We start from the raw sequence: 107,978 nt of genomic DNA on the forward strand, positions 1-107,978 counted from the left end.
ATGCACTGGCGCGGCTTCCTGGAGGGCGGCAACGTCAAGGGCGTGTACGACGACGTCGTCGCCGAAGTCGTCGCCGAACTGCACGCGCGCGTGGAGGCCGTTCTGGAGGGCGGCATCGCGCCCGACCGCATCGTCGTCGATCCCGGCCTCGGCTTCTCCAAGGACGCCGAACACGACCTCGCCCTCCTCGCCCGCCTCGACCGCCTCCTCGGGCTCGGCCACCCGCTGCTCGTCGCCGCCTCCCGCAAGCGGTTCCTCGGCCGTGTCCTCGCCGGGCCGGGGGGTGCGCCCCCGCCCGCACGCGAGCGCGACGCCGCGACGGCCGCCGTCTCCGCCCTCGCGGCGCACGCCGGCGCATGGGCGGTGCGCGTGCACGAGGTACGCGCGACGGCGGACGCGGTACGGGTCGCACGCGCCGTGGAAAGCGCACGCGCCGTGGAAAGGGCATGCGCCGTGGACAACGGCGCAGAGGGAGCCCTGTGAGCGCCCCCCAGACCGATGTCGAGCAGGTCGAACTGGCCAACGCCGCCTACTACGAGGCGATGGAGCAGGGCGACTTCGAAAAGCTCACCTCGCTCTGGCTCACCCCGTCCGACCTGGGCGTCGACGAGGAGTACCACGACCCGGCGGACACCGGCGTGATCTCCTGCGTGCACCCCGGCTGGCCGGTGCTGACCGGCCGCGGTGACGTCCTCAGGTCCTATGCGTTGATCATGGCAAATACGGACTACATCCAGTTCTTCCTCACCGACGTGCACGTCTCCATCACCGGCGACACCGCCCTGGTGAACTGCACGGAGAACATCCTCAGCGGCGGCCCCGCCCCCGAGGGCGGCGAAGAACTCGGCCCGCTCGTCGGGCAGCTGGTCGTCGCCACGAACGTGTTCCGCCGCACTGCCGACGGCTGGAAACTCTGGTCCCACCACGCGTCCCCGGTTCTGGCCGAAAACGACGAGGACGAAAGCGACGACACCCCCGCCTGAGCGGGTAGGCGCCCTACAGGAACGACCCTGAGCCGCCCCACAGGAACCCCCGAGCCGCCCGATCGCCCGCGGGGACCAAGAAGTGGTTGGAATCACGGGACCTGGGGTAGGGGCGGCTACCAGCCTGTGAGCCGCCGGGTTCCCCAGGGGAAACACGAGGTGAAACCTCCGACCCCGGCTCGGGCCCGCGCCCTCGTGGCCCGGCCCTGTCAGTGCTCGCAGGTAGATTCGTTCGAGGCCGGTGTGCCGTCCGCACCCGGTACGAACCGGCCGTCACCGACGATTGCAGGAGTGATTCGCGTGGATCGTGTCGCGCTGCGCGGCCTCAAGGCCCGCGGGCACCACGGCGTGTTCCCCAAGGAACGCGAGGAGGGCCAGACCTTCATCGTGGACCTCGTCCTCGGCCTGGACACCCGTCCGGCCGCCGCCGACGACGACCTGGCGAAGACCGTGCACTACGGCATCGTGGCGGAAGAGGTCGTGGCCGTCGTCCAGGGCGAGCCCGTCAACCTCATCGAGACGCTCGCCGAGCGCATCACCCAGGCCTGTCTGAAGCACGAAGGAGTCCAGGAGGTCGAGGTCACCGTCCACAAACCGGACGCGCCGATCACCGTCCCCTTCGACGACGTGACCGTCACCATCACCCGGAGCCGAGTATGACCGCGTCCTTCACCGCGGGTCACAGCGACCCGACCGTACAGCCGGTGCCCGCCTCCGTCGTCGAGCAGGTCGACGCCGCCGACACCACCCTCCACAACCCGAAACGAGCCGTGATCTCCCTCGGCTCCAACCTGGGCAACCGCCTGGAGACCCTCCAGGGCGCCATCGACGCCCTGGAGGACACCCCGGGCGTCCGCATCAAGGCCGTCTCCCCCGTGTACGAGACGGAGCCGTGGGGCGTCGAGCCCGGCAGCCAGCCGTCCTACTTCAACGCGGTCGTGGTTCTGAAGACGACGCTGCCCCCGTCCTCGCTCCTGGAGCGGGCACACGCCGTCGAGGAGGCCTTCAACCGCGTCCGGGACGAGCGCTGGGGCCCGCGCACCCTCGACGTGGACATCGTCGCGTACGCCGACGTCGTCACCGACGACCCGCACCTCACCCTCCCCCACCCGCGCGCCCACGAACGCGCCTTCGTGCTCGCCCCGTGGCACGACGTGGAGCCCGACGCCCAGTTGCCCGGACGGGGCGAGGTCGCCGCTCTCCTCGACACCCTCACCCGCGACGGCGTGGAAGCCCGCAAGGACCTGGAACTCCGGCTGCCCGAGTAGCCGTTAAGGTCAAGACGAGCCCGGAACGGCCGAATGGGCGGCCGCACCGGACGGGTCATCACGACCACCGTCCGCGACCACGGCCGGGGAGCTGAAGGGACACCGTGAGAGAGCTGCGCATCAGGTTGCTGGCCGGCGTCTTCGCCGTCGCCGGGATCCTGTCCTGGGCGGGCGCCCGCCTCTGGAACTCGGTCGGGACCCTCCCCAGCGTCCCCCTGGCCGCCCCCATCGTCCTCACGCTGATCGCCGCGGTCCTGCTGTCCACCGCGCTCTCGATCCGCGCCCGCCTCAAGGCCCAGCGTGAGCGCCGCCCCGAGGCCAAGGGCGTCGACCCGCTGATGGCGGCCCGCGCCGTCGTCTTCGGCCAGGCCAGCGCCCTGGTCGCCGCCCTCGTCTCCGGGATGTACGGCGGCACCGGGGTCTTCCTCCTGGAGTCCCTAGACATCCCCGCCCGCCGCGACCAGGCCATCTACGCCGGTTTCTCGGTCCTCGCGGGCATCGCCGTCATAGCGGCCGCCATCTTCCTGGAGCGCGTCTGCAGACTCCCGGAGGACGACGACCACAACACGGGAGCCGCTTCGCCGGCGTGACCCGCCGGACGATCAGGTGGCCGCTCAGCGAGCCATGATGAGGCTCATCGCCTCATTGCGGGTGGCGGGGTCACGCAGCTGGCCACGGACCGCCGACGTTATGGTCTTCGCCCCGGGCTTGCGGACCCCCCGCATCGACATGCACATGTGCTCGCATTCGACGACGACGATCACACCGCGCGGCTCCAGGATCTTCATCAGGGAGTCGGCGACCTGCGTGGTGAGTCGTTCCTGCACCTGAGGCCGACGGGCATACACGTCCACGAGCCGGGCCAGCTTCGAAAGGCCCGTGATCTTGCCGTCGGTGGACGGGATGTAGCCGACATGGGCAACGCCGACGAACGGCACCAGATGATGTTCACAGCTGCTCAGGACCTCGATGTCCTTCACGAGCACCATCTCGTCGTGCCCCAGGTCGAACGTCGTCGTCAGCACGTCCTCGGGCTTCTGCCACAGCCCCGCGAAGATCTCCTTGTACGCCCGCGCCACCCGCCCCGGCGTCTCCCGAAGCCCCTCGCGGTCCGGGTCCTCGCCGACCGCGATCAGCAGTTCGCGTACGGCGTTCTCGGCCCGCTTCTCGTCGAACTCGCCGATCGAGCCCTCGCCGTCCAGCGTCACGGGGTCGGTCATCTGGTGCCTCGTTCCTGTGCCTGTCGCGCCTGTGGACCACGCGCCTCAACTGCGGACATACAAATGCCACGCCCCCCAGGCTAGAACCTGGGGGGCGTGGCATTCATTCCGGGCCTGGTGAGGTCACCGCGGCCCGAGGCGCCTGGGGAGTCAGCTCTCCGGACGGTCCTCGGGGGCGGGCTCGGTCGCCGGGGCGGGTTCCACCGCGGTGGACTTCACGGTGGAGATCGCCGGTGTCGCGCCGTTGGCGCCGTTCGTCAGTGCGAGCTCCCTGGGGGAGAGCACCGGCGGACGGGTGGACGGCGTGCGGCGGGAGGAGCCGGTCCAGGCCGGCCGCGGAGGACGCTTGACGATGGGAGCGAAGATCTCGGCGATCTGCTCCTTGTTCAGCGTCTCCTTCTCCAGCAGCTGAAGCACCAGGTTGTCGAGGACGTCGCGGTTCTCGACCAGGATCTCCCAGGCCTCGTTGTGCGCGGTCTCGATGAGCTTCTTTACCTCTTCGTCGACCAGCGCGGCGACCTCTTCCGAGTAGTCGCGCTGGTGAGCCATCTCACGTCCGAGGAACGGCTCGGTGTTGTCGCCACCGAACTTGATGGCGCCGAGACGTTCGGTCATGCCGTACTGCGTGACCATCGCGCGGGCCGTTGCGGTGGCCTTCTCGATGTCGTTCGCAGCGCCGGTCGTCGGGTCGTGGAAGACCAGTTCCTCGGCCGCGCGGCCGCCCAGCATGTAGGCCAGCTGGTCCAGCATCTCGTTGCGCGTGGTCGAGTACTTGTCCTCGTCCGGCAGGACCATCGTGTAGCCCAGAGCACGGCCTCTCGAGAGGATCGTGATCTTGTGGACCGGGTCGGAGTTCGGGGAGGCCGCCGCGACCAGGGCGTGGCCGCCCTCGTGGTACGCGGTGATCTTCTTTTCCTTGTCCGACATGATCCGGGTCCGCTTCTGCGGGCCCGCCACGACGCGGTCGATGGCCTCGTCCAGCATGTGGTTGTCGATGAGCTTCAGGTCGCTGCGCGCCGTCAGGAGCGCCGCTTCGTTCAGCACGTTCGCCAGGTCCGCACCGGTGAATCCGGGGGTGCGGCGGGCGACCGCCGACAGGTCGACGTCCGGTGCGACCGGCTTGCCCTTCTGGTGGACCTTGAGGATCTCCAGACGGCCCTGCATGTCCGGGCGGTCGACCGCGATCTGGCGGTCGAAGCGGCCGGGGCGCAGAAGAGCCGGGTCGAGGATGTCCGGCCGGTTCGTCGCGGCGATGAGAATCACACCGCCCTTGACGTCGAAACCGTCCATCTCGACGAGCAGCTGGTTCAGCGTCTGCTCGCGCTCGTCGTGACCACCGCCGAGGCCGGCGCCGCGATGGCGGCCGACCGCGTCGATCTCGTCGACGAAGACGATCGCCGGGGCGTTCGCCTTGGCCTGCTCGAACAGGTCACGGACTCGGGAGGCACCGACACCGACGAACATCTCGACGAAGTCGGAACCCGAGATCGAGTAGAAGGGGACGCCCGCCTCGCCCGCGACAGCACGCGCGAGCAGGGTCTTGCCGGTGCCGGGAGGGCCGTACAGCAGTACGCCCTTGGGAATCTTGGCGCCGACGGCCTGGAACTTCGCCGGTTCCTGGAGGAACTCCTTGATCTCATGGAGCTCCTCGACGGCCTCGTCCGAGCCTGCGACGTCCGAGAACGTCGTCTTCGGGGTGTCCTTGGTGATGAGTTTCGCCTTGGACTTCCCGAAGTTCATGACCCGGGAGCCGCCACCCTGCATCTGATTCATCAGGAACAGGAAGACGACCACGATGAGGACGAAGGGGAGCAGGGACAGCAGGATCCCGACGAAGGCGTTCTGCTTCGTCGGCGAAACCGTGTAGCCGTCCGGAATCTGCTTGTCCTGGTACTTGTTCTGCAGCGTCCCGGCGAGGGTCGCGCCTTGGTCGCCGATGTAGCTCGCCTGGATCTTCGAGCTGCCCTCGACCTTTACGCCGTCCTTGAGCTGGACCTTGACGGTCTGCTCGTCGCCGGTGGTCAGCTTGGCCGACTCGACCTTGTTGTCATTGATCGCCTGGATCACCTGGCCGGTGTCCACCGTCTTGTAGCCACCGGACGAGCCGACGACCTGCATCAACACGACCACGGCAAGGACGGCCAGCACGATCCACATGACCGGCCCACGGAAGTATCGCTTCACGTCCATCCATACGGAGCGTTGCCGCCCCGTCCCTCCTGCCATAGTGAGTTTGATAAGACAGTTCTTCTGACGGTACCCCAGCATTGTGGACCGAAGCCGCACGGGAAGGCTGACGAACCCGTCTGCATGCTCCAACGGCGCGAAACCCGCTGGGGTTCCCGATCGTCTTACAGGGCTTGGGCCATCTGGCTCAGCCGCCGTAGACGTGAGGCGCGAGCGTACCGACGAACGGGAGGTTGCGGTACTTCTCGGCGTAGTCGAGGCCGTAGCCGACGACGAACTCGTTCGGGATGTCGAAGCCGACCCACTGGACGTCGATGGCGACCTTGGCGGCCTCGGGCTTGCGCAGCAGGGTGCACACCTTGAGGGATGCGGGCTCGCGCGAGCCGAGGTTGGAGATCAGCCAGGACAGGGTCAGGCCGGAGTCGATGATGTCCTCGACGATCAGGACGTGCTTGCCCTTGATGTCGGTGTCGAGGTCCTTGAGGATCCGCACCACACCGGAGGACTGGGTGCCCGCGCCGTAGGACGACACGGCCATCCAGTCCATGGTGACGGGGGTGGACAGCGCCCGGGCGAGGTCCGCCATGACCATCACCGCGCCCTTGAGTACGCCGACGATCAGCAGATCCTTGCCCGCGTACTCCGCGTCGATCTTCGCGGCAAGCTCCGTGAGCTTCGCGTCGATCTCTTCCTTGGTGATGAGCACCGACTTGAGGTCGGGACCCATGTCTTTCGCGTCCACCCGCATCACTTTCGGTCGTCCAACCGGCTGCCCTGCCCCTCTCCCGAGGTGCACGGAGAGGTCGGGATTCAGCCTTGCCGAATCACCAGTCTGCCACCCTGCCGCTGGGCGACGACCTTGCCCGGGAGATTGATGGCTCCCTGGCCGCGCCAGCCGGTGATCAGCCGGTCGACTTCCTCGATGTGACGGGCGAACAACGAACCCGCGGGGGCGCCGGCCTCGATCGCGGCGCGGCGCAGGATGCGACGGCGTACGGCGGGCGGCAGGGCGTAGAGCTTGGCGCACTCCAGGAGGCCGGCGGCGTCCCGGACGGCGGCCTCGGCCTGGCCGGCCCAGGTGTCGAGGGCGTCGGCGTCGTCACGGGAGAGCTGGGCCGTGCGGGCGAGGGCCTCCACGACGCCTTTGCCGAGCGCCTTCTCCAGCGCGGGCAGGCCTTCGTGGCGCAGCCGGGAGCGCGTGTACGCGGGGTCGGCGTTGTGCGGGTCGTCCCAGACGGGCAGGGACTGGACCATGCAGGCCTTGCGGGCGGTCTGCCGGTCGAGCTGGAGGAAGGGGCGGCGGTAACGGCGGGCGGCCCCCGGGCCCCCGGAAACGGCCGCCATTCCGGACAGGGAGCGGATGCCGGAGCCGCGGGCGAGGCCGAGCAGGACGGTTTCGGCCTGGTCGTCGCGGGTGTGGCCGAGCAGCACGGCCACGGCGCCATGGCGTTCGGCGGCCGCGTCCAGGGCGGCGTAGCGCGCGTCGCGGGCGGCGGCTTCGGGCCCTCCCTCGCGGCCGACGGTCACGGCGGTGGCCTCGACCGGGTCGAGGCCGAGTTCGCGCAGGCGCAGCACGACCTCGTCGGCACGCAGGTCGGAGCCGGGCTGCAGGCCGTGGTCGACGGTGATGCCGCCGGCGCGGATGCCGAGCTTGGGGGCTTCGAAGGCGAGGGCCGAGGCGAGGGCCATGGAGTCGGCGCCGCCGGAGCACGCCACGAGCACGAGCGGCGACGGCTCAGGCTCGTGCGGGGCGTCGTCGGAGGCGCTGGACTCTCCGGGCGTCCGGCCGAGAGTCGCACGGCCGTGTTCGGGCGTCGTCGTGCGGCTGGGCTCGGTGAGGATGTCGTGGAGGACGCGGCGGACCGCCAGGCGTATCGCCGCGACCGCAGGATGGGGACCCATGTCCGGTTCCCTTCATGAAGTTTTCGGGGGTGAGCCCCGGTTTCGGTCACTCAGAGTGTGCACATGGTGACAGAACCGGGCCGTTCCCCGAGCATTGCACGCCTACCCATCGCTCACGGTCCCTCGGACGGGTGATTGCAGGGGCGTTCGCCTGCCGTCGTCCGGATTCGCTTCACGACTTCAGCGCCCTGTTCACGACTCGGCCTTGCGATGCACCCGCGCGACCCAATCCGCCGGTTTGGCGATCTCCGTCTTGGTCGGGAGGGTGTTCGGGGACGTCCACACGCGGTTGAAGCCGTCCATGCCGACCTGGTCGACGACGGCCCGTACGAAGCGTTCGCCGTCCCGGTACTGCCGGAGTTTGGCGTCCAGACCCAGCAGCTTGCGCAGGGCCATGTCCAGTCGGGAGGCCCCCTTGGCGCGACGCTGCTGGAACTTCTCGCGGATCTCGGCGACGCTCGGCACGACGTCCGGACCGACCCCGTCCATCACGAAGTCGGCGTGGCCCTCCAGGAGGGACATCACGGCGGTGAGGCGGCCGAGGATCTCCCGCTGGGCAGGCGTCTGCACGATCTCCACGAGGGACCTGCCGCCCTCGTCCTCCTCGCCCTCGGGGCGCCCGCCGGCGAGCGACTGGGCAGCCTCCCGGATGCGTTCCAGGACGGTCATGGGATCGACCTCGGTCTCTCCCAGGAACGACTGGATTTCGCCCCCGAGGTGGTCCCGCAGCCAGGGCACGGCGGTGAACTGCGTGCGGTGCGTCTCCTCGTGCAGGCACACCCACAGCCGGAAGTCGTGGGGCTCTACGTCGAGTTCGCGCTCCACGTGCACGACGTTCGGGGCGACGAGGAGCAGGCGGCCGCCGCCGCTCTCCCCAGCGGGGAGGTCGCGGGTGGCCGGGGCGAAGGTCTCGTACTGGCCGAGGACCCGCGAGGCCAGGAAGGACAGCAGCATTCCCAGCTCGACACCCGTCACCTTGCCGCCGACGGCGCCGAGGACCGCGCCGCCGGGCGTGTTGCCGCGCCGTTCCTGCATCTTGTCGAGGAGGGGCTTCAGAAGCTCCCGAAAACCGGCGACGTTCGCCCGGACCCAGCCGGGGCGATCGACGACCAGGACCGGAGTGTCGTGGGTGTCTTCCGTGCCCATACGGGTGAAGCCCCGGACGTGTCCCTCCGAGGCCTTGGCATGCCGACGCAGCTCCGCGACGACGGCCCTGGCCTCGTCACGACTCACGTCGGGGCCCGGCCGTACGAGCCGGGTCGCGGTCGCCACCGCGAGATTCCAGTCGACCATCTCGGCACCACCGATGCTCGTCATGCGTCAACCGTACGTGAGCTCCACCGCTTGGGGCAGGGTCGAGCCAGGTTGGCGGGGCCGCGTCACCGGCAACCGCAGGCCGCCAGAGCCGTCGCCGTCCTGTCCAGCGCCGACTGCGCCGCCGCCGGGTCCGTCGTGTTCGACGTCAGGAACGCGAAGGCCAGGAGGTGACCGTCCTGGTCAACCACGGTTCCCGCCAGCGTGTTCACGCCCGTCAGGGTGCCCGTCTTCGCTCGTACGATCCCTGCCGCGCCGTCCGTGTAGCGGCTGGTCAGGGTGCCCGTGAAGCCGGCCACCGGGAGGCCGGTGAGGGCGGGGCGGAGTTCCGGGTGGGTGGGGTCGCCGGCCTTCACCAGGAGGGACGCCAGGAGGCCCGCCGTAAGTCTGTCGGCGCGGTCCAGGCCGCTGCCGTCCTTGAAGTCGGCGCCCGACACGGGCAGCCCGAGCTTCTTCAGCCGGGCGCCGATCGCCTGGCCGGCACCCGCGAAATCGGCGCGTTTGCCGGTCGCGACGGCCGTCTGGCGGGCGAGCGCCTCGGCGATGTCGTTGTCGCTGTTGGTGAGCATGCGTTCGACGAGGTCGGAGAGCGGCGGCGAGGAGACCGTGGCGAGTGACTCGGCGCGGCCGGTGGCCTTGGAGGGTCCGGGTGACGTGGTCTTGATGCCCTTGCCCCGGAGGAGGTCGGCGAAGGTGCGGGTCGCGTCCGCCGCCGGGTCCGCCGCACGGGGCGCGGGCCCGCTCGCGGAGTCGTCCGTACGGGCCTCGTCGGCCATCAGGGCGGTGACGGGGGCGAGGTTGTCGTTGACCCCGATGGGATGAAGTTCCCGACCGGCGTACAGGGTCGTGTCGTACGAGAGCGTGACCTCGCTGATGTGGCGCTTCTTCAGGGCGGCGGCCGTGGCGTCGGCGAGGGTGCGCAGGCTCGCCCAGCCCTCGGCGTCCTTGTGGGCGGTGAGGGTGGGGTCGCCGCCGCCGACGAGGACGAGCTCGTCGGTGTCGGGTTCGAGGGCGGCGCGGGTGGTGAGGCGGTGGTCGGCGCCCAGGGCGGAGAGCGCGGCGACGGCGGTGGCGATCTTCGTGGTGGAGGCGGGGGTCATGGCCTCGTCGGCACCCGTGCCGTAGAGCGGCTTGCCGGTGGCGACGTCGACGACGGCGGCCGTGGTGCGGGTGCCGAGCGCCGGGTCCCTCAGGAGGGGGGTCAGGACCTCGGCGAGGGCCGGGCCGGTCGGGGCCGTCCTGACGCTGTTCGTGGCGCCGCCGAGGCCGATGAGGACGGAGGCGGCGCTGGGCGCGGGCCGGGGCGCTCCACCCGCCGTACCGGACGAGCCGTCGTGATCTGCGCCACCCGTGCGCTCCTGGGCGACCGCCCGGTCCCGCTCCGCCGTACGCTGACCGGTGGAGTCCCAAGGGCCCGCGGCGGAGACCACCGCGGCGGCCAGCGCCAGTCCGGCGGTGGCGGCGCCCGCGGTGTACTGCCAGGTCTTCGGCCTCGTGATCCGCGCGATCTGCGGCTTCGCGAGCGGTGCGACGTGCGGTTTCGCGACCGTCGCGGCGCGCGCGAGACGTGGTCGTACGGCGTCCGCGGCCCGTGCCAGACGCGGTCGTACGGCGTTCGCGACCCGCGTCACATGTGGTCTCGCGGCTCGCCAAGGCCCCAGCTCTGGCACGACCAACAGCCCCTTTCGCGATCACACACCTGCGTGAGGGACACTTAACCACCAGAACTATGTGTTGATCATGGAGGAGCCACCGGTGGAGTTCGACGTCACGATCGAGATTCCGAAGGGTTCGCGGAACAAGTACGAGGTGGACCACGAGACCGGTCGGATCCGCCTGGACCGTCGCCTCTTCACCTCGACCAGCTACCCGGCCGACTACGGCTTCGTCGAGAACACCCTCGGCGAGGACGGCGATCCGCTGGACGCGCTGGTCATCCTGGACGAGCCGACCTTCCCCGGCTGCCTCATCCAGTGCCGCGCGATCGGCATGTTCCGCATGACGGACGAGGCCGGTGGCGACGACAAGCTGCTGTGCGTCCCGGCACACGACCCGCGCGTGGAGCACCTGCGGGACATCCACCACGTGTCGGAGTTCGACCGTCTGGAGATCCAGCACTTCTTCGAGGTCTACAAGGACCTGGAGCCCGGCAAGTCGGTCGAGGGCGCCGACTGGGTGGGCCGCACCGAGGCCGAGGCCGAGATCGAGCGGTCGTACAAGCGCTTCAAGGACCAGGGCGGTCACTGAGCCTGCTGTCGCGAAGGGGCCGCGCGCGCACGCGTGCGGCCCCTTCGCGCTGTGTGCGCATACTGATGCCTGTTGCACGTGTCGTACAGGGAGCGCTACGGAGTGAGGGACGCGGAGGACCGCAAGCCGCGGTCGGACGAGGCCAGGAGCAGGTTCGCCACTCCCACCGCCGTCGCCGGGGATTCGGCCGATTCCGCCACGACGTCGGAGTTCGCGGTTCCCGAGGGCCTGGCCGTGCCCGGGGGCGTCGCCACGGAGTCCGAGACCACGTCGGAGTTCACCGTCCCCAAGGGGCTCGGCGTGCCGCAGACGCCCGCGGCGGAGTCCGAGGGGTCGGCGTTCAGCCCGCCGCGCACCTACAGCGCCAGGGACGCCCAGGCGGCGTTCACTCCGCCGACCGGCATCCCCTTGGTCAGCCTCACCAAGAACGCGCCCTGGCAGGACCGGATGCGCACGATGCTGCGGATGCCGGTGGCCGAGCGGCCCGCGCCGGAGCCCTTGCAGAAGGTCGAGGAGGAGGGCCCGGCCGTTCCGCGGGTGCTCGACCTGACGCTGCGTATCGGCGAGCTGCTGCTGGCCGGTGGTGAGGGCGCCGAGGACGTGGAGGCGGCGATGTTCGCGGTCTGCCGCTCCTACGGCCTCGACCGCTGCGAGCCGAACGTCACCTTCACCCTGCTGTCGATCTCGTACCAGCCGTCCCTGGTGGAGGACCCGGTGACGGCGTCCCGGACGGTCCGCCGCCGCGGCACCGACTACACGCGCCTCGCGGCCGTGTTCCGGCTGGTCGACGACCTCAGCGACCCGGACACGGCGATCTCCCTGGAGGAGGCCTACCGGCGGCTCGCCGAGATCCGGCGCAACCGGCACCCGTATCCCGGCTGGGTGCTGACCTCGGCGAGCGGGTTGCTGGCGGGCGCGGCCTCGGTGCTCGTCGGCGGTGACTACGTCGTCTTCATCGCGGCCGCGCTCGGCGCGATGCTCGGCGACCGGCTGGCCTGGCTGTGCGCGGGGCGCGGGCTGCCGGAGTTCTACCAGTTCACCGTCGCCGCGATGCCGCCGGCCGCGATAGGGATCGCGCTGACCCTCGCGCACGTGGACGTGAAGGCCGCCGCGGTGGTCACCGGTGGACTGTTCGCCCTGCTGCCCGGGCGGGCGCTGGTGGCGGGCGTCCAGGACGGTCTGACCGGCTTCTACATCACCGCCTCCGCGCGCCTGCTGGAGGTCATGTACTTCTTCGTCGGCATCGTCGTCGGCGTGCTGATCATGCTCTACGTCGGTGTGCAACTGGGCGCCCACCTCAACCCGGACGCCGCCCTGGGCGACTCCGAGCGGCCGCTGTGGCAGATCGGCGCGTCGATGCTGCTGTCCCTGACCTTCGCGGTGCTGCTCCAGCAGGAACGATCCACCGTGCTCGCGGTGACCATGAACGGCGGTGTCGCCTGGTCGGTGTACGGCGCGATGCACTACGCGGGCGAACTCTCACCGGTCGCCTCCACGGCGGTGGCGGCGGGCCTGGTGGGATTGTTCGGCCAGATGCTGTCCCGGTACCGGTTCGCTTCCGCACTGCCCTACACGACGGCGGCGATCGGGCCTCTCCTGCCGGGTTCCGCGACGTACTTCGGGCTGTTGTCGATCGCGCAGAACCAGGTCGACGAGGGGCTGGTGTCGTTGTCCAAGGCGGCGGCACTGGCGATGGCCATCGCCATCGGGGTCAATCTAGGGTCGGAGATCTCGCGTCTGTTCCTGCGTTTGCCGGGGGCGGGGAGTGCGGCGGGGCGCAGGGCTGCGAAGCGGACGCGGGGGTTCTGACACCGGGCGCCCACGAGCTCGGGGGGGTTCTGTCGGGCGGCGACTGCGGGTGTGATTGTGGTTGCCCGCGCAGTTCCCCGCCCCTTTGCGGCGTTTCAGTAACCCTGGTTGTACGGGTTCTGCTGGTTGTCGTTGCCCTGCTGTGCGCCGTACTGGTCCTGGCTGTAGCCCTGCGGGTACTGCTGGGCGTACGGCTGCTGCTGCGAGGGCCGGCCGTACCCCTGGTCGTACTGCTGACCGTACTGCTGGTCGTAGCCGTACTGCTGCTGGCCCTGCTGGCCCTGCTGGCCCTGCTGGCCCTGCTGGCCCTGCTGCTGGTCGGCCGGGGGGATGACGCGTAGTTGGGTCGTCGCGTCGTCCATGGCCGGGGGCTGGTAGGCGGCGGTCGGGGCCTGGGCGGCGGCGCGCTTCTTCTTGGAGCGTTCTCGGAGGTACTCGATGATGATCGGGACCACGGAGACGAAGACGATCAGGACGAGGATCGCCTCGACGTTCTTCCTGATGAGCTCGATCTGGCCGAGCCAGTAGCCGGCGAGCGTGATGCCGGTGCCCCAGGCCAGGCCGCCGATGATGTTGTACGTGAGGAACGTGCGGTACTTCATGCGGCCGGCGCCCGCCACGATGGGGGCGAAGGTGCGCACGATCGGCACGAAGCGGGCGAGGACGATCGCCTTGGGGCCGTACTTCTCCATGAACTCGTGGGCCTTCTCCAGGTTCTCCTGTTTGAAGAGCTTGGAGTTGGGACGACTGAAGAGCCTCGGGCCGAAGAACTTGCCGATCATGTAACCCACCTGGTCGCCGAGGACGGCGGCCAGCACGATCAGCAGGCACACCAGCCACAGCGGCTGGCTGATGAACTCGCCCTGGGCCACGAAGAGGCCCGCCGTGAACAGCAGCGAGTCGCCGGGCAGGAACGCGAAGAGCCCGGACTCGGCGAAGACGATCAGCAGGATGCCCGGAAGACTGAAGGTCTCGATGAGGTAATCGGGGCTGAGCCACTCGGGGCCGAGCGCGAGCGTGGTCACGGGATTGTGGCTCCTGCTGATGGGGGACGGGCTGGGGGTGGCTGCCCAAAAGTATCAACGCAGCCGTCGTGGCCCAGGTTCCATGCGAGTCCCCAGGATGCACTGTGCTCCGTCTGGGACAAAGCTGTGGACCATGAGTATCGAAGACTACGGCGGTGGTCAGGGTCCCCGGCCCGACGTGCTGGTGGTGACCACGAACGACGTACCCGGCCATCGGGTTCAAGAGGTCCTCGGCGAGGTCTTCGGGTTGACCGTACGGTCCCGGCACCTCGGCAGTCAGATCGGCGCGGGTCTGAAGTCGATGGTCGGCGGTGAGCTCAAGGGGCTCACCAAGACGCTCGTGCAGACCCGGAACCAGGCCATGGAGCGGCTGGTGGAACAGGCACGCGCGCGTGGGGCGAATGCCGTGCTGATGTTCCGCTTCGACGTGACCGAGGCGGCGGACCTGGGCACCGAGGTGTGCGCGTACGGGACTGCGGTGGTCCTGGCCCGGGAGTAGACGCTCCCGGACCAGGTGATCACGAGGTGTGGCGGGTCGCGTTGGCCGTGATCGCGGCCATCAGGGCGGTTTGACTTGCTCCTTGGGCTGAAGCCCGAGTGGCCGATACCGCCAGTCCGGCGGCCGACGGGTCCGGCGGCGGCCGAAGCGGCGGCCGAAGCGGCGGCCGAGGCGGCGGTTCCACGGTCGGCTTCCTCCGGATGTCGCGTCCCTTTTGCCCGCTTATCGTGAGCCCGTGGCCCAGGACACCGTGCAGCAGGCACCCGCCGCGCCGGCGACCCCGGCGCGCACCCTGCTGCCGTTGATCCTCCCCGCTCTCGTGGTGGGGGTGGGCGCGAGCCTGCTGTTACTCGGGGTGAGCGCGGCAGCCGGGGAACTCCAGGACGTGCTGTGGCAGGACCTGCCGGACGCGCTGGGGGTCGGCCGGTACTCCGTGCTGTGGATGCTCGTCGTGCTCACCGCGACGGGCGTCGCGGTCGGGCTGGTGGTGTGGAAGGTGCCCGGACACGCCGGGCCCGACCCGGCCACCACCGGGCTGGCGGGACAGTTCGCCACCATGGCGGTGGTGAAGCTGGCCGCGCTGCTCGTCGCCGCGTCCTGCGGTTTCCGGGGCGGGCGGATTTTCCCGGCCGTGTTCGTCGGCACCGCCTTCGGGCTCGGTGCCCATGCCCTGGTGCCCGCCGTCCATCCGGCGCTCGGTGTCGCCGCGGGCGTCCTCGGGATGCTTCTCGCCATCACCCGGCAGGGCTGGGTGAGTCTGTTCACGGCCGCCGTACTGGTGGCCTCCCCCGCGATCCTCGCCCTGCTCTGCATCGCCTCCCTGCCGGCCTGGCTCCTGGTGACGGGGCGGTCGCAGATGCAGTTGCGCGAGGACGGAACTCCGCTCCGCTGACCCCCGTTGATCCTTTCAGGAGGCACGCCCATGGCATTGCACCAAGGTCCCGAAAAGCCCGACGAGCGTCCCGTGTACGTCAACCCGTTCTACGGCGAGGCGAACCCGGTCGGCGGCATGACCGAGGCCCCGCCCAAGCACCGCCTCCCGGACACTCCCCTGCCGCCCGCGACCGCCTATCAGCTCGTGCACGACGAACTGATGCTGGACGGCAACTCCCGGCTGAACCTCGCCACCTTCGTCACCACCTGGATGGAACCGCAGGCCGGGGTCCTGATGGGCGAGTGCCAGGACAAGAACATGATCGACAAGGACGAGTATCCGCGCACCGCGGAGCTGGAGCGGCGCTGCGTGGCCATGCTCGCCGACCTGTGGAACGCGCCCGATCCGGCGACCGCCGTGGGCTGCTCGACCACCGGGTCGAGTGAGGCGTGCATGCTCGCCGGCATGGCGCTCAAGCGGCGCTGGGCGCATCGCAACGCCGACCGGTACCCGGGCCGGGACGTCCGCCCGAACCTCGTCATGGGCGTCAACGTCCAGGTCTGCTGGGAGAAGTTCTGCACCTTCTGGGAGGTGGAGGCCCGTCAGGTTCCGATGGAGGGCGATCGCTTCCGCCTCGACCCACAGGCCGCGGCCGAACTGTGCGACGAGAACACCATCGGCGTCGTCGGCATCCTCGGCTCCACCTTCGACGGCTCCTACGAACCGATCGCCGACCTGTGCGCCGCCCTCGACGCCCTCCAGGAGCGGACCGGCCTCGACATCCCCGTGCACGTCGACGGGGCGTCCGGCGCCATGGTGGCCCCCTTCCTCGACGAGGACCTGGTGTGGGACTTCCGGCTGCCGAGGGTCGCCTCCATCAACACCTCCGGCCACAAGTACGGACTCGTCTACCCCGGCGTCGGCTGGGCGTTGTGGCGGGACAGGGAGGCCCTGCCCGAGGAGCTCGTCTTCCGCGTCAACTACCTGGGCGGCGACATGCCGACCTTCGCCCTCAACTTCTCCCGGCCGGGCGCCCAGGTGGTCGCGCAGTACTACACGTTCCTGCGGCTGGGTCGCGAGGGCTTCCGCGCCGTGCAGCAGTCCACGCGGGACGTGGCCCTGAGCCTCGCCGAACGCGTGGAGGCACTCGACGACTTCCGCCTGCTGACCCGGGGCGACGAGCTGCCTGTGTTCGCCTTCACGACCGCGCCCGGTGTGGACGCCTACGACGTCTTCGACGTCTCCCGGCGACTGCGCGAGCGGGGCTGGCTGGTGCCCGCGTACACCTTCCCGCCGAACCGCGAGGACCTGTCCGTCCTGCGGGTCGTGTGCCGCAACGGCTTCTCGGCCGACCTCGCCGAGCTGTTCGTGGAGGACCTGAGCCGTCTGCTGCCGGAACTGCGCGGGCAGTCGCGTCCGGCGACCCGGGACAAGGGGGCGGCCACCGGGTTCCATCACTGAGCACGTCAGGAGCCGGCCGCTTGCCGGAGCCGATCGCCGGCCGTGCGGTGCGCCCCCGTCAGTTCCCGTCACCGCCCTACTTGCTCAACTCCCCGAACCTCCGTACCGCCAACGGAAAGAACACCGCCACCAGCACCACCGGCCACACCACCGCCGCCCATACGTGCCCCGGCTCCCCGCCCGGCCCGCCGAACAGATCCCGTACGGCCGTCGCCGTCTGCGACATCGGGTTCCACTCGACGACCGTGCCCAGCCACCGAGGCATCGACTCGGGGGTCGCGATGGCGTTGGAGAGGAAGCCGACCGGCCAGACCAGGATCTGCACGGCCTGCACCAGTTCCGGCTTCCCGGCGACCATCGCCAGGTGGATGCCGATCCACAACATGGCGAAACGGAACAGCAGCAACAGCCCGACGGCTCCGAGGAAACCGGAGAGCCCGCCGTGCGGCCGCCAGCCGATCGCGTACCCGACGCCGATCATCACGGTGAGACTCAGCGCCGACTGCAGCATGTCGGCGACCGAACGGCCCACCAGCACAGCGCCGTTGGCCATCGGCATGGACCGGAAGCGGTCGATCACACCCTTGTTGAGGTCCTGCGTGACGGCGAGCATCGTGCCCTCCAGGCCGAAGGCCATGGTGAGCGCGAGCATGCCGGGGACCAGGTAGTCGACGTAGCCCCCTTCGACCTCTCGCCCCCCGCCGATGAGGTAGCCGAACATCAGCAGCAGCATCACGGGGAAGACCAGTCCGACCACGACCTGCACCGGTTGCCGTGCCCAGTGGGCGAGTTCGCGCCGGGTCATGGTCCAGGAATCGGTCAGTGCGTACGTGCTCATGCGGCCTCCTTCACTCGCGGGTCTCCGGTGAGGTGCAGGAACACCTCGTCCAGCGTCGGACGGCGCAGGGCCACGTCCTCCGCCTCGATGCCCGCCTCCTCCAGCGCCCGTACGACACCGGAGAGGGCCACCATGCGGTCGGTGACCGGGGCGCTGAGCAGCCGGCGGTCGGCGTCGACGGACACCTCCGACGGGGTGAGCGGCAACAGGGCGACGGCGGCGCCCAGTTGGCCCGCGTCCCGCAGGACCACGTCGATACGGTCGCCCCCGGTCATCGCCTTCAGCTCGTCCACTGTGCCGTCCGCGATGACCCGGCCCCGGTCGACGACCGAGATGCGGTCGGCGAGCTGGTCGGCCTCCTCCAGGTACTGGGTGGTCAGCAGGACCGTCGTACCGGCGCCGACCAGGGAGCGGACCGCGGCCCAGACCTCGGCGCGGCCGCGCGGGTCGAGGCCGGTCGTCGGTTCGTCCAGGAAGAGGACCTCCGGGTCGGTGATGAGGGATGCCGCCAGGTCGAGGCGGCGCCGCATGCCGCCGCTGTAGGAGCCGACGGGCCCCCGGCCGGTGTCGGCGAGACCGAAGCGCTCCAGGAGTTCGTCGGCACGCACGCGCGCGTGCCGGGCGCCCAGGTGGTACAGCCGGCCGAACATCTCCAGGTTCTGGCGGCCGGACAGCTCCTCGTCGAGGGCCGCGTGCTGGCCGAGCAGACCGATACGGAAGCGGACCTCCTGGGGCTGGGTCACAAGGTCGTGCCCCGCCACCTCGATCCGGCCCGCGTCGGGCCGCAGCAGGGTGGACAGGATCCGGACCAGGGTCGTCTTGCCCGCGCCGTTCGGCCCGAGCACGCCGTGCACCGTTCCTCGCCCGACCAGCAGGTCGAGTCCGTCCAGTGCCTTCTTGTCGCCGTACTTCTTGTGCGCGCCTTCGACGGTGATCGCCGGGTCGGCCACTGCCACTCCCTCGCTCGCCACGCTCGTTAGTCAAACTTGACTACCGACCATCAAAGTATCGCCGCGGAGCGCATTGGTCAAACTTGATTAGCGCACATCTCCCGGATGCCGCTCCCCCGTCGCGTACGGGTTCTCCTCGCCCTCCGTCAGGATGCCGACGAACGGCTCGCCCTCACCCGCGAAGGTGTAGGCGCCGCCCTCGATGCGGGCGATCAGCCCCTGGGTCCACTCGGCCTCGGCATCCGCCGTGTGGATCCAGAGGTTCATGATCTCGCCGATGTGGCCGAGCTGCTCCGGGCCGTCCTCGGGCACGTAGTGCTCGGTGACGCCGGAGCGCCACTCCTCGATACGCCGGATCCGCTCCTTCAGGAGCGCCACGGCCTCGGCGCGCGGCAGCTCGACCATGAAGCCGATGGCCGCCGACTTGACGTCCATCTTCTGGTCGTACGAGGTCAGCGCCTCGCGCACCAGCCTGAAGCACTCCTCGGTGCCGGCCTCGGTGAGTTCGTACTCGGTGCGCGGCGGGCCGCCGGCGGTGGACGGCGCGATCTCGTGCGCGTGCAGCAGCCCTTGCTTCGCCATCTGTTTCAGGGCGTGGTAGATCGAGCCGGGCTTGGCGTTGGACCACTCGTGCGCGCCCCAGTACTCCAGGTCGTTGCGCACCTGGTAGCCGTGGGCCCGCCCGTGCTGGCGGACCGCGCCCAGCACGAGGAGACGGATCGCTGACATGCGGTCCAGCCTAGGGCGCCGGGCCTCACGCCCAGGACATGCCCTGCCCCTTCGCCACCAGGCCCCAGGCCGTGGCACCGCCCCGAGCTTCGGGGCCGGTCAGGTTTCCCTGCGACCGACGTGCTCGATGTGGAGCGTGCGTGCCTCCGTGTCGAGACGGTAGGGGACGCGCCACGAACCGTGGTGGAGACGGCGATGGTCGACGCCCCAGGCCCGAGACCCCTCGGGCCGCGGGTTCCCGGCGAGCTGGTCAGTCGCATGGAGTCTTGAGGTATCCGGTGGCTTCGGCAATGGGATACGTAGCGGACATGCATCTGCTGTGCACCTGGATGCATGTCCACCGGTCGGGTTCGGGAGCCCCCGTCAGAACGGGAACCCGCTCCGCCCATGCTGCACCGAGATCCACTTCAGCGTGGTGAACGAGTCCGCCGACGTGTCGCCGTTCAGGCGGCCGATGCCGGAGTGCTTCTCACCGCCGAAGGGGACGAGGGGCTCGTCGTGGACGGTGCCGTCGTTCACGTGGAACATGCCGGTGTCGATCTGCTTGGCGAAGTTCACGCCCCGCTCGATGTCACCGGTGTGGACGGCGCCGCTCAGCCCGTACGGGGTGTCGTTGACGATGCGTACGGCCTCCTCCTCGCCGTCGAAGGGGATGAGGAAGGCGACCGGGCCGAAGACCTCCTGCCGGAGCAGGGCGGAGTCGGCGGGGATGTCGGTGAGGACGGACGGCTCGACCAGGTTGTCGGTCGTGGTGCCGCGCACGAGCGCCGTGGCACCCTCGGCGATCGCCTGCTCGACGACGCCGGAAAGGGCGTCCGCCTGGGAGGAGTTGATGACCGGGCCGATGATGGTCTCGGGGTCACGCGGGTCGCCGACCTTGAGGGTCTTGACCTTGGCGACGAACTTCTCCGTGAACTCGTCGGCGATCGAACGGTCCACGAGGACCCGGTTCGCGGCCATGCAGACCTGGCCCTGGTGGACGTACCGGCTGAAGACCGCGGCGTCGACCGCGTAGTCGATGTCGGCGTCGTCGAGGACCACCAGCGCGCTGTTGCCGCCCAGTTCGAGGACGGAGCGCTTGAAGTTCGCGGCGCAGACGGTGGCGACGTGGCGGCCGACCTTGTCGGAGCCGGTGAAGGAGATGACCTTCGGGATCGGGTGCTCGATGAAGGCATCGCCGATCTCCGCGATGTCCGTGATGACGACGTTGAGCAGGCCGCCGGGGAGCCCTGCGTCCTCGAAGATCTTCGCGACCAGGGAGCCGCCGACGATCGGCGTGTTCTGGTGCGGCTTGAGGACCACGGCGTTGCCGAGGGCGAGCGCCGGGGCGACGGACTTGATCGACAGCAGGAACGGGAAGTTGAAGGGGCTGATCACGCCCACGACACCGACCGGCACGCGGTAGAGGCGGTTCTCCTTGCCGTCGACCGGCGACGGGATGATCCGGCCCTCGGGGCGCAGCGCCACGTTGATCGCCTCGCGCAGGAACTCCTTGGCGAGGTGGAGCTCGAAGCCGGCCTTCAGCCGGGTGCCGCCGAGCTCGGCGATGATCACCTCGGCGATCTCCTGCTCGCGCTCCTCGACGATCCTGAGCGCCCTCTCGAAGACCGCGCGACGGGCGTACGGGTTGGTCGCGGCCCACTGCTTCTGGGCGCGGGCGGCCGCCTGGTACGCCTCGTCGACCTCGTCGACCGTGGCTATGGTGATCGACGCCAGCTTCTCGTCGTCGTACGGATTGAAGTCGATGATGTCCCAGGAGCCGGTACCCGGGCGCCACTCACCGTCGATGTACTGCTGAGCCAGGTCGGTGAAGTAGGACGACATGTGATCCCCAAATCACTAGCAGACACACGATCAACGTCACGGTCTGATCACACGTCATCGTACTTGTGTCGCACGCGAGTTGGGCACCGAGAGCAATCTTCTGGGGAGAACCTGGGGAGGACCCTAGGAAAGCTGGAGGAGACCCCGCAGGAGATCCCGGCTCTCGTCCGGTCCCGGGCTGTCCTGCTGGAGTTCCTTCAGCGCCTTCTCGTACTGGGCGACGTCCTCGTGCTTGTCCAGGTACAGCGCGCTGGTGAGCTGCTCCAGGTACACGACGTCGGACAGGTCGGACTCCGGGAAGGAGAGGATCGTGAACGCGCCACTTTCGCCGGAGTGCCCGCCGAAGCTGAACGGCATGATCTGCAGCCGCACGTTGGGGCGTTCGGAGATCTCGATCAGGTGCTGGAACTGGCCGCGCATCACCTCGCGGTCGCCGTAGGGACGGCGCAGGGCGGCCTCGTCCAGGACGATGTGGCATTCGGGGGCGGCGTCCTCCAGGAGGTACTTCTGCCGCTCCAGGCGCAGTGCCACGCGCCGCTCGACATCCTCCGCGCTCGCGCCCTTCATGCCGCGCCGGACGACCGCGCGCGCGTACGCCTCGGTCTGCAACAGGCCGTGCACGAACTGGACTTCGTACGCGCGGATCAGGGACGCCGCGCCCTCCAGGCCGACATAAGTGGGGAACCAGCTCGGCAGGACGTCCGAGTAACTGTGCCACCAGCCCGCGACGTTGGCCTCCTTGGCGAGGGAGAGCAGCGAGTTGCGCTCCGCCTCGTCCGTGATGCCGTACAGCGTCAGCAGGTCCTCCACGTCCCGTGTCTTGAAGCTCACCCGGCCCAACTCCATCCGGCTGATCTTCGACTCGGAGGCGCGGATCGAGTACCCCGCGGCCTCCCGGGTGATCCCGCGTGCCTCACGCAGTCGCCTGAGTTGCGAGCCGAGCAGCATCCGCCGCACCACCGATCCGGGCTCTCCCGCGCTCACGTTCGTCAGCCTCCCCAACCGTCTTCAGGGGCCGAAGTCTGCCACTAAAACACTCCGAGCAGTACTCGTCCGATTACAGAGATGGAAATAAGTTGATCCATACGCACAGTGGGCAGACAGGTTCTGGGAAGGAGTAGCAAGAAGTCGGGGAGAAGATGGCGGAAAAATTGGCCAACAAGCGGTACGGGAGGGTCCAATTCGGTCACGTGCACGTGCATCTGCCCTTGCATCTGCTGTACGCATCCGAAACCATGGTCCCGCGCAACCGCTGCATCGCAACGACCGCGACCTCCCGGGAGTGCCTCGCATGGGGACGAATGGATCGACCATGCTCGAGCCGTTACGGCAGGGCCTTCCGCCGCTGGACCCCGCGGCCGTGTCCAACGCCGCTTCCTGTGCTCTGCCCGCCCGCTACGAAGCGGTGCGCGAGGCACGGCAGTTCACCCGCAGAACGCTGGACGGCTGGGACCTGGGCGACCGTTTCGACGACGTCTGTCTGGTGGTCTCCGAGCTGGTGACCAACGCGCTGCGGCACGCGCTGCCGGCCAACACCCCGCGCATACCGGAGCAGAGCCCACCCGTGCGGCTGCATCTGATGCGGTGGACCGAGCGGTTGGTGTGCGCGGTGCGCGACCCCAGCCCCGACAGTCCCATCGCCCGCGACACCGACGACTTCTCGGCCGAGTCGGGCCGCGGACTGTTCCTTGTCGACTCCTTCAGCGACAGCTGGGGCTGGCACCCGCTGGCGGGGACGCTGGGCGGCAAGGTGGTCTGGGCGCTGTTCCGGCTGCCCGAGCCGCAGTCCGGCGAGTGACGCCCCGCGCCGTTTTCTGACGCCGGGTTTCTACGCGCGTTACGCGGTGCAACCACGACATTACGGCCGGGAGCGACCCTCGGCCGCCCTCGGCGGCCGGGGTCAGCTCGCTATCAGGTGGTCGAACTCGCCGTCCTTGATGCCGAGCAGCATCGCCTCGATCTCGGCGCGGGTGTAGACAAGCGCCGGACCGTCGGGGAAGCGGGAGTTGCGCACGGCCACCTCGCCGCCGGGCAGGCGCGCGAACTCCACGCAGGAGCCCTGCGAGTTGCTGTGCCGGCTCTTTTGCCAGGCCACCCCGTCCAGCTGGGGGGCAGGCATGCCGTTGTACACGTCGGACGCGTCTACAACGTCGTACACGTCGTGGTCCACAGGTCGCTCCCCGGTGGTGCACTGGCTGGTGAGGCCATTGATGCAATGGTCAACTGGGACCGGATCATAGCCCTGTTCATGTGCAGACGCATGGGCAGATGCATCTGCAGATGCACGTGCACGGGGGGTGTTCCTGCGATTACAGCTCTGACGGACGTTTTGGCGATGCCGCGTGCACCAAGGCTTGCCCCAGAAAGAGACGCATCGCGCGGCATTCGTGTTCCATCGGCCGGACGATGGCCGGAACAGACCGTCGCCCGGCCGGTGGTTTCAAGGCGGCACCGGGGGAGCCGCCGTCAGCGGCTGGAGTACGGCAAGAGTGCCATCTCCCGCGCGTTCTTGATCGCGCGGGCCAGCAGTCGCTGCTGCTGGGCGGTGACGCGGGTGACCCGGCGGCTGCGGATCTTGCCGCGGTCGGAGATGAACTTCCGCAACAGGTCGGTGTCCTTGTAGTCGATGTACGTGATTTTCGCCTGGTCCAGTGGATTCGGCCGGTTCTTGACGGGCTTGCGGTCGGTCTTGCGGGGCGGCATGGCGGGGTCAGACCTCCAGGAGGGTGTCGAAGGCGGGCGGCAGCCGCTTCCAGGCGTCGCGCCCGGCGGCGTACTCGGCGTCGGTCAGCAGGCAGGACTCCAGCAGCGACTCCAGTCCGTCGCGGTCGAGGCCGGGGGACGTGAAGACGAGGTGCTGGCAGCAGTCGCCGTGCTCGGGGTGCCAGTCCAGCGCGGCGGCGGCGCGCCGCACCGGCGGGACCAACTCCCAGGCCGCGTCCGGGAGGGACGCGAGCCACGGGCCCGCGCTCTCCACGCACAGCGCCCCGCCGGCCGCGTCCCAGTGCAGCAGCGCGTCCGGCTTGTCGGCGAGCCAGAACCGGCCCCGGCTGCGGGCGGCGGCACAGGTGATGTCCTCCAGCGCCTCGTACAGCCGCTCCGGGTGGAAGGGGCGGTGCCGGCGCCAGACGAGGGTGGACACGCCGTGCGCGTCGGCCTCGGCGGGCAGCAGCGCGCACGCGGGGTGCTGGGCGGCCGCGGCGGCCTCCACGTCGAAGCCGGCGAGGGCGGCGCGGGCGAGCTCCTGCTGGCCGCCCGCCAGGTCGCCGTGGCCGATCGGGACCTGGCGGGCCGTCGGATGCAGCTGGGCCAGCAGCTCCCGGTCCTCGTCGTCGGCCTCCGGGGAGTCGGCGAGGGCGAGGACGGGGGCGTACTCCAGCTGGCGTGCGAAGGTGTCGGCGACCGTCCGCTGATCGGTGGCCGCCGCGGCGAGGCCGCCCTCGGCGAGGTCGTCGCCGTTGGCGAGGTACGGCAGGACGAGCGCCGGGTCGACGGCGGTGATCACGCCGGTGACGGTGAGCCCGCCGGACGCGACCACCTCCGCCATGGCCTTGGGCTCGACGGAGTCCCACAGCTCGACGACCGCGAGGTGGGTCGCGCCGACGTCTTCGAGCCGGCGCAGCTCGGGCACCAGGTCCTCACGGAGCGCGCAGCACGCGCAGTCGTTGACCAAGGGGGCCTCGCCGGCGTCGAGGATGCCGGTGGCGTCGCGGATCGTGCGTACGACGGTGCCGGCCGCGGCGGTCGCCAGGTCGTGGTGGAGTACGACGCTGCCGGGCACGTCGGCGAGCAGCCGCTCGACGGCCGCCTTGCGGGCGTCGGCGTGCAGCCCGCCGACGATCACGACGGAGAGTGCGGAAGGCACGGCCACGGCGCTAGCCCTGCTTTCCGTACCGGCGTTCGAAGCGCTCGACGCGACCGGCGGTGTCCAGGACGCGGGCGGTGCCCGTGTAGAAGGGGTGGCTGACGTTCGAGATCTCGACGTCGACGACCGGGTAGGTGTTGCCGTCCTCCCACTCGACCGTCTTCTCACCGGTCATCGTCGAGCGGGTGAGGAAGGCGTGGTCGGCGGCCCGGTCGCGGAAGACGACGAGGCGGTACTCCGGGTGGATTCCCTTGCGCATGGCGGTGGTTCAGCGCTCCTCTCGGAAGTCGACGTGGCGGCGGACGACCGGGTCGTACTTGCGCACGGTCATGCGGTCGGGGTCGTTGCGGCGGTTCTTGCGGGTCACGTAGGTGAAGCCGGTCCCGGCGGTGGACCGGAGCTTGATGACCGGGCGGAGTTCGTTGCGAGCCATGCTGGTATCTTACTGAAAATGAATTCCATTTACACAACCGCTTCGAGAGAGGTGCATCACCCGTGTCCGCCCACTGCATGCTGACCGGCACCCAGCCCGGCTTCGGCAACCGCATCTCCCACTCCCACCGGCGCACCTCGCGCCGCTTCGACCCCAACATCCAGTCCAAGCGCTACTGGCTGCCGAGCGAGGGCCGGCACGTGCGGCTGCGGCTGAGCACCAAGGGGATCAAGACGGTCGACACGATCGGCGTCGAGGCGGCCGTGGCGCGGATCCGGGCGCGAGGGGTGAAGGTCTGATGGCGAAGAAGAGCAAGATCGCGAAGAACGACCAGCGCCAGGAGATCGTCGCGCGCTACGCCGCCCGCCGGGCCGAGCTCAAGGAGATCATCCGGCGGCCGTCCTCGACGGAGGCGGAACGGCTCGCCGCACAGGCGGAGTTGCGGCGGCAGCCGCGGGACGCCAGCGCCACCCGCGTCCGCAACCGCGACCAGGTGGACGGGCGGCCGCGCGGCTACTTCCGTGCCTTCGGGCTGTCCCGGGTGGGTCTGCGTGAGCAGGCGCACGCGGGGTACCTGCCGGGCGTTCGCAAGTCGTCCTGGTAGGCCCGGTTACGCCCTGGTAGCTTGCTGCGGTCCTTGCCGGCCGACCTGGCCGACGGGGCGCGCGGCTACAGCTTGGGAGCTTCCAGTGACTTCGGCGACCTTCTCGCGTACGGCGGCGCGGCGGCGGGTGCGGAGCGCCGCCGCGGCCGCGACCCTGGCCGGTGTGCTCGCGCTGACCGCGTGCAGTGGTGACGGCGGCTCCGACGACGAGACCTCCGCCGGCCCCAGCGCGTCCGCGAGCGCGGACACCGGCGGCGGCACGACCGGCGGCAACGAGGGGTCCACGACCGCGTCCGACGGACTCGAGGGCAACTGGCTCGCCACCACCGACGGCAAAGCCGTGGCGCTGGTGATCACCGGTGCCAAGGCCGGTCTCTTCACCACCGGCGGTGCCGTGTGCAGCGGCACCGCCGGCACGGAGTCGGGCACGTCCGGCGGGGAGTTGATCCGCCTCAAGTGCTCGGACCGCAGCAAGGACCGGGCCGAGGGGACGGTCGAGTCCGTCGGCGAGTCCTCGCTCAAGGTGACCTGGAAGAGCGGTCTCGGCACGGAGACCTACACCAGGTCGCAGGACGGACAAGTGCCGAGCCACCTGCCGACGGCGAGCCTGGGGTCCTGAGCTGTCGAGCCTGGAGGCCTGAGCTTCCGAGGGTCGGGCAACCGCAGCACCGATTCATGCGTGATGATCCATGCACTCGACCATCGGCATCACGCTCCCCAGAGGACCCTCATGCGCACCGCCCCCTCCCTCGCCGCAGCCACCCTGGCCGCCGCCCTCCTGCTGACCGCCTGCGACGACAGCGGTGGCGGGAGCGGCGGCGGGAGCGACACGAAGGACACCGGCAAGGGCAGCACCGCCTGCAAGATCGACGAGGTCGCCGTCGAGGTCGGGCCGGCCGCCGAAGCTCCCGCCGCCGGGGACACGGGCAGCGTTCCCGTCACGATCACCAACGGCACCACCGAGTGCACCCTCGACGGCCTCCCCGCCGTCGACCTCCACGCGGGCGACACCTCGACGAACGTCCCAGCGGATCCGGCCGCCAAGGCGCAGAAGCTGACCCTCGCCGCGAACCAGGCCGTGTCCTTCACCATCACCTACGTCCGGGGCGAGTCGGGCGGCGCGAAGAGCCTCGCCGTGAAGACGGGCAGCTTCAGTCTGCCCGGGGCCACGGCCACGCACAGCTTCACCTGGTCGTACGGCGAGGTCGCGCTGAAGAGCGGCGGCAGCGAGCCCGACGCCACGGTGAGCGGGTTCCAGCAGGTCGGCGACTGACCCATGCCCGGTCGGCGGGCGCGCGGCCGGCTCAGCCGAGCGGCCGACGCGCCCGGACCTGCGCCCGGTCGGCCGCCTGAGAGCCCTCGGTCCAGCCCGCCTCGTCGCTGACGCCGCGCAGGCGGGTCGTGGTGGTCTCCGGGAACATGCGGTCGAGGCGGTCGGTGACGGCGACCTCGCGGGTGGCGAGGACCGGGAGAAGGTCGTCGGTCACCTGCGTGTCCGCCGCCGCGGCCAGGCGGGTGCCGACGCGGTGGGCGTAGGCCGCGAGGAACGACTGCCGGAAGCTCTTGGTCCGCTTACGGCCGCCCGCGCGTTGTGCCGCCTCCGCCTTCGCCATGGCGGACTGGGCCTGGACGAGCAGCGAGGTGTGGAGCAGCTCGACCACCTCCAGGTCCGGTTCGAAGCCGACGACGGTGGAGAAGCCGAGGGATTCGTTCCACACGGCCCGGCAGTGGTTCGCGGTGGCGACCGCGTCCAGCAGCACCGCCTTGGCCTGCTCGTACGGCGGCTCGACTCCGATCCGGCAGGCGCCGGGGGCGTCGGCCGCGGGCATCCCCGCAGCGAGCAGGGCCTCGTCGACACTGTGCCGGGCCATCAGCTCCTGCGCCTTGGCGCTGAGCGCCTCGGCCTCCTCGGGGAAGCCGGTCGCCTCCGCCTTGGCGAGGAGGGCGCGGATGCGGGTGAGCATGCGGGAATCGGACTTGGGGTGGTGGTGCCGGGCGGCGGCAGGCTCCTCCAGGGGTTCGATGGCGGGCAGGCTCAGGAGGAGGCGGTAAAGCTCCAGGACGGTGGTGGCGTACGAGAAGCGGTCCGTGCGGGGCCGTGTCTCGGCTGCCTCGGTGGCCTCGGTGGTCAGCTCGTCGAGCTGGGCGGTCCAGCGGGGGCCGCGCGGGCGGTCGTACGGCGCCTGGGAGCGGATCAGCGCGGCCAGCACGCGCGCGTGCACGTCGTCCAGCTCCCGCCGCACGATCCGTACCACGTCGGCGGGCTGCCAGCCGCGCCGCCAGGCCGTCGCCACGAACTCCCGGCCCCGCCCGTCGAGTTCGGCGTCCGCCGCGGGGTCGGCCGCGAGGAGGGAGGCGCCGGTGTCGAGGGCGGAGTCGGTGTCGGCGTAGAGGGCGGCCTGGAAGGCGCGTTCGACGGTGCTGGTCACCCGGCGATCGTCTCACCCCCCGAAACTCGGTCGCCGCCGTGCGTCCGGGCTTCGAGCATGGCCCGCATGGTGGACATGTCTCTCTACGCGGCCTTCCTCGTCGCCGCCTTCGCACTCTGTGTCACTCCAGGTCCCGACATGATGTTCATCGTGGCGATGGGCGGCCGGGGCGGCCCCACGGCCGGGGTGATGGCCGCGTTCGGCGTGGCCTGCGCGATGCTCGTGCACACGGTGGCCGCGGCGCTCGGCCTGTCGGCGCTGTTCCTGACGCTGCCGACGCTCTACCACGTGCTGCGCTGGGTGGGCGCGGCGTATCTGCTCTACCTGGCGGTGAAGGCGTTCCGGGACCGCTCGGTGCCGGACGAGGAGGGGGCCGCGGGATCCGGCACGGGGCTGCGGCGGGCCTTCTGGCAGGGCGCGGCGACCAATCTGCTCAACCCGAAGGTGATCCTCTTCAACGTGGCGTTCCTGCCGCAGTTCGTGGATCCCTCGCTGGGGCACGTCCAGGGCCAGTTCCTGGTGCTGGGCGTGACGATCGTGGTGATGGGCTTCCTGTGGGACGGCTTCGTGGGCCTGCTGTCGGGGCGCCTTGCCTCGGTCCTGCGCCGCAGCGCGCGGCTGAACCGGTGGCTGAACATCGTCTCCGGGACGGTCTTCGCGGGGCTGGCGGTGCGGCTGGCGGCTGCCCCGAAGTAGGCTCCGCGAGCGTCAACCTTGGGTTGACAGCCCCAGGGTGTCAACCTACGGTTGACGCATGACGACGAACCCCGACATCACGTCATCCGTACGTCTCGACGACCTCATCACGGCCATCAAGAAGGTCCATGCCGAACCCCTCGAACAGCTCCAGGACGCGGTTCTCGCCGGTGAGCACCTCGGCGAGGTGGCCGACCATCTGATCGGCCACTTCGTGGACCAGGCTCGGCGTTCCGGCGCCTCCTGGACGGACATCGGCCAGAGCATGGGCGTCACCCGGCAGGCCGCGCAGAAGCGCTTCGTGCCGAAGGAGGGCGCGGATCCGAGCGCGAACCAGGACTTCAGCCGCTACACGCCCCGCGCCCGCAGCACGGTGATGGCCGCCCACAACGAGGCCGTCGCGGCCCGCAACCCGGAGGGCCGTCCCGAACACCTGCTCCTCGGCCTGCTGGCCGAACCGGAGGGCCTGGCCGCCAAGGCGATCACCGCGCAGGGCGTCCTCCTGGACGACGTACGCCAGGCCGCCGCCGCCGCGCTGCCACCCGCGGCCGACGAGGTCCCCGAGCTCGTCCCCTACGGCTCCGACGCCAAGAAGGTCCTCGGGCTCACCTTTCGAGAGGCCCTCCGTCTCGGCCACAACTACGTCGGCACCGAGCACATCCTGCTCGCCCTGCTGGAGTTCGAGAACGGCCAGGGAGTTCTGTCGGGTCTCGGCATCACCAAGGAGGCGGTGGAGGAGAACATCACCGCCGCACTCGCCGAAATCACGGGGAAGCACGGCGAACAGCGCTGAGCACGGTCGGGCTGAGCGCGTCCGAGCAGGTCGGAGGCCGTTGTCAGACCCGGCTGCCACACTCGCAGCATGACCGACCGGTGGGCTCTCGCGCCGGCCGAGGACGGTGGCGTGGAGTTCGCCCCCCTCGGCCCCGGCGGGCTGCTCGCCGGGCCGGTGCGGCGGGCGGCGGACCCTGCCGAGGCGGTGAGCGGGCTGCCGGACGTCACGCGGTGGGTGTGGCGGTCGACGGCCGAGACGTATCCGCGACTGCTCGCCACGGGGGTGCGAGTAGAGCGGTGCTACGACGTCGAGGACGCGGAGACGCTGCTGCTGGGCCACGAGGGGCGGTCCGGCGAGCCGCGTTCGGCGGCCGCCGCCCTGGCCCGGCTGCGCGGCGGCCCCGTACCGCCGGATCCGCCGCAGCGGTCCGCCGAACCCGGCTCGCAGTCGCCCCTCTTCGAACCGCAGTCCGTGCACCTGCCGCTGACGGACCTCGTCGAGGTGTACGCCGATCAGCAGCGCCGACATGACGTCACCGCGCACCCGGACCGGATGCGGCTGCTGACGGCGGCCGAGTCGGCGGGGATGCTGGTGGCCGCCGAGATGAACCGGTCCGGCCTGCCGTGGAGCGCCGAGGTGCACCGCCGCGTGCTGCACGAACTGCTCGGCGAGCGGTACGCGGGCGGTGGCGAGCCCCGGCGCCTGGCCGAGCTCGCCGACGAGGTGTCAGCCGCCTTCGGCCGCCGGGTCCGCCCCGACCTGCCGGCCGATGTCGTCAAGGCGTTCGCGCAGGCCGGGATCAAGGTGAGGTCGACCCGGCGCTGGGAGCTCGAGTCGGTCGACCATCCGGCCGTGAAGCCGCTGATCGAGTACAAGAAGCTGTACCGCATCTGGGTCGCGCACGGCTGGTCCTGGTTGCAGGACTGGGTGCGCGAGGGCCGCTTCCGGCCCGAGTTCCAGGCGGGCGGAACCGTCACCGGCCGCTGGGTGACCAACGGCGGGGGCGGGCTCCAGATCCCGAAGGTCATCCGGCGGGCCGTGGTCGCCGACCCCGGCTGGCGGCTCGTCGTCGCCGACGCCGACCAGATGGAACCGCGCGTCCTCGCGGCGATCTCCCGCGACCTGGGCCTGATGGAGGTGGCCGGCCGGGAGAGCGACCTGTACCAGTCCGTCTCCGAGCGCGCCTTCTCCGGCGACCGCGCCCAGGCCAAACTCGCCGTGCTCGGCGCCGTCTACGGCCAGACCTCCGGCGACGGCCTCAAGAACCTCGCCGCGCTCAGACGCCGCTTCCCCAAGGCGGTGGCGTACGTCGACGACGCTGCCCGCGCGGGCGAGGAGGGGCGGCTCGTACGGACTTGGCTCGGCCGGACCTGCCCACCGGCGGCCGGGACGGGCGACGACGCCTCCGAGGAGGCGGGCATCCCCGTCGCGGAGGACGAGTCCGGGGACCGCCAGTGGGTGCCCGGGTACGCCTCCACCGACGCCCGCGCCCGCGGCCGCTTCGCCCGCAACTTCGTCGTCCAGGGCAGCGCCGCCGACTGGACGTTACTGCTGCTCGCGGCGCTGCGGCAGGCCTGCGCGGGCTTGGCGGCCGAGCTGGTCTTCTTCCAGCACGACGAGGTGATCGTGCACTGTCCCGAGGTGGAGGCCGAGACGGTCGTGGCGGCGATCCGGGAGGCGGCGGAGCTGGCGGGGCGGCTGACGTTCGGCGAGACGCCGGTGCGGTTTCCGTTCACCACGGCGGTGGTGGAGTGTTATGCCGACGCCAAGTGATCGACGGGTCTCGGTGGTGGCGGCCCGGGCGGCGACGGGCCCAGGCGGTCGCGGCGCTCAGCGGTCGCGGACCATGCGGCGACGATCGGCGACGAACCTCGACGGTGGCGGGCGCCCGCGGTCGCGGGCCAGGCGGTGACGGCCAGGTGGTCGCGGCGCTCAGCGGCGCCGCCCGCGGTCGCGGGCCAGGCGGTGACGGGCCCCCGGTCGGCGCCGCGTATCACCGCCCCGCCCGCGACGCCGTCCAGCCGGCGTCAGATGACCGGCGGCCGTCCCAGTCGGCTGAGCTGCCAGACCGTCCGCCAGCGCATGGGCCGCCGTTCGCCGGCAGGTTCCCGTACGCCTTCCACGAATCCGCCGAACCAGGCGCGCAGTCCGGCCGCCGACCGCACCCGCAGCAGCGTGAGCAGAGTCCACACGCCCAGGTGCACGGGGATCAGCGCGAGCGGCAGTCTGCGGCGGACCAGCCACACGCGGTTGCGGGCGTTCACCCGGTAGTAGATGGCGTGCCGGGCGGGCGAGGTCTTCGGGTGCTGGAGCAGCAGCTCGGGGGCGTACAGGATCCGCCAGCCTCCGTCGGCGGCCCGCCAGGCCAGGTCCGTCTCCTCGTGTGCGAAGAAGAACTCGGCGGGCCAGTCGCCGATCTCCGCGAGCATGGCCATGCGGAAGGCGTGCCCGCCGCCGAGGAACCCGGTGACGTACCCGCCGCGCATCGGATCGGCGGAGCCGACGCGCGGGACGTGCCGCTGTTGCGTCTCCCCGTTCTCGTCGGCGATGCGGAAGCCGACGATGCCGAGGCGCGGGTCGGCGGCGAACAGTTCCGCCACGTGGCGCAGCACGTCGGCGTCGACGAGAAGCCCATCGTCGTCGAGTTCCACGACCACGTCGACGTCCCCGAACTCCCGCAGCCGTGCCAGCGCCACGTTCCGTCCGCCGGGGCAGCCGAGGTTCTCCTCGACGTCGATGGTGGTGACCTCGCCGGGCAGGGACAGCCGGGCGGCGAACTCGGGCAGCCGGCAGCCGTTGCCGACGATCACGATGCGTGCCGGAGCGAGATCCTGCTTGGCCACGGACTCCAGCAGCGCGTCCACTTCGGCGGGCCGGTTGCCCATGGTCACCACGGCGACACCGATCCTCGGTTCCCGCACGTCCTCACCCCGTCCCGGCCGACCATCGCGCTCGCGATGCTAGCCGTTCACGATAAGGACCTCTTGAGTATGTCCGCGGCACCGGGTCCCTTCACGTCCATGACAGCGAGTTGGGCGCAGCGACTCCGGGCGGGGTGCTCCGGTTTCTCCGGACACGCCGAAGTCACCCCCGTGCGGGTGGGGCACGCGAGAGCTGCGGACGAGAGCAGTTTGCCGCGATGTCTTGACGTGTACTTGGCATAATGGGTACATGGGAGCGCTCCCACATCTGGTGCGAGAGGAACCCCCATGCAGACCTCCCCCCACCCGGCCGGACTCCACGCGACCGGACTGCCCCCGGCCGGACTCCACCCGACCGATCCCCGCACGGCCGCTCCCCGCACGGCCGCACGAGCCCTGGCCGCCGCCCTCACCGCCGTACTCGTCGCCTGCCTGCTGTCCCTGACCGGCGTCACCCGAGCCCACGCAGCGCCCGGCGACGGCTCGGTGTCCGATCCCAACATCGCCTATGTCGGACGCTGGGACACCAGCTCGGGCACGACGGCCGTGGCCAACTGGACCGGCGCCTACGTGCAGACGTCCTTCACCGGCACCACGGTGAAGGTGAAGGCCAGAGACGCGGTCAACCTCTACGCGAGCATCGACGGCAAGCCCGACGTCTTCTACGCGGGCGTACGCGGCACAGTGAACCTCACCCCGCAGCCCCTCCCCTCGGGAACCCACACCCTGCGGATCTCCTACCGCTCCGGAGACACCGCCTTCCAGGGCCTGGTCCTCGACTCCGGCGCCCGCACGGTCGCCCCGAACGCGTCGGCCGGACTGATCGAGTTCGTCGGCGACTCCATCACCGCCGGCGCCCTCACCGACCGGCTGGCCCTCGACTCGTACGCCTGGAAGACCGGCGAGCAGCTGGGGATGCGGCACACCCAGGTCGCCCGCTCCGGCTACTGCCTCGTCGCCCAGTCCGGGTGCACCGGCCTGAGCAGCCAGTTCTTCAGGCTGGCCAGCACGGGCGGCACGGACTGGGACTTCTCCCGCTACCAGGCGAGCGCGGTCGTCATCAACCTCGGCACCAACGACATCGGGCACGGCGTGACCGGCGCCGCGTTCCAGTCGGCGTACACCACGTTCCTGCGGGACGTCCGCGCCAAGTACCCGAACGCGACCCTCTTCGCGGTGCAGACGCTGAAGAAGCGCTATGTCACCGAGACCAGGGCGGCCGTCGGCGCCCGCACCGCCGCCGGTGACACCAAGGTGCGCTACGTCGACACGACGGGCTGGCTCACCGACGGAACCGACTACGAGGACGGCAACGGGCACCCCAACGAGGCGGGCCACACCAAGTTCGCGGGCCGCCTGGCCCCCGTCATCAGCGCCGCCACGACCCTGTCCACCAGGGCGGCGGCTCCCGGCCAGCCCGGCGACCCGAACATCAAGTTCGTCGGACGCTGGGACACCACCAGTTCCGCCACCGCCTACACGCCGTACTGGGCGGGCGCGTACTACCGCGTCGGCTTCACCGGCACGACCGTCAAGCTCAAGCAGCGCAACACCATCGACTTCTGGGCGCGGATCGACGACGGGCCCGTGAGGTTCTACGACGACGTCAAGGCAACGGTGAACCTGACCCCGACGGCCCTGCCGGCCGGCCGGCACACCCTCCAGGTCAACTACCAGGTGGTCGCCGGGTCCTACCGTGGTGACGCCGTCTTCCAGGGGCTCGCCCTCGACAGCGGGGCGACGACCTTCGCACCGCCCGCCCCGGGCAAGCTGATCGAGTTCGTCGGCGACTCGATCACCGTGGGCACGACGACCTCGCAGAACGCCCGTACCGCCTACGGCTGGCTGATCGGGGAACGGCTGGGCGCCGAGCACACCCGGATCGCCCAGGGCGGCGCCTGCCTCGTCGCCGCGGCGGACGGGTGCGTGGGCCTGGAGCAGCGGTTCACCAAGCTCAACCCGAACGCCTCGACACCCGACTGGAACTTCTCCCGCTACCGGGCCGACGCGGTCGTCATCAACCTCGGCACCAACGACGTCGGACACGCGGTGAGCTCGACGCAGTTCCAGACGGCCTACTCCAGCCTGCTGCGCAAGGTCCGCGCCGCCTACCCGCAGGCCTGGATCTTCGCGTTGGAGACCTTCCGCGGGCGGTACGTTCCGCAGACCGAGGCCGCCGTCGGCGCGGCGGTTCAGGGCGGCGACGCGCGGGTCTCCTTCGTCGACACCACGGGCTGGCTGGGCTCCGGCGACCTCACGGACTCGGTGCACCCCAACGACCAGGGCCACCGGGCCATCGCCGACCGTCTCGCACCGGTCATCGCCGCCAGGATCGGCGACTGAGGGGCCCTCACGGCCACGCCGCCCACTCGACCAAGTCCGACTTGTCCGTTTCATGCGCGGCGGGCACGCTGAGGACTATGAGTGACACGCCCGGCGTGAATTGAGCGAGGATGGACACCGGAGCCGCCACGGCCACCATCAGCCCCCGAGGCACCGTGACGGGCTGGAGCGAGGGGGCTCGGCGGCTGCTGGGCTATCGCGCCTCGGACGTGGTGGGGCGCACCGCGGCCGGCCTGCTCGCCGTGGGAGGCTCCCGCCCGACCGGATTCACCCTGACGGACTCTCAGGAATGGAGCGGCACGGCGGCCTTCCGCCACCGGGACGGTCGTCGTATAGAGCTGTCCCTGCACTCCTATCCCTCACTCGACGGCGACGGCAAGGCCCAGGGGTTCGTCGTGACCGCCATCGAGGACACGTCCGAGCCGGGACACGACCGGCGGATGGTGGAGTGGGCGTGCACCCAGTCCTCCGTCGCCATGTCCACATTCGTCACGCGGTCGCGCCGCTGGCGGCCGAACACGGTGGCGTCCGCGGAAGCGGGATCGCCGTACCCGGACGTCCTCGACGGGGAGGGCGCCGACGAGGGGTTCCTGCGGCTCGTCCACCAGGTGGCCGAGGAAGCGAAGCCGATGCGCTACGAGCGCTTCGCACCGGCGTCTTCCACCTCCCGTCAGCACGCCTGGATCATCGAGATGTGGCCCGTCACGGACCCCTCCACCGGCCGGGTGTGCGGGGTCGGCACCGCCGCCTTCGACAGCAGCGAGCAGCACTGGTCCCGGCAGCGGCTGGCCCTGCTGAACGAGGCGGGCGCCTGTATCGGCACCACCCTGAACGTGGAGCGCACCGCCCAGGAACTCGCCGATCTGGCCGTGCCCCGGCTCGCCGACTTCGTCAGCGTGGACCTGCTCGACTCCGTGACCCGCGGGGAGGAGCCGGTCCCGGGCCCGGTCGACGCGGCCGTGGTGCTGCGCAGGATCGCCCACCAGTCCGCCGCCGAGGGAGTGCCCGAGGTCGCCGTGCACCTCGGTCAGGTCGACACCTACCCCGCGTTCTCACCTCCCGCCCGGTGCCTGGCCACCGGCCGACCCGTGCTCAGCGGGACGGACGACCCCGACTTCGTCCGGTGGATCGCCCGGCACGAGGCCAGAAGCGCTGTCGTGCGGGCGTACGGATTCCACTCGATCATGGCGGTCCCGCTGCGGGCCCGCGGGATCACGCTCGGGGTGGCGGTCTTCGCGCGGGGCACTTCCTCGGCACCCTTCGAGCAGGACGACCTGGTCCTCGCCGAGGAACTCGCGGGCAGGGCGGCCGTCGGCGTCGACAACGCCCGCCGCTACACCCAGGAGCACACCAACGCCCTCACCCTCCAGCGCAGTCTGCTGCCCCACGGCCTGCCCAGACAGGCGGCCGTCGAGGTCGCGTACCGCTATCTGCCGGCCGGCTCGGGGGCCGGTGTGGGCGGCGACTGGTTCGACGTGATTCCGCTGTCCGGCACCCGGGTCGCCCTGGTCGTCGGCGATGTGGTCGGGCACGGCCTGCACGCCTCCGCCACCATGGGCCGGCTCCGTACGGCGGTGCGCACCCTCGCCGACGTCGACCTGCCCCCGGACGAGCTCCTCACCCACCTCGACGACCTGGTCACCCACCTCACCTACGACGACGAGAGCATCCCCGACGAGATGCCGTCCGCCGGCGAGATCGGCGCCACCTGCCTGTACGCCGTCTACGACCCGGTCTCCCGCGTCTGCACCCTCGCCAGCGCCGGCCACCCGCCGCCCGCCGTGCTGTATCCCGACGGCAAGGTCAGCGTGGTCCGGCTCTCCCCCGGGCCGCTCCTGGGCGTCGGCGGCCTGCCCTTTGAGGCCACCGAGCTGGAACTGCCCGAGGGCAGTCTGCTCGCCTTCTACACCGACGGCCTGATCGAGGCCCGCGACCACGACATCGGCCTCGGCCTCGACCGGCTGTGCGAGTCGCTTCGCTCCCCCACCCCCTCGCTCGAGGTGGCCTGCGACGCCGTACTCAAGGCGCTGCTCCCCGACAGCCCCGACGACGACGTGGCGCTGCTCCTCGCCCGCACGCGCGCCCTGCACACCGACCAGGTCGCCGCCTGGTCCCTGCCGTCCGACCCCTCGGTCGTCGCGGACGCCCGCGCACAGGCCTCCCGCCAGCTGGCAGTGTGGGGACTGGATGAAGCGGCGTTCGTCACCGAGCTGGTGGTGAGTGAGCTGGTCACCAACGCCATCCGCTACGGGGCGGTGCCCATCGGCCTACGGCTGATCCGCGACCGTACGCTGATCTGCGAGGTCTCGGACGCCAGCAGCACCGCACCCCACCTGCGCCGCGCCCGCACCTACGACGAGGGCGGACGCGGCCTGCACATGGTCGCCCAGCTCACCCAGGGCTGGGGCACCCGCCAGACCCCGACCGGCAAGACGATCTGGGCCGAACAACCCCTGCCGGCCGGCTCAAGATGACGAGCTCGACGGAGCACGCGAGAACCGCCGGAGCCGACCCGCCCACGCGGGCAGGGGGCCAGGCGGAGGGCGGCACGCGCACGCGGGCAGGGGGCCAGGCGGAGGGCGGCACGCGCACGCGGGCAGGGGGCCAGGCGGAGGGCGGCACGCGCACCCTCGGTCTGGTCTATCCACCGGCAGGACGCAACCGCGACTACACCGGGATGCAGCTCACCTTCGTCGGCGGCGTGGCCGAGGCCGCCACCACGTACGAGTACGACGTTCTCCTCTCCCCCGCCGACCGGGCGAGCGACTCGTCCTTCCGGCGGATGGTCGAGGGGAGGCGGGTGGACGGCGTGATCGTCATGGAGATCCGGCTGGAGGACGACCGGGTCGAACACCTCGCCAAGACCGGCTTCCCCTTCGTCACGATCGGCCGGAACAGCAGGGCGGAGGAGACCGGCTGGGTCGATCTGGACTTCGCGGCCCTGGCACGTGGCTGCGTGTACCACCTGGCCGACCTGGGCCACCGCAGGATCGCCTTCGTCAACCGGTCCGAACAGCTCTTCGAGATCGGCTACGGCTTCGCGCACCTCGGACTCGAGGGCTACACCAAGGCCATGGCGGAGCAGGTCCTCTCCCCCCGCGCGTACCTCTGTGGCGACGACGTCGCGGCCGGGGAGGCGGTCCTGGAGCAGATCCTGCGGGACGATCCGGCGACCACCTCGCTGGTCACCATGAACGAGGCGGCCCTGGAGGGCCTGTACCGCGGACTGACGCGGCACGGCCGCGTCGTGCCGCGCGACTTCTCGGTCGTCGGTGTGGCGGCCGGCCGCTGGGCGGAGCAGGTGGACCCGCAGCTCACCGCGGCCGAGATCCCCGCCAAGGAGATGAGCCGGGTGGCCGTCGACCTGATGATGCGACGGCTCACCTCGCCGGACTCACCTCCCCGGCACGTCCTGCTGAAACCCCTGATCTCCCTGCGGGCCAGTACCGGTCCCTGCCGGCCGGTGCCCGGTTCCGAACCCGAGAGGGAGTTCCCGGATCTCGACGACTTCCCCGATCTACCGGATTGATCTCCCGTATCGATCTACCGCATTTCCGACTTCTGACACCTGGGAGCAGAGCATGTCGTACGCCGTCGACCGCCGCGGTTTCCTGCGCGCCGCGGGAGCGGGGGCCGCCGCCCTCGGCCTCGGTTCCGCACTGGCGTCCTGTGACTCGGGCCAGAACAGCGGCGGCGGGACGGTCACCCTCACCTGGTGGGACTACTTCACCCTGGACAACTTCCAGCCCGCCTTCGCGCGGCTGGTCAAGGACATCGAGGCCAACGTCCCGGACGTGAGGATCGAGCGCCGGACGTTCCCCTTCGCGGACCTCGACCGGCAGATCACCTTGGGCGCGGTCTCCGGCGACCTTCCGGACATCGCCATCGTCGACAACGTCGCCATGAACTCACTCGGCGGCAGCGGGCTGCTGGCGGATCTCAGCGACCGGGTCGAGGAATGGGGCCAGTCGGGCAAGTACTACGAAGGCCCCTGGGCCGGCTGCCAGGTCGACGGGAAGACCCTGGGCATCCCCAACAACAGCAACTGCCTCGCCCTCTACTGCAACACCAGGATGCTCGATGCCGCCCGGGTGGAGCCCCCGACCACATGGGACGAACTGGCCGACGCCGCGCAGAAGCTGACCAAGGGGGACCGGTTCGGCCTGGCGATGAGCGCGATCAGGACGGAGGAGGGCGTCTTCCAGTTCCTGCCGTTCCTGTGGCAGGCGGGCGGCGACCTCGACACCTTCGCCCGGTACGGCGCGACCGCGCTGTCCTTCCTCGACGACCTCGTCGCCAAGGGCTCCCTGTCCGAGCAGTGCGTGGGCTGGACGCAGCAGGACGTCAACACGCGCTTCGTCAACCAGCGGGCCGCGATGCAGATCAACGGCCCGTGGCAGCTCCCCACCCTGAAGAAGGCCGACCTGGAGTGGGAGGTCGTCGCACTGCCCCGGGACCGGGCGTCCGCCACCTGCCTGGGCGGGGAGAACTGGGTCGTGATGGCGAACAGCAAGCACCAGGACAAGGCCTGGGACGTCCTGGAGTACACCCAGCGTCCGTCGGTCCTGGTGCCGTTCCTGGTGGCACTCGGCAACCTGCCCGCCCGCAAGGACCTGGCGAACGCGGGCACCTGGGCGTCCGATCCGGCCCTGCGGCTCTTCCTCAGCCAGTTGCCCGTCGCCCGTCCGCGTCAGTACGGGCCGCACTACGCCGACGCCTCGCAGGCCGTCGCCGTGGCCGAACAGGCCGTACTCACCGACTCCGCCGCCCCCGGCGCGGCGGCGAAGTCCGCCGCCGCCAAGATCGACAAGGCGCTGGGGCGCGGGTGAGGGGGGGTCCGTGGGGGCGCCACCGGAGGTCCGACCGGGGGCGTCACCGGAGGCGCGGCCCCGCCTCGCCGTCCTCGCGCCGCCGGCGAGCCGGGTACCTGTTCTCGCTGCCGGGCCTGGCCTTCCTCGGACTGTTCCTGGCGTACCCCCTGCTCTACAACGTGTGGACGTCCGTGCACGACGTGGAGCTGAGCGCTCTGCTCGGCGGTGCCTCGCGGTTCAACGGCCTCACCAACTACCGGGCCACCGTCGCCGACCCGGACTTCTGGCACGCCGTACGCCTCTCGATCGTCTTCACCCTGGCGTCGCTGCTGTTCCAGTTCGTCATCGGCTTCGCCCTGGCCCTGCTGTTCGCCCGGCCGTTCCCGCTGAACGGGCTGCTGCGGTCGCTGCTCCTGGTGGCCTGGCTGCTGCCCCCGGTGGTCAGCGGCACCCTCTTCCGCTGGATGCTCGACGACGAATCCGGCGCCTACAACGCCCTGCTGCGCGCGACCGGTATGGGCGCCCTGTCCCACGACTGGCTCACCGATCCGGGCACCTCCCTGGCCGGGGTCGTCTTCGCCAATGTCTGGGTCGGCGTGCCCTTCAACATGCTGCTGCTCCTGGTGGGACTGCACACCATCGACCCGGAGCTCCATGAAGCCGCCGCCATCGACGGCGCGGGCGTCTGGCAGCGCTTCCGCCGGATCACCCTCCCGCTGATGCGGCCGGTGTCGGTGACCGTGCTGCTGCTCGGCCTCGTCTACACCTTCAAGGTCTTCGACCTCATCTTCGTGATGACGGGCGGCGGTCCGGTAGACGCCACCAGCGTCCTGTCGCTCTACGTCTACGAGATCTTCTTCAGGTTCTTCCGCTTCGGCGAGGGCGCCGCGGCCGGCCTGCTCCTGCTGCTCGTGCCTCTGCTCGCTGGCGGCCTCTATGCGCGCCGGCTGCGCAGAGAAGGAGAAGCGGCGTGACCCCGGCCCGCCGCCCCCGGCCGCTCTCGCGCCGCCGCCCCCGGCCGCTCTCGCGCCGCCGCCCCTGGCTACTCACCGCAGTGGCCACGCTGATCACCGCCGCCTTCCTCCTGCCGGTCTACTGGATGGTCAACACCAGCCTCACCCGGCCCGACCGCATCCTGGCCGAGACCCCGCGGTGGGCCCCCGTACCGGTCACCACGGAGAACTACTCGACGGCGCTGGCCGCCGAGGTCCTGCCCCGAGCCCTGCTGAACAGCGTGGTGATCTCCTGCGGGGTGGTCGCGCTCACGCTGCTCCTCGGCGTCCCCCTCGCCTACGCGCTCGCCCGGATCCCGATGCGCGGCTCCGGCACCATGGTGCTCGCCCTGCTCGTCGCCCAACTGCCGCCCAGCATCGTGCTCGCGGCCCCGCTGTTCATCCTCGAACGCCGGGCCGGCCTCGACGACACCTACCTCGGCCTGATCGCCGCCGACACCACCCTCACCCTGCCCTTCGCGGTGATCGTGCTGCGCCCCGTACTGCGCAGCGTGCCGAGGGAACTGGAGGAGGCGGCCCTGGTCGACGGCTGCGGTCCGGTGGGCGTACTGCTGAGGGTGGTCCTGCCCATCATGGTGCCCGGCCTGTTCGCGGTGGCCGGCCTGGCCTTCCTGATCGGCTGGGGCGAGTTCGTCTTCGGCCTCACGCTCGCCACGGAGCCCGCCGTACAGCCCGTCACCGTCCTCCTCAACGCCTTCGTGGGCCGGCACGGCACCGCGTGGGGAGCCCTGATGGCCACCGCCACCCTCATCAGCATCCCGGTCGTCTGTGTCTTCGCGATCTTCCAACGGTTCATCGTGGGCGGGCTCACCGTCGGGAGTGTCAAGAACTGACTCGGTGACGGCCACCGTGCCCGCCGCCGTTACCGCAGACCGCTGCCGGAGACGGGCGTCTAGGCTGCGCGCATGGATCAGCGAGAGATCATGCAGCGCGTCGTCGGCATCCTCACCGAGTCACTTGAGATGCGGCGACAGGTCCGCGAAAACCCCGGCAAGCAGATCGCGCTCACCGGCGCCATCTCCGCCCTGCTCGCCGAGACGCTGCCCCACATCCACCTGCCCGCCAACGCCGGCGGGCAGGCAGCCGCGGCCATCGTCACGGAGGAGCTCGGCCCCACCATCGTGAGCATCGCCAACTGCTTCTCATTCGCCTTCGTCCAGCTCGCCGAGGTCCACGACGAGGGGCGCACCGACATCTCCACCACGGACGTCCTGCGATCCATCTCCCTGCGCTTCGCGGGCGAGACGGGGGAGTAGGCAAGCGCCATGGGTCGTCCCCGGCCGAGTGGACATGCCGACGCCACGCGCCGCATGGGCCGGGAACTGCTGCCGCTCCACTGAGCGGGTACGCGACGATCGGCGGCTATGAGGCATCGGACCTTCCAAGGGACCGGTGGCACACCGGGTTCGTGCTGGTCTGCATGTCGCAAAGATCCCCCCATGGTTCCCCTGGGGCTGAAGACAACATCTGACAACCCTTGATAAGAACAGCCCACACGTCTCGTTCAGGGGGATTGCTCCTGCGCGCGCGCATGCCGACGCGCGCAACTCGGCTGCCAGAGTGCCGCTTCGACCACCGCCCCTGCCTGTCCATGGATATGGCGGTATGTCAGTTTCTATGGGAGTTTCTGCATGTTCAAAAAGGTCCATGCCTCGCTGGGACGTCCCAGACACGCGGCGGGCACCACCGGCAGACGGGCTCGGAGGATCACGGCTGTAACCACCGCCGCCGTCGCTCTCACCGTCGCCGCCACCGCCGCCTATGGCGCGGTCACCGACGGGGGCGCCACGGGATCGCACCCGCCCAAGCGAATAGGCACGGCCCCTCGCGTCCCGGCCGGCGCGATCGCGGCCGGGACGACCCCATCGGGAACCGCGCTGCACATCGGCGTGCACCTCGCCCCGCGGGACCCCCAGGCGCTGGCCGACTTCGTCACCGCGGTATCCACCCCGGGCAACTCCCGCTACCACCAGTACCTGGCCAAGGGGCAGTTCGCCTCGGTCTTCGGCCCGACTCCGGCCACCATCGCCCAGGTCTCCCAGGCGCTGAAGGCGGCCGGCCTCACTCCCGGCAAGGCCAGCCCGGACGGCCTGACCATTCCGGTCACCACCACCGTCGCCAAGGCGTCCGACGCCTTCGACACCGGCTTCCGGAACGTCCGGCTCAAGGACGGCACCACCGACTACCTGAACACCGCGGCCCCCGCGCTGCCCGCGAACATAGCGGCGTCGGTGACGGGGATCGTCGGCCTGAGCGACATCAGCACCATCACCAGCCACCACTCAGCCGTGCGTCGGGCGAGCAGGACCAGCTCCGTCGCCGGACTCGGCTCGCGCGCCGTGGCCCCGCACGCGTACACCCCGGGACTCTGCACCGACTTCACCAGCTCGGGCCTCACCGACGGCACCGACTACTACAGCCCCGGCAAGCTGGCCGGCACCTACGGCATGAGCAGCTCCGGCACTGCCGGCGCGGGGCAGACCGTGGCCGTGTTCGAGCTGGAGAACGTCGACGCCGCCAGCATCGCCGCGTACCAGTCCTGCGCGGGCACCAGCACCGCGGTCTCCACCGTGTACGTCGATACGGCGGCAGGGGCCGGCGCGCCGGCCACCGACGGATCGGTCGGCGTGGAGTCGGCGCTCGACATCGAGGACCTGATCGGTCTGGTGCCGGGCGCGAGCATCATCGACTACCAGGGCGTGGACGCCCAGTCCGCGACCGACCAGAACGTGCTCGACGTCTACCAGCGGATGGTCACCGACGACCAGGCTCAGGTCATCTCCTCCAGCTGGGGTCTGTGCGAGGCAGCCGAGATCAGCGCTACCGCGAGCGCCGAGAACGCGATCTTCGCGGAGGCCGCGGCGCAGGGTCAGAGCGTGGTCGCCGCCTCGGGCGACGACGGCTCCAGCGACTGCTACCTCTCGACCGGCTCCACCGCCAAGGCCGTCGACGACCCCGCGAGCCAGCCCTACGTCACCGGCGTCGGTGGCACCACGATGACCGGCTCGGGCAGCACCGCGACCCAGACGGCGTGGAACAACGACACCGGTGGTAGCGGCGGCGGCATCTCCTCGCGCTGGGCCCCCGTCGTCTACCAGGGCGGCATCGCCACCACCGCCAAGCGTGCCGTTCCGGATGTCTCCGCCCTGGCGGACCCGCGCACCGGCTACCCGATCTACTACCAGGACAACAGCGTCTCCTCCAGCCCCGTCCCCGGCATCATCGGCGGCACCAGCGGCGCGGCCCCGACGTGGGCCGCCGCCATCGTCCAGGCCAACGCCAGTACGGCCTGCCAGACGAACGGCCGGGTCGGCTTCCTCAACAACGCCCTCTACAAGGCCGCGCGGAGCAGCTACCCGACGAACTTCTGGGACGTCACCAGCGGCAACAACTCGGTATACGCCACCGGCTATTCGGCGGCGGCCGGCTACGACGAGGTCACCGGCCTGGGCTCGCCCAAGGAGGCCGGTCTGATCACCTCGCTGTGCGCGGCCAAGGGCACCGCGGCCACGGGTGCTTCCACCTTCCACCCGCTCAGCAGCCCCAAGCGCCTGCTGGACACCCGCAACGGCACCGGTTGGGGCCTCAGTTCCATCCCGTCCACCAAACCGCTTGTCGCGGGCGGCACCGCCCCGGTCAAGATCGAGGGCGCCGGGGGGATCCCCAGCAGCGGCGTGACCGCTGTCGTGCTCAACCTCACGGTCACCGGCACCACCGGCTCGGGTTCGTTGATCGCCTGGGCCGACGGCACCGCCAAGCCGTCGACCAGCAACCTCAACTGGACCGGCGCCGGCCAGACCATCGCCGCCTCGGCGACCGTCACGGTGGCCGGTGACGGCGTGGTGGACCTCTACACCAGCAGCACCACCCACCTGATCGCCGACGTCCAGGGCTACTACACCAGCGGTACCACCGGGTCCATGTACACGGCGCTGAAGCCGGCCCGCCTGCTGGACACCCGCTCCAAGGTCGGCATCTCCACCACCACCAAGATCACCAACGCGGTGGTCAGCCTCAAGGTCCGCGGCCACGGGGGCGTGCCGACCGGCGCCTCCTCCGTGGTGCTCAACCTGACGGCCACCCAGACCGTCGGCTCCGGTTACCTGGAGGCCTACCCGGAGGGCGCCACCCGCCCGACCGCCTCCAACGTCAACTGGTCGGCCACCGGGACCACCATCCCCAACCTGGTCGTCGTGCCGATCGGCTCCGACGGCAACGTCAGCCTCTACGTCCACGGCACCAGCCACGTGATCGCCGACGTCTCCGGCTACTTCTCCACCAGCGGCTCGGCCTTCCACACCGTCACCCCGCTGCGCCTGCTGGACACCCGTACGACGACGGCGCTGGACGCCGGCAAGACACTGGCCCTGCAGATCTCGGGCCGCGACGCCATTCCGTCCACCGGCGTCAAGGCCGTCGTACTGACCGTCACCGTCACCGGCACCACCGGCAGCGGCTACCTCACCGCCTGGGCCGACGGCGGCACCCGTCCGACGGCCTCCAACCTGAACTGGGTGCAGGGCAAGACGATCGCCAACCAGGTGATCGTGCCGGTCGGCTCCGACGGCAAGGTCGATTTCTACGTCAGCAGTACCACCCAGGTGCTCGCGGACGTGGCCGGCTACATCAGCTGACGCGCCTACCGACGACACAACGGGGCTGCCCCGCCGACCCGCGTGGTCGGCGGGGCAGCCCCGTTTCAGGCGGAGTTCATGCCTGCCCGTTGTACGCAACAGCCGCCCGTTCCAGGGCCGTACGCGTTACTGGATCGGTCGCGCTGTGTGGTGCCGTAGGCGGTGATTTCGGACTGTGCCTCCGCCTCGGCCTTCACGCCGGCCAGGGCCTGTTCGATACCCGTGCGCAGCAGGGCGAGGCGGCCGTCGATGATCTGCTCCTCGCGGTCCGGGTACCGCTCGACGACCTCGTGCATGGGCCGCGGGCCGAGCCGAAGCGCATGCCGTGCCGCAGGCGGCTGCCGGAGCCGTCGGCGAGCGGTTCCAGGGTGTACGTCCAGACGGCCGGCGGCTCGCCGTGGCCGCCGATCGTTGTAGTGGACGACCTCCCACTGGAAGACGCGCTCCTGCGACAGCTGCGCGACACGGCTGACCGTGCGCCACTCCCCCAGCCCGCTGTTGCGGTTGCGGCCGGAGAAGCAGGCGCCGACCGCTGGTCCCTCGGCCCCGTCGAGCCACTCCACCTCCTGCAGTTCCGGGCTGTGCCGGGCCGAGGTGGCGATGTCCGAGACCAGGTCCCAGACACGCTGCGGCGCGGCGGCGATCTCGGTCACGTACTCCACGCGGGCATCGGCGAGCTCGGTCACGTACTCCACGCGGGCATCGGCGAGACGCATCGTCTCCACGTGGGTGGACACGACTGAGTTCGGCAGCCAGAAGTTCGACGCGCTGGCCGCGCATGCCAGCCAGAGTGAGAACATCTTTTTCCTGCGGATGGGCAAGGAGAGGTTCACGCAGCTCATGGGCGTGGAGAACGATGGACGAAGGGCGTCGGCAGCTTCGACGCCCAGCCGAGCCCGAAGCTGTCGTCGCCCTTCGTCACCGAGGCGAGCTGCTTCGGCCCGGCGTTTTTCCGCTCGGGGCCATCGCTCCGCGTAGGGCAGGTGTCGAGCTCCGCGGGCCACCACGGGGCGTCGAGGAACAGGAGCATCCAGCGCCCCTTGTCGAAGGGGATGACCTGGTCGAGCACCGAGTCGCGGTCTGGCAAGTGGTGGGGGCCCTCTTGCTCGTATCGCAGGGTGAGTCGGCGGTAGCCGAACAGCCAGGCGATCGACTGTTCGATCTTCCAGCGGTGCCGCCCGAGCCCTTCGCCGGACCGGACAGGACGTGCAGTTCGCTGCCCTTCTTGCCTCGATCAACCGGATTCGGCCCGGTCAGGGTGCCCCACTCTTCGCCCGGACAGAGGCCGCGTCAATGATCGCCGAGGCCCAGTCCACCTCGCCCCTGGCGCCGAGTTCGTCCAGCACCGCCCGGTGCAATCGGCGCCACAGCCCGGCCTCGGTCCACCCGGTGAACCGGCGATGCGCCGTCGCGGGAGACGTACCGAACGTCGGCGGCAGATGCCGCCAGGCGCAACCGCTGGTCAGCACGTACCCCACGGGAGTGAAAACGGCCCGCTCATCACGCGGAGCGGTCCCGCCGCCCTGCGGACGAGCAGCGAACGATGGCAGCAACGGGGCGACCAGCTCCCACCGTTCGCCCGTCCTCATCCGTGGGCATATCCGCGAACTCCGCACCAGCGGAAGGAGGACGTACCCTGCGACCTCGCGATACCGACGCGGAGTTGCCTACTTGGCTCTGAACCTGACGGTTAGTTCGGAGCAGTGCCCGTCGGGTACGTCTCGCGGGGGCGGCCCCCATGCCGCGAGCGTAGCGGACACCTCCTCCGCGATGGATTCCAAATAGCAGATCACGTTCACCGGATAGCCGGTGTTGCGGAACATGTACTCATCCATCGGTGTCGGTCGTTCACTGATCCGCAGCCCTCGTTCCTCAGGCGGTCCTATGCGATGCCAGTCCGGATGCAGATGAATCGCGCCCAGGATGTCCAGATCCGCTCTGGCGGCCTGACGGTGTATGCGCAGCAGGTCTTGTGGGCTGCACCAGAAGCCTCGGCGGGGATTCCGGTAGGCAGCCCCGAAACAGGGAGCCACGGAGGTGGAGAACTCCTCCAGCGCCACCTGGTCGACCGCGCGGACGTTCGCGGCGAACTCCATTCCTGCAACAACGGCCACATCACCGTCGATGCGACCTACCAGTACCGCGAAACAGCCCGGCGGTTCGGCCGGGGTGCACGCCTCGTATTCATCGCGAGCCGCCCCGACGAAGGACTTGAGGGAGTCGAGGTCCATCAGCACGGTCTGGGCACCCAACTGGCTCTGGAACGAATTCACACGGCCCCGTCCGCGTGCTCGTCCAGTGCGAGCAGTTCGGCCGTCGACAGCTCAATGCCGCCCGCCGGTATCAGTTCGGCAAGCTGGTCGGGCGTCCGGCTGCTCGCGATCGGAGCGACGACCTGTGGTTGGGCAATCAGCCAGGCCAGGGCCACCGCCGCGACGGTGGTCCCCCGCCGGGCAGCGATCCCGTCGAGCGCCGCCAGCACCGCACGGCCGCGTACGGTCGAGGCATGCGCGAGCGCGGCCGTACTTCGTACGCTCTCAACGCGTGGTGCGCCTTCCCGGTACTTGCCGGTCAGGAAGCCCTGAGCCAGGCCGAAGTACGGCACGCAGGCCAGGCCCTCCCGGTCGCACACCGGGCGTATGTCGCTCTCGAACGGTTCGCGCTCCAGAACGTTGTACGGGGGCTGGACGGCCACATACCGTGCCAGCCCCAGCCGGTCCGATACCGCGAGTGCCTCGGCCAGCCGGGCGCCGCCAATGTTCGAGGCGGCGATATGCCGTACTTTCCCTTCCCGGACCAAGGCGTCGAAGGCCGAGAGGGATTCCTCGAGCGGCGTGCCGGTGTCATCGGTGTGGGCGTAGTAGAGGTCGATGCGATCGGTGCCGAGGCGGGACAGGGAGTCCTCCACCGCTTTGGCGATCACCTTGCTGCTCAGCCCGGCCAGGCCCGCCATGCGGCCGACCTTCGTGGCGATGACGACGCGATCCCGGTTTTTCCGTGCGGCCAGCCAGCGGCCGATGATCCGTTCCGACTCCCCGCCGCTGTTTCCGGGCGCCCATTGCGAGTAGGAGTCGGCCGTGTCTATGAAATTCCCGCCGGCTTCCGTGTACGCGTCGAGGATTCTGAAGGACGTGGGCTCATCGACGTTCCAGCCGAACACACTGCCGCCGAGGCAGAAGGGGAAGACGTCGAGTTCGGTGTTCTTGATGAAGGGCATGACTGCTTTCAGGAAGAAGTTCGAAGGACGGGTGAAGCTCACGACTTTGAAGCTCACGAGGACGCCATGCGCTCCCGGATCACCTGCTCGACGTGGGACGCCAGGTCCGAGATGACCGGATGCTCGAAGACCGCGGTCATCGGGATGCTCAGCTTCGTCCGCCGCTTGATCCGCGCCACGACTCGGATCGCCAGCAGCGAGTGGCCGCCGGCCTCGAAGAAGTGGTCGCCGGGCCGCAGACCCTCCACCCCCAGCACCTCCTGGCAGACGCCGATCAGCAGCGCCTCGGTGGCGGTCAGGGGCGCGGCCTCGCCCGGCTCGCCGCCGGCATGCTCGGGCCGGCCGGCCACGACGGTTCCGCGCTCCATGAGCGCCGACCGGTCAAGCTTGCCCGCCGGGGTCAGCGGCATCTCGTCGACCGGGGTGAAGGTCGAGGGCCGCATCCACTCGGGGAGATACCGTTCGGCGTGCTCACGCACCCGCCCGACGGTCCCTGCAGGCGTCATCCGCACGAACGCAGCCACCGCCGCGGTGCCGTCCTGCTCCGTACGCACCACCGCGCACTCCAGGACGTCCGACAGCTCGGTGAGAACCACCTCGATCTCGCCGGGCTCGATGCGGTAGCCGCGGACCTTCACCTGGTGGTCGGTACGCCCCGTGATTTCCAGCCGCCCGTCGAACGTCCAGCGCGCGAGGTCGCCCGTGCGGTACATACGGGAACCGGCGGGTCCCCACGGATCCGGAAGGAAACGCGACGCGGTCTGTCCGGGCCTGCCCAGATAGCCGCGGGCCACCGCGGGGCCGCCGACGTACAGCTCTCCTCGCACACCCCTCGGGACCGGGCGCAGTGCGTCGTCCAGTACCCGTACGGACTGACCGGGCAGGACGGTGGCCAGGCGGGGGCCCTGTCCGGCTGTGACGAGCGCCCAGATGTTGTCGACAGTGGTCTCGCTGGTGCCGTAGACGTTGATCGCCTGCATTCCGGTCCGGGCACCCACCGCCGCAACGGCTTGCCAGAGGGGCGGCGTGATCACCTCCCCGCCGATCCACAGCCGCAGGTGCGGCCCCGACCGCAGCCCGCTGTCGGACGGCAGCGCCGACGCGAGCTGCTCCAGCAGATGCTCCGCATAGGAGGGGGTGACGTGGAGATCAGTGAGCTGCTCGCGGACGACGAACGCGGACAGCTGGTCCGGGACTCGGCGCAGCTCCTCGGGAACCACCACCACGGTGTCCCCGCGGCAGACCCGGGTCCACTGGGCGACGGAGGCGTCGAAGGACGGGCTGGCGTTCCAGCCCACCCGTCCGGGCTGCGGGCGCACAGCGCCCGACTCCTCCAGGCCGGCCACCAGCTGCGACAGGGAGCCGTGACTGACCTGAACTCCCTTGGGCAGCCCGGTCGATCCGGAGGTGTAGATCACATAGGCGCACTGGTCCGGGTGGATGTCGGAGCCGGACAGCGCCCCCGGCCCTGCCTCCGGCTCCGGGAGCAGCTGCGGTTCGATCCGGACCGTGGTCACCAGGCCCTGGACCTCCTCCGGCAACGGGTCCTGGGCGCGGGTCAGTACGAGCTGCGCTCCGCTGTCACCTACGAGGTACGCGAGCCGCTCGGCTGGATAGTGCGGGTCGAGCGGCAGGTAAGCGGCGCCCGCTCGCAGGACGCCGAGCATCGTGGCCAGCAGGTCGGCGGAGCGTGCCATGCACACGCCGACGACCGACCCGGGGCCGGCGCCCATGGACGACACGAGCCGGGCGATCGAACGTGCCCGCAGGTCCACCTCGCGGAAGGACAGCGAGAGGTCGCCGTCGACGACGGCCGTGCCGTCGGGTGTTGCCGCGACCGCGGCACGGAAGCGCTCGAGCACGCCGGAGGCAGTTGCGGCTGGTTCCGGGCCGGAGCCGAGGGCGAGGAGGCGTGATTCCTCCGCCGGGTCCTGGACGGGAAGTGCCGACAGCGGGGCGTCCGGCTGCCTCAGCACCGAATCGAGCAGCAGTGCGTACCGCTGCGCCAGTGCTTCGATCGTCTCCCTCTCGAAGAGGTCGCTCGCGTAGGAGACACCGAAGCGAAGGTGGCCCTCGTCGGTGAGGACGTAATCGACTGCCAGGTCGTACCGCGCGATGTCGGGCCGCACGTCGAGCGTGTCGATGCGGATGCCGTCGAAGGCGAGACGGGGCTCCCGCTCCATGTTGAAGGTGACCTGCACGAGCGCGTTGTGGGCGAGCGAACGCTCGGGCGAGATCTCCTCCACCAGCCGGTCGAAGGAGAGCTCCTGATAGTCGTACGCGTCCAGAGTGGTCTCTCTGACCGAGGCCACGAGATCGCGGAACGAACCGCTCATGTCCAGCCGAGCCCGCACGGGCAGGATGTTCATGAAGAACCCGACGAGGTCTTCCGTGTCGGATGCCTCCCGGTTGGCGACCGGCATGCCGACGATGAAGTCGCGCCGGCCGGACCAGTGGGTGAGCAGTACCTCGAAGGCGGCCAGCAGGACCATGTAGGTGGACGCGCCGCACTTCTTGCCGAGGCCGTCCACACCCACCGCGACCGAGGCGGGTACGTCGAACGAGAGGTGGCGCCCCTTGAAGGTCTGCGCCGCGGGGCGGGGGTGGTCCAGCGGCAGGTCGATGACATGGGGGCAGCCGTCGAGATGCTTCCGCCAGAACGCCAGGTCCTCGGCCTGATCCCCGGCCGGCTTCCCGGCGGCGAACCGCTCCCGCTCCCGGCGGGCGACGTCACTGAACCGCGTGGTGAGCGGGGCGAAGTCCGCGACCCGGCCCGCGGTGAGCGCGTCGTACGCCTCGCCCAGTTCCCGGAAGAGGATCTCCATGGACCAGCCGTCGGTGGCGATGTGATGGATGACCAGCAGGAATACGTGCTCGTCGGGGCCGGTCCGCCACAGCCGGGTCCGCAGCACCGGGCCGCGGGAAATGTCGAAGGGAATCTCGATGGCCGCCCTGAGCTCACCGTGCAGTACCGCGTCGTCCTCGGCACCGAGCTCTACGGCCGTCAGCGCGAGCGAGTACGGCTCGTTCACCGTCTGGAGCGGTTCCCCGTCCGGTGCCGTGAACGTGGTGCGCAGCGTCTCATGCCGGGCGACCAGCCCATCGAGGGCCTGGCTGAGTGCGGCCACGTCGAGCGCGCCGCGCAGCCTCATCGCGTACGGATAGACGAACTCCAGTCCGCGCTGCCCCATCTGGTCGGCGAACCAGAGGCGCGCCTGGGAGAACGACGCGGGGGACGGACCGCCCTGGTGCACCTGGAACGGACCGGGGTGGAGCGCGAGCTGGTCACTCACGGACGGGGCTCCTTCATGGCTGCTGCGTGGAGAGGGGGCATGGTGGCGTTCTGGACTGCCGCGGCGAAGTCGCGGAGCACCGGGTTGTCGAACAGCAGGCGGGTCCGCATCCGTACGTCGAAGTGGTCCCGGCACCGGTTGATGACCCGTAGGACGGACAGTGAGTCGGCGCCGAGCTCGAAGATGTTGTCACCGGGCGCGACCCGGCCGAGCCCCAGCACGGTGGCCCAGATCTCGGCGATGTCGCGTTCCACCCCGGAAGCCGCGACGCCGGCATCGGCATCAGGGCCGTCGTCGGCCGGTTCCCGGTCGAACGGGACCGGCGGCAGCTGGGAGTGGTCCACCTTGCCGTTCACGTTCAGCGGCAGCGCTTCCAGCTCCACCATCGCGGCGGGTACGAAGGGGCCCTGCAGGCGCTCGCTCAGCCAGGCGCGGACCGTGTCCGTGGAGCAGGGTGGCTTGAGGACGAGGTAGGCGACGATGCCCGGTCCGGACGGCAGGTCGGTGCGCAGCACCGCGGCGGCATTGACGACAACCGGCATCGCCCGCAGCGTGGCCTCGATCTCTCCGAGTTCGACCCGGTGGCCGCGGACCTTCACCTGGCGGTCGCGCCGGCGGCCGTACTCCAGCCTGCCGGAGGAGTCCCTGCGCACCAGGTCGCCGGTCCGGTACATCCGGCCGCCGTCGCCGGCCAGCGAGTCAGGCAGGAAGGCGGCGGCGGTCCGCCCGGGCAGGTTCCGGTAGCCCCGGCCGACCCCGGGCCCCGCCACGAAGAGTTCGCCCAGCTCTCCCTGCGGTACGGGCCTGAACCACTCGTCCAGTACGTAACACCGCACGCCGGGCAGCGGTTCGCCGAGGTGAGGGACGGCGCCGGAGACCGGGGCCGCGGTGACATCGACGGTGCACTCGGTGGGACCGTAGAGATTCCAGGCCCGCACTCCCTGGCCGCGTTCCATGGCGGTCAGTTCCTGCCACAGCCCGGACGGCAGTGGCTCGCCGCCGACCAGGAGGCGCAGCGGCAGGCCGGAAGCCGCCAGATCCCCGGTCAGCTGGGCGAGATGGGAAGGAACCACATCGAGGTCGGTGACACCCTGCTTCGTCAGGTACTCCACCAGGGCGGCGGGGTCGGTCCGCAGTTCCTCGTCCAGCAGTACGAGGGTGTCCCCTCGGCACAGCCGCAGCCACTGCTGGACCGAGGCGTCGAACGAAGCGCTGGCGTTCCAGGCCACGACGGAGTGTCCGAGGCCGCGCCATACGCTGTTCTCCAGGCCGTCGCGCAGGGCACGCAGACCTCCGTGCGTCAGTTCCACGCCCTTCGGGCGGCCTGTCGTCCCCGAGGTGTACAGCACGTAGGCCAGTTCAGCGGGGTGGACGGGGGCGGCAGCGGACCCCGATCCCGTGGTCCGCGTGACGCTCGGCCGCGCCACGTCGGCCGCATCGCTCACGTCGACCGTGGCGCCGTCGAAGAGACCACCCTCCGTTCCTCTCCCGGCGGTGAGGATCCGGGCGGCGTTCGCCGCCCGTGCCATGTAGCGCAACCGCTCGGCGGGGTACGTGGGATCGAGCGGGAGATAGGCGCAGCCGGCTTTCAGTACCGCGAGCAGGGCGACCACCTGCTCCAGGCCGCGGGGCACATGGAGACCCACGACGGACTGCCGCTCCAGACCGTCGTGGATGAGGCGGTCGCACAACCGGTCGGCGAGCAGGTCGAGTTCCCGGTAGGTGAGCCGGCCGGTCCGGGAGACCAGCGCATCCCGCCCGGGGTGCTCCCGGGCGGCGGCCGAGATCAACGAGTGGACCGCGCCACCGGCGGGGAGTTCCGTCATGACGTGTAGGAGAAGCGGGCCGGGGCCAGGTCCAGGGCGGCCACGTCCTCGGCGAGCTGCTTGCTCAGGGCGGCCACCCGCGCCGGATCGGATGTCTCCAGATCGCGTTCGCGCATCAGGTGCTGCGTCGTGCGCAGCAGCGGTACGAGCTGGTCGACGCCGAGCCCTTTGCCTTCGAGGTAGGGCAGCGCCCAGAAGTCGAAGTCGTAGAGCGGAAGCCATACCGACTCCGTCACCCGGTCGAACATGGTGTCGCACCAGTCGGCGGCCTGCTTCGAGTCCATCGTCGCGTGCTTCCAGCTGTACCCGGCGCCCTCGATGCCGAGGACGTCCTTGCTCCGGTAGATGGGCGAGCGCGGGTTCGCCCACCACGGCTGGGCGCGCCAGAAGGTCGGGGCGGTCTCGTTGACGAAGTCGATGGTGTTCTCGATCGTGCGCTCGCTCTCACCGGGGAAGCCGACGATGATCGACGCAAAGGTGGTGATGCCACGCTCCTTGAGCCGCCTGATCCCGTCCCGGTACTGCGAGTCCTGGGCCAGCTTGTTCATGCCGGCGAGAATGTCCGCGTCGCCGGACTCGATGCCCAGGAAGACGCCACGGCAGCCGCTCTCGGCGGCCAGGTCGAACGTCTCGTCGTCCCTCGCGTTGGAGCAGCGGAAGTACGAGTACCAGTTGAGGCCGAGGTCCTCCTCGATCATCATCCGGCAGATTTCCTTGAACCGCTTGGGCGGTACGTTGAAGGTGTCGTCGACGAAGACCAGGTTGCGGACGCCGAGCTCCGCCATGGCCCGCAGCTCGTTGCGTACGGTGTCGACCGAGGCGGTGGTGAGGGCGCCCGCTCGCGTCGGGTAGTCGCAGAAGCTGCACTTGAAGGCGCAGCTGCGCGCGGTACGCGTCTGCGCGGTGACCCCGATCTGGTCGGCGGGGAAGCCGGCCCAGTCGATCGAGCCGAGGTGCAGGTCGTTGGCCTCGGGCTTGCGCCGGTTGGCCACCCAGTCGTCCTCGGGGCAGGTGACGAGGTTGGCTATCCCGTCGAGCGGCAGGCCCGCCCCGACCGCGTTGCAGAGCTCGACCAGCGCGTGCTCGCCCTGGGACTCCCAGACGTAGCTGTCGGCATCCATACCGTGGAAGAGGTCCTGCACTTCCTCGGTGATTCCGTCGATGCAGATGTTGTCGATCAGCGGTCCGCCCACCACGATGTGCGAGGTGGGCGAGTGCGCACGGATGAACTCGACGACCGGGGCCACGGACAGGATGTTCACGTAGAACGTCGTGGTGACCGCCACGACCGCGGGCCGCCGCTCCAGGAGCCGGATCAGCCGCTCCTGCTCGCCGCCGAAGAGGGAGATCGCTTCCGCGCTCAGGTTGTGCCGGCGAAGGAAGTTGGTCAGGTACAGGCTGCCCAGGTTGAAGACCTCACCGACGTGGTAGCGGTCGTTACGTCCGGTTGCCTTGTTCCGCAGAGCGCTGAGCGCATCCATCCAGGACTGTGGGCGCCCGTCGATCTCCAGGTGCTCCTTGCGGTAGATCTGCCACTCGGGCGTGCCAGGGCCGCTCCGCTCGCACATGAGGCGGTAGTCCTGGAAATCGCCTTCGTTGTATCCGATTACGACGCAGTCGAGTTCCGACATCTTCGCGCAAGCTCCAACTCTGGTGTGAAGAAAGCGGCTCATGGCCGCGGATGTTGGCGAGGGTCAGGGCGAGGCGAGCCCGCGTCCGCTCGCTCGATGAGGGCCGCGACCGGCTGCTGCGGACCCGTGCAGGCCGCGTCGAGGAGTCGCACATACGCGTGCGCCAGCGCGGTCACGGTCTCCCGGTCGAACAAGCCGCTGCGGTAGTCGAGATCGACCACGGCGCCTTGCGGTGTGGTGCCCAGATACAGGGTCAAGTCGTCGTGCACATCGTGGCGTTCGGGCGGCAGGTACTCGGTGTGAAGTCCGCTCAGGGAGAGTGGGGCCGAGTCCTGATGGGCGGCGACGGTGACCTGGATCAGCGGCTTGAGACCGGGGAGGCGTGGAATCTCCAGCTTCTCCAGCAGCAGCTCGAAGGGGACGTCGCCGTGTTCGTACGCCTCTCGCAGGAGCGTCCCGCACCGGGCAAGGTGCTCGGCGAAGGGGGTGTCGGGGGTGTGCGAGGTCCGGATGGGCAGCACATTGACGAGGAATCCGATGAGCGGCTCCGTCTCCGGGAGCGCCCTGTTCGCCGTGGTGACGCCGGTGACGAGTTCGTACTGCTCCGACCAGGCGGCGAGCAGGGCCTGGAACACGGCGAACTGCAGGGTGAAGGGCGTCGTCCCGTGGGCCGCCGCCACTCGTACGGTCAAGGCCGACTGCTCGGGGGTCACCTCCAGATGCACCCGGCCTCCGGAGGCCGAACGCACCTGTGACCGGGGTCGGTCCGTGGGCAGGGCGATCATTGCAGGCGCATCGGCCAGCCGGGTCCGCCAGTAGTCGAGCGAATCCCCGTACTCCTCGCCGTCCTCGGCCAGGGTCCGCTGCCAGACGGCATAGTCCGGATACTGCACCGCCAGGTCGCGCAGACCTGCGGCCTGCGCGAGGGGGGCCGAGGAGCCGGAGCGCAGGGACGCGGCGCGGTAGAGGCCCGCGAGCTCCTCATGGAAGATCCCCATGGACCAGCCGTCGGTGGCGATGTGATGGAACGCGACGGCGAGCGTGTGCGTGTTCTCGTCCACCCGATAGAGACGGGAGCGCAACAGCTGGTCGCGGCCGAGGTCGAAGGGCTGCCGCAGAAACTCACGGACGAGCAGGGGCAGTTCGGCGGGATCGGTGACATCCAGGATATCCAGGTCCGCGCCGACGGGTTCCCCCACGACTTGGATCAGGTCGGCGCCACCGATCGCGAAGCCGGTGCGCAGAACCTCGTGGCGCTCCACAAGGGCGTCAAGGGCGAGCCTCAGGGCCTCCGCCTTCAACGGCCCTGCCAGCCGGTACACATGGGAGGTCGTCAGGGAACGGTCGGCGGCGTCGGCCACCTGCTGAGCCAGCCACATGCCTCGTTGCGCATGCGAAGCATTCAGCGGCAGGGTGCGGTCCGCGCGGGGTAGCGCAGCGGATTCGAATTCCCCGGCATGCGCCAGCCAGGACTCCAGAGGGTCATGAGGCGTGTTTTCCTGAACTTGCATGGTGGATCAGCAGCTCCCCGAATCGGTGTGGCGCTGGTGGTACCGCCTCTTTTCCTGAATGAGGCCGCACAGTGACTTACACCGGACTCAAACCGTAAGCCGTGTATTGGTGAAGCTCAACCCCCATTTCGCAGAGTATCCGCGACCCGCGCTGAGGATCAATTCGGGCCAGTCTGCCGCGCACAGGCGTGGATCCGCCGACTCCGGGCATGCCGAGGCACGGGCCGATCCCCCTCCCTCGCCGCAGGCCGGCCGCGCAGATAAGTCCGATTCGCCACGCAATATCCGCTTGCGTACTCCTCGCACATGCGCCTGGCGCATTTACGGCCCCCCAAAACGCGTGCGACGGAATCAAACGTTCGTGCAGAGTGGCCCATGCCCTTCCGGGCTGAGGACGTTTGAGCAGGGGGACTCTGTCATGATTCGTCACATTTTTGCCGCCCTGGCAGTCGCATGTCTGATCGGTGTTGCGACTGTCGTCGATGCGCCATCCGCCGAGAGTCCGGCGTCCGGCATGACCATCGGCGCCGCGCAGGATCACCGCGAGGACCTGGGCTGGGACTGAAAGAGCGGCCCGCCGACGGCGCGAAACCGGCCCGTAACTCCTACATCCAGGAACTCTTCGTGCCTACTCCGCAATCCCTTCCTGACAACGAACAGATCTTGGCGGCCGTAGTCCGGGCGTGGAGCGGCGCGCTCAACGTCGGGAAAATTCAGCCAACAGACAATTTCTTCTCGCTCGGCGGGAATTCGCTTATCGCACTGCGGACGGCCAACCAACTCTCCGGTGAGCTCGGCGTACAGCTGTCGATACGGGCCCTGTTCGAGCACAGCGATCTCCAGGACTATGTCCGGGAAATTGAACGCATGGTGAAACAGCAGGAACATTCCCGGGGAGAAGACGCACGGTGAGCGGTACTCTACGAATGTCGGAGAAGGCTCCTGCGCGACGGGCGGTCGTCCCCACTCCCTGGCTCTGGGAATTTCCAGAAGCAACCGAAGCGTCCGAGGTTACGCTCCTGCTGCTGCCCCACGCCGGCGGAAGCCCGCACACGTACGCCGATCTGGCCGCGAAGCTCCCGTCCTCCATCCGCGTGCTGGCCGGCCAGTATCCGGGGCGCGGGTCACGTATGCGCGATCCGCTCCCAGAGCGGCTGACCGACCTGGTCGAGCCGTTGACCGAGGCCGTGGAGCGATGGGTGGACGGCCCTCTCGTCGTCTTCGGCCACAGCCTGGGGGCCATGGTGGGGTGGCAGCTTGTCCGCCGCCTGGAGGCGGCCGGCCGTGAGGTCGGCGGCTTCGCACCCGCCAGCTGCCTGCCTCCGCACCTGGCCCGTCCCGTCGTGGACACCTCCTCCCGGTTCATCGCGGACGACGAGCTGGAGGCGTATCTGCGGAGCCTGGGAGGGCTGCCCGAGGAGTTCTTCGAGGAGCCCGAACTGCTCGAACTCGTCATGCCGATCGTGCGTGCCGACCTCGGCCTGACCGTGGACTACCCGGAACCCGGAGGCACTCACAGGGTGTCCTGCCCGGTGCTGGCCATCGGCGGCGAGGCGGACGCGGCGGTGCCGTCGGACGGGCTCGCCCGGTGGAGCGAGTGCGCCGATGCCGGCATGGATGTCCGCGTGATGACCGGAGGCCACTTCTTCTACCAGGACCACCTGGCGGACGTGGCGGGTCTCCTCGCCGAGATGGCGGCAGCGGCAGCGGCAGCGGCAGCGGCACAGCCGAGCAGTCGTCGAGCCTGACGCACGAACGAACCGTCCGACCTCACGAGTTACGAACGAGCGTTTTAGCGAGTGTTTTGGAGGAGCTATGTCCGAGGGCAGCCCGGTCACCTGGAAAGTCGTCATCAACGAGGAAGAGCAGTACGCGATCTTCCCCGATCAGCTCCCGACCCCCGGCGGCTGGCGTGAGGCAGGTTTCGACGGCACGGAGGACGAGTGCACCGCGTATGTCGACCAGCACTGGACGGACATGCGTCCGCGCAGCCTCCGCGAAGTCATGGACAGCACCACGGCCTGATGTGCGGAAGCACCTGGGACCCGGACCCCAAGGATTGACATGGCTTCTGCCTCATCGATGAGAACACTTCTCGTCATACCCGACTTCCGCCGGTACTACCTGGGCCAGACCCTCTCCGCCTTCGGTGACTCGCTGACGCCGCTGGCCCTCGCCTTCGCCGTCCTCGAGATCACCGGCTCCCCCGCCGCGCTCGGCGTGATCCTGCTCAGCAGCCGGCTGCCGATGATCCTGCTGGCTCTGCTGGGCGGCGCCGTGGGCGACCGGCTTTCCCGGCGCAGGATCATGCTGGTCACCGACGTGGTCCGCTGTGCGACCCAGGCCACGACGGCCGTGCTGCTGCTCACCGGTACCGCAGAGCTGTGGATGCTCATCGTGCTGCAGCTGCTCGCCGGTGCCGGGTCGGCGTTCTTCAACCCGGCGGCTCAGGGGCTGGTCACGTCCGTCGTCCCCAAGGACCGGCTGGCCGAGGCCAATTCGGTCATCAGCGTCTCGAAGAGCACCGGTCAGATCATGGCGCTGGCCGCCTCGGGTGCGCTGGTGGCGACGGTGGGCACGGGCTACTCGCTGCTCATCGACGCCCTGACCTTCGCCGGCAGCGCGTACTTCCTGTGGCGGCTGCCGAAGGCACTGGCCTCCGAGCGGCTGGACCGCCGTACCGGTGTACTGAAGAGCATCGGCGACGGCATCGCCGCCGTACGCGAGCGCACGTGGCTGTGGGTCTGGATCCTGCACGTCTGCCTGGCGAACATGATCGTGATCTGCCCGGTGCTCGTGCTGGGGCCGTTCGTCGCCGACGAGCACCTCGGTGGAGCGCCGGCCTGGGCGGCCATCGGCATCTGTTACGCGATCGGCGGGCTGTCCGGCGGGGTCGTGACCGGCAGGTGGAAGCCGGCCCTGCCCATGGTCGCCGCCATGGTCTCCTTCCTCGCCATCGTGCCGTTCCCGGCCCTGCTGGCACTGCCCGGCTGGACCCCGCTGGTCGCGGTGGCCGGCTTCGCCGCGGGCCTTCAGCAAACCCTGTACGTGGTACTGCAGACCACCGCGATCCAGCAGAACGTGCCGGCCGAGGTGATCGCCCGTACCAGCTCGGTGTCGATGTTCGGAAGTCTCATCGCCGCGCCCGTCGGAATGGCCCTCGCCGGGCCCGCGGCCGCCGAGTTCGGGGCCCGTACGGTCCTCGCGGTCGGCGCCGTCGCGGCGGTTGTGCTCTCGGTGGGTGCTCTTCTGCTGCCCCTGGTGTGGCGGCTGCGCACCCCCCAGGCGGAGAAGGACACGGAGGAGCGCAAGGACGCGATGGGGGTGGTTGCCGAATGAACGAACACGTCACGCCGGAACCCGGGTCCGAGAGGTCTCGGACCGCGTCCACGGTGGAGGAACGATTCCGGCGGCGTGCCGCGGAGACGCCGGACGCGCTCGCACTCATCGACGAGCAGCAAGAACTGACGTACCGACAGCTCGACGAGCTGACCGACGCGCTCGCCGTCGCCATGCGGCGGCGGGGCATCGGCCCGGAGCGTGTCGTCGCCGTTCACGTGCGGCGCAAGCTCGAGGCGGCCGTGGCGCTCATCGCCGTACTCAAGGCAGGAGGGGTCTACCTCCCGCTCGAGACCGCCGCACCGCCGGAGCGCAACCGGATGATCCTCGAGGACAGCCGCGCCGCACTGCTGTTCGTCGGCAGCGACACGCCCCACGAGGGGCTGCCGGCGGACAAGCTCATGTGGCCGGAGCCGGGCGGGACACCGCAGGCCGGATCCCCCGACCGCGATGCCCTGGCCCCGGCGAACGCCGCGTACATCCTCTACACATCGGGTACGACGGGCCGCCCCAAGGGTGTCGTCATCCACCGTGACCTGCTCGCCGAGCAGATCACCGCGATCACCCGCGGCTTCGGCCTGCGGCGCGAGGACCGCGTCCTGCAGTTCTCGCCCATGCACGTGGACACGGCCATCGAACAGGCGCTCAGCACCCTGGCCCTGGGCGCCACGTTGGTAGTGAGCGACGAGACGCTCAGCGTCTCCGGGATGCTGGACTTCCTGGGGCGGCACCGGGTGACCGTGTCGCACCTGGCCACGGGCTATTGGCACGCCATCGTCAAGGCTCTCGACTGGCGGGAGTGGCCGGACATCCCGTTGCGCCAGATGATCGTCGGCGGCGACCGGATGTCCGCGTCGGCAGCCCTGGTCTGGCAGCAGAAGGCCGGGATCCCGCTGATCAACGCGTACGGGCCGACCGAGACCGTCATCACGCCCACCATCAGCCCGGTGACCCGGGTCGACGAGGGGCTGGGCGCACCCCTCGGTGACCCCATCGGCGACCGGACCGCGTACATCCTGGACGAGTCGCTGAACGAATGCCCCGTCGGGGTCTCCGGTGAACTGCACCTGGGCGGCAGCCTGTTGGCCCGGGGATACGTCGGCAGGCCGGGGGCCACGGCCCGTTCGTTCATGGCCGATCCCTTCAGCGAGGTGCCGGGCGCCCGGCTCTACCGGACCGGCGACATCGTCCGCCGGACCCCGGACGGGGAACTCTTCTTCATCGGCCGGAAGGACGGCCAGCTCAAGTTCCGCGGCTACCGAATCGAGCTGGGTGAGATCGAGTCCGTACTCGGCACCCACCCGGAGGTCCGCGAGGTGGCCGTGGTGGCGCGCGAGGACGAGCCGGGCGGCCAGCGCCTGGTGGCGTACGTGGTGCCCCGGAACCCGGCGCTCGGCGTCGCGGAACTCCGCGCCCACACCGCCTCCAGGCTTCCCGGCCACATGGTGCCCACGCTGTTCAGCCTGCTGGAAGGACTCCCGTTGACGACCAACAGCAAGGTGGACCGACGAGCCCTGCGGGGGCCGGCCTTCCGCCCGGCAGCCGGCCGGCCCGGGCGGGTGATCGCGGATGCCGCTGGGACGGATTGAGCCCACGGCCGCCAGAGCCGACATCGAGCGGGCGGTCACCGAGATCTGGAGCGACCAGCTCGGCCTTACGGACATCGGGCCGCAGGAGGACTTCTTCGACCTCGGCGGCCACTCCCTGCACGCCGTGGAGATCACCTCGCGGATCGAGCAGACCTTCGGCGTCGACATCTCTCTGCGCGCCTTCTACGAAGCCCCGACGGTCAGCGGAGTCGCCGAGGGCATCGCCTCGGTGGCGGGCAACCGGGGCTGAGCACCACCCCTCGGTTCATTCCACAGTCGGCGAGCAAGCCGCACAAGAGCGGGAGCTTCCTCCTCATGCGTTCCCTCGACATCTCCGGACACACCGTCTCCGACGACACCCATGCGTACGTCATCGCCGAGATCGGCCACAACCACGGCGGCAGTGTCGCCCGCGCCGAGGCGCTCTTCCAGGCGGCAGCCGCCGCCGGAGCGACCGCGGTCAAGCTGCAGAAGCGCGACAACAAGAGCCTCTTCACCCGGGCCATGTACAACGAGCCCTACACCAGCGTGCACAGCTACGGCGGCACCTACGGTGAGCACCGCGAAGCGCTGGAGTTCGGGCGCAGCGAATACCGCCACCTCCAGAAGGTGGCGGGCGAGCTGGGCGTCGACTTCATCTCCACCGCCTTCGACGTGCCCAGCGTGGACTTCCTGGCCGAGCTGGGCCTGCCCGCCATCAAGATCGCTTCGGCGGATCTGACCAGCACTCCGCTGCTGAGCCACGCGGCCAAGACCGGCGTGCCGCTGATCCTCAGCACGGGCGGAGCGACCATGGACGAGGTCCGCCGCGCGTGCGACACGATCCTGCCGCTCAACCCCGAGCTGGCGCTGCTGCAGTGCACCGCCGCCTACCCGGCCGCGCCCGAGGACCTCAACCTCCGGGTCATCTCCACCTTCCGGGAGGAGTTCCCGGAGGTGGTGATCGGATTCTCCGGGCACGACCTCGGGCCGGAGCTCAGCCTGATCGCGTACTCCCTCGGCGCCCGGGTGATCGAGAAGCACTTCACCCTCGACCACCGGGCGAAGGGCAGCGATCACCACTTCTCCCTGGACCAGGCGCAGTTGACCGCGCTGACGGAGGGCCTGCAGCGGACGAAGGCGGCCATGGGCTCCGCCGACAAGACCACCAGCGGCCGCGAGGTCGCCGCGGTCCGCAAGATGGGCAAGAAGCTGGTCGCCGCCCGTGATCTCGCCGAAGGCCACGTCATCGCGGAGGAGGACCTCACCTGCAAGTCCCCCGGTGACGGCCTCAAGCCTTACCGCATCGGTGAGTTGCTGGGCGGCCGACTGACCCGTCCGCTCGCCGCCGATGAGGACATCCGCCTGGAGGACCTGGCGCCCCCGACCGACGCGGACGCCGCCTGATGAGCATCGATCTCGCGGGTGAGGTCGCCGTGGTGACCGGTGCCTCCGGGAAGCTCGGCACCCTCTGGGTCGAGGCGCTGACCGCCGCCGGGGCGGATGTGGCGGGCCTCGATCTCAAAGGTGTACGGAACTCGGCGGTGCCGCCTCCCGGACCGGGCCGCACGTTGTTCCTGGACGCCGACGTCACGGACCGGGCCTCGCTGGAGTCGGCACTCGTCACCGTCACCGAGTGCCTCGGCCCCCCGACCGTACTGGTGAACAACGCGGGCATCGACCAGCCGCCGAGCGCGGACCGGGGCAGCTGGCGGTTCGAGGACGTCCCCGACGAACTGTCGGCGGCGGTGCTCGATGTGAACGTCCTCGGGGTGCTGAAGACATGCCAGGTCTTCGGAGCCGACATGGCTCGCCGCGGCAGGGGCAGCGTGATCAACATCGGTTCGCTGTACGGAAGTGTCGCGCCCGACCCGCGGATGTACCAGCACCTGCCGCTCGATCCGCCCTTCCTCAAACCACCGGCGTACGGGGTGTCCAAGGCGGGTGTCGCCGCCCTGACCCGCTATATGGCGACGCTGTGGGGCCCCCATGGCGTACGGGTCAACACCCTTTCGCCCGGCGGGGTGCTCGGCGGGCAGGACGCCACGTTCATCGACCAGTACACCGCCCGGGTCCCCCTCGGGCGGATGGCCGTGAACGAGGACCTGGCCGGCCCGCTGGTCTTCCTCGCCTCCGCCCTCAGCAGCTACGTGACCGGCCACGAACTCATGGTCGACGGGGGGTTCGTCAGCTGGTGAGCACCGTGACCTCTGGAGACCGTGTGTCCTTCCCACTGCGCCGGGTGCCCGTCGCCGAGTTCGAACGTGTCCTCATGGACCTCGACGACGCGCACGACCGCACGCGCGCCTTCGCCTCACTCACCCGGATCAACACGCTCTACATGGTGACCCGCGCGGGCTCGGGCCATCTCGGATCCAGCTTCAGCGCCTGCGACGTCGTGTGCCACCTGCTGCTGAACGAGCTGTCCGAGCCGTTCAGCACGCAGGGAGACGTGTACTTCTCGTCCAAGGGGCACGACGTCCCGAGCCTCTACGCGGCACTGACCGGCCTCGGGCAGCTGCCCGAGGAGCAGCTGCACCGGCTCCGCCGGCTCGGCGGCCTGCCGGGCCATCCGGACGTCGGCACCCCGCACATGCCCTTCAACACCGGTTCGCTCGGCATGGGTGTCTCGAAGGCGAAGGGCCTGATCCTGGCCGACCGGCTGCTCGGCAGGGCACGCAGGGTCTTCGTGATGATGGGCGACGGAGAGCTGCAGGAAGGCCAGGTCTGGGAATCGCTCGGTGGTGCCGCCAGGCACCGGATGTCCGAACTCACCCTGGTCGTCGACCACAACAAGATCCAGTCGGACACCTGGGTCCGGGATGTCGCCGATCTGGGCGATCTCCAGGGCCGGTTCGAGAGCTACGGCTGGGGAGTGCTCCGCTGCGACGGCAACGACGTGGAGGCTCTGGCGAAAACCTTCGCGCTGCGGGCCGAACAGTTCCCCGACGCGCCCGCGGTTCTCATCGCGGACACGGTCAAGGGCGCCGGCTGCGCGACCTTCGCCGCCACCTCCATGCCCGACGACGAATGGCGCTACCGCTTCCACAGCGGAGCACCCGCCGACGAGCACTACCTCGCCGCTCACCAGGAGCTGGTGGCGTCCGCCGAATCCGTGCTGGAAACCGCCGGTCTGCCGCCGCTGCGCCTGGTGGACGAGGAGCCCCGCGCCACGGCTCCGCCCAGCGGCCGCCGGCTTCCCGAGGTGTACGGCGAAGTGCTGCTTGAGCGGGCGGCGGACGACCCGCGGATCGTCGCGCTCGACGCGGACCTGGTGCTGGACACCGGGCTCGTCCCCTTCTCCCGTACCTACCCCGAGCGGTTCGTCGAGTTCGGGATCGCGGAGCAGGACATGGTCTCCGCCGCGGGCGGACTGGCGGCCGGCGGGCTGCTGCCCTTCGTCCACTCGTTCTCCTGCTTCCTCCACGCGCGGCCCAACGAGCAGATCTACAACAACGCAACCGAAGGGCGCCGGGTGGTGTACGTCGGTTCACTGGCCGGGCTGCTGCCCGCCGGACCGGGCCACTCCCATCAGGCCGTACGCGATGTGAGCGCAGTCGGCGCGGTCCCCGGTCTCGTCGTACTGGAACCGGCCAACGCCGATGAGGTCGAGGCGGCGGTGGACTTCTGCCTCACCGCGCGCGAGAGCGTGTATCTGCGGCTGGTGAGTGCGCCCGTACCCCCGGAAAGTGCCCGCATCCCCGCACAGCCGCTCCAGTTGGGCCGCGGCCGCACCGTGCGCGAAGGCGGCCGGACCATGGCCGTCGGCTCGGGGCCCGTGGCGCTCGGGCAGCTGCTGCGCGCCGCGGCGCTGCTCGAAGCCGACGGAATCGACCTGCGCGTGGTCAACCTCCCCTGGCTGAACCGGGTGGACGTCGACTGGCTGGCCCAGCTCGCGGCCGAGGCGGACACGCTGCTGGTCGTCGAGAACCACTACACACACGGCGGCCAGGCCGACACTGTGGCCCGCGCGCTGCTCGAGGCCGGTCTGCCGAGGCTGCCGGCCTTCCACGGCCTCGGTCTGACCGAGGTGCCGGTCTGCGGCACCGAGGAGGAGGCGCTGCGGGCCCATGGCCTGAGTGCCGGGCAGCTCGCCGATCGCGTACGCACGCTCACCGCAGCACGCACGCACTGACCCCGTTCATCCACTACTCAGGAGACGCACACGTGGAAACGATCCGGAACGCGATGCAACGCCCTGACTCGGCCTTGCTGGACGGCTTCCGCGAGGTCCTGAAGGAGTACAGCCCGAGCTGTCTGGTCACCGATGCCCGCCGCCGCGTCGGCGCGATCGGAGGCCTGCTGCCGGTGCTGCCCCAGCACAAGATCGCCGGACCCGCGCTCACCGTCAACCTGTCCATCGACGACCTCGTCGACTGCATGCCCGTCCTCGCGCTGGCCGAGCCCGGCGACGTGATCGTGGTCGCCTGCCACGGCACGACCACGACCGCCATGTGGGGCGGGCTGATGTCCACCCTGTCCATCAAGGCGGGGATCGCCGCGGGCATCGTCGACGGCGCCGTCCGTGACGTGGACGAGATCCGCGATCTCGGCTTCCCCCTGTGGTACCGCAGCACCGTCCCGCGGCCTTCCCCCACCGCCGTGCACGACCGGGTCGAACCGGTCCAGGTCAATGTGCCGGTCGTGGTGGGCGGCCAGGTCATCAACCCCGGTGACATCGTGGTCGCCGACGAGAACGGCATCGCGGTCGTCCCCGCCGCCATCGCCGGGGACGTGCTGGAGGGCACGCACCGGCAGATGGACAAGGAGCGTCTCGTCCGCGAGAAGATCGACTCCGGTGCTTCGGTGCAGGAGTTGCTGGTCGAGTTCGGTCACCTGTGAGCCGGCCGATGCGTGTGTACCTCACCGGAGCGGACGGGATGCTGGGCACCGCGTTCACCGCCGCCCTGCGCTCGGATCCGGTCACCACCGGGTGGCCGCTGCACGGGGTCTCCGCCGGCGACTTCGACATCGGTGACCGCGCCGCTGTCGCCGCTTCCATCGACGCCTTCCGGCCCGATGTGGTGGTCCACACCGCGGCGCACGCCATCGTCGACGACTGCGAGGTGGATCCCGCTCTCGCCGCGCGGGTGAACGTCGCCGGGGTGCGGCACGTCGCGGACGCCTGCCGGCGCACCGGCAGCCGGCTCATCAACCTCTCCAGCGACTACGTGTTCGACGGCGAGGCGCCCCCGCCCCGGGGTTACGACGAGGACGATCTGCCCACGCCGCTGAGCGTCTACGGGATGACCAAGGTGGCCGGGGAGCGCATTGCCGCACTGGTCCCGGACCATCTCAACGTACGCACCTCCTGGCTCTTCGGCGGATCCGACGAACGGCTCGACACCGTGCTGTCCGTGGTGCGCAAGGCCGGGCGCGGCGAGCGCGCCGCCCTGATCCACGACCAGTTCAGCCTGCCCACCTACACCGCTGATCTGGCCGAGGCCCTGGTGTTCCTGCTGACCACGGACCGTCCGGTCACCGGCACCCTTCATCTCGCGAACCGGGGCACGGCCAGCTGGTACGAGGTGGGCGAGCATGTGCTGTCGCTGCTGGGATCCGAGAGCGCCGAGGAGCTGGCTCCCGAGCCGGTCTCCATGGCGGACGCGGGCTTCATCGGCGGCCGCCCCACGAACTCCACCCTCAGCACCGACCGGTTGAGCGCCCTGGGCTTCACCCTGCCCAGCTGGCAGGACGCGGTGGCCCGCTACACCGCCACGCTCGTCCGGCCGACCGCCGACGCGGCGGCCAGGGGGGCGCCATGACCGCGCCGACCTGGACCAACTGGGCCAGAACCGTGCGCTGCGAGCCCCAGCACCTGATCGCAGCGCTCTCCGAGCAGGACATTGTCGACGCCGTACTGCTCGGCGCCCGCCGCGGGCTCACCGTGCGGGCCGCCGGCTCGGGGCACTCGTTCAATCCCCTGGTGGTGACCGACGGCGTGCTGGTCGACCTCTCCGGATACGCCGGGATCGAGCGGCTCGACCGGGCCGCGCAGCGCGTCACCGTGCGGTCGGGTACCTCGCTCGCCGCCGTGAGCACGGCACTTGAACGGGCCGGCCTCGCGCTGCCCAACATCGGCACCCTCGCCGAACAGACCGTCGCCGGCGCCATATCCACCGGCAACCACGGGTCCGGCCTCAAGCACGCCGCCTTCTCGGACCTGGTCGAGTCACTGCGCCTGGTCACCGCCGACGGGGAGGTGCGCGAACTGTCCCGGGATGCCACGCCGGACCTGTTGCGGTGCGCCCGTACCGCACTGGGCGCTCTGGGCGTCATCAGCACGGTCACCCTGCGCTGCGTGCCGTCCTTCAACCTGCGGACGTACGAGCGGACCGAGCCGCTCGAATCGCTGCTGGAACGCTTCGAGGAGTGGGCCGGCAGCGCCGAGCACGTCTCCTGTTCCTGGCTGCCCTGGGGCGACACCGTCACCAGCCGGTTGCTCCGGCCGACCCAGGACGCGCCGACCGCGCGAGCGGGGCGGCAGCGCTACGCCACCACCGTCTCGGAGGTGAAGTCCGGGCTGGTCGGGCTGGCGGCCGGCGTGGCACCCACCGGAGTACCACGCCTGAGCCGGCTGCTCGCGGGGCGGACCGGGGTCCCGGCGGCCCATGTCGACGTGGCACACCGGGTGTTCACCTTTCCGCAGCCCGTCAAGTTCGTCGCGCTGGAACACGCCCTCGCCCTGGAGGACGTACCGGAGGCGCTGCGGCGTCTGCGCGGCGTCCTGCGCCGGGCCGGGCGGTACTCGCCGTACTCCGTACTGGTCCGGGTCGGCGCCGGTGACGACTCGCCGCTCAGCCCCGCCTACGGGCGCACGACCGGCTACGTCAATCTGACGGTGCCCCGGACCGTGGCCTTCCTGGAGCTGCACCGGGTCATCGAGCAGGTGCTGCGCGAGCTCGATGGCCGTCCGCACTGGGGCAAGGCCCACACCGCGACCGCCGAGGTGCTCGCGCCCCGCTACCCGGCGTGGTCGGAGTTCCAGCGGGTACGGGGCGAACTCGACCCCGAGTCCCGCTTCACCAGCGACTTCGTGGCCCGCGTACTCGGACCGGTGACGCCCTCGCCGCCGGCCGGGAGGGACTGAACCCGTGCCACCACTCGCGCTGTTCCTCGACTTCGACGGCCTGATCTGCGACACCGAGCGGGCTGCCAAACGCTCCTGGGAGGAGACCTGGGCCGAACACGGCCGGACCTTCCCCGATGAGCTGTGGCAGCGCATGGCGGGGCGGTCCGACGGCGAGGCGATCGCCCTGGCGGCGCTCGCCCCGGCGCTCGGCAGGCCGGCCGACGAAAAGCTCCGCAACCGCCGGACACGGCGCAAGCGCGAGCTGAGCGAGCGGGAACCGCTGCGGCCCGGGGTGCGGGAACTGCTGGACGCGGCCCGGACGCGAGGCATCCCGGTGGCCGTGGTCTCCAGTTCCTCCGCCGACTGGGTGGACGGGCACCTGAGCCGGCTCGAGGTGCGCGACCGCTTCGCCTTCGTCCTGACGGGCGACCAGGTCGTACGCCACAAGCCCGCTCCGGACCTCTATCTGGCCGCCCTGGCGCGGATGGGGACAGCGGCGAAGGACGCGCTGGCCCTGGAGGACTCGCCGGTAGGGGTGCGTGCCGCGCGCGCCGCGGGCGTGCGGTGCGTCGCCGTTCCGTCCTCGGGCGGCGACGCCGGACGACTGGCGAACGCCGACGCCGTCGTCGGCGTGCCCGGGGCGTACCTGCTGGAGGCGGAGTGGAACCGCCCGCAAGAAGTGAGAAGCCGATGATCACCACACCCGATCTGCCGCTGGAGCCGGAGACGACCGCGCCCGACCGGCCGGAACAGGCCACTCCGGACTGGCTCTGGCGCTCCGGGAACCTCGTCCCCTGGGCCTCCGCACAGATCCATGTCAACGCGGTGGGGCACGCCTCCGCCGCCGCGATCTTCGAAGGGATCCGGGCCTACCGCGCCGCGCAGGGCGAGAGCCTGCTGGTCTTCCGGCTCGAGGACCACCTGCGGCGGCTGTACGACTCTGCCCGGATCTGCCGGCTCGACCTCGGCCACACCCCGGCGGAGCTGACTGCGGCCACGCTCGACGTGCTGCGGGCCAACGGCTACCGGCAGGACGCGTATCTGCGCCCCTGGGCGTTTCCGCGCGGCTACATCAAGGAGCAGATGGTGCCGGCGGACAGCCTCTGCGAGGTGGTGATCGACTCCTGGCGGGTGGACAGCGCTCTGGAGGCGCCTGCGGGCTGCCGGGCCGGCGTGAGCTCGTGGATCCGGATCAGCGAGGCCTCGATGCCGCCGCGGGTGAAGGCGTTCTCCAACTACCACAACGGCCGGCTGGCCCTCCTGGAGGCCCGGGAGAACGGACACGACTGGCCCATCCTGCTGAACGAACGGCACAAGATCACCGAGGGGCCGGGAGCGTGCGTCGCGCTGGTACGCGACGGGCGGGTGATCACTCCTTCGCTGACCAGCGGGGTCCTGGAGGGCGTCACCAGGGACACCGTGATCACGCTGGCCGAGGAGGTGCTCGGGCTTGCCGTGGAACAGCGCGAGGTCGACCGGACAGAGCTGTATCTGGCTGACGAGATCTTCTTCCTCGGCACGGCCTGGGAAATCCTCCCGGTCCTCGCGATCGACGGTCTCCGGGTCGGCGACGGATCCCCCGGTCCGGTCGCGGCCGGGCTGAGGGACGCCTACACGCGGGTGGTCCGGGGGCGTTCGGACCGCTACCACCACTGGCTGACGGAGGTGCAGTGCCCGTGAGCGATCCCGCCCGCTGCCACCCGACCACTGAATTGTGAGGACCTCCAGGACATGTACGAGGAGTCGAGTTCGTTGAACGCAACGGCCACCACTGGCACTTCCGTACCCGAGCGCATCGCTGCCCGGGCCGCGGCCGATCCCACCCACCCCGCCGTCGTCGAGGGCGCGAGCATCCTGACGTACGGCCGGCTCCGGGCGCGGGCGGCGGAACTGGCCCGGCGGATCCTGGAGTCGGGCGCGGGGCCCGACGACGTCGTGGCGATCCATCTGCGGCGGGGCACCGACCTGGTCGTGGCGGCCACCGCCGTGCTCACCGCCGGAAGTGCCTATCTCGCCCTGGACACCGAAGAGCCGGCCGGTCGAGCCCGCACCTTCGTCACGGGCGCCGGGGCCAAGCTCCTCATCACCGATGCGGAACTCGCCGGCCAGGTGGCGACGCCCGGCGTGCGAACCGTCCTCGTCGACTCCCCCTCCGATGTGAACGAGTCGGCCGAGTACGAGCCGACGGCCCCGATACCGCCCTCGGCGGCGGCGTACATCACGTACACCTCCGGCTCCACCGGGCAGCCCAAGGGCGTCGTGGTGGAGCACGGCGGGCTGGCCAACCTGGTGAGCTGGTACGGCGAGCAGTACGCGCTCACCCCCGCCGACCGGCTCACCCAGCTCGCCCGGCCGTCCTTCGATGCCTTCGCGCTGGAGGTGTGGCCGTGTCTGGCCCATGGAGCAACGCTCCACGTGGTCCCGCAGGAACTGCTGGCGGCGCCGGCCGACCTGACGGCGTGGCTCCACCGGGAGGCCATCACGGTGAGCTTCGTCCCCACACCGCTCGCCGTCGAGCTGATCGACCTGCCCTGGCCGCGTGACGAGGACGGCGCGGTCCGGCTGCGGTCGATGCTGGTCGGCGGCGACCGACTGGGCCACGGCGCCCCGTCGGGGCTGCCCTTCGCGCTGTTCAACAACTACGGCCCGACCGAGGGCACCGTGGTGGCGACCTGCGGGCAGGTGGCCACGGCAGGCGCTGAGGGCGACGCCCCGCCGTCCATCGGGACTCCGATCCGCGGTGTCAGCGCGTACGTGCTCGACCCGGCCGGGCAGCCGGTCCAGGACGGCGAGCCCGGCGAGCTGTACCTCGGCGGTGCCGGGGTGGCCCGCGGCTATCTCGGCGCGGGGGCACGGGACGCGGAGAAGTTCAGCGACGACCCGTTCGCCGACGGGCCGGGCGGCCGGCGGTACGCCACGGGCGACCTGGTCCGACGGGACGCCGACGGGCAGCTGCACTTCCTCGGCCGGATCGACGACCAGCTGAAGATCAACGGCGTACGCGTCGAGCCGGGCGAGGTCGAAGCGGCGCTGCTCAAGCAGACAGGCGTGCTCGCCGCGACCGTTGTCGCGCACCGCACCTCCCCCGACGCCCCGGCCTCGCTGGTCGCCCACGCGGTACTCACCGACGGCACCGACGCCTCGGAGGTGCGCCGCCGGCTGGCGGAGGAGGTCACCGCCGTGATGGTGCCAGTGGCGGTGGTCCCGGTGGACGCGCTGCCGCTCACCCCGCACGGGAAGGTGGACCGCGCCGAGCTCTCCGCCCGACCGCTGCCCACGCCGGACACCGACGCGGACGCGGACCCCGGGAACGCGTACAGGACGCCGCTGGAGCAGCAGATCGCCGAGCTGTGGACCGAGGTGCTGGGCGTCTCCCCCGTCGCCCCCTCGGACAGCTTCTTCGACATCGGAGGGGACTCGCTCCGGGTCATCCGGCTGGTCAAGGCCGCGCGCCGGCAGGGCCTCGTGCTGATCGCCGACGACGTCTACATGTACCCGGTGTTGCGGGACATCGCCGACGCCGTCCTCAAGTCATCCCAGAGCGACGAGTAAAGGCGGAAGCACCGTGAAACGACACGTCACGATTGTCGAGCTGTCCGTGTACGACAACACGGTCCCGCTGGTCGCCGGCTATCTGCAGTGCTACGCGACCCGCGACCCACTGATCGACGACACCTTCGCGTTCGGCATCTATTCCCGCAGCCTGCGCACCCCCGTCGACGAGATGCTCGCCGAGCTGATCGAGCGGGACAGCGAGGTGTACGCCTTCAGCTGCTACATCTGGAACATGGGCGTCATCAAGCGCCTGTTCGAAGGTCTGCTGGACGCGCGCCCGGACGCGCGCTTCGTCCTGGGCGGGCCGCAGGTCATGAACCACGCCGCCGACTACGTACGGCCCGAGTCGGCCAACGTGGTGGTCTGCAACGGCGAGGGCGAGCAGTCCTTCTACGAGTACCTGTGCCAGATCGCAGCCGGCGAACCGGACTTCACGCAGGTCTCCGGCGTCAGCTTCTTCGACGCGCAGGGCGAGCTGGTCACCACGGACGACTCACCGAGACTGACCAAACTGGACGAGGTTCCGTCCCCGTTCGCCGCCGGGATCTTCGACGACGGCGAGTACACCTTCTCCGTACTGGAGACCAACCGGGGCTGCCCCTTCCACTGCGGCTTCTGCTTCTGGGGCGCCGCCACCAACTCCAAGGTCTACAAGTTCGAGACCGAACGGGTCATGGGCGACATTGAGTGGATCGCCAAGAACGGTGTGGCCAGCGTGTTCATCGCGGACGCCAACTGGGGGCTCTCGCCGCGCGACGTGGACCTCAGCAAGCACATCATCGACAACCGGAAGAAGTACGGCTTCCCCACCTCGATGGTCATCGCGGCGGCGAAGAACCGCCCGGAGCGGGTCGCGGAGATCACCGACATACTGGTGCACGGCGGCCTCGTGACCAGCCAGCCGATATCCCTGCAGACCGTCAACGCGAACGCGCTCGAGCTGATCGACCGCAAGAACATTCGCGAGAACACCTACATGGACTTGCAGAAGTCGCTGAACCAGAAGGGGATCAGCTCCTTCATCGAGCTCATCTGGCCGCTGCCGGGAGAGACCCTGCAGTCCTTCAAGGCGGGCGTCGGGCGGCTGTGCCGGCTCAACGCCGACACCCTGACCATCTATCCGCAACTGCTGCTGCACAACACCGACATCTACCAGCGCCGTGAGGTGCTGGGCATCGAGGTCGAGCGGGCGCCCGACGAGGCGGCCGAGGCCGACGTGGTCGTGGCCACGAAGTGGGCCTCGCGCGCGGAGGTCGTCGAGGGCGCGTGGTTCTACTACGCCGTGCACAGCCTGTACAACGGGCGCTCCGCCTACCACCTGGCCGGCTACCTCGACCGCGCCGGCATCCAGCCGTACGAGGAATTCCTCTCCGCGGCGACGGCGTACTTCCAGCAGCAGGACGACGAACTCTGCCGCTTCTTTGCGAGCTCGGTCTCCACGGCGGACAACTACGACCTGCTGAACGTCGGCAAGTCCGCGCACATGGTCCTCCACTCGCACCGGGGGGTGATGGACCGCCTGCTGCTCGACTTCTGCCGCACCCAGCCGTGGTGGACGGACCCGGCGGCCCGGCTCGCCCTGGACATCGACCTGGTGGCCCGCCCCTACATCTACAGCGAGAAGGTGGTGCCCCCCGAGGTCGGACTCAGCGAGGCCCGGCTGCTGGGCCTGACGGACACCACGGTGACCATCGAGGTGCCCGAGGAGCTCGCCCACGTCCCGACGGCCCTGGGGCTGACCGGCGAACCGGCGGCCGGCGCCCTGCGGTTCACCCACCCCCGCGAAGGCAAGATGCCCTATCCCCGGCTGCGGTCCATGGAACAGAACGCGGGCTACTGCCACGTCATGATCCAGCGCCTGCGCCAGTTGCTGCCCACCTGTGAACCACTGGACCTGGCAGCCGCCGGGTCGGCGCGAAATGAGTAGCGTGAAAGAACGAGAGATCTTCGGGGCGGACCACCACGCCTTCCGTGACACCGTCCGGACCTTCGTCAAGCGCGAAGTGGCTCCGCGCCTGGCCGAGTGGGACCAGGCGGGGGTCACCGACCGCGAGGTGTGGCTCGCCGCGGGGCGGGCGGGAATTCTCGCCCCGGACATGGAGAGCGAGTACGGAGGAGGCGGCGTCCCCGACTACCGCTATCACGCCATCCGGGGGGAGGAACTCGCCCGGGCGGGCACGCTGAGCCCGGCTTTCAACGTGCACAGCGAAGTCGTCGGCGGATATCTGTCGGGCCTTGCCACCGAGGAGCAGAAACGTCGCTGGCTGCCCGCGTTCTGCTCGGGAGAACAGATCAGCTGTATCGCCATCACCGAGCCGGGCGCGGGCAGTGATATCGCCGCCATTCGCACCAGCGCACGGCTGGACGGCGACTGCTACGTCCTGAACGGACAGAAGACCTTCATCACCCACGGATCGATCGCCGGCCGGATTCTGGTGCTGGCCAAGAACACGGCGCCCGGGCCCTCCGGGCGGCCCGCGGCGAGTCTTCTCATGGTCGAGGCGGACATGCCGGGCGTGGCCGTCGGCCGTCCCCAGGCCAAGATCGGCGTGCACTCCCTGGACACGGTGGAGCTGTTCTTCGACAACGTACGGGTGCCCCGGCAGAACCTGCTGGGCAGGGAGGGCCTGGGGTTCCTCTACGTCTTCAACAGCCTTCCCAGGGAGCGTCTTTCGATCAGCGTGGCGGCCCTCGCGCTGGCGGAGCGGGCGTACGAGGAGACGGTCGAGTACTGCCGTCGGCGTGAGGTCTCGGGCGGAGCCCTCACCCAGTTGCAGACCGTCCGCTTCAATCTCGCCGAGATGGCGACCTCGCTCACGGTGGCCCGCGCCTTCACCGACCAGTGCATTGTCAGCCACGACCGCGACGACCTCAGCCAGGAGGACGCCGCGATGGTCAAGTGGTGGAACACCGAACTGTGCAAGGACGTCACCGACCGCTGCCTGCAACTGCACGGCGGGTACGGCTACACGACGGAATTCATGATCGGACGGGCCTTCGTGGACAGCCGGGTGCAGACGATCTACGGCGGAACCACAGAAGTCATGAAGGAAATCATCGGCCAGTCGGTGGCCTTCTAGTCCACCGCCCGCGCAAACCATTTCAGAGGGGTCACTTTTCCATGCTGATCATCGATGGCGCGACCGTACAGCGGCTTTACTCGATGGACGATGCGGTGGCACGCGTGCGGGAAGCGTTCCGGGCGCTGGGCGGCGACCAGGTGCAACAGCCGCTGCGCAAGGTGCTGAAGATGCCGGGCGGCCGGGCCTTCGCCGTGATGCCGGCCCAGGTCTCCGACCCCGGCGGCACGGCGACCACCGCCTTCGGAGTCAAGACGATCACCGTCACCCCGGACAATCCGAGCCGCGGACTTCAGGTGCACAACGGTCTGGTCCTGGTATTCGACCCGCAGACCGGTGTCCCGGCCGCCGCGGTCGAGGCGGGCTCCCTCACGGCGATCCGTACCGCCGCCGCCTCGGCGGTCGCCACCGATCTGCTGGCCCCCGCCGGTGCGGACAGCCTCGCCGTGCTGGGCACCGGCGTACAGGCACGCGCCCACATCGAGGCGATGGCGGTGGTCCGGCCGGTCCGTCAGGTCCGGGTGTGGGGACGCCACCACGAGCGCGCGAAGGCGCTGGCTGCCTGGGCCGCCGATCACCTGGGAATCGAAGCGGCGGCATACGAGCGGATCGAGGAGGCCACGCTGGGCGCGGGCATCGTGTGCACGACCACAGCGAGCACCGAACCGCTGCTGTTCCTCGACGCCGTCGGTCCGGGCACCCACATCAACGCCGTCGGCGCTTCCTTCCCGCACGCCCGCGAACTGGACGCGTCGCTGGTCGAGCGAGCCTCCGTGTTCGTCGACCGCCGCGAGTCCGCGCTCAACGAGGCGGGCGATCTGCTGTTCCCGATGAGGGAGGGCCGCTTCAAGGCCGAGGACATCAGGGGCGAGATCGGTGAGCTGCTGGTGGGCCGGTGCACCGGCCGTACCGGCCCCGACGAGATCACCGTCTTCGAATCGCTCGGCCTCGCTGTGCAGGACGTGGTGTCCGCCATGCGCGTGTGGGAACGGGCGGAGGCCGAGGGAGCCGGAGTGAAGGTCTCCCTGAACCCCGCCGCGCACTGACCGGCCGGACCGACTCGACGACAACGGAGTGAGCATGACTGACGCGAGCATGTGGCTGCGCACCTGGTCCAAGACGGCCGCGCCCCGGGCGACCCTGCTGTGTTTCCCGCCCACCGGGCTCGGCGCGTCGACCTTCCGGCCCTGGCAGGAGGAGCTGGGCCCGGACGCCCTCGTGGTGGGGGCGCAACTGCCCTGCCGCGAGGAGCGTATCGAGGAGGAGCCGCCCCACCGGGTCGAGGAAGTGGCGGCCGAGACGGTACGCGCCCTGGACGGGCTCGCCTCCACCCGGAGCAATCCGCTGACCCTCGTGGGCGTCGGCTCCGGCACCGCGATGGCGCTGGAGGCGGCGGCGCTGCTGGAGGCCGCCGGCCACCCGGTACGGCGCGTGGTACTGGCCTCCGGGCGGCCCCCGCACTTCGTCGGCACGCCGGGCGACGAAACCCTGGAGCAGGCGACCGACATCCTCGGCCAGACGGACCAGGAGATCATCGCGTCCGGCTGCTCCTGCCTGCCGGGACTCGATGTCGCGGCCCAGCTCGACAGCTGGCTGGTCGAGCGGATGCTGACCGGATTCCGGGCCACGGTCGCGATGATCGCCGAGTACCGGTACGCCCACCCGGAGCTGGCGTGCGAGATCCAGGCGTGGCACGGCTCCGACGACCCCCTGGTCCGTACGGAACACAACGACGGCTGGCGCGAGTACACCTCGGGCGCCTTCACCGCACGGAGCTTCCCCGACTGTCACGACTACTTCACGATCAGCCGCAACGCCATGCCCGGCGCGCTCGGGGAGCTGCTCTCCTCCGACGCCTCAGCGAACGCGGCTCCCGGCCGATGAAGGGGCAGCCGATGACCGAAGCACCCGGCCCCGCCGCCCCGGACGAGGCCCGCGCCCTGCAGAGCTGGACGGCGCGTCCCCAGGCTTCGGCCGTGGTCTACGCCATCGCGCACGCCGGCGCCGGCGCCTCCCCTTGGAACCCGGTCGCCGCTGCGCTGCCCGACAGCCTGGAGCTACGGGCCGTACGGCTGCCCGGCCGCGAGAACCGCGTCAGGAGCGCCCCGTACGCGACCCTCGCGCCCGCCGCGGCGGAGGTCGCCCGGGTCATCGCGGCGGACACCCGCGAACACGGCAAGCCGGTGCTCGTGATGGGCTCCTGCTTCGGCGCCATGGTCTCCCTGGCGGCTCTGAGCATGTTGCCGGCCGAGGTGCCGCTGCGGGGGCTCCTGGCCGTACGTCAGCCCATCCCGGGGCATGTCGCCCCGGCGTCCGGCGAGCGGCCCGCGGCCCTGAACGCCCAGGACCTGCGGAACTGGCTGCGGGAGTACCGCCTCACCCCGGCCGCCCTGCTGGACGACGACGCGGTCTACGAGTTCTTCGAACCGCTGTTGCGGGCCGATCTGGCGATGACCGACGGCTACACGTTCACCGGAAGCCGGCTGCCCGTCCCGGTCTTTCTGCTGCGGACCGCCGGAGCGCACGACCCCCTTGACGCCACGGCCTGGGAAGCGGTCACCTCGCAAGCCGTGCGGGTGCACGACCTGCCGGTCGGCGGCGACCCCCTCACCGAAGAACCCGCCCTGCTGGCCAAGGCGATCGCCCGGATCGCCGACGTCGCCCAGGTCGCCACCCACGCCGTACGCCCGGCCAATCCGACATGAACGGCCCCGATCGAAAGGCAACCCGTGCCTGACTCCCTCCGCCCCCGCACCAGCCGCGCGTCGTCGTACGCCGCCGCTTCCCCAGCCCAGCGGAGGTTGTGGTTCGAGGACTCGGTACGCCGCCGCGACGGCCGCTCGGCCGCCTACCACTCGGCGCTGTCCCTCCGGATCCGCACCGAGGTCGATTCCTGCAGCCTGCGCAGCGCTCTGACCCTGGTGCAGGACCGGCACTCCGTACTGCGGACCGTACTCGAGCTGGCCGACGGGGAGCTGTTCCAGCGGGTGGTGCCGTCCGCCGAGTGTCCGCTGCCGGTCATCGAGGTCACGGCCGACAGCGGGGAGGAGGCCCAGAGCGAACTCGAACGCCTGATGCGCGCCGAGTTCGAGAAGCCCTTCGACCTCGGCGCCGACCCGATGCTCCGCGCCCGGCTCTACCGCCTCGCCCCCGCCGAGTACGAACTGCAGTTGGTCGTCCACCACATCGCGACCGACGGCTGGTCCATGGACATCCTGCTGCGGGAGCTCTCCGACGCCTACGCGGCGATCCGCGAGGGAGAGACGCCCGAACTGCCCGAACTCCCGCTGCAGTACACCGACTACACCGTCTGGCTGCACGGCCAGGTGGAGAGCGGCGGCTACGACAAGGACCTCGACTACTGGACGGCCCAGCTCGCCGGCGCCCCCAAGCTGCTCGAGCTGCCCACGGACCGGCCGCGCCCCGCCGAGCAGACCTACCGTACCGGCCGGGTCCCGTACGCCCTGCCGCAGGAACTGGCCGCGCGGGCAGCGGAGTTCGCGCGGGACCACCGCGTCAGCCTCTACACCCTTCTGCTGACCGCCTTCCAGGTGACGCTGTCCCGGTGGACGGGACGCCAGGAAGTGGTCATCGGTACTCCGGTGGCCAACCGCACGCTGCCGGACACGGACCGGCTGATCGGGTTCTTCGTCAACCTGCTCCCGATGCGGCTCGTCACGGACGAGACGCTCTCCTTCGCCGAGCTGCTCACCAGGGCGCGGACGGTCACCCTCGACGCCTACGACCACGATGTCATCGCCTTCGACCGGCTGGTCGATGTGGTCGCGCCGGAACGCACGCTTGCTCACGCGCCGATCTTCCAGGTGCTGTTCTCGGTCGCGGACCCGCACCACGGCGGTCCGCGTGCGCTGGGTGAGCCGACCTATGTCGACTACGGGGCGGAGAGCCACTTCGACCTCACCCTGGTCGCGGAGACCCACGGCGAGAAGATCGTGGTGTGGACGGACTACGCCCGGGACCTGTTCGACCGCTCCACCGTCGAACTTCTGCTGGGGCGCTTCCGGGCCGTGCTCGAATCCGCGATGGCCGAGCCCGGCGCGGCCCTGGTGACCCTGCCGGCCATGCCGTCCGAGGAGCGGACCCTCATCGACACCGCGGCCGTCGGGCGGCCGTTGCCGCAGGATCGGCCGCTCGTCGACCGGATACGCGAAGCAGGCGCCGAGCGGATGGACGAGATCGCCATCGCCGACGGCGATGACCTGGTGACGTACCGGGAACTGCACGAGCGCTCCGACCGCCTCGCCGTCCAGCTGCGGGCCCACGGCGTCGGGCCCGACCAGGTGGTGGCCGTCTGTCTGCCGCGAGGCGCGGGCCTGATCGTCTCGCTTGTCGCGATCTTCAAGGCGGGCGGTGCCTATCTGCCGATCGACCCGTCCCACCCGGCCGACCGCCTGCGGTACATGATCGAGGACAGCGGCGCCCGGGTCGTCGTGTCCGGCGCGGCGCATCTCGGGCCGGCGTTCCCCGAGGGCCTGCCGGTGCTCGACATCGACAACGTCCCGGAGGCGGCGGCGGAGGCGGCCACCGGGACCGGACCGTGGCCCGAGGTGCACCCCGACCATCTCGCCTGGCTCATCTACACATCCGGCTCCACGGGCCTGCCGAAGGGCGTGCAGGTGCCCCATCGTGGTGCCACCAACTGCATCCGCTGGTACGTGGACGAGTACGCGATCACCCCCGAGGACCGGCTCTCGCAGCTCGTGGCGTCGAGCTCGGACGCCAGCTTGCTGGACATGCTGCCCGCCCTCTCCGCGGGCGCCCGGATCGTGGTGATCCCGGACGACGTGCGACTCGACTTCGACGGCCTGTGGGCCTACTTCGCCCAGACCGGCGTCACCGTCTCGTTCATGATCACGCCGACCCTGACCGCGAGCGCGGGCAGCGCTCCGGCCACCCACCCCACGCTGACGCGGCTGACGGTCGGCGGCGACCGGCTGCCCGCCGTACCCGACGGACTCCCCTGCCCCCTGGCCAACATCTACGGGCCGACCGAGGCGAGCATCGCGGCCGCGGCGGGCTGGCTCACGTCGGGCGTGCCGAGCCATGTGGGCAACGCCCTCGCCAACACCCGTACGTACGTGCTGGACGAGTGGCTGCGCCCGGTGCCGCCCGGCGTGAACGGCGAGCTCTACCTCGCCGGTCCGCAGCTGGCGCGCGGCTATGGCGGCCGCCCCGGCCTGACGGCGAAGAAGTTCCTCCCCGACGTCATCGCGGCGGACGGCGGACGGATGTACCGCACCGGCGACCAGGTGCGCTGGACCAGCGACGGGCGCCTCGACTTCCTGGGACGGGTCGACCGGCAGGTCAAGGTACGCGGCTTCCGGATCGAACTGGAGGAGATCGAGCAGGTGATCTCCGCGGTACCGGGGATGGACGAGGTCGTCGTACTGCTCAAGGAGAACCTTCCGACCGGCCCCGGGCTGGTCGCGTACTGCCGCCTGGCCCAGGGCGCCGCCGAGGACCGGGCGTGGATCGAGGAGGTCCGTCGCCACCTCAGCGAGAATCTGCCGGAGCACATGGCCCCGCAGGGCTACGTCGGCCTCAGCCGGTTCCCCTTCAACCAGAACGGCAAGATCGACCGCCCCGCCCTGCTGGCTCTGGAAGTTCCCAGGGACAGCGGCGGTGAGGCGGGACATGTGGCTCCACAGGGGGCGCTGCAGGAACTCGTCGCCGAGGTGTGGCGCGACGTACTGGGCGTCGAGGGCGTCTGGGCCAACGACAACTTCTTCCACCTCGGCGGTCATTCGCTGCTGATCGTGAAGGCGGTCGCCCGGCTCGAGGCGGCGCTCGACGTGAAGATCAGGCTGACTCTGCTCTTCGAGTGCCCTGTTCTCAGCGATCTGGCTCAGCGGCTGGAGGAGACGGTCCTGGAGCACCTGGCGAGCCAGTCCGGCCGAGAAGGAGTCCGACCCGCATGACCGCAGAACCGCAGGCCCCGCAGACACCAGCGACGCAGACACCGGAGGCCAAGGAGGCGCTGCTTCGCGCACTCATTGCCCGACGGCGCGGCGGCGCCGAGCCGGCGGAGATCCAGCCGGTTCCCCGGACGGCACCGATCCGGACGTCCTTCGGACAGCGGCGGCTCGCCTTCCAGCGTGAGCTGGACCCGGAGGCCGCGAGCAGGAACCTGATCTTCGCCTGGACGCTCACCGGCAGGCTCGATGCCGAAGCCCTGTTCCGGGCGGCCGATCTCGTCGTCGAGCGGCACGAGGCGCTGCGGGTGCGCATCGCCACGGTGAACGGCGATCCGCACCAGACCGTCGGCCTGGCCTTCCGGTTCCCGGTCGAGGTGGTGGAGGTAGCCGGGGCGAGCGAGCAGGAGCGCGACGAGGGGGCGCTGCGGCAGCTCGGCCTGGCGATGCGCCCTCCGATGCCGCTGGACTCGGGCCGGCTGCTGCGGGTGGGGCTGTGGCGCACCGGACAGGACCGCCATGTGTTCGCCGTCGCGGTGCCGCACATCGCGTTCGACGACTGGTCGGCGGGGATTCTGCTCGGCGAACTCGCCACCGCGTACGAGGCGTTCGCCGAGGGAAGGCGGCCGGAGCTGCCGGCGCTGACGGTCCAGTACCCCGACTACGCCGAGTGGCAGCACAAAGTGCTCGGGCAGGAGGGCCGCCAGAAGTGGGCGCAGGAGTGGGCGTCGTCCATGGCGGACGCGCCCCCGGTGCTGGACCTGCCAACCGACCGTCCGCGGCCCCAGACCACGGGAGGCCTCACGGCGGCCGTGGACTTCCGACTCGGTGCCGAGCTGACCGGCGCGGTCGAGCGGGTGGCCGCCGCCGGGACCGCGACACCCTTCATGGTCCATCTCGCCACGTACGCCCTGCTGCTGGCCCGCCTCAGCAACAGCGACGACATCGTGATCGGGACTCCGGTCACCAACCGGACCACGCCCGCCCTGGAGCCGCTGATCGGCTTCTTCATCAACACCCTGATCCTCCGGATCCGGGTCGACCAGGCCACCTCCTTCCAGGAACTGCTGGCCCAGGTCAAGGCGCACGTACTCGAGATGTTCGACCACGCGGACACTCCGTACGAGCTGCTGGTGGAGCGTCTCAACCCGGTACGGGTGCCCGGCTACAACCCGGTGGTGCAGACCCTGATCACGCAGCAGACGGGCTCCGCGACCCCGCTCCGGCTCGCCGGGGTGGAAGCCACGCCGCTGCCGGCGGGGGACGGGGCGAGCGAGTACGACCTCGTCGTCGCCCTGATGCCCGAGGACGGGGAGATGCGCGGCCGGATCTTCTACTCCGCGGAGCTGTTCGACCGGGCGACCATGGAGACCCTGGTCACGCAGTACCGGAGCCTGCTGGACAGCTGCACGCGGCGGGCTCAGGAGCCGCTGTACGCGCTCGGCCTCCCGGGCGCGGCCGGCCGGCCGGCGGTACACCGGCCGGAAGACGGGCTCGACCGCTTCCATCCCGGAGTCCGGCTCCGCTCCCATGCCGAGGCCACCCCCGACCGGACCGCGGTGGTCGCACCGGACGGCACCCTGACGTTCGCCGAACTCGACCGGCGCGCCGACCGACTGGCCCACGCACTCCGGTCGGCCGAGGCGTGCCATGAGCGGACGGTTGGGGTACTGCTGCCGCGTTCGTGTGCGCTGGCCGTGGCCCTGCTCGCGACCTGGCGTGCGGGAGCGGTGTTCGTACCGCTGGATCCGGCGCATCCGGGCGAGCGGCTGAAGGGCATCGCCCGGGACGCCGGCCTGCATCTGCTGATCACCCCGGACGGAACGGCACCCGACTGGTGGCAGGGGCCAACGCTCGGGCCGGAGTCGCGAGACGCGGCGTACGGGAACGGGGCCGGCGACGGGGTCGGGGCAGCGCCGGGCGGCCTGCCCACGCCTCATCCGGCCGCGCTGGCGTATCTCATCTACACCTCGGGCACAACGGGCGAGCCCAAGGGCGTGGGGGTTTCCTACGGCAGTCTGGCCAACCTCACCCGGGCGGTCGCCCCGCTCGCCACGGCCGAGAGCGACCTCATGGCGAACGTCCTGGCGCCCTCGTTCGACGGCTGGATCTGGTCCATGGTGCTGCCGCTCGCACACGGCCGGGGTGTGGTCATGGCGGATCCGGTCGACGGCCTGGAGGAAATCCTGGCTTCCTCGGGAGCCGGCACGGTCACCGTGACGCCCTCGATGCTGGGCGTGTGCGAGCAGTTGCCGGACACCCTGCGGACCGTCATCGTCGCGGGCGAGGCCTGCCCACCGCATCTCATCGAGCGCTGGGCCCCGGGCCGCCGGTTCGTCAACGCGTACGGGCCGACCGAGACGACCGTCTGCGCCACCTGGGCCGACAGCGCCGCGAGCGACGATGTAACGACCATCGGCCGCCCGATCTCGCAGCTGCGCACGCATGTCGTCGACCGCTACCTCCGGCAGGTGCCCCTCGGGGTCACGGGGGAACTCGTCGTCGCGGGCGCGGGCGTGGCCCGCGGCTACCGGAACCGCCCCGGCCTGACGGCCGGCCGCTTCGTCCCCGACCTCTTCGCAGGCGACGGCGGACGCATGTACCGGACCGGCGACCTGGTCCGCGAACGCCCGGACGGCAGCCTCCAGTTCATTGGGCGCGTCGACGAGCAGGTGAAGATCCGGGGCTTCCGGGTCGAGCCGGGGGAGACCGAGCGGCTGGCCGCGAAGGTGCCGGGCGTTCTCGAGTGCGCCGCCGCCGTCTTCGACGGGGTACAGGGCAAAGCCCTGGGCATGGTCCTGGTCGCCGCCGACACGGCGTGCGCGGATGATCTCATCGACCGTACGGAGCGTGAACTGGCCCGACAGCTACCGCAGTTCATGGTGCCGACGGTGACGCTGACCGTGGACGCACTGCCCTTGACGCGGACCGGCAAGCTCGACCGCGACGCGCTCGCGCGGCTGTGCGCCGATCGCCCGGCCAGTCTGGAGCGGGCCCCGATGTCACCGACCGAGGCAATCGTCGCGGGCGTCTGGGAGGCCGCGCTCAAGGTGCCCGTGAGGGACGCGGACGCGAATTTCTTCGATCTGGGCGGCCATTCCCTGCTCGCCGCCAAACTGATCAGGGACCTGTCCGACGCCCTGGGTGTCGTCGTGACGGTACGGCTCCTGATGACACGGCCCACGGTCCGGGGGCTGGCGGCAGAGTGCGACCGCTTGCGCGAGGAGCCCGCGCGGCCGTGAACCACGCCGAGCGCGGCCCCTTCCGCCAGGAAGGGGCCGCGCTCGTCCGTGCGTCCTCAGTGGGTCCGCAGGGGCATGAACAGGTAGCGGTAGCTCGGGTCGTGCTCACCCTCGGGTTCGGCCCGGCCGGTGAAGACCGCGGGCTTGCTGACCGTGGTGTAGCTGAGCTCCAGGAACGGCGTACTGATCGCGCTCAGCCCCTCGACCAGGAAGCTCGGGTTCGCAGCGAGGCAGATCTCCTCCCCGTCGAACTGGGCGTCCACCGTCTCCCGGCCTCGCGCCTCAACGGCGTTGCCCGCGTCGAGCACGATCCGGCCCGGCGAGAGGGTCATCCGCATCGCGGCGTTGCGCTCGATGACCAGCGAGACACGCTTGGCGGCCTCAAGCAGCGGCACCCGCTCCACGACCACGCTTCCGGTGTACTCGCTCGGGAAGATCGTGTGGTACTTGACGAAGGTGGCGTCCATGAGACGAGTGGTCGCCTGCCGGGGTCCTGCCTCGAAGCCGATGATGCCGCCCGCGCCGGCGGTCTCGGCCGGGACGAGCGAGATGGTGACCTGTTCGCCCTTGGTCAGTGAACGGGCGATCTCGTGCAGGCTCTTGGCCGGGACGAGAGCCACCGTGTTCAGTTCCATGTCGGGGTTCGTCGGCCGCCAGGGGATGTCCCGTACCGCCAGCCGGTAGCGGTCCGTGGAGACCATGCGCAGAGTCGAGTTGGTGAGCTCGAGCCGGATGCCGGTCAGGATCGGCAGCGTCTCGTCCCGGCCGGCAGCAACCGCGACCTGCGCCACGGCCGACGCGAAGAGCGCACCGTCGACCGTGCCTTGGGCCGGCGGCATCTGCGGCAGTTGGGGGTGGTCCTCGAGCGGGATGGAGGGGAGGGCGAACTGCGAGGCCCCGCAGAGCAGTACGGCATCCGATGCGTCGGTCGAGATCTCGACCGGCAGGTTCGGCAGTGAACGGGACACCTCGGCGAGGAGCCGGCCGGATACGAGCACGGAGCCCGGCTCCAGGACTTCCGCCTCGACGTCGAACTTGGCAGAGGTCTCAAAGTCGAAACCCGACGCGGTGAGCGTGCCCTCCGTGGCCGTCAGCAACAGGCCCGCCAGCGTGGGGACGGTCGGCCGGGCGGGAACAGCGTGTGCGGCCCAGGCGACGGCCTCGGCCAGGGCGCTGCGATCGAGACGGATCTTCAACAGATGTCTGCTTTCGAATCAGAGTTGACGGAGAGCTCCCCCGTCAACAGGAACCATCAGTCCGGTGAGATAGGAGGCCGCCGGCGAAAGCAGGAAGGTCGCCACCTTCCCGAACTCCTCCGGCCGTCCGTAGCGACGCAGCGGGATCACCGACTCGTTCCGGGTGCGCGCGAGTTCGATATTCCCGGTAAGAGTATCCAGCTCCTTCACCCGCTCGGTGTCGATCTGCGAAGGGAGCAGACCGAATACGCGGACACCCCTGGGCCCCAGTTCATCCGCGAGAGCCTTGGCGGTCATCGCGAGCCCGGGCCGCAGTCCGTTGGACAGCGCGAGGCCAGCCACAGGCTGACGTACGGTCCCAGAGAGAACGAACCCGAGGGCGCCGTCGTCGCCGATGACCTCGGCCGCGGCGCGGGCAAGGCGCACAGCACCGAGAAACACCGACTCGAAGCTCGTCCGCCACTGCTCGTCGAGTACGTCCGTCACCAGCCCGGCCGGTGGCCCGCCCGTATTGGACAGGACACCGTCCAGTCGCCCGAAGTGATCCATGGCGGCCGCGACCACCCGCTCGGAGGTGTCCGGCGCACCGTTGTCCGCGACCAGCCCCACGGCCTCCTCCCGGCCGCCGAGCCCCGCCACGGCCTTGTCCACCGATTCCTGCGTCCGGCCGGTGACCAGGACTTGGGCACCCTCGGCTGTCAACTCACGTGCGGCGGCGAACCCGAGTCCACGCGTGGCAGACGTGACGATGTATGCCCGACCCTCAAGTCCAAGATCCATAAGGCCATTCTGTCAGGAATCGCGTTCCAGCAGGCGGAGTTTGTGGACCAGATAACCGGCGTGCGGACGGCTGCGAGCACCTATCCGCTTCATGATCTCGGACAGATGCCTCTGATAGGTCCGGAGGGAGATCCCGAGCCGCTTCGCGATGATCTTGTCATCGTGCCCCTCGACCAGCAGACGCAGGAGGGCGAGTTTGAGATCCTCCGAGATCGTGACGACGTGATCCCGGTTGTACGACACGGGAAACGGCATGGCCTGCGCCCAGGCACGCTCGAAGGTCGCGACCAGGAAGTCCACGACGCTGGCGTCGCGTACGATAAGGGCTCCGCCCCTGCGCCCCCGGAGTTTGATGACGGCCGCCTCCCCGTCGAAGACAAGCAGCCGGGTGACGGCGTCACTGACGGTGCGCACCTCCGCGCCGAGCCCGATGAGCAAGTCGACCTGCTTGGTGGTCGGCTGACTGAACTGTGCGGTGTGGTGGTAGATCGTGCGCATGCGCACACCGCGCTTCAGGAGCCCGGCCGTACGCTCCATGGCTTCCTTGAGGACCGGCTCGGGACGCGCACCGCCGGGCTGCGAGGTCAGTACCTCCGAGTGACACCCCGAGGACAACTCGGTGATGACCTGCCGGACGGCGCTCAGGTCAGTGATGGGCTGCACGGCGTCATGCGCGATACCCGTCATCGCCTGGGGCTCGTACAGCGGTGCCAGTTCGGTCAGCTGCGCGCACGTCGCATCGATCACCCGCTGCCTCTCGTGGAGTTCCCGGATCGCGGGCAGCAGCACGTTCGCGCTCGCCGTGGCCGGCGGGACGGCGACCAGCCGGTCGTCGTACTCCTCCTTGGGGGCCAGCAGTCGCATGTCGAGAAGTTGCCGGATGGCGTCGTCCGCATCCTCGGGCGAGACCTCAGCCCGTGCTCGAAGCTCGTCGACGGAGACGTCACCCTGCCTTGACGCATAGGCGTAGAGACTGCGCACCGCAACGTCGACCGGCGCTTCGCGATCTGTCGGTGTTGCACCATTCGCCATAATTCCTGTCCGTCCTCATCCAGGGGGTGATGAGCAACGGCCCGTGCCGCAACTACCAAGTCTCGAACTCCACATGGCCCCCCAGCAGGCGGCCATGATAGGTCACCCGCTCGTCAGGACGGGACTGTTAAACAGCCGTCGCGACCAGCCTGATCTCGAACGGACTCGAGGACCAGCCCAATTCAAGTAGACACATCGCTCACTGCGGAACCATGACACGGCGAGCGCTGCTACCTCGACTCCTACGACCTCGGCCGCCCGGCCGACAACACGCCGGGAACCCCGTCCACAGAGGCGTTTTCGTTCAATCGACGTCTCGAAGGACGGCAAGACGATCAACCACCCGCTTCGTCCACGCCCCCGGACAGAACCTCGCGATCGGGGCAGATCGAAACGCGCCGACCCGTGCTCTACACAGACGAGCACGGCGCCGGTGTCCCCCTCGACCGCCTTCGACCCGGCCAAGTGGCAGCGCCAGATGTGCCGCGCCATCGCCTACCGCACCTTCAACGCCGGCGACCAAGACCGCCTTCCACAGCGAGTGCTCAGCCCTCCCTGGAAAGGAGCTACTCCCAACAGCTTTCCCCGTGCAGCCGCCCTCGGAGGGCTCACACAGCGACGAGACGTACCCGGTCGCTGCACAAGCTTGACCATATGTCTCCCTGACCTGTGAAAACGCCCGAGAATCAGACACTGGGCCCCGTTTCCATCCCCTGCGCACAGGTCGTCGTGCAGGGGTTCGGCCATCCGCCGAGCCTCGACGGGTCGTCCCTCGGACCGCTCCAGGAACCCGATGGCGCGCCGCAGTTCGATCGCCTCGTCGCAAGCGTCGCTGTCCGGCCCGCACCTGACGCAGGACGGCCTCGACCTTTTGCAGGGCGACGGTCACCGGGCCCGGTTCGGCGCGGCAGTGCGAGGCCTGGGCGCGGCAGGATCGCGCCCTTTCGCTGGTGGGTTTGGAGGTGCGGGAGAAGGCGCCCGCGAGGGCGTCGAACTCGGGCAGGGCCCGGCGGTTGTGGCCGCCGAGGAAGCGGACCGTGGCCCGCTCCATGCACAGGTCGAGCTGCCGAGCGCCGCGGCGGCCGGCTCGATAACGTCGCTGAGGACCTCGGCAGTCCGGGGGAACCGCTCCTCCACGAGCACGTCTGTGTGCCTGCCTGATGCCTCGCGGAGCCTGGCGGGGCCCCTGATGCCGGCGCAGCACAACGGTCAGGAAGCCGGACCGTCGAGGCCGAGGCGGATCACGGCGAGTGCCTCGGCGATCAAGCGGCTCGACCGGCACATGACTGCCCCGGTCACCGAGGACAGCATCTGGCGTACACGGACGCGAACCGGGACTTCGAGCCGAACGCCTCCGCGCCGATCGTGCGTCAGCAGAACGTCGTGCACCTGGCCAAGGTGATCACGGACTGGTACAAGAAGGCCCCCGCTGCCATTTGACCACCCGGAAAACCGGAGCCGTTCCACATCTGGCGGATTTCAGGGGCCCGGACCGGGTGGCCCCCGGCTGCCTCCGCGCGCCCTGACCTGCGGCGCTTGGCGCTGAGACTGGCAGGTCACGTGGGCGCGTTGGGCGCGGCACCAAAAAACGGATACTCGCCCCGCTTCGCCAGACCGTAGCCGGTGCTTCTCCCGAGCGAACTGCTCCTGCGCATCACAGGCCGACGACGAACAGCACTACGCGCCACCCGCCACGGCCGGTGCCATCCGGGGTTGCCCGGGGCAACGCCACTAGTCCTCGATCATGAGCCCTTTCGACGCGAGAAGCGGCTCGAGACCGCACATCTCGATGACCGTCCTGCCCGCCCGGTACGCGGAGATGTAGCCGGCCTCGGCGTCGACCCGCTCCTGTGAGGCGGTGGTCACCGCGGCGGCGTCCTCGCGGCGGACGACGACCACGCCGTCGGCGTCGGCCCGCATCACGTCACCGGGACGGACGAGTACGCCGCCGATGGTGACCGGCTCACACATCGGTCCGACTGTCTCCTTGACCGTGCCCTTGATGGACACGCTGCGGGAGAAGACGGGGAAGCCCAGGGCGCGCAGGTCCTCGGTGTCCCGGACGCCCGTGTCGGTGATCAGGCCGCCGAGCCCCTTGGCCTGGCAGGCGTTGGCGAGAACGTCCCCGAAGGAGCCCGCCTCCTCGTAGGCACCGGCGGACACTACGACGACATCCCCCGGGCGGGCGTAGGCGATGGCGGTCTGCAGCATCAGGTTGTCGCGCGGTGCGCACTGGACCGTGAAGGCGGGGCCGCACAGGGACATGCGATGGTCGACCGGCTTGATGGCCGAGTCCAGCGCCCCGAGCCGGCCCTGTGCCTCGTGGATGGTGGCCGAGGAGAAGGCACCCAGCTGCTTCACCAGAGCGGCGTCCGGCCGCTCGAACTTGGTACTCACGCGGATCATGACGACCTTTCAGACGGTGGGAGCGCAGGACAGGCGGGCGCAGGCCGTTGCGAGGCGGGCGCATGCCTCGGTGAGGGCGTCCGTCGACGTGGCGAAGGAGATGCGGAAGTAGCCGGGTGCGCCGTACGCGGCTCCGTGGATCACCGCCACCTGCTGGCTGTCGAGCAGGTAGCGGGCGAAGTCCTCGTCGTTCTGTATCCGGCTTCCCGACGGTGTGAACTGCCCGATGGTGTCGTGGCAGTTCACCAGGAGGTAGAAGCCCCCGTCGGGAACGGTGCAGCTGAGCCGGGGAACGTCGTTGATGAGCTTCACCGTGGCATCGCGGCGTCCGCGGTAGACGGACACGGTTTCCCGAACGAAATCCTGCGGTCCCGTGAGCGCGGCGGCAGCGGCGGCCTGGCTCACGGACGAGGGGCAGGAGGAGGTCTGGGACTGCAGCGTGTTGATCGCGGTCACCAGGTCCGTCGGGCCCACGCCGTAACCGATGCGCCAGCCGGTCATCGCGTACGTCTTGGAGACGCCGTTGGTGAGGAACACCCTCTCGGCCAGGCGTGGTTCTACGGCAGCCAGGGACGGGGCGGCCTCCTCGCGGTACCAGATCTCGTCGTATATCTCGTCGGTGAGGACGCGCACCTGCGGGTGTTCCAGCAACACCTGGGCCAGCTCGCTCAGTTCACCGGCTGTGTATGCGGATCCCGTCGGGTTGCCGGGGGTGTTGAGGACGACCCAGCGCGTTCGCGCGGTGATCGCTGCCGCGAGCCGCTCCGGAGTCAGCCTGAAGCCGTCCGCCTCGGGACAGTCGACGACCACCGGGGTGCCGTCGTTCGCGCGGACCATGTCCGGATAGGACACCCAGTACGGGGCGGGAACGATGACCTCGTCCCCTTCGTCCAGGGTGGCCATCAGGGCGAGGAAGATGACCTGCTTGGCTCCACCGCCGACCGTGATGTGCGCGTCGGTGCACTCCAGCCCGTGGCGCTCGCGGAGCTTGGCGGCGATCGCGGCGCGCAGCCGCGGGGTGCCGTTCACGGGGGTGTATCTGGTCTCGCCCGCCTCGATGGCACGGATCGCCGCGGCCTTGACGTGGTCGGGGGTGTCGAAGTCGGGCTCGCCCACGGTCAGGTCGAGGATGGGGAGCCCCTGGTTCTTGAGTTCGCGCACACGCTGAGCCGCCGCCGTGCTGGGCGAGGGGTTGATACGGCGCACGCGTGCCGCGGTGGCGTCGGTGAGGCCGCTCATCGTGTTCAGCCCTCCCTGCGCTCGAAGTTCAGGCCGCCGGGGACCTGGAAGGTGGGCAGGATCTCGATGTGGCCGATGTTGACGTGCCGGGGCGCGTCGACGGCGAACTCGATGGAGTCGGCGATGTCCTCGGGCTTGAGGGACTCGTAGCCGTCGTAGAACTGTCGCTGGGCCTCCTCCATGTCACCGAGCAGGCGACCGAAGATCTCCGTCTCCACGCGTCCCGGGCAGATCTCGGTGACGCGGACCCGGCGGCCGTAGCCGTCGACCCGTAGTTGGCGGGAGAGGGTGTGCACGGCTGCCTTGGTGGCGTGGTAGATGGTGTTGCCGCCGAAGTTGTAGACGCCGGCGATGGAGCTGATGTTGACGATGTGGCCGAGGTCGCGCTCCACCATGCCGGGCATGAGCAGACGCACCAGGTGCAGAACGGCCTGGATGTTGACGGCGACCTGCTCGTCGACGGCGAACTCGTCGGCGGTCAGGATGTTGCCGGTGCGCGAGACTCCCGCGTTGTTGACGAGGACGTCGATCCCCAGACCGTCCAGTGCGGCGGTGAGCGACTCGGTGTCGGTGATGTCGACGGCGTGCGGGACGCAGCCGGTGGCGCGGGCAAGGGCGTCGAGCCGTTCGGCGTTGCGCGCCACCGCGTGAACCTCCAGGCCTCGCTTGGCGAGTCGCTCGACGACGACGGCTCCGATGCCGGTGGACGCTCCGGTGACCAGAGCCGTCCTGTAGTCGGAGATGGGCATGCTGAGGTGCTCCTTGGTGTGGGGGCGTGCGGGTGCCGAGGGTCTGTCAGGCGTCGCGCAGGGGCAGGTGGGCCCGGTCCTTCACCCGTGAGACGGCGACGAGAGTGCCGACCGCGGTGAGGACGGCGTAGAAGGCCGGCATGTTGACGTTGCCCGTGCGGTCGATGAGATAGGTCATCAGCAGGGGCGCTGTACCGCCGAAGAGTGCGGCGGAGACGTTGTAGCCAAGGCCGTAGGCGGAGTAGCGCACCCGGGTGGGGAAGAGTTCGACCAGCAGGATGTGGATGACGCCGGTGTGCCCGGCGAACACGACCGCCATGACGCAGGCGCCGAGGGCGGCGAGGGCAACGTTGCCGGTGCCGATCAGGAGGTAACAGGGGACCCCGATGACGGCCATGGCGATCGCGGCTCCGGCGATGACCTTCTTGCGTCCGACCCGGTCCGAGAGGCGACCCATGTACGGGATGGCGATACAGATCGCGACCAGGCTGGACGCGGTGACGAGAAGGCCCTGGACCTTGGTGAACTGCAGTTCGCTGCTCATGAAGGTGGGCATGTAGCTGAACAGGACGTAGTACCCGGAGCCGTTCATCAGGGGGATGAACAGGGCCAGCAGCATGGCGCGACGGTGCTCGGCGGAGGCGAACGCCTCCTTGAGGGGGTTCTTGGACAGGCCGCCCTCTTCCTTCAGGCGATTGAAGTTGGGCGTGTCGCTGATGCGCTTGCGGATGTAGATGCCGGTGATGCCGAGCGGGACCGCGAGCAGGAACGGTATGCGCCAGCCCCAGGACTCCATGCGCTCGGTGCCGAGTCCGCTGGTCATGGCGGCGGCGATCAGCGTGCCGGTGAGCAAGGAGAGGAACGATGCGATCTGGGCGTAGCTGGTGTACAGACCGCGCTTGCCCTCCGGGGCGTGCTCGGCGAGGAAGCTCATCGCGCCCGACGCCTCACCGCCGACGGAGAAACCCTGGGCGACGCGCAACAGGATCAGCAGAGCGGGCGCCGCGATGCCGATGCTCGCGTAGGTGGGCAGGACTCCGATGGCCGCGGTGGCGGCGCTGATGAGCAGGATGACGAAGACCAGCATCCGCTGGCGTCCGATGCGGTCACCGAGGTGCCCGCAGATGACGGCGCCTAGCGGGCGGAAGAAGAAGGAGACGGCGTAGCCGAGGAAGACCAGCTGGATGGCGTTGTCGGAGCCGGGGAAGAAGACAGCGGCGAGCGTTCCGGCCATGAAGCCGAAGATGCCGTTGTCGTAGAGCTCGGCGAAGATGCCGACGCATCCTGCGAGGGTGACCCTGCGGGCTGTTCTGGGGTCGACGGTGTTGGGTACCGGTTGAGCGGCCACGGTGCTCATGGCTCTCCTGTCTGGGAGCAGGCTGGGGACGAGGGACGTTCGGCTCCGTGCGGGTGGGCAAAAGGGGCTGCTGGGCGAGTGCGGGGAGGTCAGCTGCCGATGGGAGCGCGAATGCGCAGGCTGTCGAAGGCGGTACGGACGCGGGTTCTCAGCGCGTCGATGGCGCTCCGCTGTGCGCGGTGGGCGGTGACCGCCTGGTCGAGGGTGCGGTGGCGGAAGCGGATGGTCTGCCCGGGGCGCACCTGCCCCAGGGTGGACAGACCGGTGGCGGTGACGACGGCCAGGACGGGGTAGCCGGCCGTGACGCCGCGGCCGCGGTGCAGCACGAGGAGTTCGTCCCCTGCCGGTACTTCGACGGCGCCGATCGGGACGCCTCGGGAGAGGACCTCGCCCTTGGCGATGCGGCGGGGCACTTCGCCTTGCAGCCGCAGGCCGATGTGGTTGCTGCGCGGGCTGACGGTGAAGGGAGCGTCGAACAGGCGCCGTCCCGTGTCTCCGAACTCGGCCCGGTCGGGGCCGTCGGTGACGTCGATGGTCCAGCTGATGGGGAACGGGGGGACGGGTGCGTTCAGGCGGAACAGCGGGATCCGCGAGAAGGGGTGGTCGATGGGCGGGCAGGCGGTGCGCAAAGCGAGTTCGTCGCCTTCACGCAGGGCGGGCCCGAATCCCAGGATGGTGTCGGGAGCGCAGCTTCCCTGCAGGTAGTCGGCCTCGAACGAGCCGAGTACGGCCAGGTAGACGCGCAGTCCGCGCCTGATGCCGGTGACCCGGACGGTCTCGCCGGCGCGCACGGGGACCGGTTCCCACTGTGGGCGGACCGTTCCTTCGACGGTCACGTCGGCGGGGGCGCCGGTCACAGCGATGAGGATGTCGCCAGAGGGAACACACGCGAAGTCGAGAGCCGTGATCTCCAGCAGCGGGGCGCGCTCGTCGTTGCCGCACAGCACGTTGGCGACGCACGCCGAGTGCTGGTCGGCGGCTCCGTTGGCGGGCAGCCCGTAGCGGGAGCGGCCGACACGGCCGAGATCCTGCACGGTGGCGATGCCTGCGGTGCGGATCGTGAGGGTGTCAGCCATGACAGTCCGCCAGGGGCATGCCGGCATAGTCGTCCCACTGTTCGGGTGTGATGGGGCGGAAACGGAAGGTGTCCCCGGGCTGGTAGGCGGTGATCGGGTCGCGGTGCAGATCGAGGACGCGCACGGGGGTGCGCCCGAGGAGCGGCCAGCCGCCGGGCGAGGGCATCGGGCAGATGACCGCCTGCCGGCCGGCTACGGCGACCGAGCCGGGATCGACGCGGGTGCGGGGCGACGCCAGCCGCGGCACCGGCCTCGGGAAGGGCGGTCCGTCCGTCATCGGCGCCCCCGCGGGCGCGCCGAGGCAACGTACGGTGAGATCGGTCCCGGAGTGGAGTGCGACGACCTCGCTCTCGGTCAGGTCGAGTTGAGCGGCGACTTCGGGCAGATCGGGCCCGTACGCGCCGCCGTAGACGACGGGGACGACGAAGCGTCGCGGAGGTGTCGTCCGCGCGGGGTTCGGCCCGAGGCGGGCGGCCTCGTGCGACAGGGCGCGCCTGACCGTGTCGTGGTCGGTACCGGTGCAGTCGAACTCCACGAGCAGGGCGTCGTAGGTGGGCACCACGTCGTGGACACCGGTGAGCCGGACGCCGTCCAGGGCGTCGGCCAGGGCGTGGACGAGCCGCCAGGCGTCTTCGGCGGCCAGGCCCACGGCCTTGGCGACCAGGGCGGAGTCACCGCAGTCGGTGATCGTGACGTTGGCGTTCATGTCATACGCCCTTACCGCTCAGCACCTTGTCGAGAGAGGTGATCACGACGCCGACGGCGAGGAGTTGCTCGCGGATGCGGCCGGCCAGCGCGATCGCTCCGGGGCTGTCTCCGTGCAGCAGGACGGTGTCGCAGGCGACCGGGACGTCCTTGCCGTCGGCGCTGCGGATGACCCCCTCGGTGACCATGCGCAGCGTCCGCCGCGCCACCTCGTCCGCGTCGTGGATCACCGCTCCGGGCTCGGAGCGGGGGACGAGGGTCCCGTCGTCGCGGTACGCGCGGTCGGCGATGCCGACGATGCCCACCCGCAGTCCGCGGGCCCGGGCGGCGTCGGCGAGCTCACCGTCCTGCGCCAGGATGATCAGCGACTCGTCCAGGGCGGCGACGGCGTCCACGACGGCAAGGGCGTAGTCGGCGCGTACGGCGACCAGGTTGCCCAGGCGTCCGTGCGGGGCGACGTGCCGCACCCTCGTACCGTGCGCGACGGCGAACGCCTGCAGGGCGCCGATCTGGTACAGCACGTCCGTACGGACCTCCTCCGGCGTGAGGTCCATGGCGCGGCGGCCGAAGCCGACCAGGTCGGGAAAGCTGGGGTGAGCTCCCACGGCCACCTGCTTCTCCACGCAGGTCCGGACGGTGGCGTCCATGATGCGCGGATCACCGGCGTGGAACCCGCAGGCGACATTGGCGGACGTCAGCATCTCCAGCAGAGCTTCGTCGTCGCCCATCGTGTAGGCGCCGAATCCCTCGCCGAGATCGGCGACGAGGTCAACCATGGGGGTCATGACGTCCTCCGGGAGAGATGATGAGGAAGGAGAATCCAGCACGTCTTCGTGATTTCCCGAAAAAGATCCGCACTCTCGGACACAGGCGATTGTCGCGAGCAGAAAGAATTCCTGGGAACCGATTTACTCCGACTTCGCGGGACGGTTCCGGGCTGGATGTTCCGCTCAACTTAATCCCGCGCTCGCATGATCGCCAATATGCGTTCGGTCTGGCGTTATCGCGAATGGTTATGACCTGCCTCACAGCCGAGGCGCTCCGGGGCTGTGCTTCGGGGTAACCCCCTCCCTACGATGAGGCCCCGCTCCCCGTGGAAGGCCCCGCATGGACACCAGGCGTCTGTACTCGTTCATCAAGATCGTCGATGCGGGGAGCATCACGCGCGCGGCCGACATCCTGCACATCGCACAGCCCGCGCTCAGCCAGCAGTTGTCCGCGCTGGAGGCGCAGTTCGGGCAACAACTGCTGATCCGCAGCAAACGCGGGGTCGCCCCGACCGAGGCGGGCCGGGCGCTGTACCGCCACGCTCAGCTGATCCTCCGGCAGGTGGACCTCGCACACGCCGCCGTCGAGGTCTCCGGCCGGGCTCCCGCCGGCAGCGTGTCGGTGGGCCTCGCGCCGTACAGCCTGGGCGCGGCGCTCGCCCTGCCACTGCTCAAGAGCGTGCGCGAGCGCTACCCGGACATCCTCTTGCACATCAACGAGAACTTCGGCGGCGTGATCAGCGAAGCGATCATGACGGGCCGGATGGACATGGCGTTCATCTACGGGGCCGGCCCGCTGCGGGGTGTGCAGTTCGAGCCCGTACGCACGGAGGACCTGTTCCTGATCGGCGCGCCCGGCGAAACGGCCCCGCCCGGACAGGGCGAGGTGAACCTGGAGGAACTCACGAGCGTGCCCCTGCTGCTGCCCAGCCGCATCCACACGATCCGACAGGTCGTGGACTCAGCCTTCCAGCAGGCGTCGCTCCGGCTGAACGTGGTGGGCGAGGTCGAATCCGCGCTGACGCTCGTCAACGCGGTGGACGCGGGCCTCGGCGCCACGGTCCTGCCCTGGTCGGCGGCGCGCGCCATCCTCGACGTCCGCTCCCTGTCCGTGCGCCGCATCGTGGATCCCGTCATCCAGGTCAAGCTGTCACTGGTCACGTCGGACAATCAGCCCCTCTCGGAACCCGCCTTGGCCGTGCACGATCTATTCCTCGAAATGATCACCACCTTTGACGGGTCGCCTGGCGGGGATAAGGATCGCCGATAGCGTCACACAAATCCGCTATTTGTTTCCGGTGACCGTCCCGGCTAGCGTTTTCCAGGACCAGCTTCTTTCGAACCGGCCGCCGGTCGGCAATTCACGGCTCGCCACTGGAGACATAGATGAAAAAGCGTGTCCTCACCACCCGTGAAAATCTTCCCGGCCGCGGTCTGGACCGCCTTTCCGGGGTGGCGGACGTGGTGGCCTGGCCGGGTACCGGGAAGCCTGGCCCCCCTGACCTCGCCGCGCTCGCCTCCGGGGTGAGTGGTGTTCTGGCGCTGGGCAACGATCCGGTGGACGGTGCGCTGATGGACGCGGCGGGCCCCTCGCTGCGCGTCATATCGCTGGCGAGCATGGGATTCGACAACGTCGACCGGACCGCCGCCGCCGAGCGCGGCATCGTCGTCACCCACACCCCTCGCGTGCTCGCGGAGACCACCGCCGACCTCACCTTCGCCTTGATCCTGGCCGCCCGCCGTCGGATCGGCGACGCCGAAGCGAACCTGGCGGCAGGCTCCTGGGAGCTGTTCGGGATGCACGACTACCTCGGCCTGGACATCCACGGAGCCACCCTGGGCCTGATCGGCTACGGTCAGATCGGCCGCGCGGTGGCCCGCCGGGCCCACGGGTTCGGCATGCGCGTGCTCCACCACGACCCCTACGCGCCCGACGACGACCTGTCGGTCTCGGTGGGTCTGGCCACGCTGCTGGCCGAGTCCGACATCGTGTCGCTGCACGTGCCGCTCACCGAGGAGACGCGGCACCTGATCTCGGCCCGCGAACTGGCCGCGATGAAGCCCACGGCCACACTCGTCAGCACCTCCCGTGGCGGTGTCGTCGACGAGGAGGCCCTGCTCCATGCCGTCCGGGAGGGACGGTTGCACTCCGCCGGTCTCGATGTCTTCGAACGCGAACCGATGGGAACGCAGCTGTCGCCGCTGGTGGCGGAGCCGCACGTGGTCACGCTGCCCCACGTCGGGTCGGCCACCGAGGCCACTCGGGCCGCGATGGTCGACCTGGCGGTCGACAACATCCTCGACATCCTCGCCGAACGCCCCGCCCGCACCCCCCTCCCCGGCAGCCCGGCCGTGCCGGACACCCCGGCCGGCGCTGCCGGGGTACGCGCATGAGCCACCCGCTGTTCGACATCAGCGGAGAGACGGCCCTGGTCACCGGCTCCAGCCGAGGCATCGGCAAGGCACTCGCCAAGGGCCTGCTGGAGGCCGGCTGCACGGTCGTCCTCAACGGACGCGACACCACGGCGCTGCAGGAGACCCGCAAGAACCTCGTGGCCTCCTTCGGGGACCGGGTGCGGACGGCCGCCTTCGACGTGACGGACTCGGCGGCCGTCACCGCCGGCATCGCCCGTATCGAGGAGGAGACCGGACCGATCGGCATCCTGGTGAACAACACGGGAGTCCAACACCGCAGCCCGCTCCTGGAGTTCACCGACGCCGACTGGCACCGCCTCGTCGACACCAACCTCACCAGTGCCTTCCTCGTCGGTCGCGAGGTCGCACGGCGCATGGCGCCCCGACGCCGCGGCAAGATCGTCAACATCTGCTCGCTGCAGAGCGAGGCGGTCCGGCCCGGTATCGCCGCCTACTCCGCCACGAAGGGCGGCCTGAAGATGCTCACCAAGGGCATGTGCGCCGACCTGGGTCCGCTGGGCATCCAGGTCAACGGCATCGGACCCGGCTATTTCGACACCGAACTCACCTCGGCCCTGGTGGCCGACGAGGAATTCAGCGCCTGGGTCCGCAAACGCACGCCTGCCGGCCGCTGGGGCGCCGTCGACGACCTCGTCGGCGCCCTGCTCTTCCTGGCGTCCCCCGCGTCGGACTTCGTCAACGGGCAGGTGCTCTACGTCGACGGCGGCATGCTCTCCGTCCTGTAACGGACGCGGCAATGGAAGGAACTTCACCATGCAAGCCTGCGTCGTCCACGCGGCCGGAGACCTCCGGGTCGAGCACCGCTCCCCCACGCGGCCCGGCCCCGGCCAGGTGACCGTAGCCGTCGCCCTCGGCGGAATCTGCGGATCGGACCTGCACTACTACCGCCACGGACGGGTCGGCGACTTCACCGTCCGGGAGCCGATGGTGCTCGGACACGAGGTCGTCGGCCACGTCGCCGCTCTGGGAGCAGACACCGAAGGGCCGGCCGTAGGAACCCCGGTGGCAGTCCACCCCGCCACACCGTGCGACCGCTGCCCCCACTGCGCGGTCGGCCGCCGCAACATCTGTGCCGACACCCGCTACCTCGGCAGTGCCGCCCGCACGCCCCACGTCCAAGGCGGTTTCGCCCAACTCCTCACCGCGCCCGCGGTACAGATCCGCCCGTTGCCGCCAGAGCTCGACCTGCGCCGTGCCGTCCTGGCCGAACCCCTGTCGGTGGCCTTGCACGCCGTGCACCGGGCCGGTGACGTGACGGGCAAGCGAGTCCTGGTCACCGGGGCGGGGCCGATCGGCTGCCTGGTCATCGCCGTTCTGCGGCACAGGGGCGCCGCGGAGATCGTCGTGAGCGACCTCCTCGACGCTCCCCTCCGCATCGCCGCCGCATCCGGAGCCACCGCCACGCTACGGGCGGACGATCCTGCGGACGGCACGTCGACGGGCCCCTTCGACATCGCCGTCGAGGCATCCGGAGCGCCAGCGGGGCTACGAAGCTGCGTCGAACGAGTACGCCGCGGGGGCACCGTCGTACTTCTCGGTCTGCTTCCTCCCGGCGAGGTGCCCCTGCTGGGCAACATCGCCGTCACCCGCGAACTGGAGCTTCGGGGCGCCTTCCGCTTCGACTCCGAGTTCGACGAGGCGATCGGCCTGCTGGCCCAGGGCCTGCCCGTCGACGCGATCGTGACGCACACCTTCCCGCTCGCCGAGGCCCGCGCCGCCTTCGACATCGCCCACGACAGGGCCGTCGCCTCCAAGGTTCTGCTGGACCTGACCCCTTCCTGACGAAGGACTCGGCCCCCGGAGACCGACATCATGAACCGCGCCCCGCCTTGGACTGGTGGGCCCAACAGGGCGACGTGAAGATCACCGACGACGAGGCATAGCGCATGGGACGCATACACCCGACAGGCGCTCGTCAGGCACCGCAAACGACGTGACCGAACTCCGCATTGTCGGATAACCGATACGCATTACATGCACAGCCTCAAGCAGCCCTCGGCACGCATGTGAGACAGACGGTCAACTTCCGGTCAGGGCCCACAAGGTCAGGGTGATACCGATGGCTGCGACGCCGACGTGGAGGGCAAGCCATATGACATACAGACGAAGATTGAAGAGCTTGGGGAACTGAGCTTGTTGATCGCGGTACGTGCCGGCCCAACCAGGTTCGATCTCAAGGCCCGCGTGCAGCGCACTCAGCTTGCCTCGAAGGCTCTGCGCCTGCGCAGCGTGGAGCGCCGAGCGCTCGCGGTACTTCAGACAAGCCAGGGCCCCGTACAGCCCCAGGAGCGTCATCGGCATGGTCACAACCAGGACTGACGGGTGCAGGCCCTTCTGAGCAACGAATCCCAACCCGGCAGCTACAACCAAGATCACGATATTGGTGAGCTGCGCCCTTTGATTCTCGGTCTGCCGGAGCTGGTCGCGCTGCTCCTTCCAGAGTTCGAGCAAGACGTCGCTGTCGTCCGCCATAGTCCCCCGGCTTCTCCGGCTTGCCTGCGCGTGCAGGCTGTATCGAGACCAGCGTCAGCGATTGTGCCGACGACAGGCCGGCCAGTCTAGAGCGCACGGCTCCGGAGGCCGCTTGGGACCTGAGTAACGCAGCAGGTCACGGCCCTGAGCGTGGCAGAGCAGGCGGGACGAGTCCACGGATAGGCCACGGCCGACTGAGCACCGCTTCAGGAGTTCGATCGCTCCTCGGCACCATCGGGGAGCCACCTGGCCAGACTGGCCATGCCAGACCGCCTGGGAGTGCTGACGTCCGGCGCCATGTCAGAACGGGGCAACCGCGTGCGTGCTGACACGACTGGGCGAATAGCCGAGGAGCAATCTCGTCGGGCTCGGCGGCTTTCACCGTGATTCCCCGCCCGATCTGGTGCGGCCGTGGTGCGCGCCCTCGTCATCTGCGCTTCGGCGGTACCTACCGCTTTTGCGCCCTGTAACGCGTCATCAGCGCAGTGATCCGTGCGTGGTCCGCCTGACCGTTCAACGCGGGCTGGGCCCAACCGGCGAGGCAGTATGCAGCTGCCGACCCACACGCTTTCCCACTGTGTTGGTGGGGTGGTGGGCTGCGTGCAGGGGCGTTCACCTGCGTTCATGGGCGGTCGGCCATCGGGGCGGGGGCGGCTCCGGGTCTCGTCTGAACGGCCGTGAACGGCACACTGAGACGGAGCGGGCCGACCTCACGCCCCGGTGGTGTGTCGGTCCCTCGTGCCATCATCCTCGCGTGTTGAAGATCCCCGGATATGAAGGCGGCCCTCTGGCCGAGGGCGGTGCCTACCTTGACGATCCGTTGTTCTGGCCCGTGCACCTCGGCACGTGTTTGCGCGGCGAGGACGCGCAGCGAGCCGCGTTCGGAGCTGACTGGGACGCGGCCATGGAGCTCTACCGCGTGCTCTCCGCCGAGCAGGAGTGGCCGATGTTCAACGTGCCCCTCCGCTCCGGCCACACCATCTATGTCGTCTATCGCAACTTCGACGGAGACCGAGGGGTGGACTATCTGATACATCACCCGACTTGGCCAGTAGCGGAAACCCTCGCTGTGGATGACGGTCACTTCATGGGCCCCGGCATGGCCTGGCCGGAGTTGCTGTCCGTTGCTCGACAGTCGTCAACAAAGGGCGTTGACGACCCCGACGCCCGTCTCTTGCTGCTCTTCCCCACACTCGGCGACGCGCGACTTCCCGACGACGCAACCGTTGCCCTCACCACCGCGCTCAGCGCTCTCACCTTGATCGAAGAGCCCGCCGACGTGGCGAGCATGCTCCTTGAGAACCAGGGCCAATGGGCTCCTGCTCACTGGAGGCTGGCAGACGGCGTCTGGATCAACGACGGTGGACACTCCTACCGAAACCCCAGCAACGCCTTCGCTCCGCCTGAGGGGCGCCTTCTGGAGATCAGTAGCGTGCTGCACGGCGGGAGCTGAGCACCGCTTTAGGAGTTCGATCCCAGTCTGCTCTGGTTGCTGCCACTCACTGATACGGCGGCCGGACAGAGACGCTGGTGTACGCCCCCGTCCGGCGCCGTTGATGTCAGCCGTGGATGTCAGAAGCCTTCTGATCCGTAGCTCTAGATAGATCGGTCAGTGACGGTCATACAGGTCGCACTTCAGGTCTACAAGGACGCTACGGGACGGGACCGGTTGCTGTGGTTGCTGTACTTCCCTGCTGTACAGCAACCCCTACTTGAAGACGGTGATCACAGCAGCGACCGCACTCACGGCTCCTGCGACAGCCCCCACAACCTCGTGGCGCTTGAACCACGGCATGGCCTTGTTCATTTCCCTGGGTGTACTATTCTCAACGCACTGCGCAGTGCGTTGGGCTGGCTCAGTGCACGGGTGTTGAGGTAATGCTTCCATGCAGGCATTCCTTGAGTCGTAGTTGGAGAGCCGTGACGCCAAGTCTCTTGTCCGGAGAGGCGTAACGGCTCTTTAGCTTGCCCACGTGCAGGCGCGGCAGCAACGGACCTTATCAGGCACCGCGGCAACTCCGCCCTCAAGCACGAGCGTTGAGCTACCCCACACGGGGGCAGTCACGCTCTGGTGAGCCTCCAAGGCGCCCCAAGCGCGATACCACTGGCGGGTTTTACAGTGCGCTGCGCTAGGGGCCTGATCGGCACAATCGGACACTAGCAATGGCGTCGCCACAACGCCGGTCACGGCCACGCAGACCAGACAGGCCCGAGCGACCGTTTCGACACTACTAATACACTCAAGTTTCAGTCACCGTGGATTCGGCTGAGCAGGAGTTATTCGCGGTCTGCAGAGGCTGCAAACTAGGTTGACCAGGGTCTCTATTCAACCGCTCCTCCCCCAGAGCCTGTAAAAGGATGGCTGATTCTTTTCGCACGCATGCCACCTGAGCGTTAACCACGTGGGTGGTGGAGTCTCGCTGGGCGAGTCAAGCCGAAGGGCCTCTGACCAGGACATACGGTCAGAGACCGTTGTGCTGTCCGCTGCCCGCTCATCGCCGTGTTTCCCCGTGGCTTCCCGCTCGATCGGGCATGGAAGGGGCACGGCTGGAGCGCGCACCGATGACTGCTGGAGTACATCGGCAACGGACACCAGGGCGGCTGACTACCGACTGATCGGAATCTCGTAGACGATCTCGCAGAGGGCGGCGGGCACCACGATGTCCGCGGTCTCCACGGGCCGCCCCTGGTCGCTGTAGTAGGTCCGCCGGATGTGGGTGACCAGGGAGCCCTTCTGGATGCCCAGGAGTGATGCCTCCTCGGCGGTCGCCTGGCGCGGCTCGGGCTGCTCCACGGTGTGGCTGACGGTGATGCCGATCTCGGCCATGCGGTTCACGACGCCCGCCCCGGCGTGCGGCCCTCCCTCGGGGAGCACGACGAGCGTGCCGGCGGTGAGGTCGTACGGCTCCCAACTCGTCGACAGTTGCACCGGCCTGCCGTCGGCGAGGAACTCGTACGCGGTGCGGACGCACGGATGGCCCTCGGCGATGCCGAGACGTGCCGCGATCTCCGCCGGTGCCGGGACTTTCGCCTCGCTCCGACTCTCCCAGTCGCCTTGCCTGCCCACGGCCCTCATGTCCGCACGAAACGGGGAGCTCTCGGGCTGCTCGCGCGCCGACGAACGGACCATCCGCACCCGTTGCCGGGACTCGGCGACGTAAGTACCGGAACCAGCGCGACCTTCCAGCACCCCCTGGGAGATCAGCAGTTCCTGGGCCCGGCGGACCACGTTCTCGCCCACTTGGCACTCCTGGGCGATCTGGGCACGGGAGGGAAGCCGATCCCCCGGCACCCACTCGTGCTCCACGATCCGCCGCCGGAGCTCGTCGGCGATGCGGAGATAGGGCGGCTGCTCAGGCATATGGAAAATCTAGTCCACTAGCTCTAATCTGGTTAACTAGCTTCACTCAAAGTGATCGCCGGTGACCGGAGGATGTCCTGTGCCTGCTTACGAGGCGAGCGCGGAGGCCATCGCAGCCCGGTTATCGGCCGTCGGGCTCACCACACGTCTGGAGGAGCGCGACGACTGTACGGCCATCGAAGCGGAGGTGCCGGAACCACTCTCCGCCGAGTCATGGCGGGAGGTCCTGGAAGCGGTGGCCGAGGCCGACCGATTCGGGCTCCTCGCCACCAGCTCGAACGGCCGCACCCTCTGGGCGGTCGTAGGCAGAACGGTCCCCGCGACGGGCGATGTCGGGGGACCAGGCCATCAGCGATAGGAGCTGAGCAGCGTGTTCAATCGTATCCGCCGTACCGTCTCGCGCGTCAGTGCGCGGTACCGCCCCAAGGGCCGGCACCGCCGCGCCACCACACCCGCACGGCCGTTGGCCGCTTTCCCCGCATACGCCTACGGCGCACCGCTGTTCCTGCACCGACATCGAGAACACACGAGCGTTCTCAGGGGCGAGGAGAGCGCGCTCGTCCGCCCGTATGTGCTGGACAGTGATGAGCGTGCGCGGCACCGCCCAACGGCCGCTCTCTGCCCTCCTTTTGCCGGTCCCTGGCTCGCCTCGGCGGGTGACTGCTGATGCCTCCTCGCCAACCGCCCCGCACCACGCCGGTGGAAGCCGACTCCTACCGGTCGATCTCGTGCCGGATCGGTACGCACAACGCCTGCGCGGAGTCCTCCCCGGTTACGGCACCGGTCGACGTACCGGTGATCTACGAAGCCTGTGAGTGCCCCTGTCACCCGTTAGCCCCTCAGGAAGTGCCGGCGGAGGTGGTGAGGTGAGAGGACACGTACCCGGTGGCGTCGTGCTCTCCCCCATCGAGATCACCTCGGCCAGCGTGCAGCTCGGCGACGTCATCCAGATCGGAGGCCAGCACTGCCGAGTGATCGACCTCTTCCAGCTGCCCGGCGGAGCCAAGCGACTTGTGTTCGACTCGGGCGAGCTGCTGACCATGCACATGGGCACTCGACTCGACGCCCTGCGGCTCCGGAGAGTGCGAGGCGGTGATCCATCCCGTGCCCTCTCGCCGCGACACCATCGCCCATGACCTCCGCGACCGGATCGCCACCGGCCGGATCAAACCCGGCGAGCGTCTTCCTGCTGAGGCCCACCTCGCCTCGGAGTACAGGGTCAGCACACCGACGCTGCGGAACGCCCTCGCCGTACTCCAAGCGGAGGGTCTCGTCGAAAAGGTCCACGGCAAGGGGAACTTCGTCCGCCGCCCCCTCCAAAGGATCACGTACGTCGGAGGAGGCCGCACCGCCAACGGGCAGCCCGCTGCTCACGCAGCTCTGAGCGTCACCGTTCACACCACCCGCATTCAGGCCCGCGGGCATCTGACGAGCTTGCTGAAGGTGTCGACAGGTAGCCGTCTGACCGAGTTCCTCTGTCTCAGCCATGAGGGCGAGAGACCGCACAGCTTGGCTCGCATCTACGTCCCCTGCGATCTGGTGCCAGCCGCCGCGCTCCGCGAGTCGCTCCCGTACGAGGGGGTGATGAAGCGCCTGCTGCGCCTCCGCCCGCCGCTGGCTGAAGTCCGGGAACAGGTCAGCGTTCGACTCCCGACACCGCAGGAGGCATCGACCCTTCGGATCAGCCTCGCCCTGGCAGTCCTCACCATCAAACGTCAGACGACCGACACCCGTGGACGCGTCGTCGAGGCCGCGCTCCTGGTGCTGCCGGGAGACCGCGCCGACGCGCTGTTCACCACCCACTACCCGACCGACGAGAGGACGCCGGAAAAATGACGACGTCAGACGAACTGCGGCTCCTCCCATGGGCAGGACCCGACGGCAAGCCCTGCTTTCTCAGCACCGACGACGGTGACGGCCCCATGTCCCGCCTGGCCGACAACATGGAATCGGTGCAGCTCGGGAGAGCAACCGAACTTGTGGACCAGGCGTCAGACATGCTCGCTGACGCCGATCCGGATTCGGATGACCTACGACTTCTAGCGAAGGCCCTGACCGGAGCTCTGAGGGACACGCTCCGCGTAGCGGCCAGCCGTGGTCACCGCCTGGCATCGCCTGAGTAGCACCGCTCTGAATGAAGGGCAGCTCAAGGGGAGAGAACCCCTTGAGCTGCCCTTCATTGTTGGTCTTGTGGCTAGAAACACCCCATCTTGCCCGACCGCCACCCCTGGGTCCTAACCCGTTTGGCCGGGGGCTGTGACCTGGTGTTTCACTGTTGGCGGCTCTGACTCGGCTGTCACTGTCGGTCGTCGTTGGTCAGCCTCGGGCACCCTCGCACGGCCCAGAGACGGCCCAGCGTCGACACTGCTCATTCAAGAGGCTGGGGCGCAACCCGCAGCTGTTCACTGTGAAGCCAAGTGAAGGTGCGGTCAGGTTCCAGGTGGGCGTCCCCCCAGTGGATGACGTGGATGCCGTTCTCGGGGTCAGCCGTGAAGAACAGACACACGAGCTTCGTGGAGGCGCCCAGGGCCTCGAAGGTCTCGTGCAGTTCCTCGTACTCCTCTGTCGTGAGCTCGTCATCAAGAGGGAAGAGGCCGTCTTGCAGCTCCGGCCCGTGGCTCAGGAGCATCCGGCGCCGCGTAGGGGAAGCGTTGGCAGCCAACCTTGCGCGTTCGAGAGACTTGGGGCGGTCGGCGTACTTAAAGGGGAAGAGTGCGTGGTCGTTGATGACCGCGTACTCGTACCCGCGCACGTCCCGCACGGCTTCGTCCAGTTCACGAGCGGTATCCGCGAGGTTCTCGCGCACTGCCTCGGCCAGGGTGGAGCCGTAAGGGCGGCGCTTCTTCAGCCTCGCGGTGAGGTGAACCGCATGAGCCCGTACGTGAGCCCTGGCCAGTTGCTCCGGAATCGCTTCGACGAGCCTGCCGGCGTGTCGCCCAAACCGCTTCACGGCCCAGTCCGACGGCTCACCGCGGTTGCCACCCAGCACGGACATACACAGTCCCCCTCCCCCAGTCACCCCGCCTCTCAACTGTGTGACAGGTGCACGAAGCGCCAACAAGGGAGCGAATCCGGCCACGCGGCGCGAAGGGACCTGCTGGGGTGTACCGACAAGCTTGGAGCGAGGGCTTAGAAGGCGCTGGAGCAGACCATCGGACGAGCGGAGCTGACCTGGCCTTTTCCGGACGCCAAGCTCTGACGTTCGGCGCCTTCGACACGCATTCGACAGACGAGGATGCGAACGTGCTTTGGCTACGGCCAAGCATCCGGGGGCTCAAGCTGGATTCAGCGGAACAGCGTTGGTACTGGGCAGGCTTCAAAAGGGCTCATCCGGCCGGTCGGCCCGGCCAGCTCGTTGAACGGCCACGGATGACTGCGGCATGAACAGGGTGGCGGACCTTCCTCAAAGTTCGAGATCATCCGACCATGTCGGATGACGCGCCAGGACAAATCCTTCCGGTCGGCTTCGGGTTCCGGCCGT

Annotated in this window: 98 protein-coding genes and 2 pseudogenes (1 of these 100 only partly in view); 59 read left to right on the plus strand and 41 right to left on the minus strand. The window is 69.8% G+C overall.

The genetic code is table 11. The features are described from left to right. The 5 genes from folP to ACFYO2_RS33355 all read left to right on the plus strand — a co-directional run. Positions 1–483, plus strand: the 3' portion of a protein-coding gene (gene folP, locus ACFYO2_RS33335) for a dihydropteroate synthase (protein ID WP_388356481.1). Its footprint begins 426 nt before the window's first position; the window shows 483 of its 909 coding nt (coding positions 427–909); its start codon lies beyond the left edge, outside the window; the stop codon is at positions 481–483. Beyond that, a complete protein-coding gene (locus ACFYO2_RS33340; protein ID WP_388356483.1) occupies positions 480–983 on the plus strand; it encodes a nuclear transport factor 2 family protein in 504 nt (167 codons plus the stop codon). The genes folP and ACFYO2_RS33340 overlap by 4 nt, the downstream gene beginning before the upstream one ends. 300 nt (positions 984–1,283) lie before the next feature. Continuing rightward, the gene (gene folB / locus ACFYO2_RS33345) at positions 1,284–1,643 is read left to right on the plus strand and encodes a dihydroneopterin aldolase (protein ID WP_266435775.1); all 360 of its coding nucleotides are present in this window, start codon (positions 1,284–1,286) and stop codon (positions 1,641–1,643) included. Next, positions 1,640–2,251, plus strand: coding sequence for a 2-amino-4-hydroxy-6-hydroxymethyldihydropteridine diphosphokinase (folK, locus tag ACFYO2_RS33350; RefSeq protein WP_388356486.1), 612 nt, complete (start codon positions 1,640–1,642; stop codon positions 2,249–2,251). Before folB ends, folK begins: the two co-directional genes overlap by 4 nt. A gap of 104 nt (positions 2,252–2,355) precedes the next feature. Continuing rightward, the gene (locus tag ACFYO2_RS33355) at positions 2,356–2,841 is read left to right on the plus strand and encodes a DUF3180 domain-containing protein (protein WP_388356488.1); all 486 of its coding nucleotides are present in this window, start codon (positions 2,356–2,358) and stop codon (positions 2,839–2,841) included. 24 nt (positions 2,842–2,865) lie between these two features. Here ACFYO2_RS33355 and folE read toward each other — a convergent pair whose 3' ends face one another. The 6 genes from folE to dacB form a co-directional block, all read right to left on the minus strand. Then, positions 2,866–3,471 carry a GTP cyclohydrolase I FolE gene (gene folE / locus ACFYO2_RS33360; protein ID WP_388356490.1) on the minus strand — a complete coding sequence of 202 codons (606 nt, stop codon included), beginning with the start codon at positions 3,469–3,471 and terminating at the stop codon, positions 2,866–2,868. Between the two features lie 150 nt (positions 3,472–3,621). Next, positions 3,622–5,661: an ATP-dependent zinc metalloprotease FtsH gene (gene ftsH / locus ACFYO2_RS33365; protein WP_388356492.1), complete on the minus strand. Its 2,040-nt coding sequence runs from the start codon at positions 5,659–5,661 to the stop codon at positions 3,622–3,624. Positions 5,662–5,845: 184 nt separating this feature from the next. Beyond that, positions 5,846–6,406 carry a hypoxanthine phosphoribosyltransferase gene (gene hpt, locus ACFYO2_RS33370; protein WP_388356494.1) on the minus strand — a complete coding sequence of 187 codons (561 nt, stop codon included), beginning with the start codon at positions 6,404–6,406 and terminating at the stop codon, positions 5,846–5,848. Positions 6,407–6,468: 62 nt separating this feature from the next. Beyond that, the gene (tilS, locus tag ACFYO2_RS33375) at positions 6,469–7,560 is read right to left on the minus strand and encodes a tRNA lysidine(34) synthetase TilS (RefSeq protein ID WP_388356497.1); all 1,092 of its coding nucleotides are present in this window, start codon (positions 7,558–7,560) and stop codon (positions 6,469–6,471) included. A gap of 192 nt (positions 7,561–7,752) precedes the next feature. Further along, on the minus strand, positions 7,753–8,877 hold the full coding sequence (locus ACFYO2_RS33380) for a zinc-dependent metalloprotease (protein ID WP_388356499.1): 1,125 nt from the start codon (positions 8,875–8,877) through the stop codon (positions 7,753–7,755). Between the two features lie 62 nt (positions 8,878–8,939). After that, a complete protein-coding gene (dacB, locus tag ACFYO2_RS33385; RefSeq protein WP_388356502.1) occupies positions 8,940–10,505 on the minus strand; it encodes a D-alanyl-D-alanine carboxypeptidase/D-alanyl-D-alanine-endopeptidase in 1,566 nt (521 codons plus the stop codon). 124 nt (positions 10,506–10,629) lie between these two features. Between dacB and ACFYO2_RS33390 the strand changes: the two genes are divergently transcribed. Further along, entirely contained in the window at positions 10,630–11,121 is a 492-nt protein-coding gene (locus tag ACFYO2_RS33390; protein ID WP_030599677.1) for an inorganic diphosphatase, read from the plus strand. Positions 11,122–11,223: 102 nt separating this feature from the next. Further along, positions 11,224–12,930 (plus strand): threonine/serine exporter ThrE family protein, encoded by a 1,707-nt coding sequence (locus ACFYO2_RS33395; protein WP_388356505.1) that lies wholly within the window; start codon positions 11,224–11,226, stop codon positions 12,928–12,930. Positions 12,931–13,025: 95 nt separating this feature from the next. On the opposite strand, the gene ACFYO2_RS33400 is transcribed toward ACFYO2_RS33395, so the two are convergent. Further along, positions 13,026–13,955 (minus strand): DedA family protein, encoded by a 930-nt coding sequence (locus ACFYO2_RS33400; RefSeq protein WP_388356507.1) that lies wholly within the window; start codon positions 13,953–13,955, stop codon positions 13,026–13,028. 133 nt (positions 13,956–14,088) lie between these two features. On the opposite strand from ACFYO2_RS33400, the gene ACFYO2_RS33405 reads away from it, so the two are divergent. From ACFYO2_RS33405 to ACFYO2_RS33415, 3 genes are all read left to right on the plus strand, one after another. Then, a complete protein-coding gene (locus tag ACFYO2_RS33405) occupies positions 14,089–14,454 on the plus strand; it encodes a YbjQ family protein (protein ID WP_388356510.1) in 366 nt (121 codons plus the stop codon). Positions 14,455–14,689: 235 nt separating this feature from the next. Continuing rightward, positions 14,690–15,346 carry a hypothetical protein gene (locus tag ACFYO2_RS33410; RefSeq protein ID WP_388356512.1) on the plus strand — a complete coding sequence of 219 codons (657 nt, stop codon included), beginning with the start codon at positions 14,690–14,692 and terminating at the stop codon, positions 15,344–15,346. Between the two features lie 30 nt (positions 15,347–15,376). After that, positions 15,377–16,789, plus strand: coding sequence for a glutamate decarboxylase (locus ACFYO2_RS33415; RefSeq protein WP_388356514.1), 1,413 nt, complete (start codon positions 15,377–15,379; stop codon positions 16,787–16,789). A gap of 76 nt (positions 16,790–16,865) precedes the next feature. On the opposite strand, the gene ACFYO2_RS33420 is transcribed toward ACFYO2_RS33415, so the two are convergent. From ACFYO2_RS33420 to ACFYO2_RS33440, 5 genes are all read right to left on the minus strand, one after another. Further along, complete coding sequence (locus ACFYO2_RS33420) at positions 16,866–17,627, minus strand: ABC transporter permease (RefSeq protein WP_388356517.1); 762 nt, start codon at positions 17,625–17,627, stop codon at positions 16,866–16,868. Beyond that, positions 17,624–18,577 carry an ATP-binding cassette domain-containing protein gene (locus ACFYO2_RS33425; RefSeq protein ID WP_388356733.1) on the minus strand — a complete coding sequence of 318 codons (954 nt, stop codon included), beginning with the start codon at positions 18,575–18,577 and terminating at the stop codon, positions 17,624–17,626. Before ACFYO2_RS33425 ends, ACFYO2_RS33420 begins: the two co-directional genes overlap by 4 nt. 87 nt (positions 18,578–18,664) lie before the next feature. Then, positions 18,665–19,306 carry a PadR family transcriptional regulator gene (locus tag ACFYO2_RS33430; RefSeq protein ID WP_388356520.1) on the minus strand — a complete coding sequence of 214 codons (642 nt, stop codon included), beginning with the start codon at positions 19,304–19,306 and terminating at the stop codon, positions 18,665–18,667. Between the two features lie 363 nt (positions 19,307–19,669). After that, positions 19,670–21,130, minus strand: a complete 1,461-nt coding sequence (locus tag ACFYO2_RS33435; protein WP_388356522.1) for an aldehyde dehydrogenase family protein — start codon at positions 21,128–21,130, stop codon at positions 19,670–19,672. A 123-nt stretch (positions 21,131–21,253) separates the two neighbouring features. After that, the gene (locus ACFYO2_RS33440) at positions 21,254–22,078 is read right to left on the minus strand and encodes a helix-turn-helix domain-containing protein (RefSeq protein WP_388356736.1); all 825 of its coding nucleotides are present in this window, start codon (positions 22,076–22,078) and stop codon (positions 21,254–21,256) included. 364 nt (positions 22,079–22,442) lie between these two features. Here ACFYO2_RS33440 and ACFYO2_RS33445 point away from each other — a divergent pair, with 364 nt between their 5' ends. Continuing rightward, on the plus strand, positions 22,443–22,928 hold the full coding sequence (locus tag ACFYO2_RS33445; RefSeq protein WP_388356524.1) for an ATP-binding protein: 486 nt from the start codon (positions 22,443–22,445) through the stop codon (positions 22,926–22,928). A gap of 102 nt (positions 22,929–23,030) precedes the next feature. Here ACFYO2_RS33445 and ACFYO2_RS33450 read toward each other — a convergent pair whose 3' ends face one another. From ACFYO2_RS33450 to rpmG, 5 genes are all read right to left on the minus strand, one after another. Beyond that, positions 23,031–23,300, minus strand: a complete 270-nt coding sequence (locus tag ACFYO2_RS33450) for a DUF397 domain-containing protein (protein WP_388356527.1) — start codon at positions 23,298–23,300, stop codon at positions 23,031–23,033. A 296-nt stretch (positions 23,301–23,596) separates the two neighbouring features. Beyond that, positions 23,597–23,833, minus strand: a complete 237-nt coding sequence (gene rpsR, locus ACFYO2_RS33455; RefSeq protein ID WP_266435819.1) for a 30S ribosomal protein S18 — start codon at positions 23,831–23,833, stop codon at positions 23,597–23,599. Between the two features lie 7 nt (positions 23,834–23,840). Next, entirely contained in the window at positions 23,841–25,001 is a 1,161-nt protein-coding gene (locus tag ACFYO2_RS33460; protein ID WP_388356530.1) for a GTP-binding protein, read from the minus strand. A gap of 4 nt (positions 25,002–25,005) precedes the next feature. Further along, positions 25,006–25,254 carry a type B 50S ribosomal protein L31 gene (locus tag ACFYO2_RS33465; RefSeq protein WP_388356533.1) on the minus strand — a complete coding sequence of 83 codons (249 nt, stop codon included), beginning with the start codon at positions 25,252–25,254 and terminating at the stop codon, positions 25,006–25,008. A 9-nt stretch (positions 25,255–25,263) separates the two neighbouring features. Continuing rightward, complete coding sequence (rpmG, locus tag ACFYO2_RS33470; RefSeq protein ID WP_388356536.1) at positions 25,264–25,428, minus strand: 50S ribosomal protein L33; 165 nt, start codon at positions 25,426–25,428, stop codon at positions 25,264–25,266. A gap of 62 nt (positions 25,429–25,490) precedes the next feature. On the opposite strand from rpmG, the gene rpmB reads away from it, so the two are divergent. The 4 genes from rpmB to ACFYO2_RS33490 all read left to right on the plus strand — a co-directional run bounded on the left by rpmB (position 25,491) and on the right by ACFYO2_RS33490 (position 27,305). Further along, entirely contained in the window at positions 25,491–25,727 is a 237-nt protein-coding gene (gene rpmB, locus ACFYO2_RS33475) for a 50S ribosomal protein L28 (RefSeq protein WP_388356539.1), read from the plus strand. Continuing rightward, a complete protein-coding gene (gene rpsN / locus ACFYO2_RS33480; protein ID WP_388356541.1) occupies positions 25,727–26,032 on the plus strand; it encodes a 30S ribosomal protein S14 in 306 nt (101 codons plus the stop codon). The genes rpmB and rpsN overlap by 1 nt, the downstream gene beginning before the upstream one ends. A gap of 85 nt (positions 26,033–26,117) precedes the next feature. Next, positions 26,118–26,651 carry a hypothetical protein gene (locus ACFYO2_RS33485; RefSeq protein ID WP_388356544.1) on the plus strand — a complete coding sequence of 178 codons (534 nt, stop codon included), beginning with the start codon at positions 26,118–26,120 and terminating at the stop codon, positions 26,649–26,651. 111 nt (positions 26,652–26,762) lie between these two features. Continuing rightward, the gene (locus ACFYO2_RS33490) at positions 26,763–27,305 is read left to right on the plus strand and encodes a DUF4232 domain-containing protein (RefSeq protein WP_388356546.1); all 543 of its coding nucleotides are present in this window, start codon (positions 26,763–26,765) and stop codon (positions 27,303–27,305) included. Between the two features lie 31 nt (positions 27,306–27,336). On the opposite strand, the gene ACFYO2_RS33495 is transcribed toward ACFYO2_RS33490, so the two are convergent. Beyond that, on the minus strand, positions 27,337–28,461 hold the full coding sequence (locus tag ACFYO2_RS33495; protein ID WP_388356549.1) for a DUF2786 domain-containing protein: 1,125 nt from the start codon (positions 28,459–28,461) through the stop codon (positions 27,337–27,339). 66 nt (positions 28,462–28,527) lie between these two features. On the opposite strand from ACFYO2_RS33495, the gene ACFYO2_RS33500 reads away from it, so the two are divergent. The 3 genes from ACFYO2_RS33500 (at position 28,528) to ACFYO2_RS33510 (ending at position 31,705) form a co-directional block, all read left to right on the plus strand. After that, entirely contained in the window at positions 28,528–29,157 is a 630-nt protein-coding gene (locus ACFYO2_RS33500) for a LysE family translocator (protein WP_388356552.1), read from the plus strand. Between the two features lie 58 nt (positions 29,158–29,215). Beyond that, the gene (locus ACFYO2_RS33505; protein ID WP_388356555.1) at positions 29,216–29,950 is read left to right on the plus strand and encodes a Clp protease N-terminal domain-containing protein; all 735 of its coding nucleotides are present in this window, start codon (positions 29,216–29,218) and stop codon (positions 29,948–29,950) included. A gap of 69 nt (positions 29,951–30,019) precedes the next feature. Then, a complete protein-coding gene (locus tag ACFYO2_RS33510) occupies positions 30,020–31,705 on the plus strand; it encodes a bifunctional 3'-5' exonuclease/DNA polymerase (RefSeq protein WP_388356557.1) in 1,686 nt (561 codons plus the stop codon). Positions 31,706–31,959: 254 nt separating this feature from the next. Here ACFYO2_RS33510 and ACFYO2_RS33515 read toward each other — a convergent pair whose 3' ends face one another. After that, positions 31,960–32,853 (minus strand): glycosyltransferase family 2 protein, encoded by an 894-nt coding sequence (locus tag ACFYO2_RS33515; protein ID WP_388356560.1) that lies wholly within the window; start codon positions 32,851–32,853, stop codon positions 31,960–31,962. A 288-nt stretch (positions 32,854–33,141) separates the two neighbouring features. Between ACFYO2_RS33515 and ACFYO2_RS33520 the strand changes: the two genes are divergently transcribed. The 8 genes from ACFYO2_RS33520 (at position 33,142) to ACFYO2_RS33555 (ending at position 45,654) form a co-directional block, all read left to right on the plus strand. After that, complete coding sequence (locus tag ACFYO2_RS33520) at positions 33,142–35,196, plus strand: GDSL-type esterase/lipase family protein (RefSeq protein ID WP_388356563.1); 2,055 nt, start codon at positions 33,142–33,144, stop codon at positions 35,194–35,196. A gap of 110 nt (positions 35,197–35,306) precedes the next feature. Next, positions 35,307–37,670, plus strand: a complete 2,364-nt coding sequence (locus ACFYO2_RS33525) for a SpoIIE family protein phosphatase (protein WP_388356566.1) — start codon at positions 35,307–35,309, stop codon at positions 37,668–37,670. Beyond that, positions 37,667–38,725 (plus strand): LacI family DNA-binding transcriptional regulator, encoded by a 1,059-nt coding sequence (locus ACFYO2_RS33530; protein ID WP_388356568.1) that lies wholly within the window; start codon positions 37,667–37,669, stop codon positions 38,723–38,725. Before ACFYO2_RS33525 ends, ACFYO2_RS33530 begins: the two co-directional genes overlap by 4 nt. Positions 38,726–38,777: 52 nt before the next feature. Next, entirely contained in the window at positions 38,778–40,025 is a 1,248-nt protein-coding gene (locus ACFYO2_RS33535) for an ABC transporter substrate-binding protein (protein ID WP_388356569.1), read from the plus strand. Further along, on the plus strand, positions 40,022–40,981 hold the full coding sequence (locus ACFYO2_RS33540; RefSeq protein WP_388356572.1) for a carbohydrate ABC transporter permease: 960 nt from the start codon (positions 40,022–40,024) through the stop codon (positions 40,979–40,981). The genes ACFYO2_RS33535 and ACFYO2_RS33540 overlap by 4 nt, the downstream gene beginning before the upstream one ends. Continuing rightward, complete coding sequence (locus ACFYO2_RS33545) at positions 40,978–41,853, plus strand: carbohydrate ABC transporter permease (RefSeq protein ID WP_388356575.1); 876 nt, start codon at positions 40,978–40,980, stop codon at positions 41,851–41,853. The genes ACFYO2_RS33540 and ACFYO2_RS33545 overlap by 4 nt, the downstream gene beginning before the upstream one ends. A 72-nt stretch (positions 41,854–41,925) precedes the next feature. After that, positions 41,926–42,276 (plus strand): hypothetical protein, encoded by a 351-nt coding sequence (locus tag ACFYO2_RS33550; RefSeq protein ID WP_388356578.1) that lies wholly within the window; start codon positions 41,926–41,928, stop codon positions 42,274–42,276. A 375-nt stretch (positions 42,277–42,651) separates the two neighbouring features. After that, on the plus strand, positions 42,652–45,654 hold the full coding sequence (locus tag ACFYO2_RS33555) for a protease pro-enzyme activation domain-containing protein (RefSeq protein WP_388356581.1): 3,003 nt from the start codon (positions 42,652–42,654) through the stop codon (positions 45,652–45,654). Between the two features lie 65 nt (positions 45,655–45,719). Here the strand turns inward: ACFYO2_RS33555 and ACFYO2_RS33560 are convergent, their stop codons facing one another. Beyond that, entirely contained in the window at positions 45,720–46,454 is a 735-nt protein-coding gene (locus tag ACFYO2_RS33560) for an SRPBCC family protein (protein ID WP_388356583.1), read from the minus strand. Between ACFYO2_RS33560 and ACFYO2_RS33565 the strand changes: the two are divergent. Then, positions 46,372–46,632, plus strand: a pseudogene (locus ACFYO2_RS33565) (hypothetical protein); the annotation flags it as partial. The gene ACFYO2_RS33560 and the pseudogene ACFYO2_RS33565 overlap by 83 nt on opposite strands. Positions 46,633–46,738: 106 nt before the next feature. Here the strand turns inward: ACFYO2_RS33565 and ACFYO2_RS33570 are convergent. The 7 genes and pseudogenes from ACFYO2_RS33570 to ACFYO2_RS33600 all read right to left on the minus strand — a co-directional run. Next, positions 46,739–47,243: pseudogene (locus tag ACFYO2_RS33570) on the minus strand (transposase); the annotation flags it as partial. Between the two features lie 78 nt (positions 47,244–47,321). After that, entirely contained in the window at positions 47,322–47,927 is a 606-nt protein-coding gene (locus ACFYO2_RS33575) for a hypothetical protein (RefSeq protein ID WP_388356585.1), read from the minus strand. Then, on the minus strand, positions 47,924–48,871 hold the full coding sequence (locus tag ACFYO2_RS33580; protein WP_388356738.1) for an aldo/keto reductase: 948 nt from the start codon (positions 48,869–48,871) through the stop codon (positions 47,924–47,926). Before ACFYO2_RS33580 ends, ACFYO2_RS33575 begins: the two co-directional genes overlap by 4 nt. Before the next feature lie 53 nt (positions 48,872–48,924). Beyond that, positions 48,925–52,164, minus strand: coding sequence for an amino acid adenylation domain-containing protein (locus ACFYO2_RS33585; RefSeq protein ID WP_388356588.1), 3,240 nt, complete (start codon positions 52,162–52,164; stop codon positions 48,925–48,927). Next, positions 52,161–53,990 carry a non-ribosomal peptide synthetase gene (locus ACFYO2_RS33590; protein WP_388356591.1) on the minus strand — a complete coding sequence of 610 codons (1,830 nt, stop codon included), beginning with the start codon at positions 53,988–53,990 and terminating at the stop codon, positions 52,161–52,163. Before ACFYO2_RS33590 ends, ACFYO2_RS33585 begins: the two co-directional genes overlap by 4 nt. Next, on the minus strand, positions 53,987–55,621 hold the full coding sequence (locus ACFYO2_RS33595; RefSeq protein ID WP_388356594.1) for a PhpK family radical SAM P-methyltransferase: 1,635 nt from the start codon (positions 55,619–55,621) through the stop codon (positions 53,987–53,989). Before ACFYO2_RS33595 ends, ACFYO2_RS33590 begins: the two co-directional genes overlap by 4 nt. 38 nt (positions 55,622–55,659) lie before the next feature. Next, positions 55,660–57,132: a condensation domain-containing protein gene (locus ACFYO2_RS33600; RefSeq protein WP_388356597.1), complete on the minus strand. Its 1,473-nt coding sequence runs from the start codon at positions 57,130–57,132 to the stop codon at positions 55,660–55,662. A gap of 418 nt (positions 57,133–57,550) precedes the next feature. Here ACFYO2_RS33600 and ACFYO2_RS33605 point away from each other — a divergent pair, with 418 nt between their 5' ends. The 23 genes from ACFYO2_RS33605 (at position 57,551) to ACFYO2_RS33715 (ending at position 84,921) form a co-directional block, all read left to right on the plus strand. After that, positions 57,551–57,697, plus strand: a complete 147-nt coding sequence (locus ACFYO2_RS33605) for a hypothetical protein (protein ID WP_388356600.1) — start codon at positions 57,551–57,553, stop codon at positions 57,695–57,697. 59 nt (positions 57,698–57,756) lie between these two features. Further along, the gene (locus tag ACFYO2_RS33610; protein WP_388356603.1) at positions 57,757–58,044 is read left to right on the plus strand and encodes a phosphopantetheine-binding protein; all 288 of its coding nucleotides are present in this window, start codon (positions 57,757–57,759) and stop codon (positions 58,042–58,044) included. 14 nt (positions 58,045–58,058) lie between these two features. Next, positions 58,059–58,880, plus strand: coding sequence for a thioesterase II family protein (locus tag ACFYO2_RS33615; RefSeq protein ID WP_388356605.1), 822 nt, complete (start codon positions 58,059–58,061; stop codon positions 58,878–58,880). A gap of 67 nt (positions 58,881–58,947) precedes the next feature. Next, the gene (locus tag ACFYO2_RS33620) at positions 58,948–59,157 is read left to right on the plus strand and encodes an MbtH family protein (RefSeq protein WP_388356608.1); all 210 of its coding nucleotides are present in this window, start codon (positions 58,948–58,950) and stop codon (positions 59,155–59,157) included. A 57-nt stretch (positions 59,158–59,214) separates the two neighbouring features. Beyond that, entirely contained in the window at positions 59,215–60,471 is a 1,257-nt protein-coding gene (locus ACFYO2_RS33625; protein ID WP_388356611.1) for an MFS transporter, read from the plus strand. 53 nt (positions 60,472–60,524) lie between these two features. Further along, positions 60,525–62,060 (plus strand): amino acid adenylation domain-containing protein, encoded by a 1,536-nt coding sequence (locus ACFYO2_RS33630; RefSeq protein ID WP_388356614.1) that lies wholly within the window; start codon positions 60,525–60,527, stop codon positions 62,058–62,060. After that, positions 62,041–62,310: an acyl carrier protein gene (locus ACFYO2_RS33635; protein WP_388356615.1), complete on the plus strand. Its 270-nt coding sequence runs from the start codon at positions 62,041–62,043 to the stop codon at positions 62,308–62,310. Before ACFYO2_RS33630 ends, ACFYO2_RS33635 begins: the two co-directional genes overlap by 20 nt. A gap of 65 nt (positions 62,311–62,375) precedes the next feature. Then, positions 62,376–63,446 (plus strand): N-acetylneuraminate synthase family protein, encoded by a 1,071-nt coding sequence (locus tag ACFYO2_RS33640; protein WP_388356617.1) that lies wholly within the window; start codon positions 62,376–62,378, stop codon positions 63,444–63,446. Further along, positions 63,446–64,237: an SDR family oxidoreductase gene (locus tag ACFYO2_RS33645; protein ID WP_388356620.1), complete on the plus strand. Its 792-nt coding sequence runs from the start codon at positions 63,446–63,448 to the stop codon at positions 64,235–64,237. The genes ACFYO2_RS33640 and ACFYO2_RS33645 overlap by 1 nt, the downstream gene beginning before the upstream one ends. Positions 64,238–64,260: 23 nt before the next feature. Continuing rightward, positions 64,261–66,174 (plus strand): transketolase C-terminal domain-containing protein, encoded by a 1,914-nt coding sequence (locus ACFYO2_RS33650; RefSeq protein ID WP_388356623.1) that lies wholly within the window; start codon positions 64,261–64,263, stop codon positions 66,172–66,174. Positions 66,175–66,206: 32 nt separating this feature from the next. Beyond that, complete coding sequence (locus ACFYO2_RS33655) at positions 66,207–66,881, plus strand: RraA family protein (RefSeq protein WP_388356626.1); 675 nt, start codon at positions 66,207–66,209, stop codon at positions 66,879–66,881. 8 nt (positions 66,882–66,889) lie between these two features. Continuing rightward, positions 66,890–67,804, plus strand: a complete 915-nt coding sequence (gene rfbD, locus ACFYO2_RS33660; protein ID WP_388356629.1) for a dTDP-4-dehydrorhamnose reductase — start codon at positions 66,890–66,892, stop codon at positions 67,802–67,804. After that, complete coding sequence (locus ACFYO2_RS33665; protein ID WP_388356632.1) at positions 67,801–69,129, plus strand: D-arabinono-1,4-lactone oxidase; 1,329 nt, start codon at positions 67,801–67,803, stop codon at positions 69,127–69,129. The genes rfbD and ACFYO2_RS33665 overlap by 4 nt, the downstream gene beginning before the upstream one ends. A gap of 4 nt (positions 69,130–69,133) precedes the next feature. Beyond that, the gene (locus ACFYO2_RS33670) at positions 69,134–69,805 is read left to right on the plus strand and encodes an HAD family hydrolase (protein WP_388356635.1); all 672 of its coding nucleotides are present in this window, start codon (positions 69,134–69,136) and stop codon (positions 69,803–69,805) included. After that, complete coding sequence (locus ACFYO2_RS33675; RefSeq protein WP_388356637.1) at positions 69,802–70,791, plus strand: branched-chain amino acid transaminase; 990 nt, start codon at positions 69,802–69,804, stop codon at positions 70,789–70,791. Before ACFYO2_RS33670 ends, ACFYO2_RS33675 begins: the two co-directional genes overlap by 4 nt. A gap of 72 nt (positions 70,792–70,863) precedes the next feature. Beyond that, positions 70,864–72,663: an amino acid adenylation domain-containing protein gene (locus ACFYO2_RS33680; RefSeq protein WP_388356640.1), complete on the plus strand. Its 1,800-nt coding sequence runs from the start codon at positions 70,864–70,866 to the stop codon at positions 72,661–72,663. A 13-nt stretch (positions 72,664–72,676) separates the two neighbouring features. Then, entirely contained in the window at positions 72,677–74,593 is a 1,917-nt protein-coding gene (locus ACFYO2_RS33685; protein WP_388356642.1) for a B12-binding domain-containing radical SAM protein, read from the plus strand. A 1-nt stretch (position 74,594) separates the two neighbouring features. After that, positions 74,595–75,746 (plus strand): acyl-CoA dehydrogenase family protein, encoded by a 1,152-nt coding sequence (locus tag ACFYO2_RS33690; protein WP_388356645.1) that lies wholly within the window; start codon positions 74,595–74,597, stop codon positions 75,744–75,746. Between the two features lie 41 nt (positions 75,747–75,787). Continuing rightward, positions 75,788–76,792: an ornithine cyclodeaminase family protein gene (locus ACFYO2_RS33695; RefSeq protein WP_388356648.1), complete on the plus strand. Its 1,005-nt coding sequence runs from the start codon at positions 75,788–75,790 to the stop codon at positions 76,790–76,792. A 34-nt stretch (positions 76,793–76,826) separates the two neighbouring features. After that, the gene (locus ACFYO2_RS33700; protein ID WP_388356651.1) at positions 76,827–77,630 is read left to right on the plus strand and encodes a thioesterase II family protein; all 804 of its coding nucleotides are present in this window, start codon (positions 76,827–76,829) and stop codon (positions 77,628–77,630) included. An 11-nt stretch (positions 77,631–77,641) separates the two neighbouring features. Further along, complete coding sequence (locus ACFYO2_RS33705) at positions 77,642–78,451, plus strand: thioesterase II family protein (RefSeq protein WP_388356653.1); 810 nt, start codon at positions 77,642–77,644, stop codon at positions 78,449–78,451. Between the two features lie 24 nt (positions 78,452–78,475). Then, positions 78,476–81,685 (plus strand): amino acid adenylation domain-containing protein, encoded by a 3,210-nt coding sequence (locus ACFYO2_RS33710; RefSeq protein ID WP_388356656.1) that lies wholly within the window; start codon positions 78,476–78,478, stop codon positions 81,683–81,685. Next, positions 81,682–84,921, plus strand: a complete 3,240-nt coding sequence (locus ACFYO2_RS33715) for an amino acid adenylation domain-containing protein (RefSeq protein WP_388356659.1) — start codon at positions 81,682–81,684, stop codon at positions 84,919–84,921. The genes ACFYO2_RS33710 and ACFYO2_RS33715 overlap by 4 nt, the downstream gene beginning before the upstream one ends. Before the next feature lie 56 nt (positions 84,922–84,977). Here the strand turns inward: ACFYO2_RS33715 and dnaN are convergent, their stop codons facing one another. The 10 genes from dnaN to ACFYO2_RS33765 all read right to left on the minus strand — a co-directional run bounded on the left by dnaN (position 84,978) and on the right by ACFYO2_RS33765 (position 96,246). Continuing rightward, complete coding sequence (gene dnaN, locus ACFYO2_RS33720; RefSeq protein WP_388356661.1) at positions 84,978–86,117, minus strand: DNA polymerase III subunit beta; 1,140 nt, start codon at positions 86,115–86,117, stop codon at positions 84,978–84,980. 18 nt (positions 86,118–86,135) lie between these two features. Continuing rightward, positions 86,136–86,897, minus strand: coding sequence for an SDR family oxidoreductase (locus tag ACFYO2_RS33725; RefSeq protein ID WP_388356664.1), 762 nt, complete (start codon positions 86,895–86,897; stop codon positions 86,136–86,138). A gap of 12 nt (positions 86,898–86,909) precedes the next feature. Beyond that, positions 86,910–87,761, minus strand: a complete 852-nt coding sequence (locus ACFYO2_RS33730) for a LuxR C-terminal-related transcriptional regulator (protein WP_388356667.1) — start codon at positions 87,759–87,761, stop codon at positions 86,910–86,912. A gap of 1,899 nt (positions 87,762–89,660) precedes the next feature. Next, complete coding sequence (locus ACFYO2_RS33735; RefSeq protein WP_388356670.1) at positions 89,661–90,335, minus strand: 4-carboxy-4-hydroxy-2-oxoadipate aldolase/oxaloacetate decarboxylase; 675 nt, start codon at positions 90,333–90,335, stop codon at positions 89,661–89,663. A 9-nt stretch (positions 90,336–90,344) separates the two neighbouring features. Further along, a complete protein-coding gene (locus ACFYO2_RS33740; RefSeq protein WP_388356673.1) occupies positions 90,345–91,574 on the minus strand; it encodes an aspartate transaminase in 1,230 nt (409 codons plus the stop codon). A gap of 5 nt (positions 91,575–91,579) precedes the next feature. Then, a complete protein-coding gene (locus tag ACFYO2_RS33745) occupies positions 91,580–92,323 on the minus strand; it encodes an SDR family oxidoreductase (protein WP_388356676.1) in 744 nt (247 codons plus the stop codon). 46 nt (positions 92,324–92,369) lie between these two features. Further along, positions 92,370–93,680 (minus strand): MFS transporter, encoded by a 1,311-nt coding sequence (locus ACFYO2_RS33750; protein ID WP_388356679.1) that lies wholly within the window; start codon positions 93,678–93,680, stop codon positions 92,370–92,372. Between the two features lie 89 nt (positions 93,681–93,769). After that, positions 93,770–94,756 (minus strand): biotin-dependent carboxyltransferase family protein, encoded by a 987-nt coding sequence (locus ACFYO2_RS33755; RefSeq protein WP_388356682.1) that lies wholly within the window; start codon positions 94,754–94,756, stop codon positions 93,770–93,772. Then, positions 94,749–95,462: an allophanate hydrolase subunit 1 gene (locus tag ACFYO2_RS33760; protein WP_388356684.1), complete on the minus strand. Its 714-nt coding sequence runs from the start codon at positions 95,460–95,462 to the stop codon at positions 94,749–94,751. Before ACFYO2_RS33760 ends, ACFYO2_RS33755 begins: the two co-directional genes overlap by 8 nt. A 1-nt stretch (position 95,463) precedes the next feature. After that, on the minus strand, positions 95,464–96,246 hold the full coding sequence (locus ACFYO2_RS33765) for a LamB/YcsF family protein (protein ID WP_388356687.1): 783 nt from the start codon (positions 96,244–96,246) through the stop codon (positions 95,464–95,466). Between the two features lie 322 nt (positions 96,247–96,568). Here ACFYO2_RS33765 and nac point away from each other — a divergent pair, with 322 nt between their 5' ends. The 4 genes from nac to ACFYO2_RS33785 all read left to right on the plus strand — a co-directional run bounded on the left by nac (position 96,569) and on the right by ACFYO2_RS33785 (position 100,446). Continuing rightward, positions 96,569–97,498, plus strand: coding sequence for a nitrogen assimilation transcriptional regulator NAC (gene nac, locus ACFYO2_RS33770; RefSeq protein WP_388356689.1), 930 nt, complete (start codon positions 96,569–96,571; stop codon positions 97,496–97,498). Positions 97,499–97,614: 116 nt separating this feature from the next. After that, positions 97,615–98,622 (plus strand): 2-hydroxyacid dehydrogenase, encoded by a 1,008-nt coding sequence (locus ACFYO2_RS33775; RefSeq protein ID WP_388356692.1) that lies wholly within the window; start codon positions 97,615–97,617, stop codon positions 98,620–98,622. Continuing rightward, positions 98,619–99,389, plus strand: a complete 771-nt coding sequence (locus tag ACFYO2_RS33780; RefSeq protein ID WP_388356695.1) for an SDR family oxidoreductase — start codon at positions 98,619–98,621, stop codon at positions 99,387–99,389. The genes ACFYO2_RS33775 and ACFYO2_RS33780 overlap by 4 nt, the downstream gene beginning before the upstream one ends. A gap of 28 nt (positions 99,390–99,417) precedes the next feature. Beyond that, positions 99,418–100,446: an L-idonate 5-dehydrogenase gene (locus ACFYO2_RS33785; RefSeq protein WP_388356698.1), complete on the plus strand. Its 1,029-nt coding sequence runs from the start codon at positions 99,418–99,420 to the stop codon at positions 100,444–100,446. A 237-nt stretch (positions 100,447–100,683) separates the two neighbouring features. Here ACFYO2_RS33785 and ACFYO2_RS33790 read toward each other — a convergent pair whose 3' ends face one another. After that, positions 100,684–101,136, minus strand: a complete 453-nt coding sequence (locus ACFYO2_RS33790) for a hypothetical protein (protein WP_388356702.1) — start codon at positions 101,134–101,136, stop codon at positions 100,684–100,686. A 754-nt stretch (positions 101,137–101,890) separates the two neighbouring features. Between ACFYO2_RS33790 and ACFYO2_RS33795 the strand changes: the two genes are divergently transcribed. Next, a complete protein-coding gene (locus ACFYO2_RS33795; protein ID WP_388356704.1) occupies positions 101,891–102,589 on the plus strand; it encodes a hypothetical protein in 699 nt (232 codons plus the stop codon). Positions 102,590–103,741: 1,152 nt separating this feature from the next. Here the strand turns inward: ACFYO2_RS33795 and ACFYO2_RS33800 are convergent. Then, the gene (locus ACFYO2_RS33800) at positions 103,742–104,497 is read right to left on the minus strand and encodes a GntR family transcriptional regulator (RefSeq protein WP_388356707.1); all 756 of its coding nucleotides are present in this window, start codon (positions 104,495–104,497) and stop codon (positions 103,742–103,744) included. A 79-nt stretch (positions 104,498–104,576) separates the two neighbouring features. Between ACFYO2_RS33800 and ACFYO2_RS33805 the strand changes: the two genes are divergently transcribed. The 4 genes from ACFYO2_RS33805 (at position 104,577) to ACFYO2_RS33820 (ending at position 106,620) form a co-directional block, all read left to right on the plus strand. Next, on the plus strand, positions 104,577–104,855 hold the full coding sequence (locus tag ACFYO2_RS33805; RefSeq protein ID WP_388356710.1) for a hypothetical protein: 279 nt from the start codon (positions 104,577–104,579) through the stop codon (positions 104,853–104,855). Positions 104,856–105,363: 508 nt separating this feature from the next. Next, the gene (locus ACFYO2_RS33810) at positions 105,364–105,633 is read left to right on the plus strand and encodes a hypothetical protein (protein ID WP_388356713.1); all 270 of its coding nucleotides are present in this window, start codon (positions 105,364–105,366) and stop codon (positions 105,631–105,633) included. Next, positions 105,602–106,333: a GntR family transcriptional regulator gene (locus ACFYO2_RS33815; RefSeq protein ID WP_388356716.1), complete on the plus strand. Its 732-nt coding sequence runs from the start codon at positions 105,602–105,604 to the stop codon at positions 106,331–106,333. The genes ACFYO2_RS33810 and ACFYO2_RS33815 overlap by 32 nt, the downstream gene beginning before the upstream one ends. After that, positions 106,330–106,620 carry a hypothetical protein gene (locus ACFYO2_RS33820; RefSeq protein WP_388356719.1) on the plus strand — a complete coding sequence of 97 codons (291 nt, stop codon included), beginning with the start codon at positions 106,330–106,332 and terminating at the stop codon, positions 106,618–106,620. The genes ACFYO2_RS33815 and ACFYO2_RS33820 overlap by 4 nt, the downstream gene beginning before the upstream one ends. Positions 106,621–106,865: 245 nt before the next feature. Here the strand turns inward: ACFYO2_RS33820 and ACFYO2_RS33825 are convergent, their stop codons facing one another. Together ACFYO2_RS33825 and ACFYO2_RS33830 are read right to left on the minus strand one after the other, a co-directional pair. Next, positions 106,866–107,303, minus strand: a complete 438-nt coding sequence (locus ACFYO2_RS33825; protein ID WP_388356721.1) for a hypothetical protein — start codon at positions 107,301–107,303, stop codon at positions 106,866–106,868. Between the two features lie 479 nt (positions 107,304–107,782). Next, positions 107,783–107,978: hypothetical protein (locus ACFYO2_RS33830; protein WP_388356723.1), on the minus strand; the 196-nt coding region annotated here is incomplete at its 5' end.

It is taken from the genome of Streptomyces sp. NPDC006602 (genome assembly GCF_042870385.1).
GTDB lineage: Bacteria > Actinomycetota > Actinomycetes > Streptomycetales > Streptomycetaceae > Streptomyces.

Excerpts from the sequence above, each read along its gene's own strand:
- folK (WP_388356486.1), top strand. The coding sequence starts at position 1,640 with ATGACCGCGTCCTTCACCGCGGGTCACAGCGACCCGACCGTACAGCCG.
- folE (WP_388356490.1), bottom strand. The coding sequence starts at position 3,471 with ATGACCGACCCCGTGACGCTGGACGGCGAGGGCTCGATCGGCGAGTTC.
- ftsH (WP_388356492.1), bottom strand. The coding sequence starts at position 5,661 with ATGGACGTGAAGCGATACTTCCGTGGGCCGGTCATGTGGATCGTGCTG.
- hpt (WP_388356494.1), bottom strand. The coding sequence starts at position 6,406 with ATGCGGGTGGACGCGAAAGACATGGGTCCCGACCTCAAGTCGGTGCTC.
- tilS (WP_388356497.1), bottom strand. The coding sequence starts at position 7,560 with ATGGGTCCCCATCCTGCGGTCGCGGCGATACGCCTGGCGGTCCGCCGC.
- ACFYO2_RS33380 (WP_388356499.1), bottom strand. The coding sequence starts at position 8,877 with ATGACGAGCATCGGTGGTGCCGAGATGGTCGACTGGAATCTCGCGGTG.
- ACFYO2_RS33405 (WP_388356510.1), top strand. The coding sequence starts at position 14,089 with ATGAGTATCGAAGACTACGGCGGTGGTCAGGGTCCCCGGCCCGACGTG.
- ACFYO2_RS33415 (WP_388356514.1), top strand. The coding sequence starts at position 15,377 with ATGGCATTGCACCAAGGTCCCGAAAAGCCCGACGAGCGTCCCGTGTAC.
- ACFYO2_RS33420 (WP_388356517.1), bottom strand. The coding sequence starts at position 17,627 with ATGAGCACGTACGCACTGACCGATTCCTGGACCATGACCCGGCGCGAA.
- ACFYO2_RS33430 (WP_388356520.1), bottom strand. The coding sequence starts at position 19,306 with ATGTCAGCGATCCGTCTCCTCGTGCTGGGCGCGGTCCGCCAGCACGGG.
- ACFYO2_RS33435 (WP_388356522.1), bottom strand. The coding sequence starts at position 21,130 with ATGTCGTCCTACTTCACCGACCTGGCTCAGCAGTACATCGACGGTGAG.
- ACFYO2_RS33440 (WP_388356736.1), bottom strand. The coding sequence starts at position 22,078 with ATGCTGCTCGGCTCGCAACTCAGGCGACTGCGTGAGGCACGCGGGATC.
- ACFYO2_RS33445 (WP_388356524.1), top strand. The coding sequence starts at position 22,443 with ATGCTCGAGCCGTTACGGCAGGGCCTTCCGCCGCTGGACCCCGCGGCC.
- rpsR (WP_266435819.1), bottom strand. The coding sequence starts at position 23,833 with ATGCCGCCCCGCAAGACCGACCGCAAGCCCGTCAAGAACCGGCCGAAT.
- ACFYO2_RS33465 (WP_388356533.1), bottom strand. The coding sequence starts at position 25,254 with ATGCGCAAGGGAATCCACCCGGAGTACCGCCTCGTCGTCTTCCGCGAC.
- rpmG (WP_388356536.1), bottom strand. The coding sequence starts at position 25,428 with ATGGCTCGCAACGAACTCCGCCCGGTCATCAAGCTCCGGTCCACCGCC.
- rpsN (WP_388356541.1), top strand. The coding sequence starts at position 25,727 with ATGGCGAAGAAGAGCAAGATCGCGAAGAACGACCAGCGCCAGGAGATC.
- ACFYO2_RS33490 (WP_388356546.1), top strand. The coding sequence starts at position 26,763 with ATGCGCACCGCCCCCTCCCTCGCCGCAGCCACCCTGGCCGCCGCCCTC.
- ACFYO2_RS33500 (WP_388356552.1), top strand. The coding sequence starts at position 28,528 with ATGGTGGACATGTCTCTCTACGCGGCCTTCCTCGTCGCCGCCTTCGCA.
- ACFYO2_RS33505 (WP_388356555.1), top strand. The coding sequence starts at position 29,216 with ATGACGACGAACCCCGACATCACGTCATCCGTACGTCTCGACGACCTC.
- ACFYO2_RS33510 (WP_388356557.1), top strand. The coding sequence starts at position 30,020 with ATGACCGACCGGTGGGCTCTCGCGCCGGCCGAGGACGGTGGCGTGGAG.
- ACFYO2_RS33520 (WP_388356563.1), top strand. The coding sequence starts at position 33,142 with ATGCAGACCTCCCCCCACCCGGCCGGACTCCACGCGACCGGACTGCCC.
- ACFYO2_RS33525 (WP_388356566.1), top strand. The coding sequence starts at position 35,307 with ATGGACACCGGAGCCGCCACGGCCACCATCAGCCCCCGAGGCACCGTG.
- ACFYO2_RS33530 (WP_388356568.1), top strand. The coding sequence starts at position 37,667 with ATGACGAGCTCGACGGAGCACGCGAGAACCGCCGGAGCCGACCCGCCC.
- ACFYO2_RS33535 (WP_388356569.1), top strand. The coding sequence starts at position 38,778 with ATGTCGTACGCCGTCGACCGCCGCGGTTTCCTGCGCGCCGCGGGAGCG.
- ACFYO2_RS33550 (WP_388356578.1), top strand. The coding sequence starts at position 41,926 with ATGGATCAGCGAGAGATCATGCAGCGCGTCGTCGGCATCCTCACCGAG.
- ACFYO2_RS33555 (WP_388356581.1), top strand. The coding sequence starts at position 42,652 with ATGTTCAAAAAGGTCCATGCCTCGCTGGGACGTCCCAGACACGCGGCG.
- ACFYO2_RS33560 (WP_388356583.1), bottom strand. The coding sequence starts at position 46,454 with ATGTTCTCACTCTGGCTGGCATGCGCGGCCAGCGCGTCGAACTTCTGG.
- ACFYO2_RS33580 (WP_388356738.1), bottom strand. The coding sequence starts at position 48,871 with ATGCCCTTCATCAAGAACACCGAACTCGACGTCTTCCCCTTCTGCCTC.
- ACFYO2_RS33590 (WP_388356591.1), bottom strand. The coding sequence starts at position 53,990 with ATGACGGAACTCCCCGCCGGTGGCGCGGTCCACTCGTTGATCTCGGCC.
- ACFYO2_RS33595 (WP_388356594.1), bottom strand. The coding sequence starts at position 55,621 with ATGTCGGAACTCGACTGCGTCGTAATCGGATACAACGAAGGCGATTTC.
- ACFYO2_RS33600 (WP_388356597.1), bottom strand. The coding sequence starts at position 57,132 with ATGCAAGTTCAGGAAAACACGCCTCATGACCCTCTGGAGTCCTGGCTG.
- ACFYO2_RS33605 (WP_388356600.1), top strand. The coding sequence starts at position 57,551 with ATGATTCGTCACATTTTTGCCGCCCTGGCAGTCGCATGTCTGATCGGT.
- ACFYO2_RS33615 (WP_388356605.1), top strand. The coding sequence starts at position 58,059 with ATGTCGGAGAAGGCTCCTGCGCGACGGGCGGTCGTCCCCACTCCCTGG.
- ACFYO2_RS33620 (WP_388356608.1), top strand. The coding sequence starts at position 58,948 with ATGTCCGAGGGCAGCCCGGTCACCTGGAAAGTCGTCATCAACGAGGAA.
- ACFYO2_RS33625 (WP_388356611.1), top strand. The coding sequence starts at position 59,215 with ATGAGAACACTTCTCGTCATACCCGACTTCCGCCGGTACTACCTGGGC.
- ACFYO2_RS33635 (WP_388356615.1), top strand. The coding sequence starts at position 62,041 with ATGCCGCTGGGACGGATTGAGCCCACGGCCGCCAGAGCCGACATCGAG.
- ACFYO2_RS33640 (WP_388356617.1), top strand. The coding sequence starts at position 62,376 with ATGCGTTCCCTCGACATCTCCGGACACACCGTCTCCGACGACACCCAT.
- ACFYO2_RS33645 (WP_388356620.1), top strand. The coding sequence starts at position 63,446 with ATGAGCATCGATCTCGCGGGTGAGGTCGCCGTGGTGACCGGTGCCTCC.
- rfbD (WP_388356629.1), top strand. The coding sequence starts at position 66,890 with ATGCGTGTGTACCTCACCGGAGCGGACGGGATGCTGGGCACCGCGTTC.
- ACFYO2_RS33665 (WP_388356632.1), top strand. The coding sequence starts at position 67,801 with ATGACCGCGCCGACCTGGACCAACTGGGCCAGAACCGTGCGCTGCGAG.
- ACFYO2_RS33675 (WP_388356637.1), top strand. The coding sequence starts at position 69,802 with ATGATCACCACACCCGATCTGCCGCTGGAGCCGGAGACGACCGCGCCC.
- ACFYO2_RS33695 (WP_388356648.1), top strand. The coding sequence starts at position 75,788 with ATGCTGATCATCGATGGCGCGACCGTACAGCGGCTTTACTCGATGGAC.
- ACFYO2_RS33700 (WP_388356651.1), top strand. The coding sequence starts at position 76,827 with ATGACTGACGCGAGCATGTGGCTGCGCACCTGGTCCAAGACGGCCGCG.
- ACFYO2_RS33705 (WP_388356653.1), top strand. The coding sequence starts at position 77,642 with ATGACCGAAGCACCCGGCCCCGCCGCCCCGGACGAGGCCCGCGCCCTG.
- ACFYO2_RS33715 (WP_388356659.1), top strand. The coding sequence starts at position 81,682 with ATGACCGCAGAACCGCAGGCCCCGCAGACACCAGCGACGCAGACACCG.
- ACFYO2_RS33725 (WP_388356664.1), bottom strand. The coding sequence starts at position 86,897 with ATGGATCTTGGACTTGAGGGTCGGGCATACATCGTCACGTCTGCCACG.
- ACFYO2_RS33730 (WP_388356667.1), bottom strand. The coding sequence starts at position 87,761 with ATGCGACTGCTGGCCCCCAAGGAGGAGTACGACGACCGGCTGGTCGCC.
- ACFYO2_RS33735 (WP_388356670.1), bottom strand. The coding sequence starts at position 90,335 with ATGATCCGCGTGAGTACCAAGTTCGAGCGGCCGGACGCCGCTCTGGTG.
- ACFYO2_RS33740 (WP_388356673.1), bottom strand. The coding sequence starts at position 91,574 with ATGAGCGGCCTCACCGACGCCACCGCGGCACGCGTGCGCCGTATCAAC.
- ACFYO2_RS33745 (WP_388356676.1), bottom strand. The coding sequence starts at position 92,323 with ATGCCCATCTCCGACTACAGGACGGCTCTGGTCACCGGAGCGTCCACC.
- ACFYO2_RS33750 (WP_388356679.1), bottom strand. The coding sequence starts at position 93,680 with ATGAGCACCGTGGCCGCTCAACCGGTACCCAACACCGTCGACCCCAGA.
- ACFYO2_RS33755 (WP_388356682.1), bottom strand. The coding sequence starts at position 94,756 with ATGGCTGACACCCTCACGATCCGCACCGCAGGCATCGCCACCGTGCAG.
- ACFYO2_RS33760 (WP_388356684.1), bottom strand. The coding sequence starts at position 95,462 with ATGAACGCCAACGTCACGATCACCGACTGCGGTGACTCCGCCCTGGTC.
- ACFYO2_RS33765 (WP_388356687.1), bottom strand. The coding sequence starts at position 96,246 with ATGACCCCCATGGTTGACCTCGTCGCCGATCTCGGCGAGGGATTCGGC.
- nac (WP_388356689.1), top strand. The coding sequence starts at position 96,569 with ATGGACACCAGGCGTCTGTACTCGTTCATCAAGATCGTCGATGCGGGG.
- ACFYO2_RS33775 (WP_388356692.1), top strand. The coding sequence starts at position 97,615 with ATGAAAAAGCGTGTCCTCACCACCCGTGAAAATCTTCCCGGCCGCGGT.
- ACFYO2_RS33780 (WP_388356695.1), top strand. The coding sequence starts at position 98,619 with ATGAGCCACCCGCTGTTCGACATCAGCGGAGAGACGGCCCTGGTCACC.
- ACFYO2_RS33785 (WP_388356698.1), top strand. The coding sequence starts at position 99,418 with ATGCAAGCCTGCGTCGTCCACGCGGCCGGAGACCTCCGGGTCGAGCAC.
- ACFYO2_RS33790 (WP_388356702.1), bottom strand. The coding sequence starts at position 101,136 with ATGGCGGACGACAGCGACGTCTTGCTCGAACTCTGGAAGGAGCAGCGC.
- ACFYO2_RS33800 (WP_388356707.1), bottom strand. The coding sequence starts at position 104,497 with ATGCCTGAGCAGCCGCCCTATCTCCGCATCGCCGACGAGCTCCGGCGG.
- ACFYO2_RS33820 (WP_388356719.1), top strand. The coding sequence starts at position 106,330 with ATGACGACGTCAGACGAACTGCGGCTCCTCCCATGGGCAGGACCCGAC.